Genomic DNA, 111,244 nt, shown 5'->3' with positions numbered 1-111,244 from the left:
AGATCCTCCGTCGCCACTAGGACGGCCGACGGCTTGCCGTGGACCGTCACGTAGACCCGCTCATGCTGGCCGCTGACCCGGGCCACCAGGGCCGACAGGTGCGCCTTGGCGTCCGCGAGCGACAGAGTCGTCATGGTCAGAAGTATGACCATATAGGCATGCCTCGTCCAGACGCACACGTTCACCGGCCCCCTCCAGGGGCGACCTGTCTGGTCGTCGGCGGCAACGCTCGTTGGAGGGGGTTAGGCGGCTGCCCTGTGGTGCCACCATGGTGGCCTAACGATGGTGTTCAAGGTCGTCCGCGGAGGTCCGCAGACGACGACGCAGCCTTCTGACCTGCGCAAATGAACTCCGGCGTACCGCCCTGGACCCCACTCAGCCGCCCTGGCAGTGTGGGGGTCAGGGGTTCGAGTCCCCTCAGCTCCACCCCGACGACCCAGGCCGTTCCCCCTCGGGGGAACGGCCTGGGTCGTCTCCGGTCCCGGTCGGCCCCGTCGCACCGGGCGCCAGCGGACTCCCCGCCGGTGCGGGGAGTGCGCCGTCATCCCCCGCAGGCCAGTCCCCGCTGCAGTGCCGCCAGGTTGTCGCGCATCCGGTCGAGGTAGTCGTCGGGGGGCGTGACGCGTTCGATCGGGTCGAGCACGTCGGTGGTCATGCCGAGGTCGTCGGCCAGGGCGGCCGCCGTCGCCGGCGATGCGGCGGCGTCGAAGAAGATCGTGCGCACGCCCGCCTCCCGGACCGTCTCCGCCACCTCCCGCAGCCGGACCGGCGAGGGCTCCACCGCCGGGTCGATGCCGGTGACGCCCAGCTGCCGCAGGCCGTGGCGGTCGGCCAGGTAGCCGTAGGCCTCGTGCCCGGTCACCAGCGTGGCCCCGCGGCAGCCGGCGAGGGCCGTGGCGTACTCCTCGTCGAGGGCCGCCAGGGTGGACTCCACCTCGGCGACGCGGGCCGCGACGTCCTCCGCCGCTGCCGGGTCGAGCTCGGCCAGTACCGCGCCGACGTCCCGGGCGACGTCGGCCAGCCGGAGCGGGTCGAGCCAGAAGTGGGGGTCGCCGTCGAGGTCCGCCAGGTCGGAGACGTCCACCAGGTGCGCCGGCGGCTGCTGCTCGAGCACCGCGTCGACGCCGGGCTGCAGGCCGCCGGACAGGTGCACCACCAGGTCGGCCTCGGCCAGCTCGACGACCTGGGCCGGGGCGGGCTCGAACCCGTGCGTGTCCCCGCCGGGTGGCACGAGGTCGGTGACGGCGACGTCCGGGCCGGCGACCTGCTCGATCACCCACTGCAGCGGGTAGGACGTGGTGACGACGTCCACCGTGCCGTCCGCGTCCCGCGCCGCAGCGGCGGTGCAGCCGGCCAGGGCGACCGCGGTGAGCCCGGCCGCGACGGCGCGGGCGGGGCGCCCGCTCACCCGGCGTCCGCTCACCCGGCGTCGTCGCCCTCGACGTCACCGGAGACGCCCCGCAGCTCGTTCGGCGTCACCTCCAGCGGCGCGCTCCTCCAGACCGCACCGCCCTCGATGTCCACCGCGTGGATCTGCCGGCTGGCGGGCTCGGTCACGTAGGCCATGCCGTCGACCACGAAGACCTGGGGGTGCGGGTCCTGCCAGTCCTCCGACTCCTCCCAGGGGGCCGTGACGGGGATGGAGCGGGTGATCGTGCCGCTGGCGGGGTCGATGACCTGCAGCGCGCCGTCGTAGGTCAGGACCAGTCCCTCGTCGCCGGGCCCGCGGCCGAAGGAGCGGTACCAGTAGGGCGCGGGGAGGTCGACCAGGCGCAGCGAGGCCGTCGTGGTGTCGATCAGCGCGACCGTGCTGGAGCGGTCCTCCGCGCTGCGCTCGTAGTCGCCGAGCACGACGGGCGAGGTCCCGGTGCCGAACTGGTTGCCGATGCGGCCGTACCCGTCCGGGCTGTCGATCTTGGTGAGCCGGCCCCCGGCGTACAGGACGGCGCCGTCCTCGCAGCCGACGACGACCGCCTCGCCGGCCGCGACGGTCTCGCCGTGCACGTTCGGGCAGTCGTCGCGGGCGGCGATCTCCTGCCCGTCGGCGTCCAGCACGCGGACCCCGGAGCGCTCGTCCTCGGTGCCGTCGGAGACGAGCACCCGGCCGTCCGCGAGTTCGACAGCGACGCCGTGGTGCGCCGACGGCGTGCTGAACTCGCGCGTCTCCCGGTCGGGGCGGGAGACGTCGGCGCTGTCGAACGCGGTGACGTCGCCGGTGCCGTCGTCGAAGAGCACGGTGCGGCCGGCGTGCGTCACCACGTGGCCGGGCTCCTCGGCCGGGAACACGACGTCGGTGAGCCGGGGGTCGGCGGTGTAGTAGTGCGCGTGGTCCCCGTGCGGCTCGGCCCAGGCGCCGGCGTCGAGGGCGCGGAAGCCGCCCTGGGTCGAGACCAGCAGGTGCCGGCCGTCGCCGGCCGGGTTGAGCCGGCTGAACCCGGGCAGCGGCTCGTCGGCCAGGACCTCCAGGGTCGCGGCGTCGAGGACCTGGACGCCGCCGTCGTAGGTGATCGCCAGCCGCGGGGCGTTGGCCCCCACCTCGAGGGCCGAGGCGTCCTCGGCCTCGTGCCCGTCGCCGGTGGGCGAGGGGGCGGCGGCCGGTCGGCCGGTGTCGGCGGAGGCGCAACCCACCACCAGGGCGAGGGGGAGCGCGGCGGCCAGGGCGGGGGCGCGTCGGAGGCGCGAGCGGTTCACGAGGGCTCCTCGGGTCGGGATCGGACGCGGGAAACCTATCGCAAACGAGAATCGTTCTCAACAAGGACCTCGGGCTTTCAGGTCCCTCCGCCCACCTGACGACACAGGGCGCACTCCCGAGGGAGAGCGCCCTGTGTCGGTGCCGGTGCGCCGGCCTCCGGCCGCGGCTCAGGCGGCGTCGGGGCGGAGGACCGCCGTCAGCGCACCCCGCAGCCAGCCGAGCGCGTCGTCGGCCGAGGAGGGCGAGGACGGCGACCGGGCCGCGACGTAGCCGTCCGGACGCACGAGCAGCACGCCGCCGTCCTCGATCTCCCGCAGCTCGGCCCAGGTGCCGTAGGGGTCCTCGAACTCCTCCCCGGGACCGATCGAGACCGGGGTGAGCTCCAGGCCGAGGTCCGACCCGAGGACCCGGGCGGCGTCGAGCCACGCCCTCCCGCCGATGCCGGTGACCACGCTGAACCGGCCGTGCCCCACGAGGTCGAGGGTGGACACCCGGCGGCCGTCCCGCGTGACCCAGGTGTGCGGCAGCTTGGCGCCGGGCCAGGTGGTGGGCTGGGCGTACAGCTCCGGATCCCGCCGGAACTCCGGCATCGGCGTGCCGTCGGGGACGACGGCGGACGAGGCGTACCGGTGGTTGTGCTCGACCCCGTGGGCGTCGAACTCGTACGCCTTGTAGGCGATCGCCTCGCGCAGCGCCGCGCGCACCTTCTCGCCCTCCGGCCCCGGGGCCTTGCGCAGGGCCAGCTGCGCCTCGAGCTTCGCGACGTCCGTGGTGTCGGACAGGTCGAGCGCGGCGAGGATCTTCCCGGTGTCCGCGATGCTCTGGTTGGCCCGTTCGACGATCTGGCGGGCGACGGGCGCCCGCTCGGCGTCGTAGGACTCGAGGAGCGCCGGGGACGCCGCGCCCGAGAGCACGTGGGCGAGCTTCCAGGCCAGGTTGTAGGAGTCCTGGATGGAGGTGTTGGAGCCCAGGCCGTTCGTGGGCGGGTGGCGGTGGACCGCGTCGCCCACGCAGAAGACGCGTCCCTCGGCGAGCCGGGTCGCGTAGTGGTGGTTGACCGTCCACGGGGAGCGCGACTTCACCCGCATCTCGAAGTCGTCGGTCCCGACGAGCGCGACCGCGAGCTCGCGGACGACGTCGTCGGTGAGGTCGGGAGGCCCGGCCGCCATCTCGTAGCCCCACATGAGCATCCACTCGTCCCAGGGCCTGATCATGCGGAGCACGCCGAGGCCGACGCCCTCGCGCTCGGCTCCGGGCTGGAGCATCCAGTAGAGGACGGAGGGCCGGTGCGCGACGAACCGCGACAGGTCGGCCTCGAAGACGATGCTCAGCGTGCCGGCGACGGCGCCCGGCCCCTCGAACGGGAGGTCCAGGTCGGCGGCCACCGTGCTGCGCGCGCCGTCGGCACCGACGAGGTACCGGGACCGGATGGCGTACTCGGCCCCGGTGAGCCGGTCGCGGACGGTCGTGGTGACCCCGTCGTCGTCCTGCACGTGGGAGAGGTACTCGGTGTCGAAGCGCACGCGGGCGCCCCGCTCCTGCGCCGCCTGGACGAGGACCGGCTCGGTGATCGTCTGCGGCGCGTCCAGCATCGAGGTCGGGCTCTGCAGCTCGTAGTCGGCGTGCCGCACGGTGTCCGTGCCCCAGGACGGGATGCGGCCCAGCTCCTCGCCGGCCAGGCTCGTGCAGAACGTCGTGTTGCCCATGTACTCCCACGGGGTGGCCTCGCGCAGGAGCCGCTCCTCGAGGCCCATGTCCCGCATCGCCTCCATCGTGCGCTGGTTGGTGATGTGCGCACGGGGGGTGTCGGACAGCCGGGCGTACTTGGTGACCAGGAGCGTCGAGACGCCGTAGGTGGCCAGGAACAGGACCGCCGAGGCGCCTGCCGGTCTCGACCCCACGACCAGCACGTCGGTGGTGACCGCGGGTGCGGCCGGGCCGGTCGTGCGCACGGGGAGAGCTGTCATGACGTCCTCTCGGGGCGGCGGGGCGGACGGGCGTCCGCTGCCGCGTAGTCGAGTGAGGGAGGCTCCCCGTGTCAAGCGTCACACCGGTGCGCCCGCCGACGGCGACGTCGGCGCCCTCTCCCGGCGCCGACGTCACCCGGTCCGGCGAGGCACCGGGCACGGTGCTTGCGCAGGCGGGGACACTGCCGAGGTGATCGAGAGCGCCGACGCCGCCGGGACGACCTCCCGCGCCCCCGCCGTCCCGGCGCCCCGGACCGAGCCCGTCCCGCGCCCCACCGACGACACGCTGCTCGTGCCCGGGGAGACCTGCTGGCGCATCGAGCGGGCCGACCGGCACGCCGTCTTCGTCGACGCGGCCGACTACTTCGCCACCCTCAAGCGCGCCGTGCTGGCCGCCGGGCGCCGGGTGCTGTTCATCGGCTGGGACTTCGACCCCCGCATCCGGATGGACCCGCGCACCCCCGGCCGGCCGCGCGAGGACCGCCTGGGCCACGTACTGGAGCAGGCGGTGGCCGCCAACCCGCGGCTGGAGATCGGCGTCCTGCAGTGGGACCTCGGGATGGTCGTGGCGCTCAACCGGCGCATGGCCCCGATCGTGCTGCTCAACCGGCGCACGCCCGACCGGCTGCGGTTCGCCGTCGACACCCACCACCCGCTCGGGGGCGCGCACCACCAGAAGATCGTCGTCATCGACGACTGCCTGGCCTTCGCCGGCGGCATCGACGTCACCGCCGACCGCTGGGACACCTCCGAGCACCGCGACCGCCACCCGCTGCGGCACCGGCCGCACTCCACGCGGCTGCGCGGGCCGTGGCACGACGTCACGAGCCTGGTCTCGGGCCCGGCCGCGCGTGCGCTGGGCGACCTCGCCCGCGAGCGGTGGGAGAGCGGCACCGGCGAGCACCTCGACCCGGTGGAGGACGTCGAGGCGTGCTGGCCCGAGGGCGCCGAGACCTTCCTGACCGACGTCGACGTGGCCATCTCCCGCACCCGCCCCGAGCACGGCGGCGCGGAGCTGGTGCACGAGATCGAGCTGCTGTGGCTGGCGGTGATCGCCGCCGCCCGGCGCACCGTCTACATCGAGACGCAGTACTTCGCCAACCGCCGCATCGCCGAGGCCATCGCCGACCGGCTGGGGGAGGAGGACGGGCCGGAGTTCGTCGTCCTCAACCCGCTGACGGCCGACAGCTGGCTGGAGGTGAAGTCGATGGACACCGCCCGCGCCAAGCTGCTCGAGCTGGTGCGCGAGGCCGACCGGTACGACCGCTTCCGGCTGCTGGTGCCCGTGGCCGAGGGCCGCCGGCCGATCTACGTGCACGCCAAGGTGACCTGCCTCGACGACCGGCTGCTGCGGATCGGCTCGTCGAACCTCAACAACCGGTCCATGGGCCTGGACACCGAGTGCGACGTGTCGATCGAGGCCCGCAACGGCGAGCCGCGCGAGGAGGAGCTGCGGGCGGCGGTGCTCGGCCTGCGCCACCGCCTGCTCGGCGAGCACCTCGGCGTCGAGCCGGAGCGGGTGGCGGCGGCGGTCGAGGAGCACGGCGGCTCGCTCGTGCGCGCGATCGACGCCCTGATGCGGCCCACCGGCCGATCGCTGGTGCCCTTCGAGCCGCCGGAGCTCGACCCGGTCGAGCGGTTCCTCGCCGAGACCGAGCTGCTCGACGCCGAGCACACGCCCAACCGCTGGCGGCGGGTCAAGCAGGCCTTCGCCGGCCGGCGGCGGCGCCAGCGCGGCTGAGCGGGGCGCGGCTCAGAAGCCGAACAGCAGGCCGAGCCCGGCGACGGTGAACGCCACCATGACCAGCACGAGCGGCAGCTGGTCCGACGCCGGGGCCCGGGGCGCCACCCGCAGCGCCTTCTCGTGGGCGAGCAGCACGCCGACGACGTGGCCGAGCACGACGGCGCCGACCTGCACCCAGGCGATGAGGTCCGGGCCGACCGCGCGCAGGTCGACCACGTTCGCCGCCGTCCCGAACAGGTCGGCGCCGGTGCCGAACGGGTCGCTGGCGAGGATCCACGTCGTCTGCCCGTCGAGGAGCAGCAGCGAGCAGTAGTGCGCCACGGCGTAGCCGACGGCGATCGGCACCACCGAGGCGGCGTAGAGCCGGGGCTGCGGGCCGAGCGGCAGCCGGCCCAGGCGCCCCGACAGCCGCGTGCCCAGCACGTGCAGGCCTGCGACGAGCGCGGTGCAGGCGGCCAGCCCGAGCGTGCCCGACAGCGTGTCGCCGGCCGCGCCGGGACCGGTCTGCCACCACACGGTCCGCGAGAGCCCGTCGAAGCCGGTGGAGCCGAGCAGCACCACGACGACGGCGGCCAGCCCGCGCTCGTCGGGCGTGGACATCGCGTTCGACAGCGGCGAGCGGGCGACGACCACGCCGTCGTCGCGGCGGGCGACCACGGACAGCCGGGCGAGCAGCGTCGACCAGACCTCGAAGCCGTCGCCGCGGGCGAACCAGACCTCGCCGAACCAGGCGGCCGCGGCCAGGTGCACGACCGCGTACGCGAGCAGGAACACCGCCACGGTGACCGGCTCCGCCCGGCCGGGGAACACCAGCTCCAGCCAGACGAACACCAGCAGCGAGACCGCCGCGGGCCACAGCCCCAGCGCGGGCAGCCGGGCGTCGCCCCGCGGCGGGCCGGTGAGCGGGCGCAGCGCGCGCGACACCAGCCGCAGCGGGTTGAGCACCCGCCACACCGGCCCGAGCAGCAGGCTCGCCGGCACCAGGCCCACCCAGGCGGTCACGTACAGCGCCCAGGGCGCGAGGTTGCGGTCGGTCTCCTCCGGGCCGGCCAGGGCCACGAGCAGCACGACGACGGCGACGGCGAGCGCGAGCGCCTGCAGGCCCCGGCGCAGCGGCGCGCTGCCGGCCGCGCGCTGCACCCGGGGCGGCAGCGGGTGCCCCGAGTGCGCGCCGCCGAGTCGCGGCCGGCGCCACAGGAGCAGCAGCACGGCGAAGCTGACCAGGATCGCCGCGCCCGCGCCGTAGAGGGCCAGGCCCAGGGGGAGGGGCAGGTCGGTGCGCGACCCCACCCCGTGGGCGAGGACGCTCACCCGACCTGCAGCGACAGCAGCACCGTGCCCGATCCGTGCAGCTCCGCCTCGAACACGCCGGGGAGGTCGGCGGTGAACTCCACCGTCGCGGGGGTGCCCGGCGCGAGGTCGGCGGTGAGGTCGTAGCCGTGCAGGTGCAGCTCGTCGGCGACGTCGCTGGTGACGGTGAGCGCCACCCGCTCGCCGGCGGCCACGACCACCCGGCCGGTGTCCCCGGTGACCCGCCCGCCGGCCACCTCGACGGCGACCGCCCGGACGGCGGGGGAGGAGGGCGCAGCGGACGAGGAGCCCGACGACGGGGCGGACGAGGAGGCCGACGGGGCCGGGGTGCGCGCCTCCGCGGGGGCCGTGCCCGCGCACCCGCTCAGGGCGAGGGCGAGCACGGCGCCGGCGAGCGGGAGGTGGCGGGCGCATCACCGGCCGCCCACGCCGGCCGCGACCGGGCCGTCGACGGGCAGTCCGGGGAGGCGCCCGCCGGGGCCGCCGCGGCGCGCGTACCGCCCGACGCCCCAGGAGATCGCCCCGACCACCCCGAGCGTGCAGGCGAGCACCACCAGGTTGGCCGCGGCCCACAGCCCGCCGCCGGAGGCCGTCAGCTCGCGCTGCAGGACGTCGATCTCCGGGACCGCCGACCGCGTCACGCCGTCGGTGGCGGGGACCTCCTCCGCCGGGATCGCCGGGTCCTCGGGCAGGTAGACCGGCACCGCGGCCAGCACCCGGCCGTCGTGCAGGCGCAGCAGCGTCTTCCAGTCGTCGTCGACCGGCACGGGCTCCGTGGTGCGGTACCGCCCGGGTCCGGTGCGCTCGAGGTCGGTGACCACCAGGCCCTGGCCCTGCCAGGCGGTGATCTGCACCCAGGCCGGGTCGTCGAGGGCGCCGGCCGGGTCGAGCGTCACGGTGACGTCGGCCGTGCGCGGGTCGGTGGTGACCTCGTCGACGGCCAGAGTGGCCCGCAGGTCGCCCGGCACCGTGGCGACCAGGCCGTTGGCCACCCCGCCGGCGATCGCGGCCAGCGCGAGCGCCAGCACGCCCCGGGCGACGGCGGGACGCGGCAGCCGCCGGCGCAGGCCCAGCGCGAGCAGGGCGCCGAGCAGGCCGCCGGCGACCCCGCCGACGACGGCCATCAGCGTGCCCTCGACCAAGACGTCGCCGTTCCACTCCAGCACCCGGGTGAGGCCGGTCCACACTCCCTCGACGAGGGTGCCCGCGGTGCCGACCAGCACGCCCGCGACGGCGCCGAAGGCGAGCGGGCGGCGGGCGGGCGGCCAGGCCAGCGCGAGCAGCTCGACCAGCAGCGCCGAGCCCAGGTACAGCGGGAACGTGGGCGTGATCTCGCCGAACACCGGGCCGACGAGGACGGCGATCGTGCCGCGGACGGCGAGGAAGAACACGGCGGCGGCCAGCGCGCCCCCGCGGCCCATCCAGAGCCGGGCGGCGACCAGCGCGGCGCCGGCGGCCGCGGCGACCATGAACGGCTCGAGCACCAGGCGGAACTGCGGGACGTCGAAGTCGAACTCCCCCTGGAACACCGACAGGCCGAGCAGCAGGCCGCCCATCGCCGAGGCCTGGCGCACGAACCGGGCGCGGTCGCCGGCCCGCCGGTCGCCGTCGTCGGTGGACGGGCTCCCGCGGCCCTCCATCTCCAGCACGAGCAGGCCGACGATCGACAGGCCGGCGCCGCCGATGAGCATCAGGTGGGTCGGGCCCCACAGCGTCACGTCCTGGCCGAACAGGCGGTGCCAGACGTCGTCGAGGGGGAAGCCGAGCAGCGCGTAGGAGCCCGAGGCGGTGAGCAGGACGCCGCCGACCGGCACGTCCCAGCCGCGCACGAAGCGGACGGCGGCCGGGCCGGGGCGCCCGCCGAGCGGCATCGAGCAGGCGAGCACGCCGCCGGCGAAGACGCCGAACAGGCCGAACAGGATGAGGTGGTGGGCCGGGTTGGCCAGCGGCCCCTCGTCGCGGCCGACGCCGATGTGCAGCGCGATGTCCCACAGCATCCCGAGCAGCGCGACGAGCAGCGACGCGGTCGTGAGGACGGTGGGCAGGGCCACCCAGCCGGGGACGTGGGTGGCGCGGCCGAGCGCGTCGCCGGCGCGGGCGAGCACGGTCGTGCGCCGCGTGCGGTGGGCCCACACGAGGGCGAGGAGGGCGGCCATCAGGCCGGCACCGAGGGCGGTGGCGAGCGCGACCTCACCGAGGGCGGCCCCTCCGGCGGGACGGTCCTCCACGGCGAGCAACGCTGGTCCCACGGACGTCACGGCCCCATGAGACACCGTTTGACGTGACATCGGCAAGTGACACATGCGGATCCCGTTACGATGCCGTCCTGATGGAGGCACAGGAGCAGACCCCCGGCGCGGACGACGGCGACCGGGAGTTCACGGTCGACGAGCTCGCCGCGCGGGTCGGCATCACGGTGCGCAACGTGCGCGCCTACGCCGCGCGCGGCCTGCTGCCGCCGCCGCGGCTGGTCGGGCGCACCGGCTACTACGGCCCCGAGCACGTCGCCCGGCTGCTGCTGGTCCGCGAGATGCTCGCCGAGGGCTACTCGCTCGCCGTCATCGAGCGCACCCTGGTCACCGCCCCGGCCATCGGCGGGTCGGCGTCGCTGGCGCTGCACCGGGCGCTGCTCGCGCCCTGGCTGCCGCCGGAGCCCGAGGACACCACCGCCGGGGAGCTCACGGCGCGGGCCGGCGTGCCGATCGACCCGGCCACCGTGGAGGAGCTGGTCCGCCTCGGCCTGGTCGAGCGGCTCGACGGCGACCGGCTGCGGGTCACCGACCCGTCGCTGCTGACCGCCGGCCTGCAGGTCATGCAGCTCGGCGTGCCGCCGTCGGCGCTCATCACGGCGCAGACACGGGTGATCGAGCTGGTGCGCGAGATCGCCGCCACCTACGTCGGGATGTTCCTCGAGACCGGCTGGCGCTCCCTGGTCGAGTCCGCGTCACCGCCCGAGCAGCTCGACCGGGTGGGTGACGTGATGTCCCGCCTCCAGCCGGCGGCCGCGCAGGCGCTCCTGGCCAGCTTCCGCACCGAGATGGCGGCGGCGGTCAGCGCGGCGGTCGAGGCGGAGCTCCGGGCGCTCGCGGGGGACTGAGCGGCTCCGGGCGCCCGTGCGCGCCGTCGGGCGTCTCCCGCTCCCGGGCGGCCAGCCGCCGGTCGCGCACCACGGCGGCGACCACGCCCGCGACCAGGAGCGCGGCGGGGACGGAGAAGCCGGCGGTCGCCACGAGGCTCAGCCCGTCGGTGGCGAGGGCGGTCGGACCGGACACGCCTCCATGTGACACCGTTCGATGTCACGTGTCAACCGCGACCGGTCCTGTCGGCGCCCCGCGGTAGGACCGCGGCATGAGCGCGCTCGACCTGCTGGCCGCCCCGTCGAGCGCGGCCGCGCACTGGCCCGGGCAGGAGCGGTCCTGGGCGGCGCTGGCGGAGGCCGGCCTGCCCGCGGCGCTGGCCCGCACCCGGGAGGTGGCGGTGCGCGAGCTGTTCGCCCCGGCGCGCTGGGCGGCGGGCCGGGCTCCCGAGGGCCGGGTGCGCGATGCCGGGCGCGTCGCCGCCGGCCTCGTCGCGGTGCGGGACGCGGTCGCCGGGTCCCTGGCGGCAGGACGGCTGCCGGTGGTCGTCGGCGGGGAGTGCACGACCACGGTCGGGCTCGTCGCCGGCGCCCGCGCGGCCGGGCTGCGTCCGGGCCTGGTCTACGTCGACGGCGGGGTCGACCTGCGCACGCCGGCCGACAACCCCACCGGCGTCGCGGACTCCATGGCGCTGGCTCACGTCCTCGCGCTGCCCGGGTGCGACCCCGGCCTGCTCGCCGCCGGCCCGGCCCGCCCGCCGCTCGCGGTGGACGACGTCGTCGCGGTCGGCGTGCGGGCCGCCGAGCCGGACGCCGCGACGGCCGGCCGGATCGGCCTGCGGGCGATCCCGGCCGGCGCGGTCGCGGCCGACCCGGAGGGCTCCGCCGCACGGGCCGCCGCGGCCGTCGACGGGCCCGACGGCTTCCTCGTGCACCTCGACGTCGACGTCGTCGAGTTCCTCGACCTGCCACTGGCGGACGTGCCCGACCACGGGCGGGGACTGCCGCTCGACGTCGTCGCCGCGGTGCTGCGCCTGCTGTGCGCGGCGAGCGGGTTCCGCGGGCTGTGCGTCACCGAGGTCAACCCGGACCACGCGCCGGACCCGGGCGAGGTCGGGCGGCTCGTGGCGGTCCTCACCGACGCGCTGGGCTGATCCGGGGTTCCGCGTGCCCGGAGCGGGGGAGGAGCAGGCCATGGCGACCTCCTCGTTCGACTTCACCGGCTCCGTCGTCCTCGTCACCGGGGGCGGCTCCGGCATCGGCCTGGCCATCACCCGCGCCTTCCTCGACGCCGGCGCCACCGTCGCGGTCACGGGCCGCCGGCGGGAGAAGCTGGAGGCCGCGCTGGAGGGCGTCCCGGAGGACCGCGCCGCGGCGCTCCCGGCCGACGTCTCGGACCCCGCGCAGGTGCGGCAGCTCGTCGCCGACGTCGTCGACCGGTTCGGCCGCATCGACGTCGTGGTGAGCAACGCCGCCGCGTACGAGAGCGGAGAGCTCACCGACCTGGCCGACGACGCCTGGGAGCACCTGCGCGCCACCAACGTCGACGCCTTCTTCCACCTGGCCAAGGCCGCGCTGCCGGTGCTCGCGGAGTCGCGCGGCAACCTCGTCGCCGTCTCCTCGGTCTCCGGCCTGCGCGGCGACTGGGGACAGGCCGCCTACAACGCGTCCAAGGCGGCGGTGACCGTCTTCGTGCAGTCGCTGGCGCTCGACTGGGGTGGTCGCGGCGTGCGGCTCAACGCCGTCGCCCCCGCCTTCACGTTCACCGAGATCAACGCGGACGTCCCGCGCGACGAGGCCTCCCTCGCGCCGCACGTCAACCGCGTCCCGCTCGGCCGCATCGGCGAGCCGGAGGACATCGCGCCCGCGGTGCTCTTCCTCGCGAGCGAGGGCGCCCGCTACGTCACCGGCGCGGTGCTGCCCGTCGACGGCGGCACCAGCGCGTCCACCGGCCAGGCCCACGCCTGAGACGACGCCCGCGTGAGCGCCCGCGCCTCGGACCGCCTCGCGTTCGTCGCCGGCGTGGTGGCGGCGGCGCCGGGGGAGCGGGTGCTCGAGGTCGGCTGCGGCGCGGGCGTCCTGGTGACGGAGCTCGCCGCCGCGGTCGGGGACGGGACGGTGGTCGCCGTCGACCGGTCGGCGCGGATGGCCGCCGCCACGACCCGGCGCAACCGGGCGGCCGTCGACGCCGGCCGGGTGCGGGTGCACGCCGTCCCGCTGCTCGACGCCGACCTCGCCGGGGAGCGCTTCGACGCCGCGGTCGCCGTCGACGTCCGGGCGTTCTGGACGCCCCCGGCGCCGGAGTGGGACGTCCTCGCGCGGGTGCTGGCCCCCGGCGGGCGGATGGTCCTCGGGTTCTCCGTCATGCGCCCGGAGGACCGGGAGCGCGTGCCGGCGGCCGTGGCGGAGGCGGCGGGGGCGCGCGGGTTCGCCGTCACCGCGACGGCGGAGGCGCCCACCGTGCCGTTCCCGACGGCCGCGATCGAGTTGCGCCGTCGCGGGTAGGGGAGGGGCACCCACCGACGGGAGGACCCCTGCGATGAGCGACGACACGACCGGCGCGCTGACCGGCGACCTGTACGGCTACGAGACGCTGCTGGACGACGACGAGCGCAAGGAGCTGGCCGGCATCCGGCGCTTCCTCGACGAGGAGGTCCGTCCGCGGGTCAACGACGCCTGGGCGTCCTCGGAGTTCCCGATGGACCTCGTGCCGCGCTTCGCCGAGGAGGGGATGGTCGGCCGCAGCTACGACCTCGAGCACCGGCCGCGGGCCTCGCGGCTGTTCACCGGCTTCATCGCCCTGGAGACCGCCCGCGTCGACCCGTCGATGGCCACCTTCCTCGGCGTCCACAACGGCCTGTCGATGGGCTCGATCGTGCTGCTGGGCTCCGACGAGCAGCGCGCCCGCTGGGTGCCGGGCATGGTGGCGCTGGACACGCTCGGCGCCTTCGCGCTCACCGAGCCGCACGGCGGCTCCGACGTCGCCCGCGGCCTGGAGACCACCGCCCGCCGCGACGGCGACGGCTGGGTCATCGACGGCGCCAAGCGGTGGATCGGCAACGGCACCATCGCCGACGTCGTCGTCGTGTTCGCCCGCGACGTCGCCGACGACTCGGTGAAGACCTTCGTGGTCGAGAAGGGCACCCCCGGGTTCACGCCCACGAAGATGGAGGGCAAGTACGCGCTGCGCACCGTGCAGAACGCCGACATCGTCTTCGAGGGCTGCCGGGTGCCGGCGGAGAACAAGCTCGAGCACGGCAACTCCTTCACGGACGTCAACCGGGTGCTCAAGCTGACCCGCGGCGGCGTCGCCTGGTCGGCGGTGGGCTGCCAGATGGGCGCGTTCGAGGCGGCCATCGCCTACGCCAAGGAGCGCCAGCAGTTCGGCCGGCCGATCGCGGGCTTCCAGCTGATCCAGGACCTGCTGGCCCGCATGGCCGGCAACGTGACGGCGAGCCTCGGCATGGCGGTGCGGGTGTCCCAGCTGCAGGAGGAGGGCGTGTTCCGCGACGAGCAGGCCGCGCTGGCCAAGGCGTTCGTCACCGGCCGGGCCCGCGAGACCGTGGCGCTGGCCCGCGAGCTGTTCGGCGGCAACGGGATCCTGCTGGAGAACGACGTCGTGCGGTACTTCGCCGACGCCGAGGCCCTCTACTCCTACGAGGGCACCCGCGAGATCAACAGCCTGATCGTCGGCCGCGCGCTGACCGGGGTGAGCGCCTTCGTCTGAGCCCACCCCGCCCGAGCCCACCCCACCCGGGTGAGGCGGCCCCGGCCCGGGTGGAGGCCGGCCGCGCCGCCGCCGTTGCTCCCCCCGGGGCGGCCACCGGGGCCGCCGGGACGGGAGGCGCGGTGGGCGCGCAGTCGGTGCTCGTCGTGGAGGACACCGAGGAGATCCGCGAGCTCGTGGTCACGGTGCTCGAGCGGGCTGGGCTCGACGTCCGCGCCGTCGGCTCGGGTACCGAGTGCCTGGCGGAGGTGCGCCGGTCGGCGCCCGACCTCGTCGTCCTCGACCTCGGGCTGCCCGACGGCGACGGCACGGAGGTGTGCCGGCACCTGCGCGCCGAGAGCGGCTGCTACGTCCTCATGCTGACCGCGCGGGCCGAGGAGGTCGACCTGCTCGTGGGCCTCGCGGTGGGTGCCGACGGCTACATGGCCAAGCCGTTCTCCCCGCGTGAGCTGGTGGCGCGGGTGCAGGCCCTGCTGCGCCGGCCCGCGGCCGCGGCGGTGCTGCCGGTCCCCGACGACGCCGTCGTGCGGCTCGCCGACCTCGAGGTCGACGAGGACTCCCGCGAGGTGCGCGTCGACGGCGCGCCGGTCGCCCTCACCCGCACCGAGTTCGACCTGCTCGCCGCGCTCGCGTCGCGACCGGGCCGGGTGCTGCAGCGCGAGACGCTGCTGCGCGAGGTGTGGCGCACCGACTGGGCCGGGAGCCTGCGCCTGGTCGAGGCGCACATGTCGAACCTGAGGCGCAAGCTCTCCGCCGCGGGGCTGTCCGACGCCGAGATCCGGACCGTGCGCGGGGTGGGCTACCGGCTGGTGGCCTGACCGCGCCGCGGCTCGGGCACCACGCGGGTGCCGGCGCAGCCGGTGGCGCGGGCGCGCAGCCGCCGCACCAGCACCGGGTCGGCCGCGGGCAGGTCCGGCGCGGGGGCGTCGTCGAGGAAGGCCAGCAGCCGGGCCGGCAGCTCGCCGTCGGGGCCCGGGGTCCTCCGCGCCGTGTCGCCGTCCTGCGTGGTGCTCACGATCACCAGCCTGCCACCGCCCGCGCAGGCCCTCCGCGGGACCCCCGCACGGCCGGCGCACGACGGTGTGCTCAGCGCGGCAGGACCAGCGTCGCGGTCGTGCCGCGGCCCTCCGTGCTGGCCAGCTCCAGCCGCCCGCCGTGCGCCGCCGCGATGGCGTGCGTGATGGACAGCCCGAGCCCCACGCCGGGCACCCCGGCGCGTACCGCAGTGGTCGCGCGGGTGAAGCGCGTGCCGAGGCCGGCCCGCTCCGCGCCGGGGATGCCGACGCCGGTGTCGCGGACCTCGATCGAGACCTCGCCGCCCGCGGGACTCCCCACGGCGCCGAGCCCGAGCTCCACCCGCCCGCCGCGGGGCGTGAACTTCACCGCGTTGGACACCAGGTTGTCGACGGCCTGGCCGAGCCGCAGCGCGTCGCCGGGCACGACCGGCCCGGACGCCGGCGCGGTCACCGCGAGCGTCACCCCGGCGCCGTCCGCGGTCACCTGCGCGGACTCGCCGGCGGCGCGCAGCAGCGCGGCCAGGTCGACCTCACCCGGGGTGAGCGCGAACCGGCCGGCCTCGACCTGGGCGGTGAACAGCAGGTCGCCGACCAGGCGCTCGAGCCGGGCCGCGTTGCGCTGCACCGTGCCGAGATGCCGGCGGGTGCCGGCACCGAGGTCGGGGTCGTCGAGCACGAGCTCCAGGTAGCCGAGCACCGAGGACAGCGGGGTGCGCAGCTCGTGGCTGACCAGCGCGACGAACTGGTCCTTGAGCCGCTCGGCCGCGCGCACCTCGGTCATGTCGGTGCCGACGAAGGTCCAGCCGTCCCGCCCGCCGCCGGGACCGCTGCCGTCGGAGCGCGGGGTCACCGCGACCGAGACGGTGCGGCGGGTGCCGTCGGCGGCCACGTAGGTCCAGTCGCGGACGTCGCTGCCGCACTCGGCGGCGGTGCGCACCAGCGCCGCGAGCCCCCGGCCGCCGAGCTCGGCGGGGTCGTGGAAGTCGGTGATCCGGCGGCGGCGCACCACCGCGGCGCGCGGCACGCCCAGCAGCCGCTCGGCGCCTGGGTTCCACACCCGCACGACGCCGTCGAGGTCGGTGCCCACCACCGACTGCCGGGTGATCGCGTCGACGACGCCGGTCATCGTGGCGGCGCGGGCGCGCAGCATCCGGGCGGCGACCGCCAGCTCCTCACCGCGGGCGTCGACCAGCGCGGTCAGCGTGGCCCGCTCCGCCTCGAGCTCCGCCACCCGGGCCTCGAGCGCGCGCAGCCGCGCGGCGTCGGGGGCGGTCGCCGTCGTCACAGGGGAGGGATCGGCCGGGCCGGCGCGGCGGTGCACCCGGCCGCTGGGCCGCTCACCCGGGCGGGGGGAGCCCCGGACGCGGCAGCGCCCCGCCGGGCGGACCCGGCGGGGCGCTGCAGGTGCTGCGGTGGTGCGTGCGTCAGCTGCTGGAGGCCTGGCTCTGCACCGACTCGCGGGACTGCTGGGCCTGGCCCTGCACGTCCTGCGCGGCCGACTGGCCCTCGCTCTTCACCGTCTGCGCGGCGTCCTGGGCGGTGCCCTTGACCTCCTCGACGGCGTGCTGCGCGGCCGGCTTGAGCTGCTCGCCGACCTCCTGCGCGGCCTGCTTGGCCGGGGCGAGGAGCTGGTCCTTGTGCTCGCGCAGGGCCGTCTCGGCCTGCTGGGCCAGCTGCTGCTCCTTCTGCGAGGCCGGCAGCAGGCTGGAGACCAGCCAGCCGACGCCGAAGGCGATGAGGCCGGCCGCGAGCGGGTTGCCCTGCGTCTGGCGGACCACCGCGTCGGGGGCCTGCTGGACGGCGTGGGCGGCCTGCGAGGCGGCGTCCTGCACGGTGCCGGCCGCGCCCTGCACCGAGCCGACCGCGTCGTGCGCGGTGCCCTGCACCGAGCTCAGCGCGTTCTGCGTGGTGCCGCGGGCCGAGGACCGGGTGTCGTGGGCCGAGCCCATGACGCGGTCCTTGACGTTGGCGAAGCGGCCCTTGGCCGAGGCCATGCGGCGGTCGACGACGCGCGCCGGGTTGACCTTCTCGTTGAGGGCGTCGACGTCGTAGCTGAGCTCGCGCCGCGTCTCCTCGATCTGCCGGCGGATGACGTCCGGGTCACTGCTGGTCATGTCTGCTCCAGGGAGGGTGAGGGGCCCGCAGGGCCGGGGTCAGTGGGGCTTGAGGGCGCCGGGGACCTGCTGGAGGGTCTCCACGGTCCGTTCGGGCTTGGGGTTGACCTGCCGGAACTTCTTGCGCCCCATCACGAAGGCGACGGCGCCGATGACGCCCCAGAGGACGGCCACGATGAGCGCGGCGAGGCCCGCGTCCATGACGTTCTCCAGCGCCCACCACAGGGCGAAGGAGAGGAACAGGATCGTCATGTAGCCGGCGAACCCGGCCGCGCCGAGCATGCCCGCGCCCTGGCCGGCCTTCTTCGCCTCGGTCGTGACCTCGGCCTTCGCCAGGGCGATCTCCTGGCGCATCAGGACGGAGAAGTCCTTGGTGACCTCGCTGATGAGCTCGCCGACCGAGGCGCCCTCGACGTCGGGCCGGCCGGCCTCGGTCATCGGGGTGCCGCGGTCACCGGCGTGCGCCCCGTAGGAGGCGTCGGTGTAGCCGGTGTCCTGGCCGTAGGCGGTGGCGCCCTGCTGGTAGCCGGTGCCCTGGTCGTAGCCGGTGCCCTGCTCGTAGCCGGTGCCCTGCTCGTAGCCGGGGGTCACCGCGTAGTTGGCCTGCGGCGGCTCCGGCGGGTAGCCGCTCTGGCCGCCCACCGGCGTCGCGCCGGAGTAGGGGGAGGACATGGCTCAGACCCCCTGGCCCGGACGGCGGGTCGGGTCGTCCCAGCCGGCGGGGGCGGCCGGCGGCACGACGCTGCCCTCGGGGGGCACGGTGCCGTACGGCGGGGGCGGCAGCGGGGTGCCGGTGGTCCCGGTCGTCTCGTACCCGGTCGTCGACTCGTAGCCGGTGCTCTCGTAGCCCGTGGTCGTCCCGTAGCCGGCGCCGGTGGTCTGGTAGCCGGTCGTCGTGGTGGTCTCGTAGCCGGAGTAGGCCGGCGCCGGGTCCACGTAGTTGCCCGAGCCGTAGGTCGACGTCGTCGACGACAGGCCCTGGCGCGACGACGAGTCGTCGGTGTGGGCGGCCTTGACGCCGCTGGTCAGCCGGCCGGCGACGACGCCCGCGAGGGCGGCGCCGAGCAGGAAGACGCCGGGCTTGCGGCGGGCGAAGCTGCGCACGTCCTCGAGCAGGTCGGCGGGCTCGCAGTTCTGCAGCACGTCGGCGAACTGCTGCACACGGCCGGCGCCCTCGGTGATGAGGTCGCGGGCGGGGCCGGGGGCCGGGGCGTTGCCCTCGACCATGTTGCGCAGCTGCTCGGCGAGCCCCGCCAGGCTCTGCCCGGCCTTCTGCTGCTGCGAGACGGCCTGCTGGCGCACCTGGGTGCGGCCCTGCTCGACCAGGCTCTGCGCCTGCTGCTTGGTCTCGGCGACGACGTTCTTCGCCTGGTCGGCGGCGGTCGAGGCGACCTGGCTGCCGGCCTGCTTGGCGGTCTGGCCGACGTTGCGGGCCTCGTCCTTCGCCACGTCGGTGGTCGACGGCGAGCCGGAGGTGGTGGTCGAGGTCGTACTCGTGTCCCCGTAGCCGGTCGCGCCCGAGGAGGGCGGCGGCGGGAGGGGGGCGTCGATGGAGTGGGTCATCGTTCCTCCTGAGTGGATCTCGGTCGGCATCTCGCTACCCGGGAAGCGATCACGCACACATCCCGGATCGACGGTCGTCGCCGGAGCGCATGCGCGTGGAGCAGGCCGGCGGTGGGGGCACCGCTCGGCTTGAGCCGTGGGGAAGTGCGGGTCGGACGCCGTCCGGGCAGCAGTGCTCGCCCGGGCGGCAGCGCCGGGACGGCGTCGTTCCCGCAGGCCACCGGCTACCCGGACGGGACGGTCCGGAAACGGGCTCCGGCCTGCGGGTCTGCGGGGAAGGCGCTGGTGTGCGCGGAGTAAGGTGAGCCTTCCCTGACTCGAGGAGGGCCCGTGGCCGACCCGAACGCCCGCCGCCGCCGGACGCCGCGCACCGGCACCGTCGTGCGCACCGAGCGGCTCACCCCGCACGTCGTCCGCGTCGTGCTCGGTGGCGAGGGCCTCGCCGGCTTCGCGCCGCAGCACACCGACTCGTACGTGAAGCTGCTCTTCCCGCCGCCGGGCGCCGGCTACGCCGCGCCCTTCGACGTCGAGGACGTGCAGGAGCGGCTGCCCCGCGAGCAGTGGCCGGTGACCCGCACCTACACGGTGCGTGCGTGGGACGCCGACGCCGGCGAGCTGACCCTCGACTTCGTCGTCCACGGCGACGAGGGCGTGGCCGGTCCGTGGGCGCTGGCCGCCCGGCCGGGCGACACGCTGCAGCTGTTCGGCCCCGGCGGGGCCTACACGCCCGACGCGACGGCCGGCTGGCACCTGCTGGCCGGCGACGAGACCGCGCTGCCGGCGATCGCCGCCGCGCTCGAGGTGCTGCCCGCCGGCGCCCGCGCCGAGGTGTTCCTCGAGGTCGCGGGCCCGGAGGAGGAGCAGGAGCTCACCGCCGGCGACGGCGTGCGGGTCACCTGGGTCCACCGCAGCGCGGCGCCCGGGGTGGCGCTGGTGGCCGCCGTGCTCGGCGCCGACCTGCCCGAGGGCGACGTCCACGTGTTCGTGCACGGCGAGGCGGGCTCGGTCCGGGAGCTCCGCCGGTTCGTGCGCACCGGCCTCGGCGTCCCGCGCGAGCGGCTGTCGGTGTCGGGCTACTGGCGCGTCGGCCGCACCGAGGACCGCTGGCAGGCCGAGAAGCCGGAGTGGAACGCCGCCGTCGAGGCCGAGGAGCAGGGCCTGTCGGTCGCCTGACCCGGCCCCGCCGGTGGGGTCGGGTCAGCCCCGCCAGGGGAAGCGCGGCGCCCGGCGCTCGGCGAAGGCGGCCACGCCCTCGGCGAGCTCGCCGGCCGCCGCGGTCTCCCGGTACCAGCGCCCCGCGAGCTCCTCGACGTCGTCGCCGGGGGTGCCGGCGGCCAGCGCGGCGGTGATCTCCTTGGCCGCGCGCTGGGTGAGCGCCGAACGGCCGGCGAGCACCTCGGCGAACCGTCGCACCTCGCCGGCGAGGTCGCCCGCGGGCAGCAGCCGGTCGACCAGGCCGGTGCGCAGGGCGGTCTCGGCGTCGACGAGCTCGCCGGAGTAGAGCAGGTAGCGGGTGGTGGCCGGCCCGACCAGCTGCACGAGCTGGCGGGTCGACGTCGGGGTGAAGACGATCCCCACCTTCGCCGGGGTGACGCCGAAGACGCCGGTCGGGTCGGTGAACCGCAGGTCGCAGCAGGTGGCCAGCTCCACGCCGCCGCCGATGCAGTGGCCCCGGACCATCGCGATCGTCGGCTTGGGGAAGTCGCGCAGCGCCGCCTGGGCGGCGAGGTTGTCGCGGCGCAGCCGGGCCATCGGGTCCTCGGCGTCGGGGCCGCCGAGCAGGTCGGCGATGTCGGCGCCGGCGCAGAAGCTCGGGCCGGCGCCGGTGACCACGAGGACCCGCACGTCGGGGTCCCCGGCCAGGCCGGCGAGCACGCCGGGCAGCGCCGCCCACATGGCCGCCGTCATGGCGTTGCGCTTGTCCGGGCGGTCGATGGTGAGGACGGCGACGGCGCCGTCCCGGGTCACCCGCAGGTGCTCGGTCACCGGGTCATCCCAGGTCGTCGGTGGCGAAGGTGTCGCACTGCGCGGGGTCCCCGGTCTGGTAGCCGGTGAGGAACCAGCGCTGCCGCTGCTCGGACGAGCCGTGCGTGAAGGTGTCCTGGTCGACCCTGCCGCCGCCGAGGTTCTCCTGGATGAAGTCGTCGCCGATGCGGCCCGCGGTGTCCAGCGCCGCGTCGATGTCGGCCTGTGTGATCTCGGTGATCAGCGGGGCGCCGGACTCGTCGGGCACCGTCGTCGCGTGGTTGGCCCACGCACCGGCGTAGCAGTCGGCCTGCAGCTCCAGCCGCACGGTGCCGCTGGTCGGCCCGGTCTCGCCCGGCGTCACCTGCTGGTTGGTGCCGAGCAGGTTCTGCACGTGGTGGCCGTACTCGTGGGCGAGCACGTAGGCGTTCGGGAACGCGCCGCCCTCGGCGCCGAACTGGCTGCGCAGCGTGTCGAAGAAGGTCAGGTCGATGTACACGAGCCGGTCGGCCGGGCAGTAGAAGGGGCCCGACCCGCTGGTGGCGCCGCCGCACTGGGTGCTGACCTGGTCGGAGAAGAAGACCGTGTCGGTGGGGGCGTAGCCGTCGAGGGCCTGCGACCAGTAGTCCTGGATCGAGTCGATGTCGGCGACGACGGCGCACTCGACGGAGGTGTTGGCGTCGCCGCTGTCGTCGCAGGACTGCTCGAGCGCGCTGTTGTCGGCCGTCTCGCCCGGTCCGAGCCCGCCGGACAGCGCGCCGAGCCCACCGCCGCCGGTGCCGCCTCCGCCGCCCCCGCCGAGGACCTGGAACAGCACCAGGACCAGGATGCCGACCAGGCCGAGCCCGCCGCCGCCGACCGCGACGCCGCGACCGCCGAACCCGCCGCCGCCTCCGCGGCCCCGCCGGTCCTGGATCGACGACGTGTCGAGGTCGCCGCCCTCCCTGTACCGCATCGCCCTGTGCCTCCCCGGTTCCGCGTGCCGTCCGACCGTGCCACCGGTGCCCGCCGGTCGCACCCCGGCGCGGGGGCGTCAGCGGCGCCGGCGGGTGCCGAACAGGCCGCGGGTGAGCTCGCGGCCCAGCGCCGAGGCGGCCGAGCGCGCGAAGCTCCGGAAGACCGGGGAGGCCATGACGTCGGCGAGCAGCCCGCCGTCGGCGGCCGGCTCCGCCTCCCGGCGGGGCGCGCGCTCCCGGCGCGGCGCCGGCTCCCGGCGTGGTTCCCGCTGCCGGGCCGGGGCCTCCGGCGGGGCCGGCGGCGGCGCCAGCCGCGCGGCCAGCAGCTCCTTCGCCGACTCCCGGTCGACGGCGGTCCCGTAGCGCGCCTGCAGCGGCGAGGCGGCCACCGCGGCGGCCATCACGTCGGGCGCCACGGTGCCCATGGAGGCCCGCGGCGCGCGCAGCACCGTGCGCGCCAGGGGAGTGGGCGCCCCGCGCTCGGAGAGCACCGTCACCGCCGCCTCGCCGGTGCCGAGCGAGGTGAGCAGCTCGGCGACGTCGGCGTAGACGTCGCTGCGCGGGAACGTCCGCACGGTCTTCCTGAGCGCGTCGGCGTCCTCCGGCGTGAAGGCGCGCAGCGCGTGCTGCACGCGGTTGCCGAGCTGGCCGAGGACGTCGGAGGGGACGTCGGTGGGCTGCTGGGTGACGAAGAAGACGCCGACGCCCTTGGAGCGGATGAGCCGCACCGTCTGGGTGACCGCCGTCAGGAACGCCTTGCTCGCGCCGCTGAAGAGAAGGTGCGCCTCGTCGAGGAAGAACACCACCCTCGGCTTCTCCAGGTCGCCGACCTCCGGCAGCTCCTCGAACAGCTCGGCCAGCAGCCACATGAGGAACGTGGAGAACAGCGCCGGCCGGTCGGCGACGGCGGGCAGCTCGACGGCGCTGACGACCCCGCGGCCGTCGGGCGCGGTGCGGATCAGGTCGGCGGGGTCGAAGGCGGGCTCGCCGAAGAAGACGTCGCCGCCGAGGTCCTCCAGCGCCACGAGCTCGCGCAGCACCACGCCGGCCGTCGCCTTCGACAGCCCGCCGAGGCCCGCGAGCTCCGCCCTGCCCTCCGGCCGGGTGAGCCAGGTGAGCAGCGCCCGCAGGTCGGCGAGGTCGAGCAGCGGCAGGCCGGCCTCGTCGGCGTGGTGGAAGACCAGGCCGAGCGAGCTCTCCTGCGTGGCGTTGAGGCCGAGCACCTTCGCCAGCAGCGTCGGCCCGAAGTCGCTGACGGTGGCGCGCACCGGGACGCCGGTGCCGAGCCCGCCGAGCGCCAGGTACTCGACGGGGAACGCGGACGGCGTCCACGGGTCGCCGGTCTCGGCCGCCCGGCGGGTGACCCGCTCGCCCGCCACCCCGGGCTCGGCCAGGCCGGCGAGGTCGCCCTTGAGGTCGGCGAGGACGACCGGGACGCCCACGGCCGACAGCTGCTCGGCCATGAGCTGCAGCGTCCGGGTCTTGCCGGTGCCGGTGGCCCCGGCGATCAGGCCGTGCCGGTTGAGCGACGACAGCGGCAGCCGGACCTGCGCGCCCGGGTGGGTGCGGCCGCCGGCGGAGACGGCGCCCAGGTCGAGCGCGGCCCCCTCGGCGGCGTAGCCGGCGGCGATCCGGGCCGCCGCGGCGGCGTCGTCGTCCGGGGGAGGTGTGCTGGTCTCGCTCACGCGGGCGACGGTAGCGACGGTCGGCCTCAGGCGCGCTCGGCCGGCTCCGCCCCGGTGCGCGGCGCGGCCTGCGGCTCGTCGCGCAGGAACAGGTACCAGTACGACGTCCCGACGAAGACGACCGCGCCCACGAGGTTGCCGGCGCCGGCCAGCAGCCAGTTGACGACGGTGTCGCCCCAGGTGGCGCCCTCGACGCCGGCGAACACCGCGGCGGGCAGGAAGAACATGTTGGCGACGACGTGGTCGAAGCCCATCGCGACGAAGGCCATGACCGGGAAGAAGACCGCGAGGATCTTGCCCGAGACGCTGGTGGCGGCCAGCGACATCCACACCGCCAGGCACACCAGCCAGTTGCAGCCGACGCCGCGCAGGAAGGTCTCCCACGCGGTGTGGTGGGTCTTGCCGTCGGCGATCTCGGCCAGCCGGGCGAAGGTCAGCCCCGCGTTGCCGGTGCTGTCCGGGTCGCCGATCACCCCGGTGGAGACGGCGAGGAAGTACGCGACGAACAGGGCGCCGAGCAGGTTGCCCAGCAGCACCAGGGTGAGGTTGCGGACGACGTCGCCGAGGCCGAGCTTGCCGTTCATCGCGCCGAGCGGGACCAGCATCATGTTGCCGGTGGCCAGGTCGGACCCGGCGATCAGCACCAGGACCAGGCCGAGGGTGAAGGCCGCGCCCATGAACAGGGTCGGCAGCGTGCCCCACGTCCCGGCGTCCAGGCCGGAGGAGACGGTGATCGCCACCAGCGCGCCGAAGGAGATGTAGGCGCCGGCGAGGAAGGCGCTGACCAGCACCCGGTCCCACGTCCGGTGCACCTTCTTGGCACCGGTGGCGCTCGCGACGCGGGCGATCTCGGCGGGTTCCCTGGCGGCCATCGCGCCTCCCCGGGGCTCGGCGACGAGCCGCACGCTAGTGGAACGGGACCGTCCGTGCCGCCCGGAGGGCGGGCCGGTACCGCCGGGGACCTAGGGTCAGGGCGTCCACCGAGCCGGGAGGGGTCCATGGCGTTCTCGAACCGGGTGCGCAGCGCGTTGACGACGACGGTGCTCGCCACCGCCGCCACCGGGTTCCTCGCCGGCTGCGGCAGCGACGACGAGGAGGAGCAGGTCGCCTACTGCACCGACGAGAACGGCGAGATCGTCGACGAGGACTACTGCGACGACGACTACCGCGGCGGCGGTGGCGGGCTCTTCTTCCTCTACCTCGGCGGCTTCCGCCCGGGCCTGCCCGTCGGCACCGTGCTGCCCTCCGGCGGCACCCGTGTCGACCCGCGCGACACCGCCGCCCGCCAGCGCTACGGCCTGCCCGGAACCGGGTCGGTGGCCAGCGGCACGCGGGTGACCGGCGGCATCGGCTCCGGCACCGGCGGCACCGGCAGCTCGGGGTCCTGAGCCGGTGCGCCGCGTCGAGGCCGGCGTCGTCCGGCCCGGCTGGGAGGCCGAGATCGAGTCCTCCGGCCTGGTCTACAACCGCACCACGACGCCCGGCGGCGACGTGCGCAGCTACTGGCGCGAGGGTCCGTACTACGACTTCACCTCCGACGAGGTCGCCCGTCTCGAGGGGTGGGTGTCCCAGCTGTTCGAGATGTGCGTGGCCGCGGGCGACCACGTCGTCGAGAACGACCTGTTCGACCGGATGGGCATCCCGCTGATCGCCCGCTCGGGCATCCGGGCCACCTGGGAGGGCGAGCCGCCGAGCGTCTACGGCCGCTTCGACCTGCGCTACGACGGCTCGGGTCCGCCGAAGCTGCTGGAGTTCAACGCCGACACCCCGACCGGGCTGGTCGAGGCGGCGGTCGCGCAGTGGAACTGGCACCTGTTCACCGGCCAGGGCCGCGACCAGTGGAACGCGCTGCACGAGAAGCTCGTCGCCGCGTGGCAGCGCAACCTCACCCGCTGGGAGCGGCGCACCGGCGTGCGCCCGCGGGTGCACCTGGCGTGGTCCACCAGCGACGTCTCCGGCGAGGACCGGATGACCGTCGCCTACCTGATGGACACCGTCGTGCAGGCCGGCTACGAGGCCGTCGAGGTCGTCGTCGAGGACATCGCGCTGGACTCCGGCGACGGCCGCTTCTACGACCCCGCGGGCCGCCACCTCGACGTCGTCTTCAAGCTCTACCCCTGGGAGTGGCTGGTCGACGACGAGTTCGGCGCCGCCGTCCTCGCCGACGCCGCCCGGCCGGGCGGCACCACCTGGGTCGAGCCGGTCTACAAGATGCTGTGGAGCACCAAGGCGCTGCTGCCGGTGCTGTGGCGGCTCTTCGGCGGCGACCCGGTGCTCTCGCAGCTGCTGCTGCCGGCCTACTTCGCCGACGAGATGCCCTCGAGCTGGCGGGACTACGTGCGCAAGCCGCTGTGGGGCCGGGAGGGCGCCAACGTGGAGATCGTGCGCGACGGGCGGGTCGTCACCTCGCTGCCCGGGCGGTACGGCACCGAGGGCTTCGTCGTCCAGGAGTTCGCGCCGCTGCCCGACTTCGCCGGCGTCGACGGCCCGCACCACCCCGTGCTCGGCGCCTGGGTGGTCGACGGCGAGCCCGCGGGCCTCGGCATCCGCGAGAGCGACGGGCTGATCACCGACAACCTGAGCTTCTTCGTCCCGCACACCGTCGACGCCCGCTGAGCCGGCGTGCCGCCCGCGCGGTCCCGACCTACGGTCGGGGCATGCCGCTGGAGGGTGAGTACGAGCCGAGTCCGCAGCAGTGGGTCCGCGACCAGGTGGAGCGCTACGAGGCCACCGGCGGGCGCGAGGCCAACACGCTGCGCGACACCGGCCTGCCGGTCGTCGTCTTCACGACCCGCGGGGCGAGCACCGGGAAGGTCCGCAAGCAGCCGCTCATGCGCGTCGAGCAGGACGGCGTCTACGCGATGGTCGGCTCGCAGGGCGGGGCGCCGAAGGACCCGGCGTGGGTGGCCAACCTGCGCAAGCACCCCGACCAGGTGACCGTGCAGGACGGCCCCGAGCCGTGGGACGGCGTCGCCCGGGAGATCACCGGGGAGGAGAAGGCGCAGTGGTGGGAGCGCGCCGTGGCCGCCTACCCGCCCTACGCCGAGTACCAGCAGAAGACCGACCGGGTCATCCCCGTCTTCCTCGTCGAGCGGAGGCCGTGATCCGAGGTCAGGCAAGGCTGCCCTAAGTTGTCTCCCGGTGCCGGACGGTCCGGCGCCGGGAGGAGGGGCGACGGTGCTCTGGGGACGGACGGCGCGCGGACGCGTGGCCGGTGCGGTGGCGGCGGTGGCGGTGCTCGCCGGGTGCGGGTCGACCGAGGCGGGAGCCGAGGGGGCCGCGGAGGCCCCGGCGTCGGCGGACACCCGCACCGTGGCGCACGCCGCGGGCACGACCGAGGTCACCGGCTCGCCCGAGCGGGTCGTCGTCCTGGACACCGGTGAGCTCGACGCCGTCCTGGCGCTCGGTGTCACGCCGGTCGGGGCCGTGCGCACCGACGTGAGCGACGAGCTGCCCGGCTTCGTGTCCGAGGCCGGCGTCGACCCCGCCGACATCGCCGCCGTGGGCACGATCGCCGAGCCCGACCTCGAGGCGATCGCCGCGCTGGAGCCGGACCTGATCCTGTCCAACTCCGTGCGGCACGCCGACCTCTACGACCAGCTCGCGCAGGTCGCCCCCACGGTGTTCGCCGAGGCGATCGGGGAGAGCTGGCAGGAGAACCTGCTGCTCGCCGGCGAGGCGCTCGACCGCGAGGAGCAGGCGCGGGACCTGCTGGAGGAGTTCGCCGCCCGCGCCGAGGAGGTCGGCGGCCGCTACGGCGACCCGGCGCAGACCGAGGTCAGCGTCGCCCGCTTCCTCGACGGGACGCTCATCCGCCTCTACGGCGAGGGGTCCTTCATCGGGTCGGTGCTCGCCGAGGTCGGCTTCGCCCGGCCGGAGCTGCAGCGCACGTCGGAGACCTTCGTCGAGGTCTCGCCGGAGCAGGTGACCTCCGCCGACGGCGACCTGCTCTTCTACGGCGCCTACGGGGCCGACGGCGCGACGGCGGCCGAGCAGGTCACCGCCGGGCCGCTGTGGGCGTCGATCCCGGCGGTCGCCGAGGACCGCGCGGTGGCCGTCGACGACGACCGGTGGTTCCTCGGCCTCGGCCCGCTGGGCGCCGGGCTGGTGCTCGACGACCTCGAGGAGCTGGCGCCTCAGCTGGCCGGCTGACCGGCGGCGAGCCGGCGGGCGAGCTCCGCGGCCAGGGGGTCGTCGCCGCGGGCGCGGGCGCCGAGCAGCGCCCAGCCGAGGTCGGCCACCGCGCGGGCGCGGTGCACCCCCGCGGTGACGGCGGGGGTGGGCAGCAACTCGGCGCGGGCGCCGGCCGACACCTCGGCCAGGTGGTCGAGGGCGGCGTGCAGCCGGCGGTCGTCGGCCGCGGCGCCCGCGGCGGCGACCTCGCGCACCGCCGCGGGCAGCCGCCGGCTCGACGCGCGGGGGAGCAGCGCGAGGCCCGCGGCCAGCGCGGCGACGACGCCCACGCCGGTCTCGGCCAGCCGCTCGGCCACCAGCCCGCCGGCCGTCGTCGCCGGGTTGCCCAGGTGCACCAGCAGCAGCGCCAGCGGGGTGATGAACGAGACGGCGAGCACGTACTGCGCCGCGACGAGCAGCTCCACCGCCAGCTGCAGCAGCGCGGCCAGCGCGATCGCCGCGGGCAGCGGCAGGTCGAGTGCCACGAGCGCGCCGGCCAGCAGCACGCCGACCGCGGTGCCCAGCGCCCGCTGCAGCCCGCGTGCGCGCGTCGCCCGGGCGTCGGTGCCCAGCTGCACGCCCACCGCCGTGGTGACCGCCCAGTACGGGCTCCCCAGGCCGAGGGCGACGGCGGCGAGCCCGGCCGCGGCGCCACCCGCGCCCAGGCGCAGCGCGGTCGCGGCGGCGGGCACGTGCCACCAGCGGGCGGGCGCGGGGGCCGGCGGCGCGGACGGGCCGGCACCGGGTGCGGCGGGGGCGGTGTCGGGGGCGGCGGTGGGGGCGGCCGGCAGGGCGGCCAGGAACCGCGCCTCGACGTCGTCGAGCCGCCGGCGCAGGTCCGCGCGGCCGCGCCGGCTGCCCCCGCGCACGGCGACGTCGGCCAGCCGCACGGCGCGGGCCGCGCCGGCCGGACTGCCACCCACCGCGGCCTCGGCCGCCTCCAGCGCGCGGCGCTCCGGGCCGGTCGGGTCCCACAGCCACGGCAGCATGCAGCCGGCCCAGGCCAGCGCCGCGCCGGCCGCGGCGGCCAGCACGTGCGGCCCGGTCCCGCCCGGGGCGGTGCCCAGCGCGCTGGACCCGCCGGCGACGAGCACCACGCCGAGCGGGCCGGGCGGGCCCACCCGCCAGACGACGCCCGCCGCGGCCGCCGCGGCCGCGAGCGCCGCGCAGCCCAGGACCAGCGCGACCGGGTGCCCGGCGGTCAGGGCGCCGAGCGCGCTGCTCGCGACCAGCACCGCGCCGACGGCGGAGACCACGCCGGCGCGGCGGCGGTACGGGAGGGCGTGCCCGTAGACGGCGGTGAACGACGCGAGCGCCGCGGCCGAGCCCAGGTCGACGCGGCCCAGCGCGGCCCCCGTGCCCAGCGCGACGGCCAGGCACACCGCGGCGGTGACGCCGCGCCGCCCGCCGGCCCGCCACAGCGCGCGCGGCGCCGGCACCGGCGGGCCGAGCAGCGGGCGGACGACGGACACGGCACCCATCGTTCCCGGAACCGGGCCCGCGCCCGGCGTGGCGCGGACGTGATCTCCGTCAGAACCCGGCGACGGCGTGCGGCGTGTACGGCTCCTCGAGGCGGGCGACCTCGTCGTCGGTGAGGCGCAGGTCCACGGCAGCGAGGGCGTCGTCGAGGTGCCCCGCCCTCGTCACCCCGACGATCGGCGCGGTCACCACCGGCTTGGCCAGCAGCCAGGCCAGCGCCACCTGGGCGCGGGGGACGCCGCGTCCGGCGGCCACGTCGGCCACCCGCTCGACGACCGCGCGGTCGCTGCGCTCGTCGTAGAGGCGCCCCCCGAACGCGTCGTTCTCCGAGCGGTGGGTCGTCTCGTCCCAGTCGCGGGCGAGCCGGCCGCGGGCCAGCGGGCTCCACGGGATCACGCCCATGCCCTGGTCGGCGCACAGCGGGAGCATCTCCCGCTCCTCCTCGCGGTTGAGCAGGTTGTAGTGGTCCTGCATCGACACGAAGCGGTGCCAGCCGTGCTCGCCGGCGGTGTGCAGGGCCTTGCCGAACTGCCAGGCCCACATGCTGCTCGCGCCGAGGTACCGCACCTTGCCGCTGCGGACGGCCGAGTCCAGCGCCTCCAGCGTCTCCTCGATCGGCGTGGCCGGGTCCCAGCGGTGGATCTGGTAGAGGTCGACGTGGTCGACCTGCAGCCGGCGCAGGCTGGCCTCGAGCTCCCGCAGGATGGCGACCCGGGACAGCCCGCCACCGTTCGGCCCCGGGCGCATCCGGCCGTGCACCTTGGTGGCCAGGACGACGTCGTCGCGGGTGGTGAACTCCCGGATCGCCTTCCCGGTGATCTCCTCGCTGGAGCCGCCCGAGTAGACGTTGGCGGTGTCGAGGAAGGTGACGCCGGCCTCCAGCGCCGACCGGATCAGCGGCATCGCCTCGTCCTCGGGCAGGCTCCACGGCGTCATCCCGCGCCCGGGCTCCCCAAAGCTCATCATCCCGAGGCAGATCCGGGAGACCTCGAGACCGGTGGCGCCCAGGCGGGTGTACTCCATGGCCCCACCCTCCACCGGCGGCGCGAGGGCCGCCTCCCGGCCTCAGGGCAGGGCGGCGGCGAGCTCCGGCACGCGTTCCGCGACGCCGTCGGGGAAGGCGGTGAACGGCTCGGCGGTGACTCCCCGCCTCGCGCCCGTGCCGGTCCACCGCCAGGTGCCCACCGCCGTCCCGCCGACGACGACGGTGGGCCGGAAGACGCCGTTGCCCCCGGGGACGATCCGGTCGGCGTGCTCCGCGGGCACGGTGCAGGTGCGGTCGGCGTAGCCGAGCACCATCTCGTCGAAGCCGGGCAGCAGGTGCAGGCCCTCGGCCTCCGCCCGGCAGGCGGCCAGCCGGTCGGGCACCTCCGGGTCGAGGTACAGCTCGGTGCCGTCGACGTCGACCGCCGCCAGCCGGTCGCGCACCGCCGCCAGCCCGGCGCGGGCGTCGCGCACGGTGGTGCCGGCCCAGCGGACCAGGTCGGCGACACCCGCGGGGCCGTGCCCGGTGAAGTAGCGCAGCGCGAGCTCGGCCAGGGCCTCCTCCCGGCCGGGCCGCCGGGGCGCGGACACCCACTCGTCGAGCAGCACGAACGCCTGGTCACCGGCCTCCAGCGGGCCGAGGACGAGGGTCCCGGTCTGCGCGAGGAACCACAGCGAGTGGTAGCCCCGCTGCCCGGTGACGTCGCAGCCGCCGTCGGCGAGGGCGGCCAGCAGCTCCCTGCGCCCGAGCCGGCGCCCGCCGGAGAGCGCGGCGACCGCCACCCCGCGGGCGCGCTCGAGGTCGTCGAGGGTCAGGCCCACGACCTCCCGCCGCCTCGCCGCGCCGGCGAGCACGCGGGGACCGAGCAGGTCGAGCATCCACGGCAGGTCCTCGGCGGGCGTGAGGTGCAGGGTGCTGCGCATCGGCCAGGAGCGGACGACGGCGCCGCCGGCCAGCGCCGCCTCGACGCCGGCCCGCGAGCGGTCCGCGGTGCGCAGCGCCACCGACGTCAGCGCGCCGGGCAGCTCCTGCCCCTGCAGGGCGAGCAGCCCGCGGACGGCGGCCGCGGCGTCGGGGAACGGCGGGCCGGTCACCCGCTGGGCGACCAGCCGCAGCAGCGCGACCTCGCGGGGCGGGACCGTCGGCGTCGGCATGCGCCGGATGCTGCCAGCCGGGGACGACGGCCGGCCCGCGGTCAGTCCTCGGCGCCGCGGGGGATGCCGAGGGTGGCCAGCAGGTCCTCGTGCAGCTGCATCCAGACGGTGTGGCAGGACTCCACGCCGACGCCGGCCACGAACTGCCACTGCCCGCCGTCGACCCGCGCCAGCGCCGAGGTGTAGCGGGCGGCGTAGCCGTCGAAGCGCTGCAGGCGCCCGGCCAGCGCGGCCGTGGCCGCGGTGAGCTCGCGGCCGAGCGTGCCGAGGGCGCGCAGCACGCGCTCGTCCCAGCGCCGGTCGGTGTGGTCGTTGGCGGCCAGGGGGTCGGTGCGGGTGGGCCGCACCTGCCAGTCGGTGCACACCCGGCCGAAGCGGGCGTTGAGCGGCAGGAAGTCGGCGTACGCGGCGGTGGCGACGTCGCGGGCGCCGACCCGGTCGAGCTCGGCGGCCATCCGCCGCTCGTCCTCGGCCCGGCCCTCGGCGGTGACGAACCACCCGGAGGTCCCGTCGAACGCGGCGGTGCCCACCCAGCCACGGGCGCCGTACGCGAGGAGGTGGTCCTCGACGTCGCCGGGGTCGAGGCCGTAGTGGGCGGCGATGCGGTCGGTGGGGGCGAACCCCAGGACACGCGGTGCGTGCAGGACGAGGTCGTCGACGGCGGAGACGGCGGCGAGCACGGGGCGATCCTCCGTCAGCGGCGCAGGTGCAGGTAGACCATGTCCTCGGCGTCGGGCTCGGCGGTGCGCGGGGTGAACCCGGCGGCGGCCGCGGCGCGCAGGCTGGCGGTGTTGTCCGGCTCGATGCCGAGGACGAACTGCTCGACGTCGGCGGTGCCGGGATCGGCGACCAGCGCGCGCAGCGTGGCCGCGCCGACGCCCTGCCCGCGGCGGGACGGCGCGACGACGTAGGCCGCGCCCATCGTCCGGCGCCCGTCGGTCTCCAGCACCCGCTCGGCGACCGGGTCCCAGGTCGTCCAGCGGTCGTAGACGTCGCCGCCGACCTGGGCGACGAGCACGCCGTCGTCGTCGAGGGCGACGAAGGCGCACGAGCGCAGCACCCGCCGCCCGCGGAACTCCTCGGTCCACCGGGTGCCGCGCACGGCGAGCTCGCGGGTGGGCCACTCGCGCCCGCCCAGCCGCCGCCGCGTCTCGGGGTCGTCGAACCACGGCTGCACGGCGAGCAGGTGCTCCGGTTCGAAGGGGACCAGCGAGACGGTGCGCACCCGCCCACCCTGGCCCCGGCCCGGCCGGCGCGCACACCGCTGCGACACTCGCCCCCGTGCAGGCAGCGGACTGGGACGCGCGCTACGCCGAGCGGCAGCAGTGGTCGGGCGAGCCGAACCCGCTGGTGGCGGAGCTGGTGGGGGACCTGCCGCCCGGGAACGCCGTCGACGTCGCGGCGGGGGAGAGCCGGCACGCCCTGTGGATGGCGCGGCTGGGCTGGCGGGCCACCGCGGTCGACTTCTCCGCCACCGGGCTGGCCCGCGGGCGGGCGCAGCCGGGCGCCGGCGCCGTCACGTGGGTGACCGCCGACGCCACCGCGTGGGACGCGCCGCCGTCGTCGCAGGACCTCGTGCTCGTCGCCTACCTGCACCTGCCCGACCCGGACATGACGGGACTGCTGACCCGGGCCGTGGGCTGGCTGCGGCCGGGCGGGTGGTTCCTGCTCCTCGGCCACGACGCCCGGAACCCCACCGAGGGCGTCGGCGGGCCGCAGGACCCGGCGATCCTGCACAGCCCCGCCCGCCTGGGGCCGGTGGCCGCGCTGCTCGACGTCGAGCGCCTCGGGACGGTGCCGCGCGCGACGCCGTCGGGCACGGCGCTGGACACCCTCCTCTGGGGCCGGCGGCCGGTAGCGTCGCCGGCGTGATGGGCATGGGCGGGGCCGGCGGCCCGGACGCCGAGCGGCGACGGCGGCTGGTGGCCGCGGTCGTCGTCCTCGCGATGGTGCTGACCGCGGGCGCCACCGTGCTCTCCCTCGTCCTGGACTGAGGAGGCCGCCGTGGGCGACCCGATCGAGGAGTGGTTCGCCGCGGCCGGTCCGCGCGAGGCCGAGCTGCGCCGGGTCGACGCGCTGGTCCGCGAGGCCGCATCCGGACTCGACCGGCAGCTGGTCCCGGTCGGCGCGGGGCAGGTGCTGGGCTACGGGCTGATGCCCTACCGGCCGAGGTCGGCGCGGGAGACGACGCAGTGGCCGCTGGTGTCGCTGGCCGCGCAGAAGCGGCACCTGTCGCTCTACGTCTGCGCCGTCGTCGACGGGACGTACCTGCCCGAGGCGCGCGCGGAGCGGCTGGGCCGGGCGTCCTGCGGGAAGAGCTGCGTGCGGTTCACCTCCCTCGACCGCGTCGACGCCGGCGAGCTCGCGGCGCTGGTCCGCGACGCCGCCGCGGCCACCGCCGACGGGACCAACGCGTACTTCGCGACCTGATCACACCGGGCCCTTGGTCCCTGGTGCCGTGCCCGGCCGACGGCGACGCTGCTGGCGGTACCGAGACCGGATCGGACGACAGGGGCCGCGCCGCATGACGATCGACGACCTCGCGCAGGACGCCTCCGTGGAGGAGGCCGTCGCCCGCCTGGTGGCGGAGTTCCGGATGCGGCCCCAGGTCGTCGGCACCGTCGTCGCCTCCTGCCGGCGCGACCTCAGCGGCGTCCCGGCCACCGCGCTGCCCGAGCTGGTCGAGCGGCTGGCCCGCACCCGGCTGGAGTCGGTGGGCGCACCGGCTTGACCTCACGTGCACGTGAGGTCGTCCCCTCTCGTGCATGCGAGCGATCCGACTGCACGCCTTCGGCGGCCCCGACCGCCTGGTCCTCGACGAGCTGCCCGACCTGACGCCCGGCCCCGGTGAGGTCCGGATCGGTCGAGGCGGCCGGCGTCCACCTGGTCGACACGGTCCTGCGCCGCGGCGACCCCCGGTCCGGTCTCGCTGCCGCTGCCGCGGCTGCCGACCGTGCCCGGGCGCGAGGTCGCCGGCGTCGTGGACGCGCTCGGCCCCGGCGCGGACCCCGCCTGGCTCGGCCGCCGCGTCGTCGCCCACCTCGGCCCGGTGCCCGGTGGCTACGCCGAGCAGGCCGTCGTCGCCGTCGACGGGCAGCTGTTCGAGGTGCCGGCGCACGTCCCCGCCGCCGACGCCGTCGCCGCCGTGGGCACCGGCCGCACCGCGCTGGGCGTGCTGGAGCTCGAGCCGCCGGCGGCCGACGACGTCGTGCTCGTGCCGTCGGCCGCGGGCGGGCTCGGCTGGCTGCTGGTGCAGGCCGCCCGCGAGCGCGGCGCGACGGTCGTGGCGGCGGCGCGGGGGGAGGCCCGCACGGCGCGGCTCGCCGGACTGGGCGCCGACCTCGTCGTCGACTACGGCCGGCCCGGCTGGGGCGACCGGGTCCGCGACACCGTCGGCGGGATCACGGTCGTCTACGACGGCGTGGGCGGCGACGTCGGCCGGGCCGGGATGGAGCTGCTGCGCCCCGGCGGGCGACTGGTGCTGTTCGGGTGGTCCTCGGCCGCCCCGACGAGGTTCGACACCGGCGACGTCGTCCGGCTCGGGATCACCGCCGGCTGGTCGCTCGGGCCCCGGATGACCGCACTGCCCGGCGGGATCCCCGGGCTGGCCCGCCGCGCCCTGGACCGGGTGGCGTCCGGCGCCTGGCGGCCGCTGGTCACCACGTACCCGCTGGCGGAGGCGGCCCGGGCGCACCGTGACCTGGAACGGCGGCGGGCGCCGGGCAAGGTCGTGCTGCGGGCCGGGACAAACGGCTTGTCCGGCCCGGGAGACTGACCGGGTGGGATCGGTCGACGTGAGCGGGGTCCGGCACACGCTGCCCGACGGCCGCGTGCTGCTGGACGACGTCTCCTTCCGGATCGGCGACGGCGCCCGCGCGGCGCTGGTCGGCGAGAACGGGGCGGGGAAGACGACGCTGCTCCGGATCATCGCCGGGGACCTGGTGCCCGAGGCGGGCGCGGTCGCGCGCAGCGGCGGCCTCGGCGTCATGCGGCAGTTCATCGGCTCGGTGCGCGACGACACGACCGTCCAGCGGTTCCTCGTCGACCTGTCGGGCCCCGCGGTGCGCGCCGCGTGGGACGCCGTCGAGGCGGCCGAGCTGGCGCTCATGGAGACCGACGACGAGGCCGCCCAGCTCGCCTACGCGGACGCGCTCGGCCAGTGGGGCGACGCCGGCGGCTACGAGGCCGAGGTCACCTGGGACACCGTGACGGTCGCGGCGCTCGGCGTCCCCTACGACCGCTGCAAGTACCGCGAGCTGTCGACGCTGTCGGGCGGGGAGCAGAAGCGGCTGGCGCTGGAGTCGCTGCTGCGCGGGCCGGAGCAGGTGCTGCTGCTCGACGAGCCGGACAACTACCTCGACGTGCCGGGCAAGCGGTGGCTGGAGGAGCGGCTGCTCGAGACCCGGAAGACCGTGCTGTTCGTCAGCCACGACCGCGAGCTGCTCGCCCGCGTGGCCGACCGGGTGGTCACCGTCGAGGGCCGGACGGCGTGGGTGCACGGCGGCGGGTGGGCCTCCTACCCCGAGGCCCGCGAGGCGCGGCACGAGCGGATGGCCGAGCTGCGCCGGCGCTGGGAGGAGGAGCACGACCGCCTCGTCGAGCTGGTCCGCACGCTGCAGCAGCAGGCGGCCAACTCCCCGGACATGGCCTCGCGCTACCGGGCGATGCAGACCCGGCTGGCCCGCTTCGAGGAGGCCGGGCCGCCGCCGGACCGGCCGCCGCAGCAGAAGGTGGCGATGCGGCTGCGCGGCGGGCGCACCGGCGTCCGCGCGGTCACCGCCGAGCAGCTGGAGCTGTCGGGCCTCATGCGGCCCTTCGACCTCGAGCTCTTCTACGGCGACCGGGTGGGCGTGCTCGGCGCGAACGGGGCCGGCAAGTCGCACTTCCTGCGGCTGCTCGCCGGGCAGGAGGTCGCGCACACCGGCTCGTGGCGGCTCGGCGCCCGCGTCGTCCCCGGCTTCTTCGCCCAGACGCACGCCCACCCGGAGTGGCTGGACCGGACGCCGGTGGACCTGCTGTGGCACGGCGAGCCGGGACGGCCGGGCGTCGACCGCGGGCGGGCGATGGCCGTGCTGCGGCGGTACGGGCTCACCGACTCCGCCGACCAGCCGTTCCGCACGCTGTCCGGCGGGCAGCAGGCGCGGCTGCAGGTGCTGATGCTGGAGCTCTCGGGCGCCACGCTGCTGCTGCTCGACGAGCCGACCGACAACCTCGACGTGCTGTCGGCGGAGTCGCTGGAGGAGGCGCTGGCCGCCTTCGACGGCACGGTCCTGGCGGTCACCCACGACCGCTGGTTCGCCCGCTCCTTCGACCGCTTCCTCGTCTTCGGCGGCGACGGCCGGGTGTACGAGTCGGACGAGCCGGTGTTCGACGAGCAGCGCGTCGCCCGCGCCCGCTGAGCCGTCAGGCCCGCTTGACTGTCAGGCGGGCCTGACGGACGCTGGGTCATGGACGTCGACGACCTCGAACGCCGGCACACCCTCGCCACCGCCGTCATCCGCTTCGACGAGCTGCGCTCCCGCGACTCGCTGGCCGATCCCGACGACCCCACCGGCCCGCGTCCGCTGAGCCGCGACGAGGCGCTGGAGCTGCTGGCCCTCGGCGAGGTGATCGCGCGGCGCGCGGGTCAGGGCCGCCAGCTCACCGTCCGGACGGCGCGTTCCACCGGCGCCTCGTGGGCGCAGATCGGCCGGGCGCTCGGCGCCACACGGCAGTCGGCCTGGGAGGCTCACCGGCGCTGGATCGACACCCAGGTCGACCACCCGGAGGGCTCCGGCGGGCTCACCGAGGAGGAGGCCGCGGAGGCCCGGGCGCTGCTGGCCAACGACGCCGACTGAGGGGGAGCTCGAGTCGATCATCGGACGTGTGCACGGCCGGCCGGCGTGTCCTGCCGTGTCGCGTGCACGCATCCGATGATCACCGTGCGAGGAGGCCGTGCCGCTCAGCCGAACGCCCGCCCCTCTCCGCGGTAGGTCGCGACGGCGCCGGCCGGCCGCCCGCCGGCCACCGTGTGCAGCTCGCCGACGTGCTCGCACACCCCCCCGGCCTTGGCGTGCCGGAACCACACCCGGTCGCCGATCCCGAGCCCGGCGGCGCCGGGACCGCGCAGCGGCGTCTGCACCTCGCCGGCGCCCTCGGTGCCGAGCAGCCGCAGCCCCGCCGGGTGCACCGGCCGCGGCGACCGGTCGGGGCCGGGCGGGCCCGACGCGATCCAGCCGCCGGCCGCCACCGTGACGACCCCGGGCGCCGGGCGGCGGGTGACCGCGAGCGCGAACCACAGCGCGGGCCGCCCGCGGAAGGCGCGGTACCCGTCGAACAGGGTCGGCTGGTAGAGCCCCGACCCGGCGGCCACCTCGGTCACCGACGGGTCGGCCGCAGTCCGCTCCAGGCTCCCGGTGCCCCCGCCGTTGACGAACCCGAGCGGCGCGACGGCGGACACGGCGGCCACCGCCGCGGCCCGGCGCCCGGCCAGCTCGCGCACCGACAGGGCCTGCACCCCGCGCACCGCGAGCCCGCGCAGGGGCCGGCCGGGCGGGGCGTCGGGCACCCCGGCCACCTGCGCCTCGTAGGCCATGAGCCCGGCCAGCACGAAGCCGGGCCGCCCGTGCACCGCCCGTGCCAGCGCCGCGGCACCCGCCGGGTCGTGCACCGGCGAGCGCCGCACGCCCACGTGCACGCGCCCGCCGCCGGCGCGCAGCGAGGCGTCGAGGTCCAGGCAGATCCGCACCGGCGGCCGCCGGCCGGGCGGGGCCACCGCGTCGACGGCGTCGAGGTGCTCGGGCGAGTCGGCCATCAGCGTCACCCGCGACGCGAGCACCGGGTCGGCCACCAGCCGGCGCAGCGCCGCCCGGTCCACCGACGGGTAGCCCACGACGACGTCGTCGCTCACCGGGTCGTCGCCGCCGGCCAGCCACAGCGCCTCGGCCAGCGAGTACGCCAGCACCCCCGCGAAGCCCGGCCGGGCGAGCACCCGCCGCAGCACCGCACGGCTGCGCACCGACTTGCTCGCCACGCGCACCGGCCACCCGCCCGCCCGGCGGACCAGGTCGTCGGCGTTGGCGTCGAGCGCGTCGAGGTCGAGCACGGCGAACGGCGGGTCGAGGTCCGCGGTCAGGTCGTCGAGGCGGTCGGGGGTCACGGCAGCGCAGCCTCCCGGGGGGCGCGCGCCGGGGCAAGCAGGGGGGCGAGCGCCGGGGCGAGCACGGGGGTCCTCGACGCACCGCCCCGCGACGGCCACACTGCCGCGGACACCGAGGAGGCCGCGTGGCGGACAGCTGGCGCAACTGGGCGGGCAACCAGCGGGCGGGCGGCCTCACCGTCGTCTCCCCGCCCGATGCCGGCGGGATCGCCGACGCGGTGCGCGCCGCAGCCGCCGCGGGCCGCCGGGTCACCGCGCTGGGCAGCGGGCACTCCTTCAGCGGCATCGGCCGCCCCGAGGACGTGGCGCTCCGCCTCGACCGGCACGCCGGGCTGGTCGACGTCGACGACGCGGGCCTGGCCACCGTCCGCGCCGGCACGCCGCTGCACCGGCTGAACGCGGAGCTGGCCGCCCGCGGCTGGGCGCTGACGAACCTCGGCGACATCGACCGGCAGACCGTCGCGGGCGCGCTGTCCACCGGCACGCACGGCACCGGCGCCCGCTTCGGCGGCCTGGCCACCCAGGTGCGGGCGCTCGACCTCGTCACCGCCGACGGCGAGGTGCTGCGCTGCTCGCCCGGCGAGCACCCCGACGTCTTCTCCGCCGCCCGCGTCGGCCTCGGCGCGCTCGGCGTGCTGTCGACCGTGACCCTGCAGGCGGTGCCGGCGTTCGCGCTGCGGGCCGACGAGGGGCCGGCCCGGCTGCCCGACCTCCTCGAGCGCTTCGACGAGGTCATGACCGCCACCGACCACGTCGAGTTCTACTGGTTCCCGCACACCGACCGGTGCCTGCTCAAGCGCAACACCCGGGTGCCGCTGGACGGGCTCGCGCCGCTGTCCCGCGCGCGGGCGCTGTGGGACGACGAGGTGCTCGCCAACGCCGGGCTCGCCGCCGTCGTCGCCGCGGGCCGGCGGGTGCCCGCGCTGGTGCCGCCGCTGGCCCGCTTCTCCGCCCGGGCGCTCGGCGCGCGCACCTGGACCGACGCCGCGCACCGGGTGTTCGTCTCCCGCCGCCGGGTCCGGTTCCGCGAGATGGAGTACGCCGTGCCGCGGGCCGCGGCGCCCGAGGTGCTCGGCGAGCTGCGGCGGGTGGTCGACGCCGGGCCGCACCGGGTCGCCTTCCCGGTGGAGGTGCGGGTGGCCGCCGCCGACGACGTCCCGCTGTCGACGGCGTCGGGGCGCGACACCGCCTACGTGGCCGTGCACGTGCCCGCCCGCACCGAGCCCGGCGCGTACTTCCGCGCGTTCGAGGCGATCGCCGGGGCGGCCGGCGGGCGGCCGCACTGGGGCAAGGAGCACGGCCTCGACGCCGCCGCCCTGGCCGGCCGCTACCCGCGGTTCGGCGAGTTCACCGCCCTGCGGACGCGGCTCGACCCGGCCGGGGTGTTCGCCAACGCCCACCTCGACCGGGTGCTGGGCCCGGTCGGGGCGGGCGTCGGGCAGGCCTGATCAGGTCCGCGGCTCACAGGTCGACGTCGGGCTCCCCGCTGCCGCCGATCCGGTCGAGCTCCTCGAGCTCGGCGGGCCCGAGCACCCGCATCGCCGCCTGCAGGTTCTCCTCCAGGTGGGCCACCGACGAGGTGCCGGGGATCAGCAGGATGTTGGGGGAGCGGGCCAGCAGCCACGCGAGCGCCACCTGCATCGGCGTGGTCTCCAGCCGCCGCGCCACCGTCTCCAGCGCCGCCGACTGCAGCGGGCTGAACCCGCCGAGCGGGAAGAACGGCACGTAGGCCACGTCCTCGCGGGCCAGCGCGTCGAGCATCGGGTCGTCGTCGCGGTGCACGAGGTTGTAGTGGTTCTGCACGCACACGACCGGGGCGATGGCGCGGGCCTCGGCGAACTGCTGCGTCGTCACGTTGGAGACGCCGAGGTGCCGGACGAGCCCCTCCTGCTGCATCTCCGCGAGCGCGCCGAACGGCTCGGCGAGCGAGCGCTCCACGGGCGCGGCGAAGCCGGGCATCCGCAGGTTGACCACGTCGAGCGCCTCGACGCCGAGGTGCTCGAGGTTGTCGTGCACCGCCTGCCGGAGCTCCTCGGGGGAGAGGGCCTCGGGCCACTCGCCCTCCGGCGTCCGCCGGGCGCCGACCTTGGTGACGATCGTCAGCTGCTCCGGATAGGGGTGCAGCGCCTCGCGGATGACCTCGTTGGTCACGTGCGGGCCGTAGTAGTCGCTGGTGTCGATGTGGTCCACGCCCAGCTCGACGGCCCGGCGCAGGACGGCGACGGCGGCGTCGCGGTCGGCGGGCGGGCCCATCACGTGCGGCCCGGCGAGCTGCATGGCGCCGTAGCCGAGCCGGTTGACCGTGCGGTCCCCGAGCGCGAACTGTCCTGACCTCTCGGCGGTGGTCGTCGTCATGACGGCCCTCCTACCCGTCGCACGCGATCCAGTCGCACGTCTCAGGCGGCGTCTCGGGTCGTGGCGTCGAGCTCGCGCGACACCGTGTCGCGCCAGCGGCGGACGTCGGTGTCGACCACCGCGTCCTCGCGGCGGCCGGCGCGGCGGGCGACCAGCGCGAGCGCGGCGCCGGCGAGCGCGAGGCCCGCGCCCACCCACATCGGCGCGGTGTAGCCGAGGCCGCGGGAGAGGACCAGCGCGCCCAGCGCCGCGCCGATGGCGTTGGCCAGGTTGAACGCCGCCTGGTTGGCCGCGGACACCAGGCTGCCGCCGGGCACCCGCGCGGCCTCGATGACGCCGTTCTGCACGACCGGGCCCATCGCGAAGGCGACCAGGCCGAAGAGCACCAGCAGGACGACGGCGGCCGCAGGGACGCGGGCGACCAGCGCGAACACGACCAGCAGGACCGCGGTGACCAGCAGGCCGGCGACGACGAGGGAGAAGCCGAAGCGGTCGCCGAGCCGCCCGCCGGCCAGCGTGCCGACCGTCGTCCCGACGCCGAACAGGGCCAGCACCGGCGTCACCCACGCCTCGGGCAGCCCGGCGAGGTCGGTGAGGATCGGGCTGACGTAGCTGTAGACGCAGAACAGCGCGGCGAACCCGACCATCGTCAGGCCCAGCACCAGCCAGACCTGCCGGCGGCGGAACGCGGCCAGCTCGCTGCGCAGGTCGCTGCGCTCCCCGGCGCCGGCCGGCAGCCAGGCGAGCAGCCCGGCGATGGTGACCAGCCCGATGACGGCGATGCCGCCGAGCACCAGCCGCCAGCTCAGCTGCTGGGCGACCAGGGTGCCCAGCGGGACGCCGGCGACGTTGGCCAGCGTCAGCCCGACCATCATCAGCGAGATCGCCCGGGTCGCCCGCTCCGGCGCCACGAGCCGCCGGGCGGCCACCGCCCCGACGCCGAAGAACGACCCGTGCGCCAGCGCGGTGAGCACCCGGGCGGCGACGAGCGTCTCGTAGGTCGGGGCCACCGCCGACAGGGCGTTGCCGGCGACGAAGACCAGCATCAGCGCGACCAGCGTCTGGCGGGGGGAGAAGCGCACGCCGAGCGCGGTCAGGGTCGGCGCTCCGAGCACCACGCCGATCGCGTAGGCGGAGATGAGCAGGCCGACCGCCGACACCGACACCCCGAGGTCCGCGGCGATCTCGGGCAGCATGCCCATGACCACGAACTCGGTGGTACCGATGCCGAAGGCGCCGATGGCGAGCGCGAGCAGACCGCGGGGCACGGGGGACTCCAGGCAGGACGACGGCGGACGGGGGCGGTGCGGACGTCGTCGTCCGGGTGGTTGCCCTAGCCAACGGCAAGGCACCGGCCGCGCGGGACATGCCCCGCGCGGCCGGTGGGTGTGCTCACAGTGCGGGTCAGGGCTGCAGCAGCACCTTGACCGCGCCGTCCTTCTTCTCCCGGAAGTCCGCGTAGGCCTGGGGGGCCTGCTCCAGCGGCACGCGGTGGGTGGCGAAGTCGTCGACGCCCAGCGGGTCGCCGTCGGCCAGCAGCGGGAGGATGTCGGGGACCCACCGCCACACGTTGGCCTGCCCCATGCGCAGCTGCACCTGCTTGTCGAACATGCGCATGAGCGGCACCGGGTCGGTGGCCCCGCCGTAGACGCCCGACAGCGACACGGTGCCGCCGCGGCGCACCGCCTCGATCGCGGTGTTGAAGGCGGCCAGCCGGTCGATGCCGGCGACCTTCATCACCTGCGCCATGAGCGCGTCGGGCAGGATCGCCGTCGCCTTCTGGGCCAGCTGCGCGCCGGTCGAGCCGTGCGCCTCCATGCCGACCGCGTCGATGACGGCGTCGGCCCCGCGGCCGTCGGTCTTCTCGCGGATCTCACCGACCACGTCGTCCTGGTCGGTGGAGGAGATGACCTCGGTGCCGCGGGCGGTCGCCCGGGCGATCCGCTCGGGGACGACGTCGGAGGCGACGACGCGGAAGCCCAGGTGGGAGGCGATGCGGGTGCACATGTCGCCGATCGGGCCGAGCCCGAGCACGAGCAGCGTCCCGCCGGGCGGCGTCGCGGCGTACTGGACGGCCTGCCAGGAGGTGGGCAGCACGTCGGAGAGGTAGACGAACCGGTCGTCCGGGGGGCCGTCCGGGACCTTGATCGGCAGCGTGTTGCCGAACGGCACCCGCAGGTACTCGGCCTGCCCGCCCGGGACCTGCCCGTAGAGCTTCGTGTAGCCGAACAGCGAGGCGCCGAAGCCCTGCTCGCGGTTCTGCGTGGTCTCGCACTGCGACTGCAGGCCCTGCGAGCACATCCAGCAGGTGCCGCAGGAGATGTTGAAGGGGACGACCACCCGGTCGCCGGGCTTCACGGCGGTCACCGCGGAGCCCACCTCGCGGACGATCCCCATGGGCTCGTGGCCCATGACGTCGCCCTTCGACATGAACGGGGCCATCACCTCGATGAGGTGGAGGTCGGACCCGCAGATGCCGCTCGAGGTGATCTCGACGACGACGTCGGTGTCCTCCTCGATCCTCGGATCGGGGACGGTGTCCACCTGTACGTCGGCACGTCCGTGCCAGGTGACTGCGCGCACGAGTCTGCTCCTCGGGTCGTCGAGCGGGGTCTCGGAGGGCCTCCTGCCCGCTGTGGGCCTGATCGCCCCTGGTTCAACGCTCAACCGGCGTGTTCGTCACCGACCGTGACGCGGGCTCGACGGGGCGTCGAATGACAACCGTGCAGCTCTGTGGCGCGGGCCACACATCCGGCCCTGCATACCCACCTCGGCAGATCACGAACCGGTCACGACGTGTTTACATGGGCCCCGCCCGCTCCCCCGGGCACCGCAGTACGTCCCTGTCCCCGACGGAAGTCAGGTGCATGACCGAGCTCCACCCCGACCGCCTCCTCGACGGAGGGAAGGCCCCGCAGCACGGCGAGGCCGGCCCCCTCCGGAAGGCCGCGGCGGCGACGTCGGACCGACGTCGCTCCCCGGCCGGAGCGGCCGCCCGCACGGCCCCGCAGCGACGTCAGGGGGAGACGTCGCCGACCGGAGAGCCCCGTCCGGGATCCCGTCCCGCCCGCCGTCCGAGCCCGCGCCCGCGGCCCACGCCGCACCCCCGCTCGGCACCCGCCGCCCTCGAGGTCCGCGCCGTCGTCGTCGACGCATGTGACGAGGCGCCCACCGAGGCGCCCGCCGACGTCGTCGAGGAGGTCCTCGCGGCCGAGCCGGTGACCGGCGTCGCCGAGGCCGCGGGGTTGGCCGAGGCGGCCGGCGCCCGGGCCCTCGAGGCCGTGGCCGCCGCGCCGCTCGAGGTGCCCGCGGCCGAGGCCGAGGTCGCGGACGACGACGTGTCCCCGGACGCGGAGGTCGACGACCGGCCCGACCGGGCTCCCGTCACCGTCGTCGCGGGCCACGGCCGGCACCGCGAGCGCGGCCTGCGCCTCCCGCGCCGCCGCCCGGCGTTCTACCTCGCCGCGGCCCTCGTCGGCGCGGTCGGCGTCGCCACGTTCTCCGTCGGCGACCGGGTCGCCCAGGCCGACGACCCCGGGGCGACCAGCACCTCGGTGAGCGTCGCGCAGGAGCTCGGCATCGACGGCGGGGAGCTCTCGGCGGCCGCCGAGCAGGCCACCCTCCGCTCCGACGCGGTGCTGCTCGGCGCGGTCACCGCCAGCCGGACCGCCCGCGAGGCCGAGCAGGCCACCGCCGCCCAGGTGCAGGCCGACGCCGACCGCGCCGCCGCCGAGGCCGCCGCCGAGGCCGCCCGGCCCAAGGCGGTCATGCCGATCGACGGCGCCCGGCTCACCAGCACGTTCGGCGCCCGCTGGGGCACGCTGCACGCCGGCATCGACCTGGCGGCCCCCATGCTGACGCCCGAGTACGCCGCCGCCGACGGGGTCGTCCTCGAGGCGGGCCCGGCCAGCGGCTACGGCAACGTGGTCTACATCCAGCACGAGAACGGTGACGTGACCGTCTACGGGCACATGGAGGAGGTCCTCGTGCAGCCCGGGCAGGTGGTCCGCGCCGGGGACACCATCGCCCTGCTCGGCAACCGCGGTCAGTCGACCGGCCCGCACCTGCACTTCGAGGTGCACGTCGGCGGCATCGACGGCCAGAAGGTCGACCCGATCCCGTGGCTACGGGAGCGCGGCGTCGTCGTCTAGGTCGCCGTCCGGGTCGCCGGCCCCCTCCCCGCACGTCGGGCAGGGGGCCGCGCCGTCCCCGGAGGACACTGGTGGGGTCGGTGGGCCGATGGGAGCCGGACACGCGCACGACCACGGCACCGCCGCGGGGGCCTCCCGCGGCCGGCCGGCGGTCGTGCTGGGTCTCACGCCAGCGGTGCTGGCGGCCGAGGTCGTCGGGTCGGTGGTGTCGGGCTCGCTGGCACTGCTCGCCGACGCCGGCCACATGGCCACCGACGCGCTCGGCGTGGGCCTCGCCCTCGGCGCGGTCACGCTGGCGCAGCGGCCCGCGCGCGGCCGGCGCACGTTCGGCCGGCAGCGGGTGGAGATCCTCGCCGCGGTGGCCGACGGGCTGCTGCTCGCCGGGGTCGCGGTGTTCGTCGTGGTCGAGGCGGTCCGCCGGATCGGCGACCCGCCGGAGATCGACTCCGGCGTGGTGCTCGTCGTCGGCGGCCGGAGGCCTGGCCGCCGACCCCGTGGGGCTGGCGCTGCTGCACCGGGGCCGGGGCACCTCGCCGGCCGTCCGCGGCGCGCACCTGGAGGTGCTCGGTGACGCGCTCGGCTCGGTCGCCGTCCTCGTCGCCGGCGCCGTCGTCGCGCTCACCGGGTGGACGCCGGCCGACACCGTCGCCGCGCTCGTCGTGGGCTGCCTGGTCCTGCCGCGGGCGTGGTCGCTGCTGCGGGAGTCGCTCGACGTGCTGCTCGAGGCCGCCCCGCGCGACGTCGACCTCGACGAGGTGCGCGCCCACCTGCTCGGCGTCGAGGGCGTCATCGGCGTCCACGACCTGCACGCCTGGACCATCACCTCGGGGCTGCCGGTGCTGTCCGCGCACGTCGTCGTCACCGACGAGGCGCTCGCCGAGGGCCACGGCGGGCGGATCCTCGACTCGCTGGGCACCTGCCTGGGCGCCCACCTCGACGTCGACCACTGCACCTCCCAGCTGGAGGCCGAGGCGCACGCCGGTCACGTGGCGCCCGTCCACGACTGGTCGAGTGGCACAGTGGGGGAGCGCGACCGATCGGACCGGAGGTACTGGTGGAGCACGGGCACCACTCGGGCATGTGGGTGCCCGGCGAGCCACCCACGTGGGGACGGATGTTCCTGCCGCACCTCGACGCCTGGTCGGTGCTGCCGGTGCTCGCCCTGCTCGGCATCGCCGCCTACGCGGTCGGCGTGGTCCGGGTGCGCCGCTCGGGCGTGGCCTGGCCGTGGTGGCGCGCGGCGGCGTGGGTCGCGGGCTGCCTGTCGCTGTTCGCCGTCACCGGGACCTGGCTGAACGGCTACAGCATGGTGCTGTTCAGCGTGCACATGGCCCAGCACATGGTGCTGTCCATGGTGGCGCCGCTGCTGCTGCTCCTCGGCCGGCCGGTGACCCTCGCCCTGCGCGCGCTGCCGCGTGGGCGGGGCGTGGCCGGGGTGCCGCGGGCGCTGCTGCTCGACGCCCTGCACAGCCGGGTGGCGCGGTTCGTCTCGCACCCGCTGTTCACGCTGCCGCTGTTCCTGGTCAGCCTCTACGGCGTCTACTTCACGCCCGTGTTCGACGCCCTCATGGGCGACCCGGTCGGGCACCAGTTCATGCTCGCCCACTTCACCGTGACCGGGCTGCTGTTCTTCGGGCCGATCCTCGCCCAGGACCCGTGGCCCCGGCAGGTCGGCCACGCCGGGCGGATGCTCGAGCTGCTGATCCCGATGCCGCTGCACGCCTTCTTCGGCGTCGCGATCATGATGTCGACGTCGCTGGTGGTGCGGACCTTCGCCGAGCCGCCGGCCGGCTGGGGCGTCGACCCCCTCGCCGACCAGAACACGGCCGGCAGCATCGCCTGGTCCTTCGGCGAGCTGCCGACCGTGTTCGTGCTGGCCGTGGTGCTGTTCAGCTGGATGGGGTCGGAGGAGCGCCGCGGCCGCCGGATCGACCGGGCCGCCGTGCGCACCGACGACGCGGAGCTCGAGGCCTACAACGCCCGGCTCCGCGCGATGGCCGCCCGCTCCGGGAGCTGAGCGGGCGGCCGCGCGGCGCCTGTCCGGGCCTCAGCCGACGTGGACGGGCGCGTCCCCGGCGGGCAGGTCGTCCTTGGTCGCCTTGATGAGCAGCGCCGCGGCGACGGCGCCGAGCACCAGCAGCGCGGCGGCCCAGGTGAAGGCGGTCGTATAGCCCTCCACCTGCGCCTGCAGCGCGACGGCCGCGGGGTCCTGCGGCGTCGGCGAGGCCAGCACGTCGGCCGAGTAGGCGCTGATCGCGCCGACCGACAGCGAGGCCAGGACGGCGGTGCCGATCGAGGCGCCCACCTGCTGCGTGGCGTTGAGCATCGCGCTCGCGGCCCCGGCGTCGTGCTCGCCGGCACCCACCAGCGCGAGGTTCGACAGCGGCACGAAGGTGAAGCCAAGACCCAGGCCCAGCAGCAGCTGGCCCGGGAACGCCAGGGCCCAGAAGCCGCTGTCGACGCCGAGGAACGACATGGTGAACAGCCCTGCCGCGGCCAGCAGCCCGCCGAGCACCATGAGCGGCTTCGGGCCGACCCGCGGCACCAGGGCGCTCGCCGCGCCGGCCGAGATGAACACGCCCAGCGTGGTGGGCAGCGAGGCGGCGCCCGCGACGACGGGCTCGTAGCCGAGCACCTGCTGGAAGTACAGGCTCAGGAAGAAGAACGCCCCGATCAGCCCGGCGCCGACCAGCGTCGAGGTGAGGTAGGCGCCGCCGCGGTTGCGGTCGAGGACGATGCGCATCGGCAGCAGCGGGTTGCGGGTGCGCAGCTCCAGCAGCACGAACAGCGCCACCAGCACCAGCCCGCCCACGATGAACACCCACGCGAGGCCGTCGGTCCAGCCGCTGGCCGGCGTCACGAAGTCCCGGCCGCCCTGCGCGGCGATCTGGCCGTTGGCGGCCTGCGCCTCGCCGGCGTTGGTCTGCGACGCCTCGGCGACCCGGGTGAAGCCGTAGACGATCGCGGCGAGGCCGAGGGTGATGAGCACCGCCCCGGGGATGTCGTACTTCGTGTCCCCGGGCGCCTTGCTCTCCGGCACGATCGGGATGGCCAGGACGACGGCGAGCAGCGCCACCGGCAGGTTGACCCAGAAGCACCAGCGCCAGTCGGCGTACTCGGTGAGGACGCCGCCGAGCAGCAGGCCGACGGCCGAGCCGCCGCCGGCGATCGCGCCGTAGACGCCGAAGGCCTTGGCCCGCTCCTTCGGGTCGGTGAACAGGACGGTCAGCAGGGCCAGCGACGCGGGCGCGAGCAGCGCGCCGAAGACGCCCTGCAGCGCGCGGGCGGCAAAGAGCATGCCCTCGTTCTGGGCGATGCCGCCGAGGGCCGAGGCGATGGCGAAGCCCGCGGCGCCGACCAGGTAGGTGCGCTTGCGGCCCCAGAAGTCGGCGATGCGGCCGCCGAGGAGCAGGAAGCCGCCGAAGGTGAGGGTGTAGGCCGTGACGATCCACTGCTGCGTGGCCGCGCTGATGCCCAGGTCGGCCGACACGGCGGGCAGCGCGATGTTGACGATCGTGGCGTCGAGGATGACCAGCAGGACGGTCATCGCGATGACGCCCAGCGCCAGCCAGCGCTTCTCGTAGGGCTCCGACGCCGGGGTGACCGGCTCTGCGGAGGGGGACGACGGGTGGGTCATGGAGGTCCTCGGGGACTCGTGCGGGGAGCGGCCGAGGTCATCGGCCGCGAGGCAAACTAACCCCCTGCGACCATGTCGTCGTGGCCGTTTCGCTGGTGGTGACCGCCGACACGCACCTGCCCAAGCGTGCGCGTGACCTACCTCATTCCCTCTGGGCCGCCATCGACGCCGCCGACCTCGTGGTGCACGCCGGCGACTGGGTCGACGTGGCCCTGCTCGACCTCCTCGAGGCCCGCTCCCGCCGGCTGCTGGCCGTGCACGGCAACAACGACCACGGCCCGCTGCGCGAGCGGCTGCCGGAGGTCGCCCGCGCCGAGGTGGAGGGGCTGCGGATCGCCGTCGTCCACGAGACCGGGGCCGCCACGGGGCGCGAGCGCCGCTGCGCCGCGCGGTTCCCGGACACCGACGTCCTGTTCTTCGGCCACAGCCACATCCCGTGGGACACCGTGGCGCCGAGCGGGGGGATGCCGTCGGGCCTCCGGCTGGTCAACCCCGGCTCGCCCACCGACCGCCGCCGCCAGCCGCACGGCACCTTCGTGACCGCGGTCGCCGACGCCGGCGCGCTGACCGGGGTCACGTTCCACCCCGTCCCGCGGTGACGGCGCCGGCCGCCGAGCCCGCCGCCGCCCCGCCCCGCGCCCGCTGGCGCCACCTCGGCGTCGGCCTCACCGGGCTGGTCGCCGCCTGCGCGGCGCAGAACGGCCTGCCCTTCCTCACCGTCGCGCTGCGCGCCGAGGGACTGACGCTGCCGCAGGTCGGCCTGCTCGTCAGCGCCCCGACCGCGGGGCTGGTCTGCACCCTGCTCCTCTGGGGAGCGCTGGCCGACCGGTACGGCGAGCGGCTCGTGCTCAGCGCCGGCCTGGCCGTGGCCGCCGGCGCGCTCACGGGCGCGGCCCTGGCCGACGGCGCCCTCGCCACCGGCCTCTGGCTGCTGGTGGCCGGCGGCGGCAGCGCCTCGGTGCACGCCGCCAGTGGCCGCCTCGTGCTCGGCTGGTTCCCGCCCGAGCAGCGTGGCCTGGCGATGGGCATCCGCCAGGCCGGGCAGCCGCTGGGCGTGGGCCTGGCCGGGCTGCTGCTGCCGCGGCTGGCCGGCGACGGTCCCGGCGGTGCCTTCGCCCTGCTCGCGGCGGGCTGCGCGGCGACGGCGGTGCTCGTCGGCGTGCTGGTGCGCGACCCCGCCCGCCCGCCGCGCGCCCCCGGTGCCCCGCGGCCCGCCTCGCCCTACCGCGGCCCGATGCTGTGGCGGGTGCACGCGGCGAGCACCCTGCTCGTGGTGCCGCAGTTCGCCGTCGCGGGGCTCGCCTTCGACTGGCTGGTGCGCGACGGCGGCTGGAGCGCGGCCGGCGCCGGCACGCTGCTGGCCGCCTCGCAGGCCGGCGGGGTGGCCGCGCGGCTGGGCGCGGGCACGTGGTCCGACCGCGTGGGCAGCCGGCTCGGGCCGCTGCGCCGGGTGGCCGCGGCGGTCGCCGTCGTCGTGGGGGTGCTCGCCGTCGTCGCCGCGCTCACCCCCGGCGTCCTCGGCCCCGTGGTCGCGGCCGGGGCGGTGGCCGTCGCCGCGGTCGCCGCGGTCAGCCCCAACGGCGTGGCCTTCACCTCGGTGGCCGAGCAGGCCGGCAGCGCCTGGGCCGGGCGGGCGCTCGGCGCGCACAACACCGTGCAGAACCTGGCGGCGGCGCTGACCGTCCCGGCCGCGGCGCTGCTCGTCGACGGCGGGCCCGGCTACTGGGCGGCCTTCGCGGTCGGCGCGGCCGCCGCGCTCGCCGCCGTCGCCGTGGTCCCCGGGCGGGCCGCCGAGGCCCCGCCCCCGCCCGCACTGCCCGCGACGGCGGCGGCCCGGTGAGCCGCCGGTCCTGGCCGCCGCGCGCGGTGGGGCTGCTGGCCTGCCCCGTGTGCGGCGCGCCGCTGGCGGCCCTGCCCGCCGACACCGGCCTGCGCTGCCCGGCCGGCCACTCCTTCGACCGCGCCCGGCAGGGCCACGTCACGCTGCTGCCGCCGGGGCACACGCCGCCGTCGGGCGACAGCGCCGGGATGGTCGCCGACCGGGCGGAGGTGCTCGCCGCGGGCACCTACGCCGGGCTGACCGCCGCGCTCGCCACCGCGGTGGCGGCGGGGGAGGGGCCGGTCGGGTCCGTGCTCGACCTGGGCGGCGGCACGGGCCACCACCTCGCGGGCGTGCTCGACGCGCTGCCGGAGGCGGTCGGCGTGGTGCTCGACTCCTCGCGGTACGCCGCGCGCCGGGCGGCCGGGATCTCGCCGCGCGCGATGGCCGTCGTCGCCGACACCTGGGCGCGGCTGCCGGTTCGCGACGGCGCGGTCGACCGGGCGATGGTCGTCTTCGCGCCGCGCAACGGCCCGGAGACGGCGCGGGTGCTGCGCCCCGGCGGGCGGCTGGTGGTGGCCACCCCGGCACCCGACCACCTCGCCGAGCTGGTGGGCCCGCTCGGGCTGCTGCGCGTCGACCCGGACAAGGCGGCGCGCCTGTCGGGATCGCTGGAGCCGCACCTGCGGCCCGCGGGCGCGGCGGCGCACCGGGAGGAGCTGGAGCTCGACTCCCGCGCGGTGGCCGCCGTCGTCGGCATGGGGCCGCACGCCCGCCACCTCGCGCCGGGGGAGCTCGCCGGGCGGCTGGCGGGGCTGCCGCCGCGGGTCCGGGTGACCCTCGCCGTCGACGTCACCACCTGGACCGCCTGACCAGACCGTCTGACCCCGGACGCGCCGGAGGGGCCCGGCCGACGTGGCCGGGCCCCTCCGGCGCGATCGGATCAGGCCCCGCAGGGGGCCGTCACCGGGTCAGACGCGCGTGCCGCGGGCCCGTCCGCGCGTGGCGAAGACGTAGACCAGGAGCACCACGATGGCGCCGATGATCGAGCCGATGATCCCGGCGGTGCCGATCTCGAAGCCGCGTCCGCTGAGCAGGCTGCCGAGCAGGTTGCCGACGAACGAGCCGATGACGCCGAGGACGATCGTCATCCCGACGCTCATGGACTGCTTGCCGGGGACGACGGCGCGGGCGATGAAGCCGGCGATGGCGCCGACCACGATCAGCACGATGATGTTCCAGAGGATCTCCACGGTGGACCTCCCGAGCAGGTGGCCTTGGTGGCCGGGGCCTGGGATCTCCAGAGCCGGACGTTCTTGTTCCCGGCCTGAGCAGGGCGGAAACCATCGTGATCATGATGTGACCCTGCGTCGCGCCGGAGGGGTGCCGCGGGCGGCGGCGCGCCTGCCCGGGCGGGCCGGACGTGTCCCGCCGAGTCGGTCTAAGCTGCGGCCGTGACGATCGCGCCTGCACCGATCGTGAGCCGGCCCAGCCCGGCTCGCGAGGTCCAGCGGGGTGCGCGGCTCTCGAACCTGCTGCGGACCACGGACCACAAGACCATCGGCCTGATGTACATGGCCACCTCGTTCGCCTGGTTCATCGTGGGTGGCTTCATGGCCATGCTGATCCGCGGTGAGCTCGGCCAGCCCGGGCTGCAGTTCCTCTCGCCCGAGCAGTACAACCAGCTCGTCACGATGCACGGCACGATCATGCTGCTGATGTTCGCGACGCCGCTGTTCTTCGCGTTCTCGAACCTGATCATGCCGCTGCAGATCGGTGCCCCCGACGTCGCGTTCCCGCGGCTGAACGCCTTCTCCTACTGGCTGTTCCTCTTCGGTGGCCTGATCCTCATCTCCGGCTTCTTCACGCCGGGCGGCGCGGCCGACTTCGGCTGGTACGCCTACACCCCGCTGTCCGACGTGGTCCACAGCCCGGGTGCCGGCGCGAACCTGTGGATCGTGGGTCTGGCCGTCTCGGGTCTGGGCACCATCCTCGGCGCGGTCAACTTCACCGCCACGATCGTCTGCCTGCGGGCGCCGGGCATGACCCTGTTCCGGATGCCGATCTTCACCTGGAACACGCTGGTCACCAGCCTGCTGGTGCTGCTGGCCTTCCCGATCCTCACCGCCGCGCTGCTCGCGCTGCTGGCCGACCGCCAGCTCGGTGCACTCGTCTTCTCCGACGAGAACGGCGGCGCGATGCTGTGGCAGCACCTCTTCTGGTTCTTCGGCCACCCCGAGGTCTACATCATCGCCCTGCCGTTCTTCGGCATCATCACCGAGGTCATCCCGGTGTTCAGCCGCAAGCCGCTGTTCGGCTACAAGGGCATGGTCGGCGCGACGCTGCTCATCGGTGGCCTGTCGCTGACGGTGTGGGCGCACCACATGTACGCCACCGGCGCGGTCCTGCTGCCGTTCTTCGCGTTCCTGACCTACCTGATCGCGGTCCCCACCGGCATCAAGTTCTTCAACTGGATCGGCACCATGTGGCGCGGCCAGCTGACGTTCGAGACGCCGATGCTGTTCTCGATCGGCTTCCTCGTCACCTTCCTCCTCGGTGGCCTGACCGGCGTCCTGCTGGCCAGCCCGCCGCTGGACTGGCACGTCAACGACAGCTACTTCGTCGTCGCCCACTTCCACTACGTCGTCTTCGGCACCGTGGTGTTCGCCGCCTACGCGGGCATCTACTTCTGGTTCCCGAAGATGTCCGGCCGGATGATGGACGAGCGGCTGGGCAAGCTGCACTTCTGGCTGACGTTCATCGGCTTCCACGCCACGTTCCTGGTCCAGCACTGGCTGGGCACCCAGGGCATGCCGCGCCGGTACGTCGACTACCTGCCCACCGACGGCTTCACGACGCTGCACGTCATCTCGACGATCGGCTCGTTCGTCCTCGGCGCCTCGACCATCCCGTTCTTCTACAACGTGGCCAAGTCGTGGAAGTACGGCCGGCTCGCGCTGCGCGACGACCCGTGGGGCCACGGCAACTCGCTCGAGTGGGCCACCTCCTCGCCGCCGCCGCGGCACAACTTCACCGAGATCCCGCGGATCCGGTCGGAGCGCCCGGCGTTCGAGGCGCACTACCCGCACCTCATCGAGCGGCTGCACGCCGAGGCGCACGTCGGCAAGCGGCACGAGCCCTACGGCGGGGTCAGCGAGCTCGCCAACGGCACCGGCCCGCGTCAGGGTCCGAACGACCCCGACCCGTTCTGATCCGCCCGGCCGTTCGCTGACGGCCACCGCGATCGCACGTCACGACGCCCCGTCGGCTCCGGCCGGCGGGGCGTCGGCGTTCCGCGGGACCACCGCCCAGGCTCCGGAGCGGGGTGCGGCACGATGACCGCCGTGCCGCTCGACCCCACGCCCCGCGTCCGGCCGGACAGCCCCAGCGACGGACCGCGCGCGCTGCTCACGGTCACCGGCGCCGACCGGCCCGGGGTCACCGCCCGCCTGTTCGGCGCGCTGGCCGGGGACGCCGGCGTGCCGCCGCTCGAGGTGGTCGACGTCGAGCAGGTCGTCGTGCACGGGCACCTCGTGCTCGGCGTCGTCGTCGGGGCGCTGCCCGCGGACGGGCCGGTCGACGAGGACGCCTTCCTGACCGCGCTCGCCACGCTGGCCGACGGCGTCGAGGCCGCCACCGGCGTGCGGGTCGCGGTCGAGTCGGCGTCGGACCGGCGGGCCGCGGTGTCCGGCCGCGCCCACCACGTGACCCTGCTCGGCCGCCCGGTGCCGCCGTCGGCCGTCGCGGGCGCCGCCACCGCCATCGCCGGCGTGGGGGGCAACATCGACGCGATCCGGCGGCTGTCGGACCACCCCGTCACGGCCCTCGAGCTGACCGTCTCCGGCGCCGAGGCCACCGCGCTGCGCACCGCGCTCGCCGCCGTCGCCACCGCGACCGGCGCCGACCTCGCCGTCGAGCCCGTGGGCCTGGCCCGGCGCAGCAAGCGGCTGATCGTCCTCGACGTCGACTCCACGCTCGTGCGCGGCGAGGTCATCGACGAGCTGGCCGCCCGCGCCGGGCGGGCCGCCGAGGTCGCGCGCATCACCGCCGCCGCCATGAACGGCGAGCTCGACTTCGCCGAGTCGCTGCGCGCCCGCGTGGCCACGCTGGCCGGCCTGCCGGTCGAGGTGCTCGACGAGGTCCGCGAGCACCTCGAGCTGACCCCCGGTGCCCGCACCCTCATCCGCACGCTGCAGCGGCACGGCTTCCGCTGCGGCATCGTGAGCGGCGGCTTCACCCAGATCACCGACCCGCTGGCCGCCTCGCTCGGCCTGGACTTCGCCGCGGCCAACACCCTCGCGGTGGCCGACGGGCGCCTCACCGGCGGCCTCGTCGGGGAGATCGTCGACCGCGCCGGCAAGGCCCGCGCGCTGGCCCGCTTCGCCGGCGAGCACGGCATCCCGCTGGAGCAGACCGTGGCCGTCGGCGACGGCGCCAACGACCTCGACATGCTCAACGCCGCGGGCCTCGGCATCGCCTTCAACGCCAAGCCGGTGGTGCGCGAGCAGGCGCACACCGCGCTCAACCAGCCCTACCTCGACGCCGTCCTGCAGGTCCTCGGCTTCACGAGGGACGAGGTGCTGGAGAGTCTGTGATCTGTACTCTCCGTCGGCCTACCGGCCTCCACCGCGGCCAGGTGCCGTTCCCAGCCTGAGCTGAGCCCCGTCACGTCGTCCCGGTCGGGATCCTCCGGCCCCGCGACCGGTCCGCCGTCCTCCGCAGGGGCGGCTCACCTCCCTGGTGACCCGCCTCAGGGGCGGTGCACGCTCCCCTCGAGCTCGACGCCGGCGGTGCGGAGCTGGTCGAGGGCCGCCGCGGTCGACCCCTCGGCGACGCCGGCCGTCAGGTGCAGCAGCACGCGGGTGGCGAAGCCCTCCGCGACGGCGTCGAGCGCGGTGGCCCGCACGCAGTGGTCGGTGGCGATGCCGACGACGTCGACGGCGTCCACGCCGTGCCCGCGCAGCCAGTCGGCGAGCGGCACCCCGTCGGCGCTTCCCTCGAAGCCGGAGTAGGCGGCGGCGTACTCGCCCTTGTCGAAGACCGCCTCGATCGGCTCGCGGTCCAGCGCCGGGTGCAGCTCCACCCCGCCGGTGCCGACGACGCAGTGCGCCGGCCACGTCTCCAGGTAGTCCGGCTGCTCGGCGAAGTGGCCGCCCGGGTCGACGTGGTGGTCGCGGGTGGCGACGACGTGGTCGTAGCCGCCGGCGCGCACGTGGGCGGTCACCGCCTCCGCCACCGCCGCGCCGCCGGCCACCGCCAGGCTGCCCCCCTCGCAGAAGTCGTTCTGCACGTCCACGACCACCAGTGCGCGCGTCACCGCCGGACCTCCCTCATGCCGCCACCCTCGTGCCGCCACCCTCACGCCGTTGCCGTCTCCAGGGCCGGTTCCCCGCGGGACAGCGCCCATGCCTCGGCCGGCAGCGCCTCCCGCACCCGCCGGTGGTGCTCCGCGGCCGCGGCGAGCGCCTCCGCGGGCGAGGCCGGGGACACCACCTCGCCGCCGCGCACGAGCGGCACCACGAGCGAGCGGTCGCCGTCGCGCGGCTCGACCGGCCCGGCGGTCACCAGCTCGGCGACGGCGGTGCCGTCGGCGTCGTGCCGGCGGACGGCGGACTTGCGCCCGCCCGTGGAGTTCTTGCCCTCCGAGCGCTTGGCCACCGGCACGCCGTCGCGCTCGACCAGCTTGTAGACCATCCCGGCCGTCGGGGCGCCGGAGCCGGTGACCAGCGAGGTGCCGACGCCGTAGCCGTCGACCGGCGCGGCCATCAGCCCCGAGATGGCGAACTCGTCGAGGTCGCTGGTCACGATGATCTTCGTCCCCGCGGCGCCGAGCTCGTCGAGCTGGCGGCGGGCGGCGGTGGCCAGGGTGGGCAGGTCGCCGGAGTCCAGCCGGATCGCGCCGAGCCCCGGCCCGGCCACCTCGACGGCGGTGCGGATGCCCTGCACGACGTCGTAGGTGTCCACCAGCAGCGTGGTGCCGACGCCGAGGGTGTCGACCTGCGCGCGGAAGGCGGCGGCCTCGTCGTCGTGCAGGAGCGTGAAGGCGTGCGCGCTGGTGCCCGTCGTCGGGACGCCGTAGCGCCGGCCGGCCTCCAGGTTGGAGCTGGCCACGAAGCCGACCAGGTGCGCGGCCCGGGCGGCGGCGACGGCGGCCTGCTCGTGGGTGCGCCGCGAGCCCATCTCGATGCACGGCCGCTCGCAGGCCGCGCCGACCATCCGGGCGGCCGCGGAGGCGATCGCGCTGTCGTGGTTGAGCACCGACAGCACCAGGGTCTCCAGCAGCACGCCCTGGGCGAAGGGCGCGCGCACGGTGAGCACGGGGGAGTGGGGGAAGAAGAACTCGCCCTCGGCGTAGCCGTCGACGTCGCCGGTGAACCGGAAGTCGGCCAGCCAGTCCAGCAGCCGGGCGTCGGTCAGGCCCTGCTCGCGCAGGGTGGCCAGCTCCTCGTCGCCGAAGCGGAAGGCCGGCAGCTGCTCCAGCAGCCGGCCGGTGCCGGCCACGACGCCGTAGCGGCGGCCGTGCGGCAGCCGGCGGGAGAAGACCTCGAAGACGCAGTCGCGGTCGGCGGTGCCGTCGGCGAGCGCGGCGGCGACCATCGTCAGCTCGTACCGGTCGGTGAGGAGCGCGGGACCCGTCGGCATGATCCCGACCCTAGGTCGGCCGCCGGGGGCGCACCCGCGGGGACCGGGGAGGCCGCCGTCCTAGAGTGGTCGCGTGGCCGGACCGCTCGCGCCGACACGGACGCCCGATCCCACGGTGGAGGAGGTCGAGGACCTCGACCGCCCGTGGGTGACCATCGTCTGGAACGACCCCGTCAACCTCATGACCTACGTGACGCACGTGCTGCGGGAGCTGTTCGGCTACGACGAGCCGACGGCGACCACGCTCATGCTGCAGGTGCACAACGACGGCAAGGCCGTGGTCAGCTCCGGCCCGCGCGAGCGGATGGAGCACGACACCAGCCGGCTGCACGCCTACGGCCTGTGGGCCACCTACCAGAAGGACGCATGAGGCCGTTCCGCCGCAGGGGCAGCGACGTCGTCGCCCGCCTCGAGCCCGCCGAGTCCGGGGTGCTCGGGATGCTGCTCGACCAGCTCGAGCAGCTGCTGACCGCCGACCCCGACGACGTCGACGGCGACCCGGTGCTGGCCCGCCTGTTCCCGGCCGGGCACCGCAGCGACCCCGCGCTGGCCGCCGACTACCGCGAGCTCACCGAGACGGCGCTGCGCGGCGGCAAGACCGACGACCTCGCCGCCGTCCGGGCCTCGCTGCCCGCAGGCGGGGGAGAGGTGCGCCTGGACCCCGACCAGGCCGGCGCCTGGCTGCGCACCACCAACGACCTGCGGCTCGCGCTCGGCGAGCGGATCGGGATCACCGAGGAGACCGAGCCGCCGGAGGACCCGGCCGGCGAGGAGGGCCAGCAGCTGTCCGTCTACTACTGGCTCACCGGGCTGCAGGGGTCGCTGGTCGACGCGGTCGCCGCCGCACGCGACGCCCGAAGGTGAGCAGCACCAGCGCCGCGAGCAGCAGGTCCAGCACGAAGAAGACCGGCACCAGGCTCGGCAGCTCGAGGTCGCGCACCACCGCACCGACGGCGGAGACGAGCACGACGGCCGACAGCGCCAGCACGAGCAGCAGCGTCAGGGAGCGGACGGCGACCAGCAGCGCCAGCGACACCCGGTCGGCGGTGACGTCGCTGCTGTAGTGCCCGCTCCGGCGGGTCAGCCCGCGCAGGCCGAGCCACAGGGCGGGGAGCGCGACGGCGAGCACCCCCGCCACCATGAACAGCTCGACCGCCACGGGTCCGCACCGTATCCGGTGGGCATCGGCGCGGTGTCCGGCCCCGGTCGGGCGACCGTCGTCCCGGTGCCGGGAGGGCGCCACCTAGACTGGGCCCGTGCTGCGCATCGACCGCGCGACCTACGACGCCATCGTGGCCCACGCCCGGGAGGACCACCCGGACGAGGCCTGTGGCGTCGTCGCCGGTCCCGAGGGCAGCGACCGTCCCGAGCGGTTCATCCCGATGCTCAACGCCGCCCGGTCGCCGACGTTCTACGAGTTCGACTCGGCCGACCTGCTGCGCCTGTACCGGGAGATGGACGACCGGGACGAGGAGCCGGTGGTGATCTACCACTCGCACACCGCCACCGAGGCGCACCCGTCGCGCACCGACGTCAGCTACGCCTCCGAGCCGAACGCGCACTACGTGCTCGTCTCCACGCGGGAGCACGGGAACCGCACCGGGCTCGAGGGCGACGAGGTCGAGTTCCGCAGCTTCCGGATCGTCGACGGCGAGGTGAACGAGGAGGACGTCGAGGTCGTCGAGTCCTACCTGTTCGGCCACTCGCCGACCACCGTCGTCTACGACTGAGCGGCGACCGGCCCGTCGCTGTGCCGCGGGGCACGGAATCCCCCGCGGCGGACCGGCGTTCCCCCTGGCAAGCCACGCCCCCGAGGCGTCCCCGCACGTCCCCACCCTCCCGAGGAGAACCGCACGCCATGGCCATCGAGGTCCGGATCCCGACCATCCTGCGCACCCACACCGGCGGCAACAAGACCGTCGAGGGCAGCGGGGACACCCTGGCCGCGCTCGTCGACGACCTCGACGCCAAGCACCCCGGCATCAAGGGCCGCCTGGTGACCGAGGAGGGCAAGCTGCACCGCTTCGTGAACGTCTACGTCAACGACGAGGACGTGCGCTTCACCGGCGCGCTCGACACCGCCGTCAAGGACGGCGACCAGGTGACGATCCTCCCGGCGGTCGCCGGCGGCTGCTGACGCCGCCCACCCCGACCCGCCCCTCCTCCCGGAAGAGCTCCGCATGGCCCGCTTCGCCTCCCTCGTCGACTCGCTCGGCGGCACCCCGCTGGTCGGGCTGCCCAACCTGTCGCCGACGTCCGACGTGCGGCTGTGGGCCAAGCTCGAGGACCACAACCCGACCGGGTCGATCAAGGACCGGGCCGCCATCTCGATGATCGAGGCGGCGGAGAAGGCGGGAGAGCTCCGGCCCGGCGACACCATCCTCGAGCCGACCAGCGGGAACACCGGGATCTCGCTGGCGATGGTGGCCCGGCAGCGCGGTTACAAGCTCATCTGCGTGATGCCGGAGAACACCTCGGTGGAGCGCCGGCAGCTGCTGCAGATGTACGGCGCGCAGATCATCAGCTCGCCGGCCGCGGGCGGCTCCAACCAGGCCGTGGCCATGGCCAAGGAGCTGGCCGCCGAGCACGACGACTGGGTGATGCTCTACCAGTACGGCAACCCGGCCAACGCCGAGGCGCACTACACCGGCACCGGGCCGGAGATCCTCGCCGACCTGCCGTCGATCACCCACTTCGTCGCGGGGCTGGGAACCACCGGCACGCTCATGGGCTGCTCGCGCTACTTCCGCGAGCACAAGCCCGGCGTCCAGGTGATCGCCGCCGAGCCGCGCTACGGCGAGCTCGTCTACGGGCTGCGCAACATCGACGAGGGGTTCATCCCCGAGCTCTACGACCCCGAGCTGCTCGACTCGCGCTTCTCCGTCGGCCCCGACGACGCCATCCACCGCACCCGGCAGCTCGTCGAGCGCGAGGGGATCTTCGCCGGCATCTCGACCGGCGCGATCCTACACGCCGCGCTCGGCGTCGCCGACCGCGAGGTGGCCGCGGGCCGCCGGGCCGACATCGTGTTCATCGTCTGCGACGGCGGGTGGAAGTACCTGTCCACCGGCGCCTACGCGGGCACCCTGGAGGAGGCCACCTCCGCGCTCGAGGGCCAGCTCTGGGCGTGAGCGTCGCGCTGCCCGCCCGCGGACTGCTCTTCGACAACGACGGGGTCCTGGTCGACTCCGACGACGCCGTCACGACGTCGTGGTCGCGCTGGGCGCTCGAGCAGGGCCTCGACCCGGTCGCGGTCATGGCCGTGGTGCACGGCCGCCGCGCCGCCGACACCGTCGCCGACCTGGTCGCCGCCGACCGGCGGGACGCCGCTACCGCGTTGATCGACCGCTACGAGCTCGAGGACGCCCACACGGTCCCGGCCGTCGCCGGCGCCGCCGAGCTGCTGGCAGCCCTGCCGCCGGCCGTGTGGGCCGTGGTCACCTCCGGCACCCCCGACCTGGCCGGCGCCCGGCTGCGCGCGGCGGGTCTGCCGCTGCCCGGCGCGATGGTGACCGGCCGCGACGTGCGCACCGGCAAGCCCGACCCCGAGGGGTACCTGCTCGGCGCCCGCCTGCTCGGGGTGCCGCCGGGGGAGACCGTCGTCGTCGAGGACAGCCCGGCCGGGATCGCCGCCAGCCGCGCCGCCGGGGCGCGCGTGCTCGGCATCGGCGAGCGGGCGCTCGCCACCGGCGAGGCGGACGTCGTCGTCGCCGACCTGTCCGGCGTCACCTGGGCCGACGGCGTCCTGACCGTCCCGGCCGACGCCGTCCTGCACGCCCGCTGAGCGCGGTCGTTAGCCTGACGCCGTGAGGCTCACGGTCGTCGGCTGCTCCGGCAGCGGCCCCGGGCCGACCTCGGCGGCCTCCTGCTACCTCGTCGAGCACGACGGGTTCCGGGTGCTGCTCGACCTCGGCAACGGCGCGTTCGGCGCCCTGCAGGCGCTGGCGGACCCGGACACGATCGACGCCGTCTACCTCACCCACCTGCACGCCGACCACTGCCTGGACGTCGCGCCGATGGTCGTGTGGCACCGCTGGTCCGGCCGCTCCTCGCGCCGCCGGGTGCCGCTCATCGCGCCCGCCGGCGCCGACCGGCGCCTGGCGCAGGCCCACGACGCCGACGGCGCCCCGCTGACCGACGTCTTCGACTTCGCCGTCACCCCGGTCTCCGCCGTCCTCGGGCCGTTCGAGGTGCGGACGGCGCGCACCGCGCATCCCGCCGAGTGCCACGCCATCCGGCTGACCGCGCACGGGTCCTCGCTGGTCTACACCGGCGACACCGGGCCGAGCGCGGCGGTGGTCGACCTCGCGCGGGATGCCGACGTGCTGCTCGCCGAGGCGGCCCACCCCGAGCGCGACGACCTGCCGCCGGACCTGCACCTGACCGGCCGGCAGGCCGGCGAGGCGGCGGCCGCCGCCGGGGTGCGCCGGCTCCTGGTGACGCACGTGCCGGCCTGGGTCGACCCGGCCGCGCAGCTCGCCGCGGCGCAGGCGGTGTTCCCCGCCGCCGAGCTGGCCCGGCCGGGCGCCACCTACCTCGTCTGAGCGCTTGCCCGCCGCGCGCCCGGCGGGCACGGTGGCCCGGTGGCCGACGAGGAGCGCGACGGGGTCCGGCTGACCAGCCTCGATCAGCCCCTCGGTGACGGGCTGGAGGTGACCAAGGGCGACCTGGTCGACCACCTGGACCGCTTCGCCGACCGGATCGTGCCGCAGCTGGCCGGGCGGCCGCTGTCGATCAAGCGGGTGCGGCCGGGCCAGGAGCCGTTCATGCAGCGCAACGTGGCCAAGGGGGCCCCGGACTGGGTGCGCACCGTGCCGGTCTGGTCCTCCGGTGCGCACCGCGAGGTGCACCAGGTGCTCTGCGACGACCGCCGCACGCTGCTGTGGCTGGCCAACCAGCGCGCCGTGGAGTTCCACGTCCCCTTCTTCCAGGCGGGTGCGGAGACCGCGCCGACCGGCATCGTGCTCGACCTCGACCCGCCGGAGGGCGCGGACTTCGACGTCGTGGTGGCCGCCGCCGGCCTGGTGCGCGAGGCGCTCGCGGCGGCGGGCCTGGCCGGGGCGGTGAAGACCAGCGGGTCCAAGGGCGTGCACGTCGTGGTGCCGGTGCGCGGCGTCGGGCCCGAGGACGCGGCGGCCGCGACCCGCGCGCTGGCCGCCCGGGCCGCCGCCCTCGACCCGGACGTCGCGACGACCGCCTACATCAGGGAGGACCGGCACGGCCGCGTCTTCCTCGACTCCACGCGCTCGGGCTCCTCGACGATCGTGGCCGCCTACAGCCCGCGGATCCGCCCCGGCCTGCCGGTGTCGGCGCCGGTGTCGTGGGAGGACCTGGCCGCCGTCCGGCCCGGCGACGTCACGGTGACGACGGCGCCCGGCCTCCTGGGCGACGGCGACCCGTGGACGGCGCTGCTGCCCGACCCGCAGGAACTGCCGGCGGACCTGCTCACGGAGGGCCGCACCATCCCGGTCGCCCGGGTCCAGGCGATGCACGAGGGCAAGCGACGGGCCCGGGCGAAGCGGCAGGCGGGGGAGGGGGCGGCGGGGGACTGAGGCACCGACGATCCGGGCACCGACGTTCTGGGCACCGCCGTCCACAGGGGCGCCCGCCGTCCACGACCGGGGGAACGACCGGCCGTCCTGTCGGTGCCCGGACGCAGGCTCTCCGGCATGACGTCCGACCCGCAGACCACCGCCTGGCTCGACCAGGAGGACGCCCACCTCGCCGCCGTGATCCGCCGCTCCCGCTTCGCCGTGCAGTACGTGGGCCCCGGCGACCAGCCGGGCGAGCCGGCCTTCGGCTACACGATCGGCCTGTTCGGGCTGGGCTCCCCGGAGCTGGTCGTCGTCGGGCTCGGCGCCACCACCACGCACGCGCTGCTCGACGCGGTCGCCGGCGAGGTCGTCCTCGGCCGGTCCCTGGTGCCGGGCGAGCTCCTCGACGAGCCCGCCGTGCGGGGTGGCCTGGTGGTGGAGGAGTGCCCGAACCCCGGGGAGGTCCTCTTCGGCGCGAACCGCTGGTACCGCCGCCCGCCCGAGTACTCCGTGCCCGCCCTGCAGCTGACGTGGTCCTCCCCGCCCGGCTCGTTCCCGTGGGACCCGGGCTGGGACGGCGGTCGGTACGGTCAGCCGCGGCCCGGGACCTGGACGGCCTGATGCCGCCAGCCGGGCGAAGACGCAGGTGAGAACGCGACACGCCCGGGGTGGAACATCCCGGAGAAATGTTCCAGCGACCCCTTCCGCCGGACGGACCGGCCCGTTACGTTTCGGTCACGCAGAGGCGTGACGCAGACCACACGGAGTGGGCCCGGCGCCGACGCGGTCCGTCCCCTCCCGCGGTGGGTGCTGCGTGCCCGCGGTTCCTCGAAAGGACCTCCGTGCGAATCCGACGTCTCCTGACGGGCGCTGTCGCGGCGACCGTCACCGCCCTGGCGACCGTGGTCGCCGGCGCCTCCCCGGCCAGCGCCGACGAGTCCTGGTGGCGCGGGCCGGCGCCCACGCAGGCGAGCATCTCCGCGTCCACCGGGCCCTTCGCCAGCACGTCGACCACCGTCTCGGACTTCTCCACCCCGGGCTTCGGCGCGGCGACGATCTACTACCCGACGACCACCACGCAGGGGACCTTCGGTGGCGTCGCGATCTCGCCGGGCTACACCGCCGGCCGGGAGACCGTCGCCTGGCTCGGCCCGCGGCTGGCCTCGCAGGGCTTCGTCGTCATCGTCTTCGACACCAACTCCCGCTACGACCAGCCCTCCGCGCGCGGTGACCAGCTGCTGGCCGCGCTGGACTACCTGACCCGCTCGAGCTCGGTGCGCGCACGGGTCGACGCCAACCGCCTGGCCGTCGTCGGCCACTCCATGGGCGGTGGCGGCACGCTCGAGGCGGCCAAGGACCGGCCGACGCTGCGGGCCGCCGTCCCGCTGACCGGCTGGAACACCGACAAGACCTGGCCCGAGGTGCGCACGCCCACCCTGGTCATCGGCGCCGAGAACGACAGCGTCGCGCCGGTCAGCAGCCACTCGATCCCGTTCTACAACTCGCTGACCAACGCGCCCGAGCGGGCCTACCTCGAGCTCAACGGCGCCAGCCACTTCGCGCCCAACAGCCCGAACACGGTGATCGCGGCCAACACGATCGCCTGGCTCAAGCGGTTCGTCGACACAGACACCCGGTACTCGCAGTTCATCTGCCCCGGCCCGTCGGTCTCGGCGTTCGGGGACGTCTCCGACTACCGGAACACCTGCCCGGTCTGACCCGGCCGCGCACCGCCCCCGGGGCGGCCACCGTCCTCCGACGGTGGCCGCCCCTCCCGCGTCCGGGGGAGGGGCGGCCGTGCGCCGTGTCCCCGCCGCTCGCCCGGCCCCTAGGCTCGGACCGTGATCGCGCCGAGGGAAGAGGTCGTCCACCGGGCGGCGCGCACCCTCCTGGCGGGCGAGCGCCTGGACACCACGACGCTCGCCGCGCAGCTCGGCATCTCCCGCGTGACGCTCTTCCGGCGCGTCGGCAACCGCGACGCCATCCTCGGCGAGGCCATGTGGTGGCTCGCCGAGCGCACCCTGCGCCGCGCGACCGAGGCCCACGACGCCCGCCCCCGGGGCGCCGAGCCCCCCGGCCGGCTGCGCAGCCTGGCGATCGCCGAGGACTTCCGCCACGTGCTCGGCACCGCGCCGTCGCTGCGCCGGTTCATCGACGACGAGCCGACCACCGCGCTGCGGGTGCTCACCGACCCCCGCGGCCGCGTGCAGCCCCGGCTCGCCGAGGCCTACACCGCGCTGTTCGAGCGCGACGTCGAGGAGCGGGGGCTGACGCCGGAGATCGCGCTGCCGCTGCTCTCCTACGCCGTGGTGCGTCTGGGCGAGTCGTTCCTCTACTCCGACGTCATGGTCTCCCGCGACCCCGACCTCAAAGCGGCCACCACCGTCATCGACGCGCTGGTGACCGGCGTGCTCGGGGTGCGCGACTGAGCCGGGACGACCGGCTCAGCCCAGCCCGAGGTCGCGGCGCAGCTTCGCGACGTGCCCGGTGGCCTTGACGTTGTACGCCGCCCGCTCGATCCGGCCCTCGGCGTCGACGACGAAGGTGGAGCGGATCACGCCCTGCACCTCCTTGCCGTACAGCTTCTTCGTGCCGAACGCGCCGTAGGCGGCGAGCACCGTCTTGTCCGGGTCGGAGACCAGCGTGATGCCCAGGCCCTCCTGCTCCCGGAAGCGGGCCAGCTTCTCCGGCGGGTCGGGCGAGATGCCGATGATGTCCAGCCCCGCCTCGGCCAGGTCGCCGGCCGCCGCGGTGAAGTCGACCGCCTGCGTGGTGCAGCCGGGGGTCAGCGCCGCCGGGTAGCAGTAGACGATCACCCGCCGGCCGCGGCGGTCGGCGAGGGAGACCGGGGTGCCGTCGGCGTCGGGCAGCGTGAAGTCCGGCGCCGGGTCACCGGGCGCCAGGCGGACGGGTGCGGGCGCGGTCTCGCTCATGACCGGCATCCTGCCGTGCCCTGCCGACGCCGCGGGGGGAGGGGCGCGTCAGCCCCGCAGGAACGACAGCCGCACCTGCCGTTGCGGGTTGTCGCGGTTGGGGTCGACCAGGCAGATGCGCTGCCAGGTGCCCAGCTGCAGCCGCCCGCCGAGCACCGGCACCGTGGCGTGCGGCGGCACGAACGCCGGCAGCACGTGGTCGCGGCCGTGGCCGGCGCTGCCGTGCCGGTGCCGCCAGCGGTCGTCCCGGGGGAGCAGCTCGTCGAGCTGGGCGAGCAGGTCGTCGTCGCTGCCCGACCCGGTCTCGATGATCGCCAGCCCCGCCGTCGCGTGCGGCACGAAGACCTGCAGCAGCCCGTCGCCCTCCCCGCGCACGAACTCCTCGCACTCCCCGGTCAGGTCCACCACCGTGGGCACCCCGCCGGTCCGGACCGTCCGCAGCTCCGATCGCACCGGGCGATCCTGGCATCTCGCCCGGCGGGCGGCCGGGCGGCCGGGCGGCCGCCTCGTCGCGGGACCCTCCGGGCCCCCCTCCTCGACGGCACTACTGTCGGGGCCCGTGACCCGCCCCGACGGCCGCGCGGCCGACCAGCTCCGCCCGGTCAAGATCACCCGCAACTGGCTCGACCACGCCGAGGGCTCGGTGCTCGTCGAGTTCGGCCGCACCCGCGTGCTGTGCGCGGCCAGCGTCACCGAGGGCGTCCCGCGCTGGCGCAAGGGCTCGGGCCTGGGCTGGGTCACCGCCGAGTACGCCATGCTCCCGCGCGCCACCCACACCCGCGGCGACCGCGAGTCGGTGCGCGGCAAGATCGGCGGCCGCACCCACGAGATCAGCCGGCTCATCGGCCGCTCGCTGCGCGCCGCCGTCGACCTCGGCGCCCTGGGCGAGAACAGCATCGCCCTCGACTGCGACGTCCTGCAGGCCGACGGCGGCACCCGGACGGCGGCCATCACCGGCGCCTACGTGGCCCTCGCCGACGCCGTCACCTGGCTCGGCGACCGGAAGAAGCTCGCCGGGAAGAAGGCGCCGCTCGTGCAGTCGGTGGCGGCGGTCAGCGTCGGGGTGGTCGACGGCGAGCCCCGGCTCGACCTCGCCTACGAGGAGGACGTCCGCGCCGGCACCGACATGAACGTCGTCTGCACCGGCGAGGGCGGCTTCGTCGAGGTGCAGGGCACCGCCGAGGGCGCGGTGTTCGACCGGCCCACCCTCGACCGGCTGCTCGACCTCGCCGTCGCCGGCTGCGCCGAGCTCACCCGGATCCAGCAGGAGGCCCTGCAGCGATGACCACCCGCCTGCTCCTCGCCACGCGCAACGCCGGCAAGCTCGCCGAGCTGCAGCGGCTGCTCGCCGACGCCGTCCCCGGCGTCGAGGTGGTCGGCCTGCGCGACGTCCCCGAGTACCCGGAGGCGCCCGAGACCGGCGCGACCTTCGCGGAGAACGCCCTGCTCAAGGCCCGCGAGGCCGTCCGGTACACCGGGCTGCCGGCCGTCGCCGACGACTCGGGGATCGCCGTCGACGCCCTCAACGGCATGCCCGGCGTGCTCTCGGCGCGCTGGTCGGGCCGGCACGGCGACGACGCCGCGAACACCGCGCTGCTGCTCGGCCAGCTCGGCGACGTCCCCGACGAGCGGCGCGGCGCGGCGTTCGTCTGCGCGGCCGCGCTGGTCACCCCCGACGGCGCCGAGGCGGTGCTGGAGCGGCAGTGGCGCGGGCGGGTGGTGCGCGAGCCGCGCGGCACCCACGGCTTCGGCTACGACCCCGTCTTCGTGCCCGACGGCCTCGAGCTCACCTCGGCCGAGCTCGAGCCCGCGGAGAAGGACGCCCGCAGCCACCGCGGCCAGGCCTTCGCCGCGCTGGTGCCGGAGGTCGCCCGGGTGCTGCGCGCGGGCTGAGCGCCGTCAGGGGCGACGGCGGGGACGACGGCGGGGCGCGATGAGTCCCGGGCGCCGCGGGGGTCTGCACAGGGACCCCCGAGGAGGAGCCGTGACCACGATCGTCCCGCGCACCGACGTCGACGTCCGCTACGGCGAGCCCGGCGCGTCCGCCCGCCCCTGGGAGGAGGCCGAGGACGCGCTGCGCCGCGCGCAGATCACCTGGATCTCCACCGTCCGGCCCGACGGCCGCCCGCACGTCACCCCGCTGCTGACCGTCTGGCGCGACGGCGCCCTGCACTTCTGCACCGGCGCGCACGAGCGCAAGGCCCGCAACCTCGAGACCAACCCGGCCGTGGTGCTCACGGTGAGCAGCCCGGCCGGCGGCGGCCTCGACGTCGTCGTCGAGGGGGTGGCCGAGCGGGTCGCCGACGACGACCGGCTGCGCGGGCTGGCCGCCGCGTGGGAGGCCGACCACGGCCCGGAGTGGCGCTTCGAGGTGGCCGACGGCGCGTTCGTCGACCCCCACGGCGGCGCGTTCGTGTTCCGGGTCGCGCCGGTGACGGTGTTCGGCTTCGCACGTTCCCCGGCCAGTCAGACCCGGTGGCGTTTCGGCCCGGCCTGATCCGGCACCCCGCCGCGTAGGGTGCCGCCCGCGGCGGGCACGGGCACCCGCGGGGGAGGAGCGGCGTGCGCGTGGACCGGCGGGCGTGGATCGGCGGGCTGCGGCCGGGGCCGGTGGGCTACCGCCGGTCGGAGGTGCTCCGCGGCGGGCTCGGCGCGCTGCTCGGCATCGGGCTGGCGGGGCTGAGCGCGTCGCTGGTCCCGGGCGGTCCGGCCGGGCTGCCGTGGATCGTCGCGCCGATGGGCGCCACCGCCGTCCTGCTCTTCGCCGCGCCCGCCAGCCCGCTGGCCCAGCCGTGGCCGGTGCTCATGGGGAACACGCTGTCCACGCTGGTCGGGGTCGCCGCCGGCAAGTTGCTCGACGACGTCACGCTGGCCGCCGCGGTCGCCGTCGGGGTGGCCATCCCGCTGATGATGGTGCTGCGCTGCGTGCACCCGCCGGGCGGCGCCTGCGCGTTGTTCGCCGCCGTCGGCACGTCCGCGGTTGCCGACCACGGGTGGCTGTTCGCGCTGTGGCCGGTCGGCGTCGACACGGTCGTGCTGCTCGCCGTCGCCGCCGTCGTCAACAACCTCACCGGCCGGCCCTACCCGCACGTGCCCGAGCCGCCGGCGCCGGCCCCGGGGACGGACGCGCCGCCCACCGAGCGGGTCGGGCTGCGGGCCGAGGACGTGCGGGCGGCCATGCAGCGGCTGGACCGGGGCCTCGACGTCCTGCCCGGGGACGTGCTGGCGCTGGTCCGCGACGCCGAGGCGCACGCGCTGGACCGCCGGCTCGGGCAGCTGCGCGTCGGCGCGCTGATGGCCCGGGACGTGCGCACGGTGCAGCCGCAGGAGACCCTCTACCGCGCCCGGATGCTGATGAACCAGCACGCGGTGAAGGCGCTGCCGGTGGTGGACGCGGAGAGCCACGTGGTCGGCATCGTGACGGTGTACGACCTGTTCAACCTCGACGTCGTGGCGCTGACGCCGGTGTCGCAGGTGATGAGCAGCCCGGTGACGACCGTCGGCGAGGACACCCCGGTCTCCGAGCTCGTCGCGCTCATGGCCGACCGCGGGCTGCGGCACCTGCCCGTCGTCGACGGGACGGGCCGGCTCGCCGGGATCGTCACCCGGTCCGAGCTGGTCGCGGTGCTGCACCGGGCGCTCGTCGGCTCCTGAGCGCCCCGGCGGGTCAGCCGGTGGGCCCGCCGGTCGTGCCGGCCCCCGTCCGCGGCGCCTGGGTGGTGGGTTCCGCCGGCGCGGTCTCCCCGGCGTCGTCGCCGGACCCGGTCTCCTCGGACCCCTCGCTGCCGCTCTCCGTCGCCGGGGTGCTCTCCTCCGGCTCCTCCGTCGGCGTGCCGGTCTCCTCGGCGTCGCCGGCAGGCGTCTCGTCCGCGGGGGTCCCGTCGGCCGGCGTCGTGCTCGCCGGGGCCTCCGTCGTCCCCTCGGCGGGGCCGCCGCTCTCCGCCGGGTCGTCGCTGGTGTCGCGCGAGGAGGAGGCGTTGGACAGCTCACCGATGGTGGTCGAGGACGAGGACGTCTCCGTGCCGCCGACCAGCGCGGACACCGGCTGCTGGCTGACCAGCTCGATGCCGGTGACGACCACCATCGCGGTGACGAAGACGGCCGCGGCGTACGCCCCCACGCGCACCCACCGGGGGCGCTGCCGCGGGGCGGGGGCGCGGCGAGGGTCGAGGGAGGCGGGCAGCTCCCGGGTGGCCGTCGTGTCGGCGGGGTCCGCCACGGGGGCGGGCCGGTGCACGCGCGCCTTCCGGAGCCGCTCGCCCGTGGTGGTGAGCGAGGCGCTGTAGAGCGCCGACCCCACGGTGCTCACGATGCTGGCCAGCGCCGCGCCGATGACGGTGCCGGCGACGCCGAAGAAGGACAGCACCACCGCGGAGGAGACCGCGGCGAGCGCACCGGCGGCCACCTGCACGGGGCTGAGCTGGAGGCGGGCCGGCTTCTCGTCGGCCTTCTCGTCGGGCGTCTCGTCGGCAGGGCCGGGACGGGGAACGTTCTCGCTGCGCGGGGAGGTCATGGGCTCCGACGGGTCGTGTCCGGAGGACGAGCGTGCGGGGAAGAGGGACCGGCCCGGCGGACCTCGCTGTACGACCGGGCGGTCCTCCCGACCGTACGACGGCTCGCGGCCGTCTGCAGCGGCCCCGGGCCCGACCTCAGCGTGCCGACCTGCAGAAAGACAGGTGTGTCACGTCCGGCCGCGTGGGCAGTCAGGGGCGGTGCGGATCGACGTGACGGCGGTGCGCGAGCTGCGCTTCGACGACGGCACCCCGGTGACCGCGGCCTCGGGGATCGCCCCGCTCGGCGACGGCTGGCTGGTCGTGCAGGACGACGCGACGTCGGCCGCCTGGCAGCGCCCCGGCGGGGTCGGGCCGGTGCGGCTGTTCCCGCCGGTCGAAGGCTCCGACCGCTTCTCCGAGGCGGCCGGGACGAAGGCGCTCAAGCCCGACCTCGAGGTCGCCTGCCCGGTGGAGGCCGGCGGGGAGCCCGGCGTGCTGCTGCTCGGCTCCGGCTCGGCCGCGCGGCGCACGCGGGGCGCGCTGGTCACCCTCGACGGCGGACGGCCGGTGGTCCGCACCGCCGACCTCGCCCCGCTGTACGACGCCGTCGCCGCGCGCCTCGGCGTGCCGGCGGGGCAGCTGAACCTGGAGGGGGCGAGCCGGACGGGCGACGTGCTGCGCTGGTACCAGCGCGGCAACCTCGCCGCCGGGGTGCGCAACGCCGCCGTCGAGGTGCCGCTCGCGCCGCTGGTGGCGGTGCTGCAGGGGCGCGCCGGCGCGGAGGCCGTGCCGCTCGGCCGGGTGCACGTCCTCGACCTCGGGGAGGTGGCCGGCGTGGGGCTGGCGGTCACCGACGCCGTCGCCCTGCCCGACGGCCGCGAGCTGCTGTCGGCCGCGGCGGAGGACACTCCCAACGCGGTCGACGACGGCCCGGTGGTGGCCACCGCGCTCGTGCTCGCCGACGCCGGCCGCGTGGTCGACGTCGCGCCGGTGCCGGAGGTCGGGGGCCGCGTGGCCAAGGTCGAGGGCCTGGCGCTGCGCGGTACCGACGGGGACGCCGTCCACCTGCTCGCCGTGGTCGACGCCGACGACCCGGACCTGCCGTCGCCCCAGGTGGAGCTGACCGTCTCGCCGGGCTGAGCCGGCCGGGTGCGGGAGGCGGGAGTCGAACCCGCACGCCCGAGGGCACCAGATCCTAAGTCTGGCGTGGCTGCCGTTACACCACTCCCGCGTGGCCGCCGAGTCTAGGCAGGATCGCCCGGCCGGGTGCCCGTGATCGCCGGAACGGGCCGGTCGGCGCGGCGTCTGGCAGGCTGTCGCCGTGCCTCGCGACCCTCGAGAGATCCAGCTGGAGATCGACGCCGCCCGCGAGTCGCTGGCGGCCACCCTGGACCAGCTGGCCTTCCGCGGCAGCCCCACGCGCCTGAAGGCCCAGGGGCAGGCCGCCGTCGTGCGGTTCCTGCAGTCGCCGGCCGGCAAGGCGGCCATCGGCGGCCTCGGGCTGCTGACGTCGCTGGTCGTCGCCCAGAAGGTGCGGCAGCGCAGGCGCGCGGAGCGGACGGTCACGCGCCGCACGCGCTGAGCCGGTGCGCACCCCACGGCGCGACCCGGTCGGTCCCGGGCAGGAGTCGGTCTGGGACTACCCGCGCCCGCCCTCGGCGGAGGTCACGCCGCGCCGGGTCGTCGTTGAGCTCGGCGGGCGGGTCGTCGCGGACACCACCCGCGCGGTGCGGGTCTGCGAGACCAGCCACCCGCCGGTCTACTACGTGCCCCGCGACGACGTCGCCCCGGGCGTGCTGGAGCGCGCGCGGGGGTCGTCGTGGTGCGAGTGGAAGGGCGCGGCCACCTACTGGGACGCCGTCGTCGACGGGCGGCGGTACCCCGCCGTCGCCTGGTCCTACGAGCAGCCCACCGCCGGCTACGAGCACCTGCGCGGCGCGCTGGCGTTCTACCCGAGCCGGGTGGAGCGGGCCACGGTCGACGGCCAGCAGGTGCGCGCCCAGGCCGGCGACTTCTACGGCGGCTGGATCACCGGAGAGGTCGTCGGGCCGTTCAAGGGCGAGCCGGGCACCCTCGGCTGGTGAGCCTCAGGCGCTGCGGCGGACGGCCGGCAGCACGAGCGTGTCGAGGACCGCGTCGGCGTAGGCGTGGTCGATCGGCTCGCGGGTGACCAGCCAGCGCTGCACCAGCAGCGCGGTGCTCGCCTCGGCCGGGATCGACTGCGGCATCTCCGGCCCCACCTCGCCGCGGGCCTGGGCGCGGGCCCACATGTCGGCGTAGGCGCGGCGCCACACCGCCAGCGGGCCCTCGCGGTAGGCCTCGATGAGGGCCGGCTCGTGCTGCATCGCCGCGAGCAACGAGCGGGTGGCCGCGCCGACCGGGCTGGCCATCATCTCGACCATCCGGTGCACCAGCTGGCGCAGGTCGCCCTCGAGCGAGCCGGTGTCGGCGTCGACCGTCCAGGACCGGTTGAGGTCGGAGACGGTGTCGACGACGAGTTCCTGCTTGGTGCGCCAGCGGCGGTAGATCGTGGCCTTGCCGACGCCGGCCTCCGCGGCGACGGCGTCCATCGTCAGCGCCCCGTAGCCGACGTCGCCGAGCAGCCGCAGGATCGCGGCGCGGATGACGTCGTCGCGGCTGGGGTCGCGGGGGCGCCCTCCGCGTCCGGTGCGTGCCGGCGGCTCGGTGATCAGTGCGGCGGCCATGGGGGGACACTAGGGCCTCCGGGCTCCCGCGCGGTCGCCCCGCGGCGCGACGGCGTCCCGGATCTGGTGCGTCCGGTGCGCCTGGTCGCGGGGGGACGCACCGTCGGTCATCCTGCAGCGCGTGTCGAGTCCGGTGTCCACGGTGCTGCCCCCGGCCCGGCGGCGCGAGACGTGGGACCTCCCGGAGGCCGCCACCCGGGTGCTGCTGGCCAGCCCGGCCGAGCACGTGCTGCCCGCCGTGGCCGCCGTCGCGCGGGCGGTCGGCCTGTCGGTGTTCTCCGCGCCGGGCGTGCTCGACCTCTCCGACGAGCGCGACGGCCTGCGGGTGGAGCTGTTCTTCGACCGGATCTCGCGGGAGCTGACCGGGGCCGAGGCGGAGTCCGTGCGCGTGGCCACCGACCCGGCGAACGAGTACACGGCGCTCGTGCGGGGCCTGCTGACCGCGCCCACGCTGGCGCAGGAGCTCGCCCGGCGCGGGGTCACCGCGGAGGTCGGCGTGCTGGCCGAGGCGGAGCTGTGGTCGGCCTACCAGCCGATCGTCGACCTCGCCGACCGGTCCGTCGTCGCCCACGAGGCGCTGCTGCGCGCCGACTCCGACGGCCGGGCCGTCGACGGCGGGGACCTGTTCTTCGTCGCCGACTCCGCCGGCTGGCTGCCGCGGCTGGACCGGGTGGGCCGCGAGTGCGCGATCGCGGGCGCGGCGGGGTGGCTCGGGAGCGCCGACCTGTTCGTCAACACCCAGCCGACGTCGGTGCTCCAGCCCGGCGCCGACCTCGCCAGCACCGTCGAGGCGCTGCAGGCCGCGGGGATCGCCCCGGGGCAGCTCGTGCTCGAGGTGGGGGAGCGGGCCGCCGTCGCCGACCGCGGCCACCTGCTCGCCGTCCTCGAGGCCTTCCGGGAGCGCGGCTGGCGGGTGGCCCTCGACGAGGTGGCCGCCGGCTGGTCGAGCGCCTCGCTGCTCGACGTCGTCCGGCCCGAGGTGGTCAAGCTCGGCCGGGCGCTCGTGTCGGCGCTGCCCGACGACGGCGCCCGCACGGTGGTGCGCACGGTCGCGGCGCACGCCCACGCGCTGGGTGCCGTGGTGGTGGCCGAGGGCGTGGAGACCGAGCAGGCGGCCGACGAGGTCGCGGCGCTGGGCGCCGACCTGGGTCAGGGCTGGCTGTTCGGCCGGCCCGCCGCGCCGGAGCCGGCCGGGGAGGTCAGCCCAGTCCCCACCCCGTGAGCACCGGGCGCGCGTGCTCGTGGCCGAGGACGCCGTAGGCGCCGGCGGGGAGGGCGAACAGGGAGCCGGCGGCGGGCTCGAGGCCCAGCCAGCGCGCGGTGAGCACGCGCAGCACGTGACCGTGCGCGACCAGGGCGACGTCGCCGTCGTCGAGGCGCGCGCGGGCGCGGGCGAGCACCCGGTCCACCCGCTCGCCGACCTGCTCGAGGGTCTCGCCGGGGGTGTCGCCCGCGACGACCGGGTCGCGCCAGACCGACCACTCGCGGCCGAGCTGCTCGCTGATCTCGGCGGTGGTGCGGCCCTCGTAGCCGCCGTAGTCGAGCTCGACGAGGTCGTCGTCGACGCCGGTGGCGGTCAGCCCGGCCAGCTCCGCGGTGCGCCGGGCCCGCTGCCGCGGGCTGGTCCACACCTCGACGATCGTGCGGCGCGCCAGCGCCGGGGCCAGCGAGCGGGCCCGCTCCTCGCCCTCGGGCAGCAGCGGCAGGTCGGTCACGCCGGTGTGCTGGCCGCTCTTGCTCCACTCGGTCGCGCCGTGCCGCAGCACCAGGATCTCGCCCACGCCGCCCATCGAACACGCCCCGGGGAACACCTGCGCGGGCTGGTGTGCTGGCACCGGGCATGACCACTGCTCAGCTCAGCGACACCTTCGCCCTCGGCGGCGACCTGACCGTCCACCGTCTCGGCTACGGCGCCATGCAGCTGCCCGGCCCGGGCGTCTGGGGCGAGCCGGCCGACCGGGACGGCGCGCTGCGCGTCGTGCGCGCCGCGGTCGAGCAGGGCGTCGACCTCATCGACACCGCCGACTCCTACGGGCCCTTCGTCAGCGAGCAGGTCATCGCCGAGGCGCTGCACCCGTACCCGGAGGGCCTGGTCATCGCGACCAAGGCCGGCCTGACCCGGCAGGGTCCCGGCATCTGGACGCCGGTGGGCCGCCCGGCCTACCTCAAGCAGCAGGTGGAGCTCTCGCTGCGGCACCTGCGGGTGGAGCGCATCGACCTCATCCAGCTGCACCGCATCGACTCCCAGGTGCCGCTGGGCGACCAGCTCGGTGCCTTCAAGGAGCTGCAGGACGAGGGCAAGGTCCGCCACATCGGCGTCTCCGAGGTCTCGGTGGACCAGCTGCGCGACGCCCGCGACATCGTCGACGTCGTCAGCGTCCAGAACCTCTACAACCTCACGAACCGGCAGTCGCAGGACGTCCTCGACTACGCCACGGAGAACGGCATCGCGTTCATCCCGTGGTTCCCGATCGCGACGGGCGACCTCGCCGCGCCGCACAGCCCGGTGGCCGACATCGCCCGCGAGCTGGACGCCACCCCCGCGCAGGTGGCGCTGGCCTGGCTGCTGCAGAAGTCGCCGGTGGTGCTGCCCATCCCGGGCACCAAGTCGGTCGACCACCTGACGGAGAACATGGGCGCCGCCGGTCTCTCGCTCTCCGACGAGGACATGGCGCGCCTGGACGCCCTGGCCTGAGGCGCCCTGACCTGAGACGCCCTGGCCGGGGGCGTCCCGGCCGGCGGCGTCCTGGCCGGGGGCGTCCCGGCCAGGGGCTCAGCGCCGCCGGTCGAGGACGAACGGGACGGTCGGCGGGAGGGGCGCCTCGCGCCCGTGCAGGGGGTTGGGCTCCGGGTGCCGGCGCTGCGCCGGCACCCGGCGGTCCGGCCGCGGCGGCACGGGGTCCTGCCCGCTGAGCGGGCCGTCGAGCTCGAGCCGCGCGCCGAGCCCGGCGTCGGCGACCTGGCGGCGGACCGCCGCGGGCGCGCCCACCACCCGGAGGCGGCGGCCGGCCGCGGCGAGGGTGTCGCTGAAGCGGGCCAGCGCCTGCAGGCCGGTGCCGTCGCCGAAGCGGGCGCCGGCGACGTCGACGACGACGCTGCCGGTGCCGCGGCCGGCGGCGTCGGTCAGGGCGGCGACCAGGCGGTCGAGGGTCGACCGCCCGGCGTCTCCGGTGAGGCGGACGACCACCTGGGCGGGAGCAGGGACGAGTGCGACGGAGAGGTGCACGGGGACTCCGGGGGACAGCGGGCGCCGCTGGGTTCGGGCACCGGGGACGAACGTAGTGCGCGCAGCCGCAGCTCACAACGGGGAGTGCTCGGTCGGTAGCTGAACGTCCAGGCCTCGGGCGTGGGGAACATCCGGCGTCCGTGTTACATCTCCCACGTCCTCCCCGGTCGTCCGCAGGGCCTCCGGACGGCACCATGGGGGCGTGGACGCCGAGGACTTCACGCAGATCAGGGACGCGGTGCGCCAGCTCGTGCGGGAGGTGGTGGTCCCCCGCGAGGAGGAGATCGACCTCCACGACCGCATCCCCGAGGAGCTGCGCGGCGCCGCCGCCGACATGGGCCTGTTCGGCTACGCGCTGCCCGAGGAGTACGGCGGCCTCGGCGTCTCGATGAGCGAGGACGTGGAGCTCGCGTTCGAGTTCGGCTACACGACGCCGGCGTTCCGTTCCCTGTTCGGCACCAACAACGGCATCGCCGGGCAGGTGATCGCGCGCTTCGGCAGCGAGGAGCAGAAGAAGGCCTACCTGCCCCGGCTGGCGGCCGGTGAGCTGATCGGCTCGTTCGCGCTCACCGAGGCCGAGGCGGGCTCTGACCCGGCCGGCCTGCGCACCGCCGCCCGCCGCGACGGCGAGGGCTGGGTGGTCAACGGGGCCAAGCGCTACATCACCAACGCGCCGCTGGCCGACCTGTTCGTCGTCTTCGCCCGGACCGACCCGGAGGAGAAGGGCGGCCGGGGGATCTCCAGCTTCGTCGTCGACGCGAAGGCGCCCGGCGTCACGCTCGGGCCCAAGGACGTGAAGATGGGCCAGTCGGGGGCGTGGACCTCCGAGGTGTTCTTCGACGACGTGCACGTGCCGGCCGACGCGCTGGTGGGCGAGGAGGGGCGCGGCTACTCGAAGGCGCTCACCGTGCTCTCCCGCGGGCGGCTGCACATCGCGGCGTTGTGCGTGGGGATGGCGCAGCGGGTGCTCGACGAGTCGGTGGCCTACGCCGCGACGGCGAAGCAGGGCGGTGCCCCGATCGGCCGGTTCCAGCTGGTGCAGGCGCTGATCGCGGACATGCACGCGGAGACGGTGGCCGGCCGGGCGATGGTGCGCGAGGTGGCCGCGCGGTACGACTCCGGCGAGGACACCTCGATCGGGCCGTCGTCGGCGAAGTTGTGGTGCAGCGAGATGGTGGGCCGGGCCACCGACCGCGCCGTCCAGGTGCACGGCGGGCTGGGCTACCTGCGGACGACGCCGGTGGAGCGCTTCTACCGCGACGCCCGCCTCTACCGGCTCTACGAGGGCACCAGCGAGGTGCAGCGGGTGATCGTCGGCAGCGGGCTGCTGCGCGCGGCCGGCATGCCGCGTGGCTGAGCCGCTCACGCCGGAGGGGCGCGCCGCCCGGCGGGCTGCGGTCGGCGAGCTGGGTGACGCGCTGCGCGAGCTGGTCGACGCCGCCGTGCGGACCGAGGTGCCCGACGCCGAGCTCGAGGCCGCGGCGGCCGCCGCGCGGGAGCTGGCCGCGCGGCTGCGCACCGCGGGTCGCGGCCTGCACGACATCGCCCGCGTCGACGACCCGGAGACGGGGGAGCGCTGGTACAGCCCGGTGTACGGGCCGGGCAGCCCGGTGGCGCCGCCGCTCGTCGCCACCGACAGCCCCGACGGGCGGGCGACCGGCCGGGTCACCGCGGGCAAGCCGCACGAGGGGCCGCCCGGGCTGGTGCACGGCGGGGTGGTGGCCACGCTGCTCGATCACGTGCTCGCCCGCGCCCTGCGCGCGGCCGGGCGGGGTGGGCTGACGGCCACGCTGACCGTCCGCTACCGGCGGCCGGTGCACCTGGGCGTCCCGCTGCTGCTCACCGCGGAGATGGGGGAGACCGTCGGCCGGCGGACGACGGCGCACGCCCGGCTGGTGGCCGAGGACAGTCCCGAGGTGGTGCTCGCCGAGGCGGAGGGCCTGTTCGTGGCGCTGCGCGCCGAGCAGGCCGCGGACGTGTTCGCCGCCACCGGCCGGTCGGTGGGCGCCTGGACCAGCCGGAGCTGACGGTTCCCCGTCGCCCTCAGTAGGGCGGGGGCTCCGTGCTCGCGGTGAGGCCGCTGGGGGTGGTGACGGTAAGGGTGCCGTGGGGCTGCAGGTCGTGGTGCCAGCCGGGTGCCTGGTGCTTGCCGCGGTGGTGGCCGGTGCAGAAGCCGGTGAGGTTGGCTGCGGTGGTGGCGCCGAGCGGCCAGGGGGTGGCGTGGTCGAGCTCGCCGCGCTTGGGCACGGGGCGGCGGCAGCCGGGGAAGCGGCAGCGGCGGTCGCGGGCGCGGACGTGCCGGTCGAGGGCGGCGGCCGGCCGGTAGCCGTCGGTCTCGCTGGGTGCGTGCAGGCCGGTGCCGGCGCGGGTGGCGCGGCGCAGCTCCGGTAGGTCGGTGAGGGTGAGCAGGGCGCCGGTGAGGGCGTGGGTGACGGCGATCCGCGGCCTGTCGGCGAGCCCGCCGCCGGCGGTGCGGCCGAGCAGGTCGGCCAGGTCGAGCCGGGTGTCATCGGTGGCCGCGGTGAGTGCGGTGACCGCGTCGGCCGCTGAGGTGACGCGGCCGGCCGGGCTGTCCTCCCAGGCGCCCTCGTCACTCGCGTCGGCGCGCTCGGCGGTGGCCACCAGGCGGCGGGCACGCCCGATCGCCTGATCGGCGTCGAGCAGCGCGGCGCCGGCGTCGTTCACGGCGTCATCGGCGCGGGCCCACCAGCCGTCGGGTTCGGGTGGGCCGGGGCGGTCGGGCGGCGGGTCCGGGTCGTGGTCGGCCCGGTCCTCGGGGTGGTCGGCGTGGTCGTCGGGATCGAGGTCGTCCCGGGGTGGTGACCATCCGGGCGGTGGCTGCCCGGCCACGCGGGCGTCCTCTTCGGCGGCCCACCGGATGAGCACCTGTTCGGGGATCGGATCGTCCCAGCCGTCGGGGAGGGTCTCGGCGGTGCGGGCGTCCTCCTCGGCGGCCCATCGCTCGAGGACCTCTGCCGGGATGGGCTCGTCCCAGCCGTCGGCGAGGGTCTCGGCGGTCGCGTCTGCGGGGACATCCGGCACCGTGTCCTCGGGGTCGCCGGCCGCCGGGTGCTCGACAGCGGTGTCCTCGGTCGCGGTGTCCTCGGTCGCGGTGTCCTCGGTCGCGGTGTCCTCGGTCGCGGTGTCCTCGGTCGCGGTGTCCTCGGTCGCGGTGTCCTCGGGCACGGCATCCTCGGCGGGTGCCGCGGCATCCTCAGCGGCGGTGATGCGGGCGCCGGTGAGGGCGGAGAGGAGCGCGCGGACGACCTCGGCGGGGACGACCTGGCCGTCGATCTCGCACGGCTGGTCACCACCGAGCAGCGCACCGACCGGTGCCACGACGGTGAGCACCACCTGCACCGGGGACAGGCCGTTCTCGCCGGGCCGCAGCACCAGGTCGAGCAGGGCGTCGGCCATCTTCTGCCCGCGGGTGCGCCCGTCGTCGGGCAGCGCGTCGGCGTACGCGCCGAGCGCCGCCAGCAGGGCCGCCGCCTCGGGCGTCGTGAGCAGCGCGGAGACGACCGCCATGCCGTCGCAGGAGTCGGGCCGGCAGGACAGCCCGCGGCGCGTGATGGCGCGGGCGAGATCCTCGGCCGCGGAGCGGGCCTTGCGCTTGAGCACCTCGCGCCGCGCCTTGTCCCGCAGCTGCGCCGGCGTGCACACCGCGCCGCGGCGGGTGGCCCAGGCGAGCAGGTCCCGCTCCAATTTCGCGCGGACCGTGTCGTCAGCGACGGGGGCGACGTGGTCGAGCATCGCGGTGACGTGCCCGCCGTGGACGGCACCGGACTCCAGCGCATCGAGTGTCGCCGGTAGCCGGTGCACCAGGGTGAGGGAGGTGGTCAGCAGGGACTCGGCCGCGGTCGCGGTCAACGACAGGGCGATCGACAGCTCCTGGGTGGCCCACTCGCTCACCGACCGCAGCAGCTCCGGCCGCACCGCCCACCGGTCCGCCGCCATCGCCCCGCGCGTGCCCTGCGGCCGGTCCACCGACGCGGGACGGGAGAGCGCGAACGCCGCCACCGCTCGGTACCGCAGCGCCGACCGCCGCGACACCTCCCGGTCACACGCCTGCACCAGCCCCAGCGGCCCGGACGCCCACCCCACGGCAGGCGCCCCGGCGGGAGCGGGCAGGACCGTCGTCACGACTTCGATCATAGGTTCGAACGGAGGCGTGCTCAACCCCTGTGGACAGGCGAGAACCGCTGGTCAGCGGCGCGCCGGCACCTCAGTCGGGGCGGCGGTTCGGCACGTTGCGCGGGTCTCCGGCCGGGTCGTGCTCGCGGCCGCCGGAGGCGCTCAGCAGCGGCCCGGGGCCGCCGTCGCCCCGGGCGAGCGCGGTGACGAACTGGCGCAGCACGTCGTCGCCGCGGTGGGCCGGCTGCCAGCCCAGCTGCGTGCGGGCGCGCGCGGTCTCCAGCACCGGCGACTGCAGGCCGAGGTCGAGCCAGCCCGGCTCCGTGGGCGTCAGGTGCGCGCGGAAGGCCGCCGTCAGCCCGGCACGCAGCACCGCGGCCGGCACGGGGATCCGCGTGGTCCCGAGCGCGCGGGCCAGGCCGTCGGCGTCGAGCGCCGGGTCGGCGGAGAGGTTGAACGGGCCGGGCGCGCGCCGGTCGAGCATGCGGGTGATCGCGTCGGCGACGTCGTCGGCGTGCACGAGCCCCACCCGCAGCGACGGCAGGGGGAGCGGCAACACCGACGCCACCTGCGCGGGCACCAGGCGCGCGGCGCCGAACAGCAGCGGGCCGAGGAAGTAGCGGCCGATCTCGCTGGCCGCCTCGGGCTGCAGCACCAGGGTGGGGCGGACGACGGTGAGCGTGACGTCCTGCTTGCGGCCCACCACCTCGCGCACCACGCGCTCGGCCTCGGACTTCTGCCGGCTGTACTGCGACGACGGGATGCCGGTGACCGGCCAGTCCTCGGTCACCGGCCGGGCGCCCCCGCCCGCGGCGTACGCGCCCAGCGACGACATGTGCACGACGTGCTGCACCCCCGCCGCGACGGCGGACCGCATCACCCGCCGGGTGCCGTCGACGTTCGCCTTGTGCAGCTCGTCGCTCTTCCGCCCGGGCTGCAGCGCCCACGCCAGGTGCACGACGGCGTCGACGTCCTCGAGCAGGTTGGTGAGCGCCTGCTCGCTCGCGGTCTCGCCCAGGTCGGCGTGGTACCAGGTCACCGACGAGTAGGGCTCGGTGTCCGGCGGCTGCCGGCGGGCCAGGCCGCGGACCTCCGCCACCCCGCTGCCCGGTGCGGTCAGCCGGCGCAGCAGCGCGGTGCCGACGTTGCCGCTGGCGCCGGTGACCGCGACGCGCAGGCCCTTCAGGTGTGCCTGGGGGAGCTCAGCCATGAACCGCCGCTACCCGGTGCGCGACGCGGCAACCGGTGACCGGGACCGCAGCCCCAGCGACACGAGCCCGGTGAGCAGCGCGGCGACGGCGGCGCCCAGGAAGCCGGCCGACAGCCCCGCGGCGTCGGCCAGCCGGGCCAGGCCGAGGGAGCCGCCGAGCGCCCCGATCTGCAGCGCGAACGACGACGCCGACAGCGCCGTGGCCCGCCGCCCCGCGCCCACGCGCCCGTGGAGCACCGACTTCCACAGCGGCCAGGCGGCGGCGTTGCCCACGTAGAACACGGCGAACAGGGCGGTCAGGGCGACCGGTCCGGCCAGGGGCACCGCCGCGATCGCGAGCGCCCCCACCGCGGCCAGCCCGGCCGCGGCCGCGGGACCGGAGCCCCGGGCCAGCCGGCGCGCGGCCGGCGCGAGCAGCGCCCCGAGCCCGGCGGCCGCGAACGACACGGCCATGACCACGCCGAACAGCGTGGCCCCGGACGCGCCGCTGCCGGTCAGCTCCGCGGCGTAGAGCGGGCCGAGCAGCTCCAGCGTGGACAGCACCGCGCCGACCAGCAGCGAGACCGCGAGCACCCGCCGCAGGAGCCGGTCGCGGGCGACCAGCCGGGCGGTGTCCCGGACGACGGCGGGCACGGCCCGCACGCCGGCCCCCGCGTCCGCCAGGCGCCGGCGCGGGGTCCCGGGCGGGTCGACGACGAGCAGCGCCACCGCGATCGCGGACACGGCCGTGAGCACCGCCGCGGCGAGCACCGGCAGGACGAGGGCGTCGTCGCCGGCCCGGCCGGACAGCAGGGGCAGCAGGCCCCCGACGACGGCGCCGAGGCACAGGCCCGCGCCGTCGGCCGCGCCGGCGCGGGACAGGCCCGGCGCGACGTCGGCGTCCGGGTCGGCGGCGCGGACCGTGTCGACGTACCAGGCCTCCAGTGGGCCGGAGTCCAGCGCCCGCCCGACGCCGCGCAGCGCCTCCGCGACCGCGAACGCGACCACGCTGTCCGCGAACCCGAGGGCGACCAGGCCGGCGGTGCTGAACACGGCGGAGGCGACCAGCACCGGCCGGGTGCCGAGGGAGTCGGCGAGGCCTCCGGTCGGCAGCTCCAGCACCAGGACGACGACGGAGTAGACGGCGATCACGACGCCGACGTCGGCCGGCGACAACCCGCGCGAGGCGGCCAGCAGCACGGTGACCGGCGCGCTCAGCCCCACCGGCAGCCAGCGCAGGGCGGTGAGCCCGACGAACCGCCGGCCGGCCGAGCGGACCGTCAGCGGCGCGCTCATCCCGGGTCCTCGGACAGCGGGAAGAGGTCGACCAGCACGTGCACGAGCGGCCGGCCGGGTTCCTCGCGGGTCGCCCGCCAGCGCTCGAGGACGCCGTTGAGCTCCTCGGTCAGCTCGGCGGCGGCCTCGGGGGAGAGGCGCAGCGCCCAGTCGTTGAGCGAGACGGCGCCGCGCCAGGCCGGCTCGAGCGCCTCGCGCTGCTCGGCGTGCGCGGCCAGCATCCGCCGCTGGCGGCCGAGCAGCTGGTGGGTGAGCTCCTCGAGGACCTCCCGGCCGCCGGGCCTGTCGACGAGGTCCTCGGTGCGCCAGCGGGTGCTGCGGTGGCGGGCGCGCCACCAGCGCTCCCGCGCGGTGCCCTCACCGGGCACCTCCTCGACCAGCCCGAAGCCGGCGAGCTGGCGCAGGTGGTAACTCGTCGTCCCGCTGCTCTCGCCCAGCCGCTGGCCGAGCCGCGACGCGGTGGACGGCCCCTCGGAGCGCAGCAGGGCGAGCAGGCCCGTGCGCAGGGGGTGGGCCAGCGCCCGCAGGGTGCGCGGGTCGCTGACGTCGACGGTGTCCTCGGGGGGCAGGTCGGGCACGCGCCGAGGCTACGGGTGCAGAGAACCCTTTGCAAAGAGTTCTCTGCACCCGGCCGCGTCAGCCGTCGGAGTCCTCGCCGTCGGTCGCGTCCTCGACCTCCTGCTCGGCGTCGTCGACGCCCTCCTCCACGTTCTGCTGCAAGTCGTCGTCGACGACGTCGGACCCGCACGCGGCGGTCGTGAACGACGCGGCGGCGACGGCGACGCCGGCCAGGGCGACGCGCCAGCGGCGGCGGGGGGTGGTGGCGGTGGACATCGAGGCCTCCTCGGCTCGGTCGGTCAGGACCCCCGGGGGTGCCCCGGGCGCCCCCCGCCCATGCGGGACCGGGCTCGTTGACAGCCCCGGTGCCGCGGGGAAGGCTCGCCGCGTGACGTCCCGGCCGCAGCCGGACCGCGGACTGCGGATGGGCACTCCCCAGGGGCGCTGGGTCCTCCTCACCACCGTGCTGGGGTCGAGCCTGGCGATGCTCGACGGCACCGTCGTCAACGTCGCGCTCGAGCGCATCGGTGCCGACCTGGACGCCTCGTTCACCGGCCTGCAGTGGACGGTCAACGCCTACACGCTCATTCTCGCCTCGCTCATCCTGCTCGGCGGCTCGCTCAGCGACCGGCTCGGCCGGCGGCGCGTGTTCGTCGTCGGTGTCGTCTGGTTCGCCGCGGCGTCGCTGCTGTGCGGCCTGGCCCCCGACGTCGGCACGCTCGTGGTCGCCCGCGCGCTGCAGGGCGTCGGGGGAGCGCTGCTGACCCCGGGCAGCCTGGCCATCATCTCGGCGTCCTTCGCACCGGAGGACCGCGCGGCGGCGGTCGGCGCGTGGTCGGGCCTGGGCGGGGTGGCCGGCGCCGTCGGGCCGTTCCTCGGCGGGTGGCTGGTCGAGTGGAGCTGGCGGGCGGTCTTCCTGGTCAACCTGCCGGTGGCGGTGCTCATCGTCGCGGTGGCGGCCAAGCACGTCCCCGAGACGCGCGACCCGGCCGCCGCCCCCGGCCTGGACTGGACCGGGACGGCGCTCGTCGTCGCGGGCCTCGGCGGGCTCACCTACGGGCTGACGACGGCCGACGGCGGCGGGCCCGGCGCGCTCGCCTGGATCGCCGCGGGTGTCCTCGCGCTCGCCGCCTTCGCGGTCGCCCAGCGCCGGTCGCGGCACCCGCTGGTGCCGCCGGTGCTCTTCCGCAGCCGGGTGTTCACCGCGACCAACGTCGTCACGCTGCTGGTGTACGCCGCGCTCGGGGTCGTCTTCGTGCTGCTGGTGCTGCACCTGCAGGTGGTCGCCGGGTTCAGCCCGCTGGTCGCCGGGACGGCGCTGCTGCCGGTCACCGCGCTGATGCTGCTGTTCTCCGCCCGGGTCGGCGCGCTCGCGCAGCGGATCGGCGCCCGGCCGCTGCTCACCGCCGGGCCGCTGGTCGCCGCGGCCGGCCTGCTGCTCCTGCTGCGGGTCGGCGAGGACGCCTCCTGGGTCGGCGACGTGCTGCCCGGCACGGTCCTCTTCGGCGCCGGCCTGACCCTGCTGGTCGCGCCGCTCACCGCCACCGTCCTCGACGCCGCCGAGGACCGCTACGCCGGCGTCGCCTCCGGCGTGAACAACGCCGTCGCCCGCGCCGCCGGGCTGCTCGCCGTCGCCGTGGTGCCGGTCGTCGCCGGCATCGGCGACGACTACACCGACCCGGACGCGTTCGCGGCGGGCTTCCGCACCGCCCTGTTCATCTGCGCGGGGCTGCTCGCCGCCGGGGCGCTGGTGGCCGCGGCGGCGGTCCGCCGGCCGCCCGAGCGCCCCTCCGGCGGCCGCCTGCCGGTCGAGGAGTGCCTGCACTGCGGGGTCGACGGGCCCCAGGTGCACCCCCGGATCCCGGCCGGCGGCGGCGCGGCCGCCGGCCCCCACCCCGTTCCCCTGGAGGAGTCGTGACCACGCCCGCCGAGTCCCCCGCGCCCGCCGCCCGGGCCCGCCCCGTCCTGCTCACCGTCGACGACGACCCCGGCGTCTCGCGCGCCGTCGCCCGCGACCTGCGCCGCCACTACGGCGAGCGGTTCCGCGTGGTGCGCGCGTCCTCCGGCGAGGAGGCGCTCGACGCGCTGCGCGAGCTGAAGCTGCGCGGCGACCGGGTGGCCGCCGTGCTCGCCGACTACCGGATGCCGGGCATGGACGGCATCGAGTTCCTGGAGCAGGCGATGGACCTGTTCCCCCGCGCGCGGCGGGCGCTGCTCACCGCCTACGCCGACACCGACGCCGCCATCCAGGCGATCAACGTCGTCGACGTCGACCACTACCTGCTCAAGCCGTGGGAGCCGCCGGAGGAGAAGCTCTACCCGGTCGTCGACGCGATGGTCGAGACCTGGGCGGCCAGCCCCGACGTCGCCGTCGAGGACGTCAAGCTGGTGGGCCACCACTGGTCGGCGCCGTCGTTCGCCGCGCGGGACTTCCTGGCCCGCACGCCGTGCCCTACCACTGGTACAGCGTCGAGGAGCCCGAGGGCCGGCGGCTGCTCGCCGCGGCCGGGGCCGCGCCGGAGGACGTGCCGCTCGTCGTGCCGCCGGGCGGGGACGCGCTGCTGGCGCCCACCGAGGCCGAGCTCGCCGCCGCGGTCGGGCTGACCGTCGAGCCGAGCACCGACTTCTTCGACCTCGTCGTCGTCGGCGGCGGCCCGGCCGGGCTCGGCGCCGCGGTCTACGGCGCCTCCGAGGGGCTGCGCACGGTGCTCGTGGAGCGCCAGGCCACCGGCGGGCAGGCCGGGCAGAGCAGCCGCATCGAGAACTACCTGGGCTTCCCCGACGGCGTCTCCGGCGGGCAGCTCGCCGACCGCGCCCGGCGGCAGGCGGCCAAGTCGGCGCCGAGGTGCTCACCGCCCGCAAGGTCACCGCGCTGGAGGCCCGCGGCCCGGCCCGGGTGGTCCACTTCGCCGACGGCGGCAGCATCGCCGCGCACGCCGTCGTCCTCGCCACCGGCGTCTCCTACCGGACGCTGCCGGCCAACGGCGCCGACTCCTTCACCGGCCGCGGCGTCTACTACGGCTCGGCGCTCACCGAGGCGGAGGCCTGCGCCGACCAGGACGTCTTCGTCGTCGGCGGGGCCAACTCGGCGGGCCAGTCGGCGGTGTTCTTCTCCCGCCACGCCCGCTGCGTCACCCTGCTCGTCCGCGGCCCGTCGCTGGAGGCGTCGATGTCGCACTACCTCATCCAGCAGCTGGCCGACCTGCCCAACGTCGTCGTCCGCACCGGCACCACCGTCACCGCCGTCCGCGGCGGGGACCACCTGGAGGAGATCGACCTCGTGGGTCCCGACGGCGCCGTGCACACCGCGAAGACCTCGCACCTGTTCGTCTTCATCGGCGCCGAGCCGCGCACCGACTGGCTCGACGGCGTCCTCGATCGCGACGACCACGGCTTCGTGCTCACCGGTCCCGAGCTGCTCGTCGACGGCGAGCGGCCACCGGGCTGGCGGCTGCAGCGCGACCCGTACTTCCTCGAGTCCGGCCTGCCCGGGGTGTTCGTCGCCGGCGACGTGCGCGCCCAGTCGGTGAAGCGGGTCGCCTCCGCCGTGGGCGAGGGCGCCATGGCCGTCACGCTGGTGCACCGGTACCTGGAGGAGCGGTGAGCGCGCCGACCCGCCTCGCGCCCGACGTGCGCGAGCTGTTCCTCTCCGGCGACCTCGACGCCGAGCAGCTGGCCTGGGTGGCCTCGACCGGCGACGTCGTCGACGTGGCCGCGGGCAGCGACGTCTGCACCGAGGGCGAGCCCGCCGAGTGCTTCTACGTGCTGCTGTCGGGCACGCTGCGGATGACCCGGCGGGTGGGCCGCGACGAGGTGGAGACCGCACGCACCGACCAGCGCGGCGTCTACGCCGGCGCGGTGCAGTTCTACCTGGGCGACCAGGTGCCGCAGGTCTACCCGTCGTCGGTTCGGGCGGTCACCGACTGCACGTTCCTGGCACTGCCGGCCGGGGAGTTCGCCGCCGTGTTCCGCCGCTGGTTCCCCATGGCGGTGCACCTGCTGCAGGGGCTGTTCCTCGGCAGCCGCAACACCGAGGAGCTCGTGGCGCAGCGGGAGCGGCTGCTGGCGCTGGGCAAGCTGACCGCCGGGCTCACCCACGAGCTCAACAACCCGGCGGCCGCGGCGTCGCGGGCCACCGCCTCGCTGCGCGAGCGGGTGGCCGGCATGCGGCACAAGCTCGCGCTGCTGGCCGACGGCCGCTTCGACGGCGAGCAGCTCCGGCGGCTGACCGAGCTGCAGGAGCGCTTCGTCGCCGGGATCGACGGCGCCGTGGAGCTCACCGCGCTGCAGCGCTCCGACCGCGAGGACGAGCTGTCGGACTGGCTCGACGACCACGACGTCGCCCGGCCCTGGGAGCTCGCGTCGGTGTTCGTGCCGGCCGGGCTCGGCCCCGCGGAGCTCGACCAGGTCGCCGGCGCCGTCGACGCGGACTTCCTCGAGCCCGCGCTGCGGTGGCTCGCCTACACGGTGGAGACCGAGCTGCTGCTGGCCGAGATCGTCGACAGCACCGCCCGGATCACCCACCTGGTCGGCGCGGCCAAGCAGTACTCGCAGCTGGACCGCACCCCGCACCAGCCCACCGACCTGCACGAGGGGCTCGACGCGACGCTGGTGATGCTCAGCGCCAAGACCGGCCCGGGCATCCGGGTGGTCAAGGAGTACGACCGGTCACTGCCGCCGGTGCCGGCCTTCGCCGCCGAGCTCAACCAGGTGTGGACCAACCTCATCGACAACGCGCTCGACGCGATGGCGGGGGAGGGCACGCTGACGCTGCGCACCGCGCTGGACGGGGAGTCCGCCGTCGTGGAGGTCGCCGACACCGGGCCGGGCATCCCCGAGGAGCTGCGGCGGCGGGTGTTCGAGCCGTTCTTCACCACCAAGCCGGTGGGCCAGGGCACCGGGCTCGGCCTCGACGTCGCCTGGCGGATCGTCACCACCCGGCACGGCGGCGTGCTCAAGGTGCGGTCGCGGCCGGGGGAGACGCGGTTCGTGGTGCGGCTGCCCCTGGCCGACGGACCGCCCGCCTGAGCGCTCAGGCGGCGGTGCGGGTGTGCGCCACCACGAGCTCGGCGGCGCGCTCGGCGGCCAGCTCGGGGATCCAGTGCGGCACGCCCTCGAGCACCTCGAGCCGGTAGGGGCCGGTGACGAACTCGCGCGTGCGCTCGGTTGCGGTGCGGCCGAGGAAGGGATCACCGGTGCTCCACACGTGGAGCACCGGCACGCCCACCCGGCCGACGGCGTCGCGGGCGGCCAGCGGCACCGCGCGGTACCAGGCCAGCGCGGCCGGCAGGGCGCCCGGCTCGCGCATCCGGTCGACGTAGCGGTCGACGGCGTCCGGCGGCAGGTCGCCGTTCTCCAGCACGCCGCGCAGCGCCGCGCCGTCGCGGGCCAGCAGCAGCCGCTCGGGCAGCACCGGCAGCTGGAAGGCGGCCATGTAGGACGAGCGCAGGCACTGGTCGCTGGAGAGCAGGGCCTTGGTGACGGCGCCCGGGTGCGGGGTGGACAGCGACGTCACCGTGCGGACGCGGGCGGGGTGCCAGGCGCCGAGCGCCCACGCGACCGCGCCGCCCCAGTCGTGCCCGACGACGTGCGCGCGCTCGATGCCGGCCGCGTCGAGCAGCGCGACGACGTCGCCGGCCACCGCGCGCAGCCGGTAGGGCGAGCGGCCGGAGGGGCGGGCGCCGGGGCTGTAGCCGCGCTGGTCGGGGGCGAGGGTGCGCAGCCCCGCGCCGTGCAGCAGCGGCGCCATCCGGTCGAAGGCGGAGGAGTCCTGAGGGAAGCCGTGCAGCAGGACGACCGGCTCGCCGTCGGGCGGGCCGCCGTCGCGGACGTCGAAGGTCAGGCCGTCGTTGCGGAACCGGTCCATGTCCCCCCGGTGCCCGGAGGGCCTGTGGCGGAACCCCCGGCGTCGGGGAGGATGGGCGGCGTGACGGTGACCGCGGCGGAGCTTATCGTGCTGGTCGACGACGACGGGGCGCCGATCGGCACCATGCCCAAGCCGCTGGTGCACCACGGCGAGACGCCGCTGCACCGCGCGTTCTCGGCCTACCTGTTCGCCGACGACGGCCGGCTGCTGGTCACCCGCCGCGCCGAGGACAAGCAGACCTTCCCCGGCATGTGGACCAACACCGTCTGCGGCCACCCCGGGCCCGGTGAGGACGACGCCGCCGCGATCGCCCGCCGCGCCGCGCAGGAGCTGGGCCTGCAGGTGGCCGACCTGCGCCCGGCGCTGCCCGGGTACCGCTACCGCGCGGAGTTCCGCGGCGTCGTGGAGAACGAGGTCTGCCCCGTCTACCTCGGCCGGTTCACCGGCACGCCCGACCCCGACCCGAGCGAGGTGGGGGAGTGGGAGCTGCTCGGGTGGGCCGACTTCCGCCGTCGCCAGGAGGACTCCGAGTTCGACGAGTGGTCGCCGTGGTGCCGGGAGCAGGCGCGCCTCATCGAGCAGGCCGGGCTGGTCCCGGCGGCGTAGCCGGCACCCCACGCAGAGTGCCCGGCGCGCGAGCGCCGCTGTGTCGCTGCCCGGGACGCGCCGCGGGGTGCTCCTAGCGTCCGCCGCGTGGACCGCCGGGGCTTCCTGTACCTCCTCGCCGCCGGGCTCACCGGCGCCGCCGTCGGGCGCGGCGCCGCCGGCCTCGACCTGGCCGCATCCGACCCCGCGCCCGCCCGGACACCGGCGCCCGCGACGCCGACCGGCCCGGGCGGCATCGTCGCGGCGCCCGCACCGGCGGGCGTGGTGCAGGAGCTGCCGGGGGACGGCCCGCAGCTGGCCCTGACCATCGACGACGGCAGCAACGGCGAGGTGGTCGCCGCGCTGGTCGCCCTGTGCCGCGACACCGGCACCCGGCTGACCTTCTTCCCCAACGGCAGCTACCGCACGTGGGGCGACAACGCCCGCGACCTGTGGCCGCTCATCGAGTCCGGCCAGGTCGCCTTCGGCAACCACACCTGGTCGCACCCCGACCTCACCACCGTGTCCGACGCCGAGGTCGCCGAGGAGCTGCGGCGCAACCAGGACTTCCTGCGGCGCACCCTCGGCGTGACCGCCACCCCGTTCTGGCGGCCGCCCTTCGGCTCGCACGACGAGCGTGTCGACGCCATCGCCGCCGACCTCGGCCACCCGACGACGGTCATGTGGAACGGCACCTTCGACGACGGCCGGGTGGTGTCCGCCGAGGGGCTCATGGCCGCCGCCGAGCAGTGGTTCACCGCGCGGGCGATCGTCGTCGGCCACGCCAACCAGCCCTCGCTCACCGCGGTGCTCGACCAGATGCTCGCGCTGGTCGGGAGCCGGCAGCTGGTGACCGTCACGCTCGCCGACGCCTGGGCCGCCCCCGCCTGACCCGCCGTCCGCGCGCAGGGGGCGTCCCGACCTGCGGGGCGCGCGGTCCTCGGCGAGAGTGGCGGGGACGGATCGTGATCACGGCCCCGCGCGGGCCGGAACGGAGGAACGGGTGGCAGGGGAGCTCAAGGGCCGCGTGGCGCTGGTCACCGGCGGGGCCAGCGGGCTGGGCCGGGCGACGTGCCTGTCGCTGGCCGAGGCCGGCGCGCACGTCGTCGTCGCCGACATCGACGCCGACGGCAGCGCGCGGACCCGCGACCTGGTGACCGACGCCGGCGGCAGCGCCGACGTCGTCGCGCTCGACGTGACCGACGACGCGGCCCGCCGCGCGGTCGTCGCGCAGCTCTTCGACCAGCACGGGGACGCCTTCGACCTGCTGGTCAACGTGGCCGGCATCGACCGCCCGGGCTACATCACCGACATCGACCTCGACGACTACCGCCGGGTCATGGCGGTCAACTGCGAGGGGCCGGTCTTCCTCACCAGCGAGTTCATGAAGCGGGTGCAGCACCTGCCCGAGGGCCGCATCGCCGACGTCGTGCACGTCGTGTCGCTGTCGGCGATCACCTCGGGCAGCGGCGCCATCGCCTACAACGGCTCCAAGGCCGGCTTCCTCAACGCCACCCGCTGCATCCAGCGCGAGCTGCGGGAGAAGGCCGTGCAGGCCGAGGACGGCAGCGAGCGGCCCTTCCCGGCGCGGGTCATGAGCGTCATCCCGGCCGCCATGGACACCCCGATGATGGAGCAGTGGGGCATCCCCGGGCACCTGATGATGCCGCCCGCGGCGGTGGCCGACGCCGTCCGCACGCTGGTCACCATGCACCCGGCGGCGTACGTGCCGGAGATGCAGATCGTGCCGCGGCTCGAGCCGAACTTCCCGCGCTGACCGGAGGGCGACCGTGACCGACCCCGACCTGCCCGACAGCGGCATGGCCTCCGGCTCCGACGCCGGGCAGCCGGGCGAGCGCCTCGGCACCGGCGACCTGCGCCCCGACGAGGAGCGCCTGCTCGCCGAGTTCACGCGCGGCGTCGACCGCGCCCCGCAGGACAACGACGCGGAGGTGCGGGCGGCCGAGGACGAGGCGCCGCTGCCGGCCGACGGCGGCGCGCAGGGCGACGGCCTGGAAGCCGGGTTCTCCGACCCGGCGTGACCGGGAGGGCCGGCCGGTGCGGGGAGACCCGCGCCGGCCGGCCCGTCAGCTCCGGAGGCGGACCGCCACGAGCGCGACGTCGTCCTCGGCGCCCTCCGGCACGAGCCGGGCGAGCACCGCGTCGCTGACCTCCTCGACGGAGGCGTCGCGCAGGTCGGCGAGGGCCACGCCGAGGCGGTCGATGCCGTCGTCGAAGCCCTCGTCGCGGCGCTCGACGAGCCCGTCGGTGTAGAGCAGCAGCGTCGAGCCGGCCTCGAGCCGCACCTCGGCGTCGACGCGGGGAGCCGCGGGGCTCACGCCCAGCAGGAGGCCGGGCCGGCCGCCGGTCAGCGTGACGGCGGTGCCGTCGGGGCCGGCGGTCACCGGGGGCAGGTGCCCGGCGCTCGACCAGCGCAGCGTCGCCGCGCCGCCGTCGTCGGACGGGGAGAGGCGGGCCACCAGCACGGTGGCCATCGCCCGGAGGTCGAGGCCCTCGATCGCGGCGTCGAGCCGGCCGAGGACCCGCGCCGGGCTGTCGCCGTTGTCGTAGGCGATGCCGCGCAGCAGCCCGCGCAACTGCGCCATGCACGCCGCGGCCTGCACGTCGTGGCCGACGACGTCGCCGATCACGAGCATGGTCGAGCCGTCGGGCTGGCCGAAGACGTCGTACCAGTCGCCCCCGACCTGGGCCTCGCGGGTGGCCGGCACGTAGCGCACCGCGACCTCGAGGCCGTCGGTGGTCGTCGGGTCGGACAGCAGGCTGCGCTGCAGCGTCTCCGCGGCCCGGACGATGCTGCGCGAGCGGGCGTAGAGCGCCTCGAGCAGGTGCCCGCGCAGCTGCAGGACCTCCCCGCGTTCCTGCGGCGTCCACGGCTGCGAGCGCTCGCGCACCGTCTCCCGCCAGCGGTCGAAGCTCTTGCGCGGGCTGAGCCGCACCTCGTCGCCCTCGCGCTCGGCGAGGGCCTTGTTGTGCGGGTCGCCGCCCCAGTCGACGTGCCGCACGGCCTCGCGGCGGTGCCACAGCACGTACTGGCCCTCGGGCAGCGGCAGGACCAGCACGCCGGCGACGACGTCGAGCGGGACGCCGAGGTGCGGGGCGTCCTGCTGCAGCGTGTCGGTGGCGACCAGCTCCTCGCCGCGCGCGGCCGCCCAGGACACGACGCGCTCCAGGACGTCGCCGGGCAGCGCCTCGCCCTTGGTCCCGCTGCTGCCCTGCAGGCACACCGTGACGCCGTCGGCGGGCAGGACGTCGAGGAGGCTCGTGCCGCCCAGCAGCGTGTCGGCGAGCGGGCGGTCCTCGTCGAGGGTGGCGGCGGTCAGCCACGCCATCGTCGAGCGCACCTGCAGTGCCCGGTGCACCTCGTCCTCGGCGGTGCGGTCGACCAGCCGCAACGACAGCGTCGAGCCGAGGAACTCCGCGGCCGCGCGGGTGGCGAACGGCGGCTGGTGGGGGCCGGCGTAGTGGTGGCAGGCGATGAGCCCCCACAGCCGGTCGTCCTGCAGCAGCGAGATCGACATCGAGGCGCGCACGCCCATGTTCTGCAGGTACTCGACGTGGATGGGGGAGACGCTGCGCAGCGTCGAGTAGGTCAGGTCCAGCGGCTGCCCGGTGGCCGGGTGCGCGACCGGCTGGATGCGGCTCGGCTCGTAGTCGACGTCGCTGATCAGCCGCAGCCAGTTCTTCTCGTACAGCGCCCGCGCCTGCGCCGGGATGTCGGAGGCGGGGTAGTGCAGGCCGAGGAAGGAGTTGAGGCCCTCGACCCTCGCCTCGGCCACGACCTCGCCGTTGTAGTCGGCGTCGTAGCGGTAGACCATCACGCGGTCGAAGCCGGTGAGGGCCCGGACGGCGCGGGCGGTGATGTCGTAGAGGTCCTGCAGGCTGCTCGCCCGGTTGAGCTCGGTGACCGTGCCGCGCACCGCCTGGTAGGTGTTCGGGAAGGAGAACGGCCGCGGCCCGCGGGCGGGCTCCAGCTCCACCACGAGGTTGGTGAGCGGCGGCTCGCCGTCGACCGGCTGGCCGTGGCCGTCGCGGGCGCCGCCGAGGACGGCGCGGTGCAGGATCGCGTCGACCGGGACGGGGTCGCCGTCGACGTCGAGGGTCACCTCGACCGGGTTGCGCTCGCGCAGGTCGCCGAAGGCGCTGGCCGAGCGGACGATCGCGTCGCTCGGCGCCACGCCGAGGACGTCGGCGAGCGGCCGGCCGAGCGCGTCGGACCAGACCACCCCGGTCAGCCCGGCGAGGTTCTCCGATGCCTGGACGACGACGAGGTCGGGCTCGCTGACCGCCAGCAGCACGCCGCGCGGCTGGACGCTGCCCGGCACGTGGATGGGCTCGCGGGCGCAGTTGTCGAGGTCGACCGGTTCGCCCGGGGCCAGCCAGGCGACGTCTGCCCCTGACGTGGCGTCGACGTCGGTCACGCGGGTGCCCCCTGCGGCCGGGCGGCGGGAGCGCACCAGCCGGCGAGGTCGGCGAAGGTCGAGCGGGCGGCGGCCACGACCCGGCCGGCGTCACCGCCGCCCTCCACGTGCGCGCGGGTGAACCGGCGGAAGGCCGCCCACATGGCGCCGGTGTCCTCGCCGTAGGGGCTGAACGCCCGCAGCCGGGGGCCGCCGGCGAGGCCGGGGAGCGAGGCCAGGTGCCGGTCGATGAACGTGCCGCCCAGCGTGGAGCCCTCGAGCACGTACATCCGGCCCAGCGCGGCGTCGGTGTCGGGGACGGCGGGCAGCGCAGGACGGTCGCCGTCGGCGGGGTCGGCGCCGAGCGCGGCGAGGTCGGCGGCGTAGACGCCGGCGCGGCGGCGGCGGTCCCACTGCAGGGCCGCGGCATCGGCGGGGTGGGCGGCGGCCCAGGCGTCGAGGCCCTCCTCGGCGGCGCGCCAGAAGGCGTGCAGCAGACCCAGGACGCCGGCCAGGCGGTCGGCGTCCAGGTCGTGGTCCATGAGCCCGAGCGTGGTCTCGACCTGCTCGTGCTCCACGGCGGTGGCCGTGCGGAGGTCCCGGAGGACGTCGCCGGCGCCGCCCGCGTCTCGAGGCAACGCCTCTCCTCCCGCAGCCATCAGCCACCCGAGGGTAGGCCAGGCCGCTGACGCCGTCGCGGCGAGACGGATGGGTTCCGCAACCACCCGGGTGGTTCCGGTCACCCTCCCCGCGGTCCGAGCACGAGGTCCGCCGCCCGCCGGAGCACCTCGGCCCGGCTGCGCCCCCGGTGGTCGGCGGCCAGGAGGTGCTCGCCGATCGCGACGCAGAAGGCCACCAGGCTGCGCGCCTCGACCTCGTCGGGGTCGCTGACGGTCGCGCCGATCACCTCGCGCAGCAGGTCCATGCGCCGGCCGTCGACCCGCCGCAGCCGTTCCGCGACGGCGGGGTCGCGCCGCGCCCAGTCGCGGACGGCGAGGTCGACCGGCAGCAGGCGGTCGCCGGAGAAGGTGAGCGCGCCGGCCCGGACGGCGCGGGCGCGCGGGTCGCCGCCCTCGCGGTCCACGCGGGCGAGGACGTCGTCGGTGGCCTCGCGCTCCCAGGCGTCGAGGACCGCCGTCAGCAGGGCCCCGCGGTCGGCGAAGTGGCCGTAGAAGCCGCCCTTGGTGACGCCGATCGCCTTCGCCAGCACCTCGACGCGGACGGCGTCGGGCCCGCCGGCGGCCAGCGCCCGCAGGCCCTCCTCGACCCAGCGCTCCCGCGGCGTCCGGACCGTGCCCACCCGACCTCCTGTACGCCACCGTATACAACCGCTACCGTCGTGCGTACGGAACCGTATACGAGAGGGAGGACCGGCATGGTCACCAGCACGGGTGTGGTCCGCGGCGCGCTCGCCGCCGACCGGGCGGGGAGTTCCCTGGATGCCGTCCACTACGCCGACCGGTGCACCCTGGCCACCGGCGTGGAGGCAGGCGCCGAGGAGTGGGCCCGGGCGCTGTTCGGCGACGTCCCGAGCCCGGCGGAGGTGCTCATCTGGCGCGTCCTGCTCGGCTTCCGCCTGGACCCGCGGCGCTCGCCGGACACCGTGGCGGGCTGGCGGGTGGGGGAGCGCGCCCCGGACCGGATCCGGCTGGAGACCGCGTCGGCGTCGCTGAGCGCCGAGATGGTCGTCCGGACCGCCGGGCGCCGGGTCACCTGGACGACGAGCCTGCGCTACGACCGCCCGTGGGGCCGGCTGCTGTGGCCGCCGCTGTCGGCCGTGCACCGCCGCCTGGTGCCCCGCGTGCTGGCCGCCGCCGAGCGCGAGCTCGCCCGGCGCTGAGCACCGGGGCGGCGGACCTCAGGGCAGCCGGGCCCGCCGCAGCGAGGCGTGGACCAGCAGGCGGGTGTCGCCGTCGGCGAGGTCGAGGCCGGTCAGGGCGGTGATCCGGGCCAGCCGGTAGTACAGCGTCTGCCGGTGGATGCCCAGCGCGGCCGACGTCCGCGCCACGCTGCCGGCGGTGTCGAGGTAGGCCTCGGCGGTGGCGGCCAGCGCCGGCTCGGCCAGTAGCGGCGCGACGGCGGGGTCGGGCGCCGCCATCGCCGCCGCGGTGCGCCAGCCGCCGAGCTCGGCCCAGGAGGCGACCGGCGCCAGCCGCGGCACGACGGCGGCCACCGCCGCGGCCGACCGGGCCTGCGCCCACCGCCCGGGCAGGTCCGCCACGGCGGTCGCGGGCTCGGCCACCCCGGCGCTGCTGCCGGCGGGCAGCCGCGCCAGCGCGGCGGCCGCGGCGGCGCCGGCCGGGCGCGGGTCGCCGGGGCGGGGGAGCCGGACGGCGACGGCGACCTCGTCGCCCACCACCGCCGCGCCCGCGGGCGGGCGCCAGCCGGCCGGCAGCGCGCCGCCGGCCGGGCGCAGCGCGACCAGCGCGACGCCGGCACCGTCGAACCGGGCGGCGAGGGCGGCTGCGGCCCGCTCGCGCCCGGCCGCGGTGCCGCCGAGCAGGGCGGCCAGCGCGGCGCCGTCGTCGTCCTCCTCCTGCCGGCGGGCCAGCAGCTCCCCGGCGCGGGCGGCCAGGGCCACCGCGGCGGCCAGCGCGGGGTCGCTCTCGTCGGCCGGGTCGGTCCGGCCGCCGTCGAGCAGCCACAGGTAGCCGAGGGTGCGGTCGGCGTGCCGGACCGGGAGCAGCAGCCGGGTGAGGATGCCGGCGTCCGGGTCGGCGGGGGTGCGCAGCGGCCCCCGTGCGCGGGTGATGCCGAGGTCCTCGAACCAGCGGCGGGTGGCCGGGGTGGAGCCGCGGCCGAGGATCGAGCGGGTGCGGACGGCGTCCATCGCGGGGACGTCCCCGTCCTCCAGCGGGTGCGCGGCGTAGGCGACCAGCGTGAAGTCGACGTCCTCGAGCGTCGCGGGGGCGGCGAGCAGCCGCGCCACCTCGTCCACCACGTCCTGCAGGTCGTCGCGCACCATACGACTGTATGAGACGGCGCCGTGCGTCTGTCCCTGGCAGGCGCGTCCCGGCATCCCTAGCGTCGGTCCCGACGACGGGGACGGAGGGATGCAGGTGCTGACGACGAAGACGGTCCTGCTGGGCGCCTCGCGGCGCCCGGCGCTGCGCCGGGCGCTGGTGGGGACGCCGGTGACGCGGCGGGTGGTCGAGCGGTTCGTGGCCGGCGAGACGCTGCCCGAGGCGCTCGCGGTGGTCCGCCGGCTGACCGGCGAGGGCATCGCGGTCACCCTCGACCACCTCGGCGAGGACGTGACCGAGCCCGAGGAGGCGCGCGCCTCCCGCGACGCCTACCTGGCGCTGCTCGAGGGCCTCGCGCCGCTGGGCCTCGGCCCGGACGCCGAGGTGTCGGTGAAGCTGTCGGCGTTCGGCCAGGCGCTGCCCGGCGGGCACGACCTCGCGCTGGACCTGGTGCGCCCGGTGGTGGAGGCGGCCGCCGCGATCGGCACCACCGTCACCCTCGACATGGAGGACTCCACGACGGTCGACTCGACCCTCGCCGTCCTCGCCGAGCTGCGCCGCGACCACCCGGGCACCGGCGCCGTCCTGCAGGCCGCGCTGCGCCGCACCGAGGACGACGTGCGGGCGCTGGCCACGCCGGGCTCGCGGGTGCGGCTGGTCAAGGGCGCCTACGACGAGCCGCCGTCGGCCGCCCACCAGGGCCGCCGCGACGTCGACGCCGCCTACGCCCGCTGCCTGGGCGTGCTCATGCGCGGCCCCGGGTACCCGATGGTCGGCAGCCACGACCCCGCGATGGTCGACCTCGCGCAGCGCCTGGCCGCCGAGTACGGCCGCACCGCGGACTCGTGGGAGGTGCAGATGCTCCACGGCATCCGCACCGACGAGCAGCAGCGGCTGGCGGCCTCGGGCACCCGCGTGCGGGCCTACGTCCCCTACGGCCGCGACTGGTACGGCTACTTCACCCGCCGGCTCGCCGAGCGCCCGGCCAACCTGCGCTTCTTCCTGCGCGCCCTCGTCTCCCGCTGACCCGACCAGGAGGCCCTGTCATGGACGGCACCACCCGCGTCCCCCCGCCGCGCAACGAGCCGGTGCTCGGCTACGCCCCCGGCTCGCCCGAACGGGCCGCGCTCGAGACCCGGCTGGCCGAGCTCGCCGCCGAGCCGCTGGAGCTGACGCTGACCATCGGCGACAAGCAGCGGATGGCCGGCGGCGAGCGCTTCGACGTCGTCCAGCCGCACCGGCACGCCGCCGTCCTCGGCACCGCCGCGCACGCCACCCACGCCGACGCCGAGGAGGCCGTGGCCACCGCCAAGGCGGCCGCGCCGGCCTGGCGTGACCTGTCCTTCGACGACCGCGCCGCGGTGTTCCTCAAGGCCGCCGAGCTGCTGGCCGGGCCGTGGCGGCAGACGCTCAACGCGGCCACGATGCTCGGCCAGTCGAAGACCGCCCAGCAGGCCGAGATCGACTCGGCGTGCGAGCTCGTCGACTTCTGGCGCTGGAACGTGCACTTCGCCCGCGAGGTGCTCTCGGCCCAGCCGGAGTCCTCGCCGGGCGTGTGGAACCGCAGCGACCACCGGCCGCTGGAGGGCTTCGTCTACGCGGTCACGCCGTTCAACTTCACCGCGATCGCCGGCAACCTGCCCACCGCGCCGGCGCTCATGGGCAACACCGTCGTCTGGAAGCCCGCCCCCACCCAGCAGTTCGCCGCGCACTTCCTCATGCGGCTGCTCGAGGCGGCCGGCCTGCCGCCCGGTGTGATCAACATGCTCCCCGGCGACGGCATCCCCGTCTCCGAGGTGGTGCTCGCCGACCGCGACCTCGCCGGCATCCACTTCACCGGGTCCACCCCGGTGTTCCAGCACCTGTGGCGCACGGTGGGGGAGAACATCGCGAACTACCGCGGCTACCCGCGGGTCGTCGGGGAGACCGGCGGCAAGGACTTCGTCGTCGCCCACCCCTCGGCCGACGTCGACGTGCTGCGCACCGCGCTGGTCCGCGGCGCGTTCGAGTACCAGGGGCAGAAGTGCTCCGCGGCCTCGCGCGCCTACGTGCCGCGGTCGGTGTGGACGCGGCTGCGCGACGACCTGGTCGCCACCACCGAGTCGCTGACCATGGGCGACGTCACCGACCTGTCGAACTTCATGGGCGCGGTCATCGACCGGAAGTCGTTCTCCAAGCTGTCCGGCGTCATCGACCGCGTCGACGACGACCCCGCGCTGTCGATCGTGGCCGGCGGGCAGAAGGACGACTCCGAGGGCTTCTTCGTGCGCCCGACGATCATCGAGGGCACCGACCCCGGGCACGAGGTGTTCACCACCGAGTACTTCGGCCCCGTGCTGGCGGTGCACGTCTACGACGACGCCGACTACGACGCCGTGCTCACCCAGATGGAGTCGGTGGCGCCGTACGCGCTCACCGGCGCGGTGATCGCCCAGGACCGGGCGGCGATCGCGCACGCCCAGCACGCCCTGCGGTTCGCGGCGGGCAACTTCTACGTCAACGACAAGCCGACCGGCGCCGTCGTCGGCCAGCAGCCCTTCGGCGGCGGCCGGGCCTCGGGCACCAACGACAAGGCCGGCGCGGCGCAGAACCTGCAGCGCTGGACGTCGACGCGCTCGATCAAGGAGACGTTCGCCCCGCCGACCGACCACCGCTACCCGCACATGGGCTGACCGTTCGCAGCACGATCAGGCCGCCTGATCGTGCTGCGTCCTGGCTCATCGCCGACCGTGAGCCAGGACGCGTCACGCTGAGCCAGGACGCCGGTCACTCCGGACGTCGGGGTTGCCGCGGCTGCCGGGGAAGCGGCGCACGTCGACCAGCGACGTCACCCCGGCCACGGCGAGGCGCGCGCCGAGGCGGTCGCGGTCGTCGGGGCCGTGGCCCACGGTCAGCAGCACGGGCACCCCCTACCCGGCGGCCGCCGGGAGGCAGCGGTCATGCTGGGCCGCCGGGCGAGGTCGCCCGCGGAGGGGGAACGCGGTGGCACCGGGCACGACGGGGCGGACGTCGCTGTGGCGGCTCCCGGCCATGCGGGCGCTGGTGGGCGCCACGACGCTCGGGTTCGTCAGCTACTGCCTGACGCTGGCCTCGCTGCCCGCGTACGCGGTCGCGGGTGGCGCCTCCCCGGACACCGCCGGCGTGGTCACCGCCGTCTTCCTCCTCGTCACGATCGCCGTGCAGTCGGTCGTGCCCGCGCTCACCGCCCGCCTGGGCCTCGGCCCCGTGCTGGCGGCCGGGCTGCTCGCGCTGGGCGCGCCGTCGCCGCTGTACGCCGTCGACGACGGGGTGGTGTGGCTGTCGGCCGTCTCGGCGGTGCGCGGCGCGGGCTTCGCGGTGCTGACCGTGCTCGGGGCGGTGCTCGCCGCGCAGGTGGCGCCGGCCGAGCGGCGCGGGGAGTCGATCGGCCTGTACGGGCTGGCGATCGCCGTCCCCAACCTGCTGGCGGTGCCCGCGGGCGCCGCGCTCGTCCTGGACGGGCACCCGGGCTGGCTCGCCTGGCTGACCGCCTCCCCGGTGCTGGCGCTGCCGCTGGTCCCGGTGCTCGCCCGGTCGGTGCCCTGGCAGGGGGCGGCCGGCGGGTCCTCGCGGGCCGCCGTCCGGGCCGCGCTGGCGCCGTCCGCGGTGCTGCTGCTGGTCACCCTCGCCGGCGGCGGGCTGGTCACCTTCCTGCCGATCGAGCGGCCCGACGGCGTCCTCGCGACGGCGGCGCTGCTCGTCTTCGGCGCGACCGGCGCGGTCACCCGCTGGCGGGCCGGCCTGCTCGCCGACCGGGTGGGCACCCGCCTGCTGCTGCCCGCCGGGCTGGTCGTCGCCGCGGCCGGGCTCGCCCTGGTGGCGCTGGGCCTGGGCGCCGGGGCGGGCTGGGTGCTGGCCGGGTCGGCGGTGTTCGGCGCGGGCTACGGCGCGGTGCAGAACCTGACGCTGGTCACCGCCTTCGCCCGGGCCGGGGAGGGCGGCTCGACGGCGGCCAGCGCGATGTGGAACGCCTCCTTCGACGCGGGCACCGCGATCGGCGCGCTGGCGCTCGGCCTGCTCGCCGCCGGCGTCGGCCTGCCGTGGAGCTACGTGCTGGTCGCGGGCGTCCTGGTGGCGGGGCTGCCGCTGGCGCGGGCAGCGACCCGCGGCTGAGCGCTCAGCGCTCAGCGCAGCACGGAGGTCAGCAGCAGGCTCGTCTGGCTGTTGATCACCCCGGGCACCGAGCGCATGCGGTTGAGCAGCCGGTCGAACTCCACGAGGTCGGCGGTGCGGTGCTCGGCGACGAGGTCCCACGCGCCGTTGGTGGAGTGCATCGACTCGATCTCCGGGAAGCCGCGCAGCCGCCGGATCACCTCGTCGGTGGACCGGCCCTCCACCTCGATGAGCGACACCCCGCGCACCCCGCCGGCCGCGGCCTCGTCGCGCACCCGGACGGTGAACCCGACGATCACGTCGTCGGCGACGAGCCGGTCGAGGTGGCTGGTCACGGTCGCGCGGGTGACGCCGAGCCGGCGCGCCAGCTCGGCCACCGGGGCCCGGCCGTCCTCCCGGAGGGCCGAGAGCAGCCGCCGGTCGAGCTCGCTGAGGTCCGCCATGTGCGAAATGTACGGGTGATCTCCACAGACTGACCAGACCCTGCACAGAACGCGCGCTCATCGCTCATTGTGTGTGCAAATCGCCCAGCCCTACCTTCTGCGCATGACGCTCTTCGTCGACGTGCGCAACATGGTCCGCTGGACGGCCGAGACCGGTCCCGAGCGGATCATCGACGGCATCTCCCGGTACATCGAGCAGGACTTCGCCCGCTGGGAGTCCTTCGACAAGATCGCCCGGGTCGGCAGCCACACGCCCTTCGGCGTCATCGAGCTCATGCCGACCAGCGACGGCGAGACCTACGCCTTCAAGTACGTCAACGGGCACCCGAGCAACCCCGCCCGGGGCTACCAGACCGTCTCCGCCTTCGGCGCCCTGGCCGACGTGCACAACGGCTACCCCGTCTTCCTCGCCGAGATGACCCTCCTGACGGCGCTGCGCACGGCCGCCATGTCGGCGATGGTCGCCCGCCACCTCGCCCGCCCCGACTCGCGGCGCCTGGCGCTGATCGGCGCCGGCAGCCAGGCCGAGTTCCAGGCGCTGGGCATGCGCGCCGCGCTGGGCATCTCCGAGGTCACCGTCTGGGACACCGACCCCGCCGCCATGGCCAAGCTCGCCCGCAACCTGACCCCGCTGGGCTTCGACGTGACGATCGCCGCCTCCGGGCGCGAGGCGGTCCGCGGCGCCGACGTCGTCACCACCTGCACCGCCGACAAGGCCCGCGCCACGGTCCTGCAGGACGAGTGGATCGAGCCCGGGATGCACCTCAACGCCATCGGCGGCGACTGCCCCGGCAAGACCGAGCTCGACCCGACGATCCTGCTGCGCGACGACGTCGAGGTGTTCGTCGAGTTCCCGCCGCAGACCCGCATCGAGGGCGAGATCCAGGCCGTGCCGGCCGACTTCCCGGTGACCGAGCTGTGGGAGGTCGTCGCCGGCCGCCGCCCCGGGCGCTCCTCGGCGTCGCAGGTGACGCTGTTCGACTCGGTCGGCTTCGCGATCGAGGACCTCTCCGCGCTGCGCTACGTCCGCGACGCCGTGCGCGGCACGCCGTGGGTCGACGACATCGACCTCGTCGCCGAGCCGGAGGACCCCAAGGACCTCTTCGGCATGCTCACCGCGCTCCTGCCGATCGGTTCGTGACCGCCCCCGGTCAGGCGCCCGCGGCCGTCGTCCTGGTGCGGCCGCACGCCTTCCGGCCCAACCCGCTCACCCTCGCCGACGACGCCTTCCAGGCCGCGGCCGTGGGGGAGGACCCGGCGGTCCTCGCCCGCCGGGCGCACGACGAGGTGACGGCGCTGGCCGACGCGCTCACCGACGCCGGCGTGCGGGTGCACCTGTTCGACGACCCCGAGCCCGACCGGCCCGACAGCGTCTTCCCGAACAACTGGCTGTCCACCCACGCCGACGGCCGGGTGGCGCTGTTCCCGATGTACGCGGAGAACCGGCGGCGGGAGCGGCGCGGCGACGTCGTCGAGTTCCTCAAGGCCGCCTACCGCGTGCACGAGGTGGTGGACCTCTCCGGCCTCGAGCACGACGGCGTCTTCCTCGAGGGCACCGGCGCGATGGTGCTCGACCACGTCGCGCGGGTGGCCTACGTGGCCCGCTCGCGGCGGGTGGACCCGGTCGCGCTCGACCGGTTCTGCCGTGGGTTCGGCTACGAGCCGGTCGTGTTCGACGCCGTCGACGCCGGGGGCCGCGCGGTCTACCACACCAACGTGCTGATGAGCGTGGCCGGCGAGTACGCGCTGGCCGGCCTGGAGCTGCTGCCGTCGGCGGCGGAGCGGTCCCGGCTGGCCGAGCGGCTCGCCGCCGGCGGGCGCACCGTCGTCCCGCTCACCGCCGCGCAGGTGGGGGAGTTCGCCGGCAACGCGCTGGAGGTGCAGGGCAGCGACGGCCCGGTGCTCGCGCTGTCGGCTCGGGCGGCGGCGAGCCTGACGCGGGAGCAGCGGGCGGTGGTGGAGGCCTCCGCGCGGCTGCTGCCGGTGGCGGTGCCCACCGTGGAGCTGGCGGGCGGCTCGGTGCGCTGCATGATCGCCGGGGTGCACCTGGAGCCGCGGACCGCCGTCGTCCCCGTGTCCGTGCCGGACCCGGTCCCGGCCTGAGGCTCAGCCGGCGATCGCGTCGGCGGCCGCGCGCAGCCCCCGCAGCAGGAGCAGCTCCTCGGCCGAGCGGCGCAGCCACACGCGCAGCGCGGCGGGGTCGTTGCGGGCGGCGTCGCGGACGGCACCGAGGTTCAGCTGGCGGGTGTTGGCCTGCGCCCGCTGGGCCGGCGGGAGCGAGCGGCCCTCGGCGCGGGCCAGCGAGGTGAGCGCCGCGCCGACGTAGACCAGGTCGCGCACCTCGGCGACGTCGGCGAGGACGGCGTCGGCGCCGGGGCCGTCGCCGGCCTGCAGGCGGTCGAGCAGGGCGGCGGCGCGCTCGCGGCCGAGGGCGGTCGGGTCGGCGGCGGTGGGGTCGGGGGAGGTCACCCCTCCACTGTGCACGCCCGTCGCCGTCCCGGTGACGCGGCATAGGAAGCTATCCGCACGTCCTGGGGGCCAGGACGTGCGGATAGCTTCCATTGCCTTCCGCTCTCAGGCGTCGCGGCGGGTGAAGACCAGCGCCCCGACGGCGAGGACGACGGCGACCTCGGCGGCGAAGACGGCGAAGCCGGTCCACGGCTCGAGCAGCACCGGGTTGAACGACTCCGGCATCGCGATCCGCGAGCCCGCGTTGCCCGGCATCAGCTTGGTGAGCCACTCGCCGAGCGCGCCCGGCAGCAGCATCACCAGGTTGCCGACGAGGAACACCACCGCGAGCACCACCGACACCACCGCGGCGGTCGAGCGCAGCAGCAGCCCGGCGCACATCGCGAGCAGGCCGAGGCCGGCCATGTAGAGCCCGGAGCCGAGCAGCGAGCGCAGCATGCCGTCGTCGCCCAGGCCGATCCCGATGCCCTCGGCGGAGAGGAAGGCGTTGCCGCCCAGCCAGCCGAGGGTCGCGGTGACGACGCCGGCGACGAACAGAACGGCGGAGAGCACGACCGCCTTCGCCACGAGGACCGTGCCGCGGCGCGGGGTGGCGGCCAGCGTCGCCCGGATCATCCCGGTGCCGTACTCGCTGGTGACCGCGAGCGCCCCGAGGACGACGGCGGTCACCTGGGCGAACAGCAGGCCCCAGGTGATGAACGCGCCGACCGGCTCGTTCTCGGCCCCGGCGGCGAGGTCGGGGGCGATGAGCGCGCAGATCAACGTGGTCAGGCCGGCGCCGAGCGCGACCATCGACACGACCGACCAGCCGGTCGAGCGCACCGTCCAGAGCTTGATCCACTCGGCGTGCAGGGCGCGGCCGAGGCCGGCGCGGGCGGGCGCCGCGGCGGTGCGGGGCGCGGTCAGGGTCGGTGCGGTCACCGGGTCACCTCGGTCTGCGGAGCGGAGGGGCGGGCGGCCGCGTACTCGACGCTGCCGGCGGTCAGGGTCATGAAGGCCTCCTCGAGCGAGGAGGTGACGAGAGAGAGCTCGTGCAGCGCCAGCCCGGCGCCCGCGGCGAGCTCGCCGGTGGTCGCGGCGTCGACGCCCTGCACGTGCAGCTCGTCGCCGTCGCGGGTGACGTCGGCACCCGAGCGGCGCAACAGCTCGGCGAGCTGCCCGGCGCGGGGGCTGCGCACCCGGACGAAGGACGCGGCGTGCTCGGCGATGAACTGCGGCATCGGGCAGTCGGCCAGCACCCGGCCGCGGCCGATGACGACGAGGTGGTCGGCGGTCAGCGCCATCTCCGACATGAGGTGGCTCGACACCAGCACCGTGCGGCCCTCGGCGGCGAGGCTGCGGGCCAGGGTGCGCACCCAGCGGATGCCCTCCGGGTCCAGGCCGTTGACCGGCTCGTCGAGGACGACGACCGGCGGGTCGCCGAGCAGCGCCGCGGCGATGCCCAGCCGCTGGCCCATGCCCAGGGAGAAGCGGCCCACCCGCTGCCCGGCCACCGCCTCGAGCCCGACGAGGCCGAGCACCTCCTCGACCCGGCTGTCCGGGATGCCGTTGCTCGCCGCCATCCAGCGCAGGTGCGCGCGGGCGGTGCGGCCCGGGTGCAGCGCGCGGGCCTCGAGCAGGGCGCCGACCGCGCGCAGCGGGGCGGGGGAGTCGGCGTAGCGGGCGCCGTCGACGGTGACCGTGCCGGAGGTCGGCCGGTCCAGGCCGATGACCATCCGCATCGTCGTCGACTTGCCGGCGCCGTTCGGGCCGAGGAACCCGGTCACGTGGCCGGGGCGGACGGTGAAGGAGACGCCGTCGACGGCGACCTTGTCGCCGTAGCGCTTGGTGAGGTCGGTGGCGACGATCACGGCGTCACCGCGCGAGGGGGAGGGGCTGCGAGGTCATGGCGGAGACCCTCCCGGCCCGGGGGTGCCGGGCACATCGGGGAGGACCCCCGGCCGACCCTGGACCGTCCCCCACCCGGCGGTGGGGGACGCCCCCGTCAGGCGCTCCGGGGCAGGTCCGCGGCGAGCAGCCGGCGCAGCGCCACCGCCGCGCTCCGGCCGGCCCGGTTGGCGCCGATCGTGCTCGCGCTCGGGCCGTGACCGACCAGCTGCAGCCGTGGCTCGTCGACGGCGGTGGTGCCCTCGACCGGGATGACGCCGTCGCGGGTGCGCAGCCGCAGCGGGGCCAGGTGGCCGACGGCGGCGCGGAAGCCGGTGGCCCACAGGATCACGTCGGCCGCCACGGTCCGGCCGTTGTCCCACGCGACGCCGTCGGGGGTGATCCGGTCGAACACCGGCAGCCGGGCGAGGACGCCGTCGTCGAGGGCCCGGCGCACCCACGGGGTGACGACGAGACCGGTGACGCCGACGACGCTGCCGGGCATCCGGCCGGCGCGCACGGCGGCCTCCACCCGGGCGACCGCCTCCCGGCCCTGCTCCTCGCCGAAGGGGCCCTCGCGCCAGACCGGCGGGCGGCGGGTGACCCAGGTCGTGCGGGCGACGGGCGCGATCTCGCCGAGCAGCTGCACGGCCGACGCCCCGCCGCCGACGACCACGACCGACCGCCCGGCGAACTCCGCGGCGCCACGGTAGCCGACGGTGTGCAGCTGCCGGCCGCGGAAGGTCTCCTGGCCGGGGTAGCGCGGCACGAAGGGGCGGGTCCACGTGCCGGTGGCGTTGACCACGCCGCGCGCCCGCCAGGTGCCGCGGTCGGTCTCGACGGCGAAGCGCCCGTCGTCCGTGCGGCGGACCGCCGAGACCCGCACCGGGCGCTCGACGGGCAGCGCCAAGCGGCGCTCGTACTCGGCGAAGTACGCGGGCACGGCCTCGGCGGCGGGGAGGTCCTCCGACGCCGGCTCGAACGGCAGGCCGGGCAGCTCGTGCACGCGGTGCGTGGTGGCGAGGGTGAGCGAGGGCCAGCGGTGCTGCCAGGCGCCGCCGGGCGCGGCGTCGCCGTCGAGGACGACGAAGCCGCTGCCGGGCGCGAACCCCTGCCGCGCCAGGTGGTACGCGGCGGAGAGGCCGGCCTGCCCCGCGCCTATGACCACGACGTCGACGTCCCGCGGCTCGCTCACGCCCCCGTCAACGTCGCCGGACCCGCCGGGCTTCCGGCCGGACGGCCGCGGGCCGTTCCCGGCTGCGGGCGGCGGGCACGCCTGCGGTGACGCCGGCGACCGGCGTCCCGGCACGACGGAGAGGGGCGCCCCGTGCGCGCGATGGTCTACCGAGGCCCGTACAAGGTCCGGGTCGAGGACAAGGACGTGCCGAGGATCGAGCACCCGAACGACGCGATCGTGCGGGTCACGCTCGCCGCGATCTGCGGCTCCGACCTGCACCTCTACCACGGGCTGATGCCGGACACCCGGATCGGGCACACCTTCGGCCACGAGTTCATCGGGGTGGTCGAGCAGGTCGGGCCGTCGGTGCAGAACCTGGCGGTCGGTGACCGGGTCATGGTGCCGTTCAACATCTCCTGCGGGTCGTGCTGGTTCTGTGCCCGCGGCCTGTACTCCAACTGCCACAACGTCAACCCGAACGCGACGGCGGTCGGCGCGATCTACGGCTACTCGCACACCACCGGCGGCTACGACGGCGGCCAGTCGCAGTACGTGCGGGTGCCCTTCGCCGACGTCGGGCCGGTCCGCATCCCCGACTGGATGCACGACGAGGACGCCGTCTGCCTGACCGACGCCGCCGCCACCGGCTACTTCGGCGCCCAGCTCGGCGAGATCGCCGAGGGGGACACCGTCGTCGTCCTGGGGGCCGGGCCGGTCGGGCTGGTCGCCGCGCAGTCGTCGTGGCTGATGGGCGCCGGGCGGGTGATCGTCGTCGACCACCTGCAGGAGCGGCTGGAGAAGGCGCGGACCATGGCCCACGCCGAGACGCTGGACTACGACGAGTACGACGACGTCGTCGTCGAGCTGAAGAAGCAGACCGACTTCCTGGGCGCCGACGTCGTCATCGAGGCGGTCGGCGCGGAGGCCGACGGCAACCTCCTGCAGCACGTCGCCGGCACCAAGCTCAAGCTGCAGGGCGGGTCACCGGTGGCGCTGAACTGGGCCATCGACGGCGTGCGCAAGGGCGGCACCGTCTCCGTCGTCGGGGCCTACGGGCCGATCCCCAACGCGGTGAAGTTCGGCGACGCGCTCAACAAGGGCCTCACGCTGCGGATGAACCAGACGCCGGTGAAGCGCCAGTGGCCGCGGATGTTCGAGCACGTGCGCAACGGCCACCTGACCCCGCGCGAGGTGGTCACCCACCGCTTCCCGCTGGAGCACATCGCCGAGGCCTACCACGTGTTCTCCGGCAAGCTCGACGGCTGCATCAAGCCGGTCATCGTGCCCGACGCGGCCTGAGGAGCCCCCCGTGACCGAGTCCGACGTCCCCAGCGCCTACGTCCGCGACAAGCGGACGCCGACCCCGAGCCGGGAGGAGCTGCGGTCCCGCATCCCCGGGTGGGGCGCCGACCTCGACCCCGCCGACCGGCCGTCGTACCCGAAGCTGCAGTACCCGGCCGACACCGGCGCCCACTGGGACTTCCCCGAGCGGCAGCCGGGCGCCGAGGGCCGCGAGCGGTCGATCGAGCACGCGTTCGTGACCCCGGTGTTCGGCACCGCGCAGCCGCTGCACGGGCTGTCGGGGGCGGTGCGCCGGTTCGCCTACCGCCGCTTCAGCGAGGGCCGGCTGGCGCACTGGACGCTGCTGGTCGTCGGGGACCGCATCGAGGCGTGGGGCAGCACCCTGCGCCAGCTCGCCTCGGGCCGGCCGGTGCCGCCCGCGACCGGGCTCTCCACGGAGACCACCCACGGCGGGCTCAGCTCCCGGACCGGGCGCTCCGACGCGCGGCACCAGGCGCTGGACCCGCTCGTCACCGCCGGGCCGTGGGTGGTCGGGGCGGCTGCCGCGGTGCTCGGCGTCCGGGGGCTGGTGCGTGCCGTGCGCCGCTAGCCTGCGCGGTGTGACGCCGCTGGACACGCTGCCCCCCGTCGGCCGGCCGGCCACCGCCGCCCTGGAGCTGGCCGGCTACACCCGTCTCGACCAGTTGGCCGGCGTGCCGCGGTCGTCGCTGGCCGCGCTGCACGGCGTCGGCCCGAAGGCCCTGCGCCTCCTCGACGAGGCGCTGGCCGAGCACGGCCTGTCGCTCGGCTGACCCCGGAGACGACGAGAGCGGCCCGTCCCAGGGGGAAGGGGGGCGCTCCCGTGTGGAGTGCGCCGTCAGGGACTCGGACCCCGGACCTGCTGATCGGGAGCGGCTCCGGAGCGCCGTTCCGCGGTCTCCTCCCGGTGCCCGCTCGACCTGCGCTGGAGCCGGACGGCAGCGTGAGGTCCGGCTGGAGCCGGGTGGACGCCGCTGCCGTGCCGGCCTCTCGTGAGCGGGTGGGGACGCGCACGACCCGGGGCTCGGTTCCGTGACCTCGCGAGGCGGTGCTGTCGGCGAGCACCGCGGAACGGTGGGCAGCTCGTGTGCTGCCGGGCGACGCGGGTACCACCTGGTGATCCACCTCGCCCGGTCCGGCGTATCGCGCCGCGGCACCGGCGTGAGCGGCCGCAGGCGGGGTAGACAGGTTCCGGGTGCCCTCGTGCGCGTCGGCTCTCACTGCACCGGCCAGCACCACGGGGAGACACCAGCGTTGCACCGCGAGAACACCGTGCCACCTCCCGGCGGCCGAGACCCGGCTACCGGCAGCGCTCCACCGGGATACCGGCACGACGCCCTGGTCTACGCCGATGTCGACGAGCTCGTCACGATCGTTGCTCCATGGCTGCTCGACGGGCTGGCGTCCGGTGATGCCGCGCTCATCGCCGCCGGGCCAAGGACCGCCGGCCCGCTGCGCGACGCCGTCGGGAACCACCCGCAGGTGCTCGTCGCCGAACGGCACGCGCTCTACCGGGCCCGCACACCGACGGCTCTCACGGCCTTCCGCCGGTACGCCGAGGAGCACGCTCCACCGGGCCGCCGCCTGCGTGTCGTCGGTGAGACCGACTACGGCACCACGCCCGCGGACTGGCGGGAGTGGCAGGCCTACGAGTCGGTGATCAACACCGCCCTGGGTCCGTGGCCACTGTGGGGCCTCTGCGTGTTCGACGCCGCCCTGCCTGCGCCGATCCTGGACTCGGTCGGGCGAACCCATCCGCAGCTGGTCACTGCCGCCGGGCGCGCGACCAACCCCGACGTCGTCGACCCGGCCACCTACCTGGGCTCCCTGCCGGTGCCCGACGAGCCGCTGGAGGCCACTCCGCCGGCCCTCGCCGACGACGACATCAGCGACTACGCCGGTGTCCGCCACGCCGTGCGCGGCCTGCTGGGCACCATTGACGGGCCGGCCGACCTCCTCGAGGACTTCCTCATGGCCGTCGACGAGATGACCTCCAACGCGGTCCGGCACGGCGCCCCGCCCGCCGGTCTACGGCTGTGGACCGCACCCGGACGACTGGTGGCCACCATCCGCGACTCCGGCTCCGGCCTGGAGGACCCCTTCGCCGGGTACGGGCCAGCGCACGGCGCGGACCTCTCCGCCGGTGGCATGGGCCTGTGGCTCGCCCGGCAGCTGTGCGACCACGTCGCCATCCGCCGGGACGCCCACGGCGTCAGCGTGCGGCTGTCCACCAGCTGGAGCTGATGGGACGGAGGTGCGCGGCGGATGGCCCTCAGTCCGCCGGCACGTCCGGCGGCACGCGGTCGGGTCCGGCCCGGAGCGGCCGCGGCCGGCCAGCTCACCGAGGAGCCGCTGCAGTCGGGCCGGGCCGTGGTCGATGTCCTCGTGCCGGTTCTCGACCAGCCCGTCGGTGTGGAGCAGCACCACGCTGTTCCACGACAGGGTCGCCTCCGCGCCCCGGCCTGGTGCGTCGGCGCGGACGCCGAGCAACAGGTCCGGGCGGTCGCCTGCACCGCCACCTGGGCCACGCCACGGCCCTGGCGCGGGGGATTCGACGACCACGCCAGGGCCGGTCACCGCACGCGTGCC

Annotated in this window: 121 protein-coding genes, 1 tRNA gene and 3 pseudogenes (2 of these 125 cut by a window edge); 70 read left to right on the top strand and 55 right to left on the bottom strand. The window is 76.2% G+C overall.

The genetic code is table 11. The features are described from left to right. From WA616_RS08830 to WA616_RS08815, 4 genes are all read right to left on the bottom strand, one after another. A protein-coding gene (locus tag WA616_RS08830; RefSeq protein WP_336028997.1) for a type II toxin-antitoxin system Phd/YefM family antitoxin crosses the window boundary here: on the bottom strand, positions 1-134 show its start. Its footprint begins 151 nt before the window's first position; 134 of the gene's 285 nt are visible here — the first part of the coding sequence; the start codon lies at positions 132-134; its stop codon lies off the left edge, out of view. Between the two features lie 407 nt (positions 135-541). Continuing rightward, on the bottom strand, positions 542-1,408 hold the full coding sequence (locus tag WA616_RS08825; RefSeq protein WP_336028995.1) for a metal ABC transporter substrate-binding protein: 867 nt from the start codon (positions 1,406-1,408) through the stop codon (positions 542-544). 11 nt (positions 1,409-1,419) lie between these two features. Then, a complete protein-coding gene (gene aztD / locus WA616_RS08820) occupies positions 1,420-2,691 on the bottom strand; it encodes a zinc metallochaperone AztD (protein ID WP_336028993.1) in 1,272 nt (423 codons plus the stop codon). Positions 2,692-2,859: 168 nt separating this feature from the next. Then, positions 2,860-4,659: an FAD-dependent oxidoreductase gene (locus WA616_RS08815; protein WP_336028992.1), complete on the bottom strand. Its 1,800-nt coding sequence runs from the start codon at positions 4,657-4,659 to the stop codon at positions 2,860-2,862. Between the two features lie 190 nt (positions 4,660-4,849). On the opposite strand from WA616_RS08815, the gene WA616_RS08810 reads away from it, so the two are divergent. Continuing rightward, a complete protein-coding gene (locus tag WA616_RS08810) occupies positions 4,850-6,400 on the top strand; it encodes a phospholipase D-like domain-containing protein (protein ID WP_336028991.1) in 1,551 nt (516 codons plus the stop codon). A 12-nt stretch (positions 6,401-6,412) separates the two neighbouring features. Here WA616_RS08810 and WA616_RS08805 read toward each other — a convergent pair whose 3' ends face one another. The 3 genes from WA616_RS08805 to WA616_RS08795 are packed head-to-tail and all read right to left on the bottom strand — an operon-like array spanning position 6,413 to position 9,942. After that, the gene (locus WA616_RS08805; protein ID WP_336028990.1) at positions 6,413-7,714 is read right to left on the bottom strand and encodes a hypothetical protein; all 1,302 of its coding nucleotides are present in this window, start codon (positions 7,712-7,714) and stop codon (positions 6,413-6,415) included. After that, positions 7,711-8,097, bottom strand: coding sequence for a hypothetical protein (locus WA616_RS08800; protein WP_336028988.1), 387 nt, complete (start codon positions 8,095-8,097; stop codon positions 7,711-7,713). Before WA616_RS08800 ends, WA616_RS08805 begins: the two co-directional genes overlap by 4 nt. A 30-nt stretch (positions 8,098-8,127) precedes the next feature. Beyond that, the gene (locus WA616_RS08795) at positions 8,128-9,942 is read right to left on the bottom strand and encodes a hypothetical protein (protein ID WP_336028987.1); all 1,815 of its coding nucleotides are present in this window, start codon (positions 9,940-9,942) and stop codon (positions 8,128-8,130) included. A 101-nt stretch (positions 9,943-10,043) separates the two neighbouring features. On the opposite strand from WA616_RS08795, the gene WA616_RS08790 reads away from it, so the two are divergent. Then, complete coding sequence (locus WA616_RS08790) at positions 10,044-10,811, top strand: MerR family transcriptional regulator (RefSeq protein ID WP_336028986.1); 768 nt, start codon at positions 10,044-10,046, stop codon at positions 10,809-10,811. Here WA616_RS08790 and WA616_RS08785 read toward each other — a convergent pair. Beyond that, positions 10,765-10,986 carry a hypothetical protein gene (locus WA616_RS08785; RefSeq protein ID WP_336028985.1) on the bottom strand — a complete coding sequence of 74 codons (222 nt, stop codon included), beginning with the start codon at positions 10,984-10,986 and terminating at the stop codon, positions 10,765-10,767. The two genes, WA616_RS08790 and WA616_RS08785, sit on opposite strands and share 47 nt — an antisense overlap. Positions 10,987-11,062: 76 nt before the next feature. Here WA616_RS08785 and WA616_RS08780 point away from each other — a divergent pair, with 76 nt between their 5' ends. The 5 genes from WA616_RS08780 (at position 11,063) to WA616_RS08760 (ending at position 15,335) form a co-directional block, all read left to right on the top strand. Then, positions 11,063-11,944, top strand: a complete 882-nt coding sequence (locus tag WA616_RS08780; protein ID WP_336028983.1) for an arginase family protein — start codon at positions 11,063-11,065, stop codon at positions 11,942-11,944. Positions 11,945-11,984: 40 nt separating this feature from the next. Continuing rightward, a complete protein-coding gene (locus WA616_RS08775) occupies positions 11,985-12,758 on the top strand; it encodes an SDR family NAD(P)-dependent oxidoreductase (protein WP_336028982.1) in 774 nt (257 codons plus the stop codon). 12 nt (positions 12,759-12,770) lie between these two features. After that, positions 12,771-13,295: a class I SAM-dependent methyltransferase gene (locus WA616_RS08770; protein WP_336028980.1), complete on the top strand. Its 525-nt coding sequence runs from the start codon at positions 12,771-12,773 to the stop codon at positions 13,293-13,295. Positions 13,296-13,329: 34 nt separating this feature from the next. Continuing rightward, entirely contained in the window at positions 13,330-14,517 is a 1,188-nt protein-coding gene (locus WA616_RS08765) for an acyl-CoA dehydrogenase family protein (protein ID WP_336028978.1), read from the top strand. Positions 14,518-14,639: 122 nt separating this feature from the next. Beyond that, positions 14,640-15,335: a response regulator transcription factor gene (locus WA616_RS08760; RefSeq protein WP_336028977.1), complete on the top strand. Its 696-nt coding sequence runs from the start codon at positions 14,640-14,642 to the stop codon at positions 15,333-15,335. Here the strand turns inward: WA616_RS08760 and WA616_RS08755 are convergent. From WA616_RS08755 to WA616_RS08735, 5 genes are all read right to left on the bottom strand, one after another. Beyond that, entirely contained in the window at positions 15,317-15,532 is a 216-nt protein-coding gene (locus tag WA616_RS08755) for a hypothetical protein (RefSeq protein WP_139252819.1), read from the bottom strand. The genes WA616_RS08760 and WA616_RS08755 overlap by 19 nt on opposite strands. A gap of 71 nt (positions 15,533-15,603) precedes the next feature. After that, positions 15,604-16,818: a PAS domain-containing sensor histidine kinase gene (locus tag WA616_RS08750; protein WP_336028975.1), complete on the bottom strand. Its 1,215-nt coding sequence runs from the start codon at positions 16,816-16,818 to the stop codon at positions 15,604-15,606. A gap of 139 nt (positions 16,819-16,957) precedes the next feature. Then, positions 16,958-17,647, bottom strand: a complete 690-nt coding sequence (locus WA616_RS08745) for a DUF3618 domain-containing protein (RefSeq protein ID WP_336028974.1) — start codon at positions 17,645-17,647, stop codon at positions 16,958-16,960. A 39-nt stretch (positions 17,648-17,686) separates the two neighbouring features. Further along, positions 17,687-18,319 carry a phage holin family protein gene (locus WA616_RS08740; RefSeq protein ID WP_336028972.1) on the bottom strand — a complete coding sequence of 211 codons (633 nt, stop codon included), beginning with the start codon at positions 18,317-18,319 and terminating at the stop codon, positions 17,687-17,689. A gap of 3 nt (positions 18,320-18,322) precedes the next feature. Further along, positions 18,323-19,210 (bottom strand): hypothetical protein, encoded by an 888-nt coding sequence (locus WA616_RS08735; protein ID WP_336028971.1) that lies wholly within the window; start codon positions 19,208-19,210, stop codon positions 18,323-18,325. Between the two features lie 330 nt (positions 19,211-19,540). On the opposite strand from WA616_RS08735, the gene WA616_RS08730 reads away from it, so the two are divergent. Next, positions 19,541-20,383 (top strand): siderophore-interacting protein, encoded by an 843-nt coding sequence (locus tag WA616_RS08730; protein ID WP_336028970.1) that lies wholly within the window; start codon positions 19,541-19,543, stop codon positions 20,381-20,383. A gap of 24 nt (positions 20,384-20,407) precedes the next feature. Here WA616_RS08730 and WA616_RS08725 read toward each other — a convergent pair whose 3' ends face one another. The 4 genes from WA616_RS08725 to WA616_RS08710 all read right to left on the bottom strand — a co-directional run bounded on the left by WA616_RS08725 (position 20,408) and on the right by WA616_RS08710 (position 24,688). Continuing rightward, positions 20,408-21,196 (bottom strand): enoyl-CoA hydratase/isomerase family protein, encoded by a 789-nt coding sequence (locus WA616_RS08725; RefSeq protein WP_336028968.1) that lies wholly within the window; start codon positions 21,194-21,196, stop codon positions 20,408-20,410. A gap of 4 nt (positions 21,197-21,200) precedes the next feature. Next, complete coding sequence (gene ypfJ, locus WA616_RS08720; RefSeq protein WP_336028967.1) at positions 21,201-22,130, bottom strand: KPN_02809 family neutral zinc metallopeptidase; 930 nt, start codon at positions 22,128-22,130, stop codon at positions 21,201-21,203. A 78-nt stretch (positions 22,131-22,208) separates the two neighbouring features. Then, positions 22,209-23,816, bottom strand: coding sequence for a helicase HerA-like domain-containing protein (locus tag WA616_RS08715; RefSeq protein ID WP_336028966.1), 1,608 nt, complete (start codon positions 23,814-23,816; stop codon positions 22,209-22,211). Positions 23,817-23,842: 26 nt separating this feature from the next. Next, entirely contained in the window at positions 23,843-24,688 is an 846-nt protein-coding gene (locus WA616_RS08710; RefSeq protein ID WP_336028964.1) for a formate/nitrite transporter family protein, read from the bottom strand. A gap of 126 nt (positions 24,689-24,814) precedes the next feature. On the opposite strand from WA616_RS08710, the gene WA616_RS08705 reads away from it, so the two are divergent. From WA616_RS08705 to WA616_RS08690, 4 genes are all read left to right on the top strand, one after another. Next, complete coding sequence (locus WA616_RS08705; protein ID WP_336028963.1) at positions 24,815-25,204, top strand: hypothetical protein; 390 nt, start codon at positions 24,815-24,817, stop codon at positions 25,202-25,204. A 4-nt stretch (positions 25,205-25,208) separates the two neighbouring features. Beyond that, positions 25,209-26,432 carry a glutathionylspermidine synthase family protein gene (locus WA616_RS08700; RefSeq protein ID WP_073418990.1) on the top strand — a complete coding sequence of 408 codons (1,224 nt, stop codon included), beginning with the start codon at positions 25,209-25,211 and terminating at the stop codon, positions 26,430-26,432. A 41-nt stretch (positions 26,433-26,473) separates the two neighbouring features. Further along, positions 26,474-26,920 carry a nitroreductase family deazaflavin-dependent oxidoreductase gene (locus tag WA616_RS08695; protein WP_336028962.1) on the top strand — a complete coding sequence of 149 codons (447 nt, stop codon included), beginning with the start codon at positions 26,474-26,476 and terminating at the stop codon, positions 26,918-26,920. A gap of 73 nt (positions 26,921-26,993) precedes the next feature. Continuing rightward, positions 26,994-27,968 (top strand): ABC transporter substrate-binding protein, encoded by a 975-nt coding sequence (locus tag WA616_RS08690; protein WP_336028961.1) that lies wholly within the window; start codon positions 26,994-26,996, stop codon positions 27,966-27,968. Here the strand turns inward: WA616_RS08690 and WA616_RS08685 are convergent. From WA616_RS08685 to WA616_RS08665, 5 genes are read right to left on the bottom strand one after another with little or no spacing between them, the layout of a single operon-like run. Beyond that, positions 27,953-29,461 (bottom strand): FUSC family protein, encoded by a 1,509-nt coding sequence (locus WA616_RS08685; protein ID WP_336028959.1) that lies wholly within the window; start codon positions 29,459-29,461, stop codon positions 27,953-27,955. The genes WA616_RS08690 and WA616_RS08685 overlap by 16 nt on opposite strands. A 58-nt stretch (positions 29,462-29,519) precedes the next feature. Continuing rightward, on the bottom strand, positions 29,520-30,491 hold the full coding sequence (locus WA616_RS08680; protein ID WP_336028958.1) for an aldo/keto reductase: 972 nt from the start codon (positions 30,489-30,491) through the stop codon (positions 29,520-29,522). Positions 30,492-30,533: 42 nt separating this feature from the next. Continuing rightward, positions 30,534-31,607: a winged helix DNA-binding domain-containing protein gene (locus WA616_RS08675; protein ID WP_336028956.1), complete on the bottom strand. Its 1,074-nt coding sequence runs from the start codon at positions 31,605-31,607 to the stop codon at positions 30,534-30,536. Positions 31,608-31,648: 41 nt separating this feature from the next. Next, positions 31,649-32,287 carry a hypothetical protein gene (locus WA616_RS08670; RefSeq protein ID WP_336028954.1) on the bottom strand — a complete coding sequence of 213 codons (639 nt, stop codon included), beginning with the start codon at positions 32,285-32,287 and terminating at the stop codon, positions 31,649-31,651. Between the two features lie 14 nt (positions 32,288-32,301). Then, complete coding sequence (locus tag WA616_RS08665) at positions 32,302-32,832, bottom strand: GNAT family N-acetyltransferase (RefSeq protein WP_336028953.1); 531 nt, start codon at positions 32,830-32,832, stop codon at positions 32,302-32,304. Between the two features lie 56 nt (positions 32,833-32,888). Between WA616_RS08665 and WA616_RS08660 the strand changes: the two genes are divergently transcribed. The 7 genes from WA616_RS08660 to WA616_RS08630 all read left to right on the top strand — a co-directional run bounded on the left by WA616_RS08660 (position 32,889) and on the right by WA616_RS08630 (position 37,444). After that, entirely contained in the window at positions 32,889-33,479 is a 591-nt protein-coding gene (locus tag WA616_RS08660; RefSeq protein ID WP_336028952.1) for a class I SAM-dependent methyltransferase, read from the top strand. Further along, the gene (locus tag WA616_RS08655) at positions 33,476-33,601 is read left to right on the top strand and encodes a hypothetical protein (protein WP_281248051.1); all 126 of its coding nucleotides are present in this window, start codon (positions 33,476-33,478) and stop codon (positions 33,599-33,601) included. Before WA616_RS08660 ends, WA616_RS08655 begins: the two co-directional genes overlap by 4 nt. 10 nt (positions 33,602-33,611) lie before the next feature. After that, entirely contained in the window at positions 33,612-34,037 is a 426-nt protein-coding gene (locus tag WA616_RS08650) for a DUF1801 domain-containing protein (RefSeq protein ID WP_336028951.1), read from the top strand. 94 nt (positions 34,038-34,131) lie between these two features. Further along, a complete protein-coding gene (locus tag WA616_RS08645) occupies positions 34,132-34,338 on the top strand; it encodes a hypothetical protein (RefSeq protein ID WP_336028949.1) in 207 nt (68 codons plus the stop codon). A gap of 198 nt (positions 34,339-34,536) precedes the next feature. Beyond that, entirely contained in the window at positions 34,537-35,382 is an 846-nt protein-coding gene (locus WA616_RS08640; RefSeq protein ID WP_442901989.1) for a zinc-binding dehydrogenase, read from the top strand. A 19-nt stretch (positions 35,383-35,401) separates the two neighbouring features. Beyond that, positions 35,402-37,006 (top strand): ABC-F family ATP-binding cassette domain-containing protein, encoded by a 1,605-nt coding sequence (locus WA616_RS08635; RefSeq protein ID WP_336028947.1) that lies wholly within the window; start codon positions 35,402-35,404, stop codon positions 37,004-37,006. 48 nt (positions 37,007-37,054) lie between these two features. Further along, positions 37,055-37,444, top strand: coding sequence for a hypothetical protein (locus WA616_RS08630; RefSeq protein ID WP_336028946.1), 390 nt, complete (start codon positions 37,055-37,057; stop codon positions 37,442-37,444). 104 nt (positions 37,445-37,548) lie between these two features. On the opposite strand, the gene WA616_RS08625 is transcribed toward WA616_RS08630, so the two are convergent. Continuing rightward, positions 37,549-38,745: an amino acid deaminase/aldolase gene (locus WA616_RS08625; protein WP_336028944.1), complete on the bottom strand. Its 1,197-nt coding sequence runs from the start codon at positions 38,743-38,745 to the stop codon at positions 37,549-37,551. A gap of 125 nt (positions 38,746-38,870) precedes the next feature. On the opposite strand from WA616_RS08625, the gene WA616_RS08620 reads away from it, so the two are divergent. Further along, positions 38,871-40,193 carry a D-arabinono-1,4-lactone oxidase gene (locus WA616_RS08620; protein ID WP_336028943.1) on the top strand — a complete coding sequence of 441 codons (1,323 nt, stop codon included), beginning with the start codon at positions 38,871-38,873 and terminating at the stop codon, positions 40,191-40,193. A 13-nt stretch (positions 40,194-40,206) separates the two neighbouring features. Here WA616_RS08620 and WA616_RS08615 read toward each other — a convergent pair whose 3' ends face one another. The 3 genes from WA616_RS08615 to WA616_RS08605 form a co-directional block, all read right to left on the bottom strand. Beyond that, positions 40,207-41,100, bottom strand: a complete 894-nt coding sequence (locus WA616_RS08615; RefSeq protein ID WP_336028941.1) for an aldo/keto reductase family oxidoreductase — start codon at positions 41,098-41,100, stop codon at positions 40,207-40,209. A gap of 41 nt (positions 41,101-41,141) precedes the next feature. Then, on the bottom strand, positions 41,142-42,368 hold the full coding sequence (locus WA616_RS08610; RefSeq protein ID WP_336028940.1) for an MFS transporter: 1,227 nt from the start codon (positions 42,366-42,368) through the stop codon (positions 41,142-41,144). A gap of 136 nt (positions 42,369-42,504) precedes the next feature. Next, on the bottom strand, positions 42,505-43,683 hold the full coding sequence (locus WA616_RS08605) for an alcohol dehydrogenase catalytic domain-containing protein (protein ID WP_073419008.1): 1,179 nt from the start codon (positions 43,681-43,683) through the stop codon (positions 42,505-42,507). Positions 43,684-43,967: 284 nt separating this feature from the next. Here WA616_RS08605 and WA616_RS08600 point away from each other — a divergent pair, with 284 nt between their 5' ends. The 4 genes and pseudogenes from WA616_RS08600 to WA616_RS08585 all read left to right on the top strand — a co-directional run bounded on the left by WA616_RS08600 (position 43,968) and on the right by WA616_RS08585 (position 47,268). Continuing rightward, on the top strand, positions 43,968-45,251 hold the full coding sequence (locus WA616_RS08600; protein ID WP_336028937.1) for a M23 family metallopeptidase: 1,284 nt from the start codon (positions 43,968-43,970) through the stop codon (positions 45,249-45,251). 88 nt (positions 45,252-45,339) lie between these two features. Next, a complete protein-coding gene (locus tag WA616_RS08595) occupies positions 45,340-45,822 on the top strand; it encodes a cation diffusion facilitator family transporter (protein WP_336028936.1) in 483 nt (160 codons plus the stop codon). Continuing rightward, positions 45,746-46,162: pseudogene (locus WA616_RS08590) on the top strand (cation diffusion facilitator family transporter); the annotation flags it as partial. The gene WA616_RS08595 and the pseudogene WA616_RS08590, both read left to right, overlap by 77 nt. Before the next feature lie 203 nt (positions 46,163-46,365). Further along, positions 46,366-47,268, top strand: a complete 903-nt coding sequence (locus WA616_RS08585) for a cytochrome c oxidase assembly protein (protein ID WP_336028934.1) — start codon at positions 46,366-46,368, stop codon at positions 47,266-47,268. Positions 47,269-47,298: 30 nt separating this feature from the next. On the opposite strand, the gene WA616_RS08580 is transcribed toward WA616_RS08585, so the two are convergent. After that, a complete protein-coding gene (locus tag WA616_RS08580; RefSeq protein WP_336028933.1) occupies positions 47,299-48,888 on the bottom strand; it encodes an MFS transporter in 1,590 nt (529 codons plus the stop codon). A gap of 80 nt (positions 48,889-48,968) precedes the next feature. On the opposite strand from WA616_RS08580, the gene WA616_RS08575 reads away from it, so the two are divergent. From WA616_RS08575 to WA616_RS08565, 3 genes are read left to right on the top strand one after another with little or no spacing between them, the layout of a single operon-like run. Further along, positions 48,969-49,487, top strand: coding sequence for a metallophosphoesterase family protein (locus WA616_RS08575; protein WP_336028932.1), 519 nt, complete (start codon positions 48,969-48,971; stop codon positions 49,485-49,487). Then, entirely contained in the window at positions 49,484-50,728 is a 1,245-nt protein-coding gene (locus WA616_RS08570; RefSeq protein ID WP_336028930.1) for an MFS transporter, read from the top strand. Before WA616_RS08575 ends, WA616_RS08570 begins: the two co-directional genes overlap by 4 nt. 26 nt (positions 50,729-50,754) lie before the next feature. Then, on the top strand, positions 50,755-51,579 hold the full coding sequence (locus tag WA616_RS08565) for a putative RNA methyltransferase (RefSeq protein ID WP_442901988.1): 825 nt from the start codon (positions 50,755-50,757) through the stop codon (positions 51,577-51,579). Between the two features lie 99 nt (positions 51,580-51,678). On the opposite strand, the gene WA616_RS08560 is transcribed toward WA616_RS08565, so the two are convergent. Next, on the bottom strand, positions 51,679-51,960 hold the full coding sequence (locus WA616_RS08560) for a GlsB/YeaQ/YmgE family stress response membrane protein (RefSeq protein WP_336028927.1): 282 nt from the start codon (positions 51,958-51,960) through the stop codon (positions 51,679-51,681). 201 nt (positions 51,961-52,161) lie between these two features. Here WA616_RS08560 and ctaD point away from each other — a divergent pair, with 201 nt between their 5' ends. Together ctaD and serB are read left to right on the top strand one after the other, a co-directional pair. Then, entirely contained in the window at positions 52,162-53,919 is a 1,758-nt protein-coding gene (gene ctaD, locus WA616_RS08555; protein ID WP_336028925.1) for an aa3-type cytochrome oxidase subunit I, read from the top strand. 132 nt (positions 53,920-54,051) lie between these two features. Continuing rightward, complete coding sequence (gene serB, locus WA616_RS08550) at positions 54,052-55,302, top strand: phosphoserine phosphatase SerB (protein ID WP_336028923.1); 1,251 nt, start codon at positions 54,052-54,054, stop codon at positions 55,300-55,302. Positions 55,303-55,457: 155 nt separating this feature from the next. On the opposite strand, the gene WA616_RS08545 is transcribed toward serB, so the two are convergent. Continuing rightward, positions 55,458-56,024: an isochorismatase family protein gene (locus WA616_RS08545; RefSeq protein WP_336028922.1), complete on the bottom strand. Its 567-nt coding sequence runs from the start codon at positions 56,022-56,024 to the stop codon at positions 55,458-55,460. Positions 56,025-56,065: 41 nt separating this feature from the next. Further along, positions 56,066-57,349, bottom strand: coding sequence for a nicotinate phosphoribosyltransferase (locus tag WA616_RS08540; protein ID WP_336028921.1), 1,284 nt, complete (start codon positions 57,347-57,349; stop codon positions 56,066-56,068). Between the two features lie 73 nt (positions 57,350-57,422). Between WA616_RS08540 and clpS the strand changes: the two genes are divergently transcribed. After that, on the top strand, positions 57,423-57,719 hold the full coding sequence (gene clpS / locus WA616_RS08535) for an ATP-dependent Clp protease adapter ClpS (RefSeq protein ID WP_073419019.1): 297 nt from the start codon (positions 57,423-57,425) through the stop codon (positions 57,717-57,719). Continuing rightward, a complete protein-coding gene (locus WA616_RS08530) occupies positions 57,716-58,213 on the top strand; it encodes a DUF2017 family protein (RefSeq protein WP_336028920.1) in 498 nt (165 codons plus the stop codon). Before clpS ends, WA616_RS08530 begins: the two co-directional genes overlap by 4 nt. On the opposite strand, the gene WA616_RS08525 is transcribed toward WA616_RS08530, so the two are convergent. Next, positions 58,152-58,508: a hypothetical protein gene (locus WA616_RS08525; protein WP_336028919.1), complete on the bottom strand. Its 357-nt coding sequence runs from the start codon at positions 58,506-58,508 to the stop codon at positions 58,152-58,154. The genes WA616_RS08530 and WA616_RS08525 overlap by 62 nt on opposite strands. Before the next feature lie 97 nt (positions 58,509-58,605). Between WA616_RS08525 and WA616_RS08520 the strand changes: the two genes are divergently transcribed. The 9 genes from WA616_RS08520 to WA616_RS08480 all read left to right on the top strand — a co-directional run bounded on the left by WA616_RS08520 (position 58,606) and on the right by WA616_RS08480 (position 65,312). After that, a complete protein-coding gene (locus WA616_RS08520) occupies positions 58,606-59,079 on the top strand; it encodes a M67 family metallopeptidase (RefSeq protein WP_336028917.1) in 474 nt (157 codons plus the stop codon). A 128-nt stretch (positions 59,080-59,207) separates the two neighbouring features. Next, the gene (locus tag WA616_RS08515) at positions 59,208-59,486 is read left to right on the top strand and encodes a MoaD/ThiS family protein (RefSeq protein WP_073419023.1); all 279 of its coding nucleotides are present in this window, start codon (positions 59,208-59,210) and stop codon (positions 59,484-59,486) included. Between the two features lie 43 nt (positions 59,487-59,529). Then, positions 59,530-60,480 (top strand): PLP-dependent cysteine synthase family protein, encoded by a 951-nt coding sequence (locus tag WA616_RS08510; protein WP_336028916.1) that lies wholly within the window; start codon positions 59,530-59,532, stop codon positions 60,478-60,480. Beyond that, on the top strand, positions 60,477-61,133 hold the full coding sequence (locus WA616_RS08505; RefSeq protein WP_336028915.1) for an HAD-IA family hydrolase: 657 nt from the start codon (positions 60,477-60,479) through the stop codon (positions 61,131-61,133). The genes WA616_RS08510 and WA616_RS08505 overlap by 4 nt, the downstream gene beginning before the upstream one ends. 22 nt (positions 61,134-61,155) lie before the next feature. Next, entirely contained in the window at positions 61,156-61,893 is a 738-nt protein-coding gene (locus tag WA616_RS08500) for an MBL fold metallo-hydrolase (protein WP_336028914.1), read from the top strand. 39 nt (positions 61,894-61,932) lie between these two features. Continuing rightward, entirely contained in the window at positions 61,933-62,901 is a 969-nt protein-coding gene (locus WA616_RS08495) for a DNA polymerase domain-containing protein (protein WP_336028913.1), read from the top strand. A 117-nt stretch (positions 62,902-63,018) separates the two neighbouring features. Next, the gene (locus WA616_RS08490) at positions 63,019-63,504 is read left to right on the top strand and encodes a DUF4262 domain-containing protein (protein ID WP_336028912.1); all 486 of its coding nucleotides are present in this window, start codon (positions 63,019-63,021) and stop codon (positions 63,502-63,504) included. Positions 63,505-63,725: 221 nt separating this feature from the next. After that, positions 63,726-64,601, top strand: a complete 876-nt coding sequence (locus WA616_RS08485; protein ID WP_336028910.1) for an alpha/beta hydrolase family protein — start codon at positions 63,726-63,728, stop codon at positions 64,599-64,601. Between the two features lie 123 nt (positions 64,602-64,724). Beyond that, on the top strand, positions 64,725-65,312 hold the full coding sequence (locus tag WA616_RS08480; protein WP_336028908.1) for a QsdR family transcriptional regulator: 588 nt from the start codon (positions 64,725-64,727) through the stop codon (positions 65,310-65,312). Positions 65,313-65,327: 15 nt separating this feature from the next. Here WA616_RS08480 and bcp read toward each other — a convergent pair whose 3' ends face one another. Both bcp and WA616_RS08470 read right to left on the bottom strand, forming a co-directional pair. Further along, positions 65,328-65,816, bottom strand: a complete 489-nt coding sequence (gene bcp, locus WA616_RS08475; protein WP_336028906.1) for a thioredoxin-dependent thiol peroxidase — start codon at positions 65,814-65,816, stop codon at positions 65,328-65,330. A gap of 48 nt (positions 65,817-65,864) precedes the next feature. Then, positions 65,865-66,269: a YjbQ family protein gene (locus WA616_RS08470; RefSeq protein ID WP_336028905.1), complete on the bottom strand. Its 405-nt coding sequence runs from the start codon at positions 66,267-66,269 to the stop codon at positions 65,865-65,867. 106 nt (positions 66,270-66,375) lie between these two features. On the opposite strand from WA616_RS08470, the gene rph reads away from it, so the two are divergent. From rph to WA616_RS08450, 4 genes are all read left to right on the top strand, one after another. Further along, positions 66,376-67,101: a ribonuclease PH gene (gene rph, locus WA616_RS08465; RefSeq protein WP_336028903.1), complete on the top strand. Its 726-nt coding sequence runs from the start codon at positions 66,376-66,378 to the stop codon at positions 67,099-67,101. Further along, entirely contained in the window at positions 67,098-67,709 is a 612-nt protein-coding gene (gene rdgB, locus WA616_RS08460) for an RdgB/HAM1 family non-canonical purine NTP pyrophosphatase (protein WP_073419031.1), read from the top strand. The genes rph and rdgB overlap by 4 nt, the downstream gene beginning before the upstream one ends. Positions 67,710-67,800: 91 nt before the next feature. Continuing rightward, positions 67,801-68,313 (top strand): pyridoxamine 5'-phosphate oxidase family protein, encoded by a 513-nt coding sequence (locus WA616_RS08455; RefSeq protein ID WP_336028900.1) that lies wholly within the window; start codon positions 67,801-67,803, stop codon positions 68,311-68,313. A 65-nt stretch (positions 68,314-68,378) separates the two neighbouring features. Further along, positions 68,379-69,470 carry an HPP family protein gene (locus WA616_RS08450; protein ID WP_336028899.1) on the top strand — a complete coding sequence of 364 codons (1,092 nt, stop codon included), beginning with the start codon at positions 68,379-68,381 and terminating at the stop codon, positions 69,468-69,470. 13 nt (positions 69,471-69,483) lie between these two features. On the opposite strand, the gene WA616_RS08445 is transcribed toward WA616_RS08450, so the two are convergent. Continuing rightward, positions 69,484-70,329 carry a hypothetical protein gene (locus tag WA616_RS08445; protein WP_336028898.1) on the bottom strand — a complete coding sequence of 282 codons (846 nt, stop codon included), beginning with the start codon at positions 70,327-70,329 and terminating at the stop codon, positions 69,484-69,486. A 199-nt stretch (positions 70,330-70,528) separates the two neighbouring features. Between WA616_RS08445 and WA616_RS08440 the strand changes: the two genes are divergently transcribed. Then, positions 70,529-71,449 carry a DUF6910 family protein gene (locus WA616_RS08440; protein ID WP_336028897.1) on the top strand — a complete coding sequence of 307 codons (921 nt, stop codon included), beginning with the start codon at positions 70,529-70,531 and terminating at the stop codon, positions 71,447-71,449. A gap of 10 nt (positions 71,450-71,459) precedes the next feature. Here the strand turns inward: WA616_RS08440 and WA616_RS08435 are convergent. After that, a tRNA-Leu gene (locus tag WA616_RS08435) sits at positions 71,460-71,540 on the bottom strand. A gap of 90 nt (positions 71,541-71,630) precedes the next feature. Here WA616_RS08435 and WA616_RS08430 point away from each other — a divergent pair. Both WA616_RS08430 and WA616_RS08425 read left to right on the top strand, forming a co-directional pair. Beyond that, complete coding sequence (locus tag WA616_RS08430) at positions 71,631-71,891, top strand: DUF3618 domain-containing protein (protein ID WP_336028896.1); 261 nt, start codon at positions 71,631-71,633, stop codon at positions 71,889-71,891. A gap of 4 nt (positions 71,892-71,895) precedes the next feature. After that, positions 71,896-72,393 carry a DUF427 domain-containing protein gene (locus WA616_RS08425; RefSeq protein WP_336028895.1) on the top strand — a complete coding sequence of 166 codons (498 nt, stop codon included), beginning with the start codon at positions 71,896-71,898 and terminating at the stop codon, positions 72,391-72,393. A gap of 3 nt (positions 72,394-72,396) precedes the next feature. On the opposite strand, the gene WA616_RS08420 is transcribed toward WA616_RS08425, so the two are convergent. Beyond that, a complete protein-coding gene (locus tag WA616_RS08420; protein WP_336028893.1) occupies positions 72,397-73,014 on the bottom strand; it encodes a TetR/AcrR family transcriptional regulator in 618 nt (205 codons plus the stop codon). Between the two features lie 121 nt (positions 73,015-73,135). Here WA616_RS08420 and WA616_RS08415 point away from each other — a divergent pair, with 121 nt between their 5' ends. Next, positions 73,136-74,236: an EAL domain-containing protein gene (locus tag WA616_RS08415; protein WP_336028891.1), complete on the top strand. Its 1,101-nt coding sequence runs from the start codon at positions 73,136-73,138 to the stop codon at positions 74,234-74,236. On the opposite strand, the gene WA616_RS08410 is transcribed toward WA616_RS08415, so the two are convergent. After that, the gene (locus tag WA616_RS08410) at positions 74,214-74,795 is read right to left on the bottom strand and encodes a histidine phosphatase family protein (protein ID WP_336028890.1); all 582 of its coding nucleotides are present in this window, start codon (positions 74,793-74,795) and stop codon (positions 74,214-74,216) included. The two genes, WA616_RS08415 and WA616_RS08410, sit on opposite strands and share 23 nt — an antisense overlap. Before the next feature lie 59 nt (positions 74,796-74,854). On the opposite strand from WA616_RS08410, the gene WA616_RS08405 reads away from it, so the two are divergent. Next, on the top strand, positions 74,855-75,709 hold the full coding sequence (locus tag WA616_RS08405) for an aldo/keto reductase (protein WP_336028889.1): 855 nt from the start codon (positions 74,855-74,857) through the stop codon (positions 75,707-75,709). A 78-nt stretch (positions 75,710-75,787) separates the two neighbouring features. Here the strand turns inward: WA616_RS08405 and WA616_RS08400 are convergent, their stop codons facing one another. Then, positions 75,788-76,240 (bottom strand): STAS domain-containing protein, encoded by a 453-nt coding sequence (locus tag WA616_RS08400; RefSeq protein ID WP_083628309.1) that lies wholly within the window; start codon positions 76,238-76,240, stop codon positions 75,788-75,790. Positions 76,241-76,442: 202 nt separating this feature from the next. Here WA616_RS08400 and WA616_RS08395 point away from each other — a divergent pair, with 202 nt between their 5' ends. After that, positions 76,443-77,597, top strand: a complete 1,155-nt coding sequence (locus WA616_RS08395; protein ID WP_336028888.1) for an acyl-CoA dehydrogenase family protein — start codon at positions 76,443-76,445, stop codon at positions 77,595-77,597. Then, positions 77,590-78,267 carry a PaaI family thioesterase gene (locus WA616_RS08390; protein ID WP_336028886.1) on the top strand — a complete coding sequence of 226 codons (678 nt, stop codon included), beginning with the start codon at positions 77,590-77,592 and terminating at the stop codon, positions 78,265-78,267. The genes WA616_RS08395 and WA616_RS08390 overlap by 8 nt, the downstream gene beginning before the upstream one ends. Positions 78,268-78,283: 16 nt before the next feature. Here the strand turns inward: WA616_RS08390 and WA616_RS08385 are convergent, their stop codons facing one another. From WA616_RS08385 to WA616_RS08365, 5 genes are all read right to left on the bottom strand, one after another. After that, a complete protein-coding gene (locus WA616_RS08385) occupies positions 78,284-80,383 on the bottom strand; it encodes an HNH endonuclease signature motif containing protein (protein ID WP_336028884.1) in 2,100 nt (699 codons plus the stop codon). Between the two features lie 82 nt (positions 80,384-80,465). Further along, entirely contained in the window at positions 80,466-81,584 is a 1,119-nt protein-coding gene (locus tag WA616_RS08380) for an NAD-dependent epimerase/dehydratase family protein (RefSeq protein WP_336028883.1), read from the bottom strand. A 9-nt stretch (positions 81,585-81,593) separates the two neighbouring features. Beyond that, a complete protein-coding gene (locus WA616_RS08375) occupies positions 81,594-82,859 on the bottom strand; it encodes an MFS transporter (RefSeq protein WP_336028881.1) in 1,266 nt (421 codons plus the stop codon). Then, positions 82,856-83,437 carry a helix-turn-helix domain-containing protein gene (locus WA616_RS08370; RefSeq protein WP_336028880.1) on the bottom strand — a complete coding sequence of 194 codons (582 nt, stop codon included), beginning with the start codon at positions 83,435-83,437 and terminating at the stop codon, positions 82,856-82,858. The genes WA616_RS08375 and WA616_RS08370 overlap by 4 nt, the downstream gene beginning before the upstream one ends. A gap of 58 nt (positions 83,438-83,495) precedes the next feature. Beyond that, entirely contained in the window at positions 83,496-83,693 is a 198-nt protein-coding gene (locus tag WA616_RS08365) for a hypothetical protein (RefSeq protein ID WP_336028878.1), read from the bottom strand. Positions 83,694-83,841: 148 nt separating this feature from the next. Between WA616_RS08365 and WA616_RS08360 the strand changes: the two genes are divergently transcribed. The 5 genes and pseudogenes from WA616_RS08360 to WA616_RS08340 all read left to right on the top strand — a co-directional run bounded on the left by WA616_RS08360 (position 83,842) and on the right by WA616_RS08340 (position 88,445). After that, positions 83,842-85,335: an MFS transporter gene (locus tag WA616_RS08360; RefSeq protein ID WP_336028876.1), complete on the top strand. Its 1,494-nt coding sequence runs from the start codon at positions 83,842-83,844 to the stop codon at positions 85,333-85,335. Further along, positions 85,332-86,021 carry a response regulator gene (locus WA616_RS08355; RefSeq protein ID WP_336028875.1) on the top strand — a complete coding sequence of 230 codons (690 nt, stop codon included), beginning with the start codon at positions 85,332-85,334 and terminating at the stop codon, positions 86,019-86,021. The genes WA616_RS08360 and WA616_RS08355 overlap by 4 nt, the downstream gene beginning before the upstream one ends. Beyond that, positions 85,943-86,110 (top strand): annotated as a pseudogene (locus tag WA616_RS08350) (fused response regulator/thioredoxin-disulfide reductase); the annotation flags it as partial. The gene WA616_RS08355 and the pseudogene WA616_RS08350, both read left to right, overlap by 79 nt. A 152-nt stretch (positions 86,111-86,262) precedes the next feature. After that, on the top strand, positions 86,263-87,021 hold the full coding sequence (locus WA616_RS08345; protein ID WP_336028873.1) for an NAD(P)/FAD-dependent oxidoreductase: 759 nt from the start codon (positions 86,263-86,265) through the stop codon (positions 87,019-87,021). After that, positions 87,018-88,445 carry an ATP-binding protein gene (locus WA616_RS08340; RefSeq protein WP_336028872.1) on the top strand — a complete coding sequence of 476 codons (1,428 nt, stop codon included), beginning with the start codon at positions 87,018-87,020 and terminating at the stop codon, positions 88,443-88,445. Before WA616_RS08345 ends, WA616_RS08340 begins: the two co-directional genes overlap by 4 nt. A 4-nt stretch (positions 88,446-88,449) precedes the next feature. On the opposite strand, the gene WA616_RS08335 is transcribed toward WA616_RS08340, so the two are convergent. After that, positions 88,450-89,283 (bottom strand): alpha/beta fold hydrolase, encoded by an 834-nt coding sequence (locus tag WA616_RS08335; protein ID WP_336028871.1) that lies wholly within the window; start codon positions 89,281-89,283, stop codon positions 88,450-88,452. A 60-nt stretch (positions 89,284-89,343) separates the two neighbouring features. Here WA616_RS08335 and idi point away from each other — a divergent pair, with 60 nt between their 5' ends. The 4 genes from idi (at position 89,344) to WA616_RS08315 (ending at position 91,910) form a co-directional block, all read left to right on the top strand. After that, positions 89,344-89,889 (top strand): isopentenyl-diphosphate Delta-isomerase, encoded by a 546-nt coding sequence (idi, locus tag WA616_RS08330; RefSeq protein ID WP_336028870.1) that lies wholly within the window; start codon positions 89,344-89,346, stop codon positions 89,887-89,889. An 87-nt stretch (positions 89,890-89,976) separates the two neighbouring features. Beyond that, positions 89,977-90,759: a polysaccharide deacetylase family protein gene (locus WA616_RS08325; RefSeq protein WP_336028869.1), complete on the top strand. Its 783-nt coding sequence runs from the start codon at positions 89,977-89,979 to the stop codon at positions 90,757-90,759. A 112-nt stretch (positions 90,760-90,871) separates the two neighbouring features. After that, complete coding sequence (locus tag WA616_RS08320) at positions 90,872-91,645, top strand: SDR family NAD(P)-dependent oxidoreductase (protein ID WP_336028868.1); 774 nt, start codon at positions 90,872-90,874, stop codon at positions 91,643-91,645. Positions 91,646-91,658: 13 nt separating this feature from the next. Continuing rightward, a complete protein-coding gene (locus WA616_RS08315) occupies positions 91,659-91,910 on the top strand; it encodes a hypothetical protein (RefSeq protein WP_336028867.1) in 252 nt (83 codons plus the stop codon). A gap of 45 nt (positions 91,911-91,955) precedes the next feature. Here WA616_RS08315 and WA616_RS08310 read toward each other — a convergent pair whose 3' ends face one another. From WA616_RS08310 to WA616_RS08300, 3 genes are all read right to left on the bottom strand, one after another. Next, positions 91,956-94,307: a SpoIIE family protein phosphatase gene (locus tag WA616_RS08310; protein ID WP_336028865.1), complete on the bottom strand. Its 2,352-nt coding sequence runs from the start codon at positions 94,305-94,307 to the stop codon at positions 91,956-91,958. Then, positions 94,304-94,924 (bottom strand): biliverdin-producing heme oxygenase, encoded by a 621-nt coding sequence (locus WA616_RS08305; protein WP_336028863.1) that lies wholly within the window; start codon positions 94,922-94,924, stop codon positions 94,304-94,306. The genes WA616_RS08310 and WA616_RS08305 overlap by 4 nt, the downstream gene beginning before the upstream one ends. Positions 94,925-95,025: 101 nt before the next feature. Next, a complete protein-coding gene (locus tag WA616_RS08300) occupies positions 95,026-95,586 on the bottom strand; it encodes a TetR/AcrR family transcriptional regulator (protein ID WP_336028862.1) in 561 nt (186 codons plus the stop codon). 75 nt (positions 95,587-95,661) lie between these two features. Between WA616_RS08300 and WA616_RS08295 the strand changes: the two genes are divergently transcribed. Continuing rightward, complete coding sequence (locus WA616_RS08295; protein WP_336028861.1) at positions 95,662-96,126, top strand: DUF2867 domain-containing protein; 465 nt, start codon at positions 95,662-95,664, stop codon at positions 96,124-96,126. Positions 96,127-96,144: 18 nt separating this feature from the next. Here the strand turns inward: WA616_RS08295 and WA616_RS08290 are convergent, their stop codons facing one another. Then, complete coding sequence (locus WA616_RS08290) at positions 96,145-97,251, bottom strand: helix-turn-helix domain-containing protein (protein ID WP_336028859.1); 1,107 nt, start codon at positions 97,249-97,251, stop codon at positions 96,145-96,147. A 94-nt stretch (positions 97,252-97,345) separates the two neighbouring features. Here WA616_RS08290 and WA616_RS08285 point away from each other — a divergent pair, with 94 nt between their 5' ends. Continuing rightward, positions 97,346-98,275: a proline dehydrogenase family protein gene (locus WA616_RS08285; protein ID WP_336028858.1), complete on the top strand. Its 930-nt coding sequence runs from the start codon at positions 97,346-97,348 to the stop codon at positions 98,273-98,275. A 20-nt stretch (positions 98,276-98,295) separates the two neighbouring features. Then, on the top strand, positions 98,296-99,921 hold the full coding sequence (gene pruA / locus WA616_RS08280; RefSeq protein WP_336028857.1) for an L-glutamate gamma-semialdehyde dehydrogenase: 1,626 nt from the start codon (positions 98,296-98,298) through the stop codon (positions 99,919-99,921). A gap of 72 nt (positions 99,922-99,993) precedes the next feature. On the opposite strand, the gene WA616_RS08275 is transcribed toward pruA, so the two are convergent. After that, positions 99,994-100,149: a DUF488 family protein gene (locus WA616_RS08275; protein ID WP_336028856.1), complete on the bottom strand. Its 156-nt coding sequence runs from the start codon at positions 100,147-100,149 to the stop codon at positions 99,994-99,996. A gap of 82 nt (positions 100,150-100,231) precedes the next feature. Here WA616_RS08275 and WA616_RS08270 point away from each other — a divergent pair, with 82 nt between their 5' ends. Next, a complete protein-coding gene (locus tag WA616_RS08270; RefSeq protein ID WP_336028855.1) occupies positions 100,232-101,380 on the top strand; it encodes an MFS transporter in 1,149 nt (382 codons plus the stop codon). An 11-nt stretch (positions 101,381-101,391) separates the two neighbouring features. Here the strand turns inward: WA616_RS08270 and WA616_RS08265 are convergent, their stop codons facing one another. Then, entirely contained in the window at positions 101,392-101,823 is a 432-nt protein-coding gene (locus tag WA616_RS08265) for an Lrp/AsnC family transcriptional regulator (protein WP_073419061.1), read from the bottom strand. Between the two features lie 103 nt (positions 101,824-101,926). Between WA616_RS08265 and WA616_RS08260 the strand changes: the two genes are divergently transcribed. Continuing rightward, positions 101,927-102,964 (top strand): ornithine cyclodeaminase, encoded by a 1,038-nt coding sequence (locus WA616_RS08260; protein WP_336028853.1) that lies wholly within the window; start codon positions 101,927-101,929, stop codon positions 102,962-102,964. Continuing rightward, positions 102,961-103,926, top strand: a complete 966-nt coding sequence (gene ctlX, locus WA616_RS08255; RefSeq protein ID WP_336028852.1) for a citrulline utilization hydrolase CtlX — start codon at positions 102,961-102,963, stop codon at positions 103,924-103,926. Before WA616_RS08260 ends, ctlX begins: the two co-directional genes overlap by 4 nt. A 3-nt stretch (positions 103,927-103,929) precedes the next feature. Here the strand turns inward: ctlX and WA616_RS08250 are convergent, their stop codons facing one another. From WA616_RS08250 to WA616_RS08235, 4 genes are all read right to left on the bottom strand, one after another. Further along, positions 103,930-104,292 carry a hypothetical protein gene (locus WA616_RS08250; protein ID WP_336028851.1) on the bottom strand — a complete coding sequence of 121 codons (363 nt, stop codon included), beginning with the start codon at positions 104,290-104,292 and terminating at the stop codon, positions 103,930-103,932. 105 nt (positions 104,293-104,397) lie between these two features. After that, the gene (locus WA616_RS08245; RefSeq protein WP_336028850.1) at positions 104,398-105,213 is read right to left on the bottom strand and encodes an ABC transporter permease subunit; all 816 of its coding nucleotides are present in this window, start codon (positions 105,211-105,213) and stop codon (positions 104,398-104,400) included. Continuing rightward, the gene (locus WA616_RS08240) at positions 105,210-106,142 is read right to left on the bottom strand and encodes an ABC transporter ATP-binding protein (RefSeq protein ID WP_336028849.1); all 933 of its coding nucleotides are present in this window, start codon (positions 106,140-106,142) and stop codon (positions 105,210-105,212) included. The genes WA616_RS08245 and WA616_RS08240 overlap by 4 nt, the downstream gene beginning before the upstream one ends. Positions 106,143-106,276: 134 nt before the next feature. Further along, complete coding sequence (locus WA616_RS08235) at positions 106,277-107,353, bottom strand: NAD(P)-binding domain-containing protein (protein ID WP_336028848.1); 1,077 nt, start codon at positions 107,351-107,353, stop codon at positions 106,277-106,279. Positions 107,354-107,494: 141 nt separating this feature from the next. On the opposite strand from WA616_RS08235, the gene WA616_RS08230 reads away from it, so the two are divergent. The 4 genes from WA616_RS08230 to WA616_RS08215 all read left to right on the top strand — a co-directional run bounded on the left by WA616_RS08230 (position 107,495) and on the right by WA616_RS08215 (position 110,899). After that, a complete protein-coding gene (locus tag WA616_RS08230) occupies positions 107,495-108,634 on the top strand; it encodes a zinc-dependent alcohol dehydrogenase (protein WP_336029277.1) in 1,140 nt (379 codons plus the stop codon). A 10-nt stretch (positions 108,635-108,644) separates the two neighbouring features. After that, a complete protein-coding gene (locus WA616_RS08225; RefSeq protein ID WP_336028846.1) occupies positions 108,645-109,226 on the top strand; it encodes a hypothetical protein in 582 nt (193 codons plus the stop codon). A 10-nt stretch (positions 109,227-109,236) separates the two neighbouring features. Beyond that, positions 109,237-109,428 (top strand): DNA-binding protein, encoded by a 192-nt coding sequence (locus tag WA616_RS08220; RefSeq protein ID WP_336028845.1) that lies wholly within the window; start codon positions 109,237-109,239, stop codon positions 109,426-109,428. A gap of 499 nt (positions 109,429-109,927) precedes the next feature. Continuing rightward, on the top strand, positions 109,928-110,899 hold the full coding sequence (locus WA616_RS08215) for a sensor histidine kinase (RefSeq protein WP_336028844.1): 972 nt from the start codon (positions 109,928-109,930) through the stop codon (positions 110,897-110,899). A 54-nt stretch (positions 110,900-110,953) separates the two neighbouring features. Here WA616_RS08215 and WA616_RS24475 read toward each other — a convergent pair. Further along, positions 110,954-111,244 (bottom strand): annotated as a pseudogene (locus tag WA616_RS24475) (SpoIIE family protein phosphatase) (its annotated part continues 27 nt past the right edge of the window); the annotation flags it as partial.

Origin of the sequence: Geodermatophilus sp. FMUSA9-8 (assembly GCF_037034165.1) — a bacterium.
GTDB lineage: Bacteria > Actinomycetota > Actinomycetes > Mycobacteriales > Geodermatophilaceae > Geodermatophilus > Geodermatophilus nigrescens.
This window is presented reverse-complemented; position numbering and strand designations above follow the sequence as displayed.

What these genes read in the sequence shown, in the direction of transcription:
- WA616_RS08705 (WP_336028963.1), top strand. Translation starts at nt 24,815, where the DNA reads ATGGCGTTCTCGAACCGGGTGCGCAGCGCGTTGACGACGACGGTGCTC.
- WA616_RS08445 (WP_336028898.1), bottom strand. Translation starts at nt 70,329, where the DNA reads ATGACCTCCCCGCGCAGCGAGAACGTTCCCCGTCCCGGCCCTGCCGAC.
- ypfJ (WP_336028967.1), bottom strand. Translation starts at nt 22,130, where the DNA reads ATGCGGTACAGGGAGGGCGGCGACCTCGACACGTCGTCGATCCAGGAC.
- WA616_RS08680 (WP_336028958.1), bottom strand. Translation starts at nt 30,491, where the DNA reads ATGGAGTACACCCGCCTGGGCGCCACCGGTCTCGAGGTCTCCCGGATC.
- WA616_RS08815 (WP_336028992.1), bottom strand. Translation starts at nt 4,659, where the DNA reads ATGACAGCTCTCCCCGTGCGCACGACCGGCCCGGCCGCACCCGCGGTC.
- WA616_RS08365 (WP_336028878.1), bottom strand. Translation starts at nt 83,693, where the DNA reads ATGTCCACCGCCACCACCCCCCGCCGCCGCTGGCGCGTCGCCCTGGCC.
- WA616_RS08780 (WP_336028983.1), top strand. Translation starts at nt 11,063, where the DNA reads ATGAGCGCGCTCGACCTGCTGGCCGCCCCGTCGAGCGCGGCCGCGCAC.
- WA616_RS08295 (WP_336028861.1), top strand. Translation starts at nt 95,662, where the DNA reads ATGGTCACCAGCACGGGTGTGGTCCGCGGCGCGCTCGCCGCCGACCGG.
- WA616_RS08580 (WP_336028933.1), bottom strand. Translation starts at nt 48,888, where the DNA reads ATGACCCACCCGTCGTCCCCCTCCGCAGAGCCGGTCACCCCGGCGTCG.
- WA616_RS08290 (WP_336028859.1), bottom strand. Translation starts at nt 97,251, where the DNA reads ATGGTGCGCGACGACCTGCAGGACGTGGTGGACGAGGTGGCGCGGCTG.
- rdgB (WP_073419031.1), top strand. Translation starts at nt 67,098, where the DNA reads ATGACCACCCGCCTGCTCCTCGCCACGCGCAACGCCGGCAAGCTCGCC.
- WA616_RS08675 (WP_336028956.1), bottom strand. Translation starts at nt 31,607, where the DNA reads ATGCCGACGCCGACGGTCCCGCCCCGCGAGGTCGCGCTGCTGCGGCTG.
- WA616_RS08360 (WP_336028876.1), top strand. Translation starts at nt 83,842, where the DNA reads ATGGGCACTCCCCAGGGGCGCTGGGTCCTCCTCACCACCGTGCTGGGG.
- WA616_RS08695 (WP_336028962.1), top strand. Translation starts at nt 26,474, where the DNA reads ATGCCGCTGGAGGGTGAGTACGAGCCGAGTCCGCAGCAGTGGGTCCGC.
- WA616_RS08260 (WP_336028853.1), top strand. Translation starts at nt 101,927, where the DNA reads ATGACGCTCTTCGTCGACGTGCGCAACATGGTCCGCTGGACGGCCGAG.
- WA616_RS08585 (WP_336028934.1), top strand. Translation starts at nt 46,366, where the DNA reads ATGTTCCTGCCGCACCTCGACGCCTGGTCGGTGCTGCCGGTGCTCGCC.
- bcp (WP_336028906.1), bottom strand. Translation starts at nt 65,816, where the DNA reads ATGAGCGAGACCGCGCCCGCACCCGTCCGCCTGGCGCCCGGTGACCCG.
- WA616_RS08740 (WP_336028972.1), bottom strand. Translation starts at nt 18,319, where the DNA reads ATGTCCTCCCCCTACTCCGGCGCGACGCCGGTGGGCGGCCAGAGCGGC.
- WA616_RS08490 (WP_336028912.1), top strand. Translation starts at nt 63,019, where the DNA reads ATGACGTCCGACCCGCAGACCACCGCCTGGCTCGACCAGGAGGACGCC.
- WA616_RS08710 (WP_336028964.1), bottom strand. Translation starts at nt 24,688, where the DNA reads ATGGCCGCCAGGGAACCCGCCGAGATCGCCCGCGTCGCGAGCGCCACC.
- WA616_RS08775 (WP_336028982.1), top strand. Translation starts at nt 11,985, where the DNA reads ATGGCGACCTCCTCGTTCGACTTCACCGGCTCCGTCGTCCTCGTCACC.
- WA616_RS08380 (WP_336028883.1), bottom strand. Translation starts at nt 81,584, where the DNA reads ATGGCTGAGCTCCCCCAGGCACACCTGAAGGGCCTGCGCGTCGCGGTC.
- WA616_RS08790 (WP_336028986.1), top strand. Translation starts at nt 10,044, where the DNA reads ATGGAGGCACAGGAGCAGACCCCCGGCGCGGACGACGGCGACCGGGAG.
- WA616_RS08530 (WP_336028920.1), top strand. Translation starts at nt 57,716, where the DNA reads ATGAGGCCGTTCCGCCGCAGGGGCAGCGACGTCGTCGCCCGCCTCGAG.
- WA616_RS08615 (WP_336028941.1), bottom strand. Translation starts at nt 41,100, where the DNA reads ATGACGACGACCACCGCCGAGAGGTCAGGACAGTTCGCGCTCGGGGAC.
- WA616_RS08375 (WP_336028881.1), bottom strand. Translation starts at nt 82,859, where the DNA reads ATGAGCGCGCCGCTGACGGTCCGCTCGGCCGGCCGGCGGTTCGTCGGG.
- WA616_RS08510 (WP_336028916.1), top strand. Translation starts at nt 59,530, where the DNA reads ATGGCCCGCTTCGCCTCCCTCGTCGACTCGCTCGGCGGCACCCCGCTG.
- WA616_RS08745 (WP_336028974.1), bottom strand. Translation starts at nt 17,647, where the DNA reads ATGACCAGCAGTGACCCGGACGTCATCCGCCGGCAGATCGAGGAGACG.
- WA616_RS08595 (WP_336028936.1), top strand. Translation starts at nt 45,340, where the DNA reads ATGGGAGCCGGACACGCGCACGACCACGGCACCGCCGCGGGGGCCTCC.
- WA616_RS08405 (WP_336028889.1), top strand. Translation starts at nt 74,855, where the DNA reads ATGACCACTGCTCAGCTCAGCGACACCTTCGCCCTCGGCGGCGACCTG.
- WA616_RS08645 (WP_336028949.1), top strand. Translation starts at nt 34,132, where the DNA reads ATGACGATCGACGACCTCGCGCAGGACGCCTCCGTGGAGGAGGCCGTC.
- WA616_RS08515 (WP_073419023.1), top strand. Translation starts at nt 59,208, where the DNA reads ATGGCCATCGAGGTCCGGATCCCGACCATCCTGCGCACCCACACCGGC.
- WA616_RS08230 (WP_336029277.1), top strand. Translation starts at nt 107,495, where the DNA reads ATGGTCTACCGAGGCCCGTACAAGGTCCGGGTCGAGGACAAGGACGTG.
- WA616_RS08630 (WP_336028946.1), top strand. Translation starts at nt 37,055, where the DNA reads ATGGACGTCGACGACCTCGAACGCCGGCACACCCTCGCCACCGCCGTC.
- WA616_RS08735 (WP_336028971.1), bottom strand. Translation starts at nt 19,210, where the DNA reads ATGACCCACTCCATCGACGCCCCCCTCCCGCCGCCGCCCTCCTCGGGC.
- WA616_RS08335 (WP_336028871.1), bottom strand. Translation starts at nt 89,283, where the DNA reads ATGGACCGGTTCCGCAACGACGGCCTGACCTTCGACGTCCGCGACGGC.
- WA616_RS08540 (WP_336028921.1), bottom strand. Translation starts at nt 57,349, where the DNA reads ATGCCGACGGGTCCCGCGCTCCTCACCGACCGGTACGAGCTGACGATG.
- WA616_RS08420 (WP_336028893.1), bottom strand. Translation starts at nt 73,014, where the DNA reads ATGGCCGCCGCACTGATCACCGAGCCGCCGGCACGCACCGGACGCGGA.
- WA616_RS08600 (WP_336028937.1), top strand. Translation starts at nt 43,968, where the DNA reads ATGACCGAGCTCCACCCCGACCGCCTCCTCGACGGAGGGAAGGCCCCG.
- WA616_RS08265 (WP_073419061.1), bottom strand. Translation starts at nt 101,823, where the DNA reads ATGGCGGACCTCAGCGAGCTCGACCGGCGGCTGCTCTCGGCCCTCCGG.
- pruA (WP_336028857.1), top strand. Translation starts at nt 98,296, where the DNA reads ATGGACGGCACCACCCGCGTCCCCCCGCCGCGCAACGAGCCGGTGCTC.
- WA616_RS08765 (WP_336028978.1), top strand. Translation starts at nt 13,330, where the DNA reads ATGAGCGACGACACGACCGGCGCGCTGACCGGCGACCTGTACGGCTAC.